General features: G+C 58.9%; 121 protein-coding genes, 1 tRNA gene and 1 other RNA gene (2 of these 123 only partly in view). 63 read left to right on the top strand and 60 right to left on the bottom strand.

What is annotated here, in order from left to right:
* A protein-coding gene (locus QQG91_RS12960; protein WP_285770644.1) for an electron transfer flavoprotein-ubiquinone oxidoreductase crosses the window boundary here: on the bottom strand, positions 1 to 901 show its 5' portion. It extends 746 nt beyond the left edge of the window; the window shows 901 of its 1647 coding nt (coding positions 1-901); its start codon is at positions 899 to 901; the stop codon falls past the left edge of the window.
* Between the two features lie 255 nt (positions 902 to 1156).
* On the opposite strand from QQG91_RS12960, the gene greA reads away from it, so the two are divergent.
* Together greA and QQG91_RS12950 are read left to right on the top strand one after the other, a co-directional pair.
* Positions 1157 to 1627 carry a transcription elongation factor GreA gene (greA, locus tag QQG91_RS12955; protein ID WP_285770643.1) on the top strand — a complete coding sequence of 157 codons (471 nt, stop codon included), beginning with the start codon at positions 1157 to 1159 and terminating at the stop codon, positions 1625 to 1627.
* An 87-nt stretch (positions 1628 to 1714) separates the two neighbouring features.
* A complete protein-coding gene (locus QQG91_RS12950) occupies positions 1715 to 2638 on the top strand; it encodes a hypothetical protein (RefSeq protein WP_285772356.1) in 924 nt (307 codons plus the stop codon).
* On the opposite strand, the gene QQG91_RS12945 is transcribed toward QQG91_RS12950, so the two are convergent.
* A complete protein-coding gene (locus tag QQG91_RS12945) occupies positions 2635 to 3207 on the bottom strand; it encodes a GNAT family N-acetyltransferase (RefSeq protein ID WP_285770642.1) in 573 nt (190 codons plus the stop codon). The genes QQG91_RS12950 and QQG91_RS12945 overlap by 4 nt on opposite strands.
* A 101-nt stretch (positions 3208 to 3308) precedes the next feature.
* Here QQG91_RS12945 and QQG91_RS12940 point away from each other — a divergent pair, with 101 nt between their 5' ends.
* Positions 3309 to 4013: an AzlC family ABC transporter permease gene (locus tag QQG91_RS12940; protein WP_352232104.1), complete on the top strand. Its 705-nt coding sequence runs from the start codon at positions 3309 to 3311 to the stop codon at positions 4011 to 4013.
* Positions 4010 to 4345 (top strand): AzlD domain-containing protein, encoded by a 336-nt coding sequence (locus QQG91_RS12935; protein ID WP_285770640.1) that lies wholly within the window; start codon positions 4010 to 4012, stop codon positions 4343 to 4345. The genes QQG91_RS12940 and QQG91_RS12935 overlap by 4 nt, the downstream gene beginning before the upstream one ends.
* On the opposite strand, the gene QQG91_RS12930 is transcribed toward QQG91_RS12935, so the two are convergent.
* The 5 genes from QQG91_RS12930 to QQG91_RS12910 form a co-directional block, all read right to left on the bottom strand.
* Positions 4329 to 4952 (bottom strand): hypothetical protein, encoded by a 624-nt coding sequence (locus tag QQG91_RS12930; RefSeq protein ID WP_285770639.1) that lies wholly within the window; start codon positions 4950 to 4952, stop codon positions 4329 to 4331. The genes QQG91_RS12935 and QQG91_RS12930 overlap by 17 nt on opposite strands.
* 27 nt (positions 4953 to 4979) lie before the next feature.
* Positions 4980 to 5114, bottom strand: a complete 135-nt coding sequence (locus QQG91_RS12925) for an aa3-type cytochrome c oxidase subunit IV (protein ID WP_285770638.1) — start codon at positions 5112 to 5114, stop codon at positions 4980 to 4982.
* A 78-nt stretch (positions 5115 to 5192) separates the two neighbouring features.
* On the bottom strand, positions 5193 to 5678 hold the full coding sequence (locus tag QQG91_RS12920; protein WP_285770637.1) for a DUF6173 family protein: 486 nt from the start codon (positions 5676 to 5678) through the stop codon (positions 5193 to 5195).
* Positions 5679 to 5731: 53 nt separating this feature from the next.
* Entirely contained in the window at positions 5732 to 6757 is a 1026-nt protein-coding gene (locus QQG91_RS12915; protein WP_285770636.1) for an MBL fold metallo-hydrolase, read from the bottom strand.
* The gene (locus tag QQG91_RS12910; protein ID WP_285770635.1) at positions 6754 to 8457 is read right to left on the bottom strand and encodes an acyl-CoA dehydrogenase; all 1704 of its coding nucleotides are present in this window, start codon (positions 8455 to 8457) and stop codon (positions 6754 to 6756) included. Before QQG91_RS12910 ends, QQG91_RS12915 begins: the two co-directional genes overlap by 4 nt.
* A 111-nt stretch (positions 8458 to 8568) precedes the next feature.
* On the opposite strand from QQG91_RS12910, the gene QQG91_RS12905 reads away from it, so the two are divergent.
* Complete coding sequence (locus QQG91_RS12905) at positions 8569 to 9525, top strand: L-threonylcarbamoyladenylate synthase (protein WP_285770634.1); 957 nt, start codon at positions 8569 to 8571, stop codon at positions 9523 to 9525.
* Here QQG91_RS12905 and QQG91_RS12900 read toward each other — a convergent pair.
* The 3 genes from QQG91_RS12900 to ubiA are packed head-to-tail and all read right to left on the bottom strand — an operon-like array spanning position 9522 to position 12859.
* A complete protein-coding gene (locus QQG91_RS12900) occupies positions 9522 to 9845 on the bottom strand; it encodes a hypothetical protein (protein ID WP_285770633.1) in 324 nt (107 codons plus the stop codon). The two genes, QQG91_RS12905 and QQG91_RS12900, sit on opposite strands and share 4 nt — an antisense overlap.
* 14 nt (positions 9846 to 9859) lie before the next feature.
* The gene (locus QQG91_RS12895) at positions 9860 to 11833 is read right to left on the bottom strand and encodes an OmpA family protein (protein WP_285770632.1); all 1974 of its coding nucleotides are present in this window, start codon (positions 11831 to 11833) and stop codon (positions 9860 to 9862) included.
* 60 nt (positions 11834 to 11893) lie between these two features.
* On the bottom strand, positions 11894 to 12859 hold the full coding sequence (ubiA, locus tag QQG91_RS12890; RefSeq protein WP_285770631.1) for a 4-hydroxybenzoate octaprenyltransferase: 966 nt from the start codon (positions 12857 to 12859) through the stop codon (positions 11894 to 11896).
* Positions 12860 to 12870: 11 nt separating this feature from the next.
* Between ubiA and QQG91_RS12885 the strand changes: the two genes are divergently transcribed.
* The 3 genes from QQG91_RS12885 (at position 12871) to QQG91_RS12875 (ending at position 15546) form a co-directional block, all read left to right on the top strand.
* Positions 12871 to 13593, top strand: a complete 723-nt coding sequence (locus tag QQG91_RS12885; protein ID WP_285770630.1) for a 16S rRNA (uracil(1498)-N(3))-methyltransferase — start codon at positions 12871 to 12873, stop codon at positions 13591 to 13593.
* Positions 13593 to 14114, top strand: a complete 522-nt coding sequence (locus tag QQG91_RS12880) for a hypothetical protein (protein WP_285770629.1) — start codon at positions 13593 to 13595, stop codon at positions 14112 to 14114. The genes QQG91_RS12885 and QQG91_RS12880 overlap by 1 nt, the downstream gene beginning before the upstream one ends.
* A 61-nt stretch (positions 14115 to 14175) precedes the next feature.
* Positions 14176 to 15546 (top strand): glutamate--cysteine ligase, encoded by a 1371-nt coding sequence (locus QQG91_RS12875; protein ID WP_285770628.1) that lies wholly within the window; start codon positions 14176 to 14178, stop codon positions 15544 to 15546.
* Positions 15547 to 15585: 39 nt separating this feature from the next.
* Here QQG91_RS12875 and plsY read toward each other — a convergent pair whose 3' ends face one another.
* From plsY to QQG91_RS12860, 3 genes are read right to left on the bottom strand one after another with little or no spacing between them, the layout of a single operon-like run.
* Positions 15586 to 16194 (bottom strand): glycerol-3-phosphate 1-O-acyltransferase PlsY, encoded by a 609-nt coding sequence (plsY, locus tag QQG91_RS12870; protein ID WP_502881577.1) that lies wholly within the window; start codon positions 16192 to 16194, stop codon positions 15586 to 15588.
* Positions 16194 to 17489, bottom strand: a complete 1296-nt coding sequence (pyrC, locus tag QQG91_RS12865) for a dihydroorotase (protein WP_285770627.1) — start codon at positions 17487 to 17489, stop codon at positions 16194 to 16196. Before pyrC ends, plsY begins: the two co-directional genes overlap by 1 nt.
* Positions 17490 to 17503: 14 nt before the next feature.
* Complete coding sequence (locus QQG91_RS12860) at positions 17504 to 18472, bottom strand: aspartate carbamoyltransferase catalytic subunit (protein ID WP_285770626.1); 969 nt, start codon at positions 18470 to 18472, stop codon at positions 17504 to 17506.
* A 119-nt stretch (positions 18473 to 18591) separates the two neighbouring features.
* On the opposite strand from QQG91_RS12860, the gene QQG91_RS12855 reads away from it, so the two are divergent.
* From QQG91_RS12855 to QQG91_RS12840, 4 genes are all read left to right on the top strand, one after another.
* Entirely contained in the window at positions 18592 to 19377 is a 786-nt protein-coding gene (locus tag QQG91_RS12855) for a uracil-DNA glycosylase (RefSeq protein WP_285770625.1), read from the top strand.
* Positions 19378 to 19400: 23 nt separating this feature from the next.
* The gene (moaB, locus tag QQG91_RS12850) at positions 19401 to 19943 is read left to right on the top strand and encodes a molybdenum cofactor biosynthesis protein B (RefSeq protein WP_285770624.1); all 543 of its coding nucleotides are present in this window, start codon (positions 19401 to 19403) and stop codon (positions 19941 to 19943) included.
* An 81-nt stretch (positions 19944 to 20024) separates the two neighbouring features.
* Positions 20025 to 21503 carry an efflux RND transporter periplasmic adaptor subunit gene (locus tag QQG91_RS12845; protein WP_285770623.1) on the top strand — a complete coding sequence of 493 codons (1479 nt, stop codon included), beginning with the start codon at positions 20025 to 20027 and terminating at the stop codon, positions 21501 to 21503.
* 3 nt (positions 21504 to 21506) lie between these two features.
* Positions 21507 to 24881 carry an efflux RND transporter permease subunit gene (locus tag QQG91_RS12840; protein WP_285770622.1) on the top strand — a complete coding sequence of 1125 codons (3375 nt, stop codon included), beginning with the start codon at positions 21507 to 21509 and terminating at the stop codon, positions 24879 to 24881.
* Here QQG91_RS12840 and QQG91_RS12835 read toward each other — a convergent pair.
* Complete coding sequence (locus tag QQG91_RS12835; protein ID WP_285770621.1) at positions 24869 to 25663, bottom strand: protein-disulfide reductase DsbD domain-containing protein; 795 nt, start codon at positions 25661 to 25663, stop codon at positions 24869 to 24871. The two genes, QQG91_RS12840 and QQG91_RS12835, sit on opposite strands and share 13 nt — an antisense overlap.
* A 105-nt stretch (positions 25664 to 25768) precedes the next feature.
* Between QQG91_RS12835 and QQG91_RS12830 the strand changes: the two genes are divergently transcribed.
* Positions 25769 to 26338 carry a YqgE/AlgH family protein gene (locus tag QQG91_RS12830; RefSeq protein WP_285770620.1) on the top strand — a complete coding sequence of 190 codons (570 nt, stop codon included), beginning with the start codon at positions 25769 to 25771 and terminating at the stop codon, positions 26336 to 26338.
* Here QQG91_RS12830 and QQG91_RS12825 read toward each other — a convergent pair.
* On the bottom strand, positions 26335 to 26904 hold the full coding sequence (locus tag QQG91_RS12825; RefSeq protein ID WP_285770619.1) for a TlpA family protein disulfide reductase: 570 nt from the start codon (positions 26902 to 26904) through the stop codon (positions 26335 to 26337). The two genes, QQG91_RS12830 and QQG91_RS12825, sit on opposite strands and share 4 nt — an antisense overlap.
* 13 nt (positions 26905 to 26917) lie before the next feature.
* Here QQG91_RS12825 and argH point away from each other — a divergent pair, with 13 nt between their 5' ends.
* The 4 genes from argH (at position 26918) to QQG91_RS12805 (ending at position 32561) form a co-directional block, all read left to right on the top strand.
* Positions 26918 to 28306, top strand: a complete 1389-nt coding sequence (gene argH / locus QQG91_RS12820; RefSeq protein WP_285770618.1) for an argininosuccinate lyase — start codon at positions 26918 to 26920, stop codon at positions 28304 to 28306.
* Positions 28307 to 28412: 106 nt separating this feature from the next.
* Complete coding sequence (locus QQG91_RS12815) at positions 28413 to 28730, top strand: DUF2834 domain-containing protein (RefSeq protein WP_285770617.1); 318 nt, start codon at positions 28413 to 28415, stop codon at positions 28728 to 28730.
* A 65-nt stretch (positions 28731 to 28795) separates the two neighbouring features.
* Positions 28796 to 30061, top strand: coding sequence for a diaminopimelate decarboxylase (lysA, locus tag QQG91_RS12810; protein ID WP_285770616.1), 1266 nt, complete (start codon positions 28796 to 28798; stop codon positions 30059 to 30061).
* On the top strand, positions 30039 to 32561 hold the full coding sequence (locus QQG91_RS12805) for a DUF4175 domain-containing protein (RefSeq protein WP_352232130.1): 2523 nt from the start codon (positions 30039 to 30041) through the stop codon (positions 32559 to 32561). The genes lysA and QQG91_RS12805 overlap by 23 nt, the downstream gene beginning before the upstream one ends.
* Here the strand turns inward: QQG91_RS12805 and QQG91_RS12800 are convergent.
* On the bottom strand, positions 32558 to 33382 hold the full coding sequence (locus tag QQG91_RS12800) for a zinc-ribbon domain-containing protein (RefSeq protein ID WP_285770614.1): 825 nt from the start codon (positions 33380 to 33382) through the stop codon (positions 32558 to 32560). The two genes, QQG91_RS12805 and QQG91_RS12800, sit on opposite strands and share 4 nt — an antisense overlap.
* 173 nt (positions 33383 to 33555) lie before the next feature.
* Here QQG91_RS12800 and QQG91_RS12795 point away from each other — a divergent pair, with 173 nt between their 5' ends.
* Genes QQG91_RS12795 through QQG91_RS12785 form a run of 3 tightly spaced genes read left to right on the top strand, consistent with a single transcriptional unit; the run spans position 33556 to position 35857 of the window.
* Positions 33556 to 34230, top strand: coding sequence for a cell division ATP-binding protein FtsE (locus QQG91_RS12795; protein ID WP_285770613.1), 675 nt, complete (start codon positions 33556 to 33558; stop codon positions 34228 to 34230).
* Positions 34227 to 35132: a cell division protein FtsX gene (locus QQG91_RS12790; RefSeq protein WP_285770612.1), complete on the top strand. Its 906-nt coding sequence runs from the start codon at positions 34227 to 34229 to the stop codon at positions 35130 to 35132. Before QQG91_RS12795 ends, QQG91_RS12790 begins: the two co-directional genes overlap by 4 nt.
* On the top strand, positions 35129 to 35857 hold the full coding sequence (locus QQG91_RS12785; RefSeq protein ID WP_285770611.1) for a lysophospholipid acyltransferase family protein: 729 nt from the start codon (positions 35129 to 35131) through the stop codon (positions 35855 to 35857). Before QQG91_RS12790 ends, QQG91_RS12785 begins: the two co-directional genes overlap by 4 nt.
* A 30-nt stretch (positions 35858 to 35887) precedes the next feature.
* Here the strand turns inward: QQG91_RS12785 and QQG91_RS12780 are convergent, their stop codons facing one another.
* Together QQG91_RS12780 and QQG91_RS12775 are read right to left on the bottom strand one after the other, a co-directional pair.
* Entirely contained in the window at positions 35888 to 36850 is a 963-nt protein-coding gene (locus QQG91_RS12780) for an acetyl-CoA carboxylase carboxyltransferase subunit alpha (protein ID WP_285770610.1), read from the bottom strand.
* A 122-nt stretch (positions 36851 to 36972) separates the two neighbouring features.
* Positions 36973 to 37932: an L-malyl-CoA/beta-methylmalyl-CoA lyase gene (locus tag QQG91_RS12775; protein WP_285770609.1), complete on the bottom strand. Its 960-nt coding sequence runs from the start codon at positions 37930 to 37932 to the stop codon at positions 36973 to 36975.
* Positions 37933 to 38096: 164 nt separating this feature from the next.
* Between QQG91_RS12775 and dgcA the strand changes: the two genes are divergently transcribed.
* From dgcA to QQG91_RS12755, 4 genes are all read left to right on the top strand, one after another.
* Positions 38097 to 39059 carry an N-acetyl-D-Glu racemase DgcA gene (gene dgcA / locus QQG91_RS12770; RefSeq protein WP_285770608.1) on the top strand — a complete coding sequence of 321 codons (963 nt, stop codon included), beginning with the start codon at positions 38097 to 38099 and terminating at the stop codon, positions 39057 to 39059.
* Positions 39060 to 39266: 207 nt separating this feature from the next.
* A complete protein-coding gene (locus QQG91_RS12765) occupies positions 39267 to 39752 on the top strand; it encodes a hypothetical protein (RefSeq protein WP_285770607.1) in 486 nt (161 codons plus the stop codon).
* A gap of 6 nt (positions 39753 to 39758) precedes the next feature.
* Positions 39759 to 40286, top strand: a complete 528-nt coding sequence (locus QQG91_RS12760) for a hypothetical protein (RefSeq protein ID WP_285770606.1) — start codon at positions 39759 to 39761, stop codon at positions 40284 to 40286.
* 81 nt (positions 40287 to 40367) lie between these two features.
* Positions 40368 to 41231 carry a D-amino-acid transaminase gene (locus QQG91_RS12755; RefSeq protein WP_285770605.1) on the top strand — a complete coding sequence of 288 codons (864 nt, stop codon included), beginning with the start codon at positions 40368 to 40370 and terminating at the stop codon, positions 41229 to 41231.
* A gap of 56 nt (positions 41232 to 41287) precedes the next feature.
* On the opposite strand, the gene QQG91_RS12750 is transcribed toward QQG91_RS12755, so the two are convergent.
* Complete coding sequence (locus QQG91_RS12750; protein WP_285770604.1) at positions 41288 to 41602, bottom strand: DUF1244 domain-containing protein; 315 nt, start codon at positions 41600 to 41602, stop codon at positions 41288 to 41290.
* Between the two features lie 274 nt (positions 41603 to 41876).
* Here QQG91_RS12750 and pyk point away from each other — a divergent pair, with 274 nt between their 5' ends.
* The 6 genes from pyk (at position 41877) to pheT (ending at position 47950) form a co-directional block, all read left to right on the top strand.
* Complete coding sequence (gene pyk, locus QQG91_RS12745; RefSeq protein ID WP_285770603.1) at positions 41877 to 43322, top strand: pyruvate kinase; 1446 nt, start codon at positions 41877 to 41879, stop codon at positions 43320 to 43322.
* 33 nt (positions 43323 to 43355) lie between these two features.
* Complete coding sequence (locus QQG91_RS12740; protein ID WP_285770602.1) at positions 43356 to 43574, top strand: hypothetical protein; 219 nt, start codon at positions 43356 to 43358, stop codon at positions 43572 to 43574.
* A 108-nt stretch (positions 43575 to 43682) separates the two neighbouring features.
* The gene (gene rpmI / locus QQG91_RS12735; protein WP_285770601.1) at positions 43683 to 43883 is read left to right on the top strand and encodes a 50S ribosomal protein L35; all 201 of its coding nucleotides are present in this window, start codon (positions 43683 to 43685) and stop codon (positions 43881 to 43883) included.
* A gap of 13 nt (positions 43884 to 43896) precedes the next feature.
* Positions 43897 to 44262, top strand: coding sequence for a 50S ribosomal protein L20 (gene rplT / locus QQG91_RS12730; protein ID WP_285770600.1), 366 nt, complete (start codon positions 43897 to 43899; stop codon positions 44260 to 44262).
* Between the two features lie 154 nt (positions 44263 to 44416).
* Positions 44417 to 45487, top strand: coding sequence for a phenylalanine--tRNA ligase subunit alpha (gene pheS / locus QQG91_RS12725; RefSeq protein ID WP_285770599.1), 1071 nt, complete (start codon positions 44417 to 44419; stop codon positions 45485 to 45487).
* 66 nt (positions 45488 to 45553) lie between these two features.
* Complete coding sequence (pheT, locus tag QQG91_RS12720; RefSeq protein WP_285770598.1) at positions 45554 to 47950, top strand: phenylalanine--tRNA ligase subunit beta; 2397 nt, start codon at positions 45554 to 45556, stop codon at positions 47948 to 47950.
* A 35-nt stretch (positions 47951 to 47985) separates the two neighbouring features.
* On the opposite strand, the gene QQG91_RS12715 is transcribed toward pheT, so the two are convergent.
* Positions 47986 to 48678 (bottom strand): glutathione S-transferase family protein, encoded by a 693-nt coding sequence (locus QQG91_RS12715; RefSeq protein ID WP_285770597.1) that lies wholly within the window; start codon positions 48676 to 48678, stop codon positions 47986 to 47988.
* Between the two features lie 133 nt (positions 48679 to 48811).
* On the opposite strand from QQG91_RS12715, the gene mscL reads away from it, so the two are divergent.
* On the top strand, positions 48812 to 49240 hold the full coding sequence (gene mscL, locus QQG91_RS12710) for a large conductance mechanosensitive channel protein MscL (RefSeq protein ID WP_285770596.1): 429 nt from the start codon (positions 48812 to 48814) through the stop codon (positions 49238 to 49240).
* A gap of 51 nt (positions 49241 to 49291) precedes the next feature.
* Here the strand turns inward: mscL and ald are convergent, their stop codons facing one another.
* Complete coding sequence (ald, locus tag QQG91_RS12705) at positions 49292 to 50404, bottom strand: alanine dehydrogenase (RefSeq protein ID WP_285770595.1); 1113 nt, start codon at positions 50402 to 50404, stop codon at positions 49292 to 49294.
* Between the two features lie 138 nt (positions 50405 to 50542).
* Here ald and QQG91_RS12700 point away from each other — a divergent pair, with 138 nt between their 5' ends.
* Entirely contained in the window at positions 50543 to 51004 is a 462-nt protein-coding gene (locus QQG91_RS12700) for an Lrp/AsnC family transcriptional regulator (RefSeq protein ID WP_285770594.1), read from the top strand.
* Positions 51005 to 51072: 68 nt separating this feature from the next.
* Here QQG91_RS12700 and rpsU read toward each other — a convergent pair whose 3' ends face one another.
* The gene (rpsU, locus tag QQG91_RS12695; RefSeq protein WP_285770593.1) at positions 51073 to 51279 is read right to left on the bottom strand and encodes a 30S ribosomal protein S21; all 207 of its coding nucleotides are present in this window, start codon (positions 51277 to 51279) and stop codon (positions 51073 to 51075) included.
* Between the two features lie 110 nt (positions 51280 to 51389).
* Between rpsU and QQG91_RS12690 the strand changes: the two genes are divergently transcribed.
* Together QQG91_RS12690 and QQG91_RS12685 are read left to right on the top strand one after the other, a co-directional pair.
* On the top strand, positions 51390 to 52076 hold the full coding sequence (locus QQG91_RS12690) for a COQ9 family protein (protein WP_285770592.1): 687 nt from the start codon (positions 51390 to 51392) through the stop codon (positions 52074 to 52076).
* A gap of 9 nt (positions 52077 to 52085) precedes the next feature.
* The gene (locus QQG91_RS12685) at positions 52086 to 53072 is read left to right on the top strand and encodes an NAD(P)H-quinone oxidoreductase (RefSeq protein ID WP_285770591.1); all 987 of its coding nucleotides are present in this window, start codon (positions 52086 to 52088) and stop codon (positions 53070 to 53072) included.
* Here QQG91_RS12685 and QQG91_RS12680 read toward each other — a convergent pair.
* Positions 53062 to 53703 carry a ribonuclease T2 family protein gene (locus tag QQG91_RS12680; RefSeq protein ID WP_502881576.1) on the bottom strand — a complete coding sequence of 214 codons (642 nt, stop codon included), beginning with the start codon at positions 53701 to 53703 and terminating at the stop codon, positions 53062 to 53064. The two genes, QQG91_RS12685 and QQG91_RS12680, sit on opposite strands and share 11 nt — an antisense overlap.
* A gap of 121 nt (positions 53704 to 53824) precedes the next feature.
* Here QQG91_RS12680 and QQG91_RS12675 point away from each other — a divergent pair, with 121 nt between their 5' ends.
* Positions 53825 to 54583, top strand: coding sequence for a DUF1013 domain-containing protein (locus QQG91_RS12675; protein ID WP_285770589.1), 759 nt, complete (start codon positions 53825 to 53827; stop codon positions 54581 to 54583).
* Between the two features lie 58 nt (positions 54584 to 54641).
* On the opposite strand, the gene recR is transcribed toward QQG91_RS12675, so the two are convergent.
* From recR to ffs, 4 genes are all read right to left on the bottom strand, one after another.
* On the bottom strand, positions 54642 to 55232 hold the full coding sequence (gene recR / locus QQG91_RS12670; protein ID WP_285770588.1) for a recombination mediator RecR: 591 nt from the start codon (positions 55230 to 55232) through the stop codon (positions 54642 to 54644).
* 21 nt (positions 55233 to 55253) lie between these two features.
* A complete protein-coding gene (locus tag QQG91_RS12665) occupies positions 55254 to 55598 on the bottom strand; it encodes a YbaB/EbfC family nucleoid-associated protein (RefSeq protein WP_285770587.1) in 345 nt (114 codons plus the stop codon).
* Between the two features lie 22 nt (positions 55599 to 55620).
* Positions 55621 to 57378: a DNA polymerase III subunit gamma/tau gene (locus QQG91_RS12660; protein ID WP_502881575.1), complete on the bottom strand. Its 1758-nt coding sequence runs from the start codon at positions 57376 to 57378 to the stop codon at positions 55621 to 55623.
* A gap of 84 nt (positions 57379 to 57462) precedes the next feature.
* Positions 57463 to 57561: signal recognition particle sRNA small type (ffs, locus tag QQG91_RS12655), an RNA gene on the bottom strand.
* A 121-nt stretch (positions 57562 to 57682) separates the two neighbouring features.
* Between ffs and nudC the strand changes: the two genes are divergently transcribed.
* On the top strand, positions 57683 to 58633 hold the full coding sequence (nudC, locus tag QQG91_RS12650) for an NAD(+) diphosphatase (protein ID WP_285770585.1): 951 nt from the start codon (positions 57683 to 57685) through the stop codon (positions 58631 to 58633).
* Positions 58634 to 58684: 51 nt separating this feature from the next.
* Positions 58685 to 59152 (top strand): SRPBCC family protein, encoded by a 468-nt coding sequence (locus QQG91_RS12645; protein WP_285770584.1) that lies wholly within the window; start codon positions 58685 to 58687, stop codon positions 59150 to 59152.
* Positions 59153 to 59166: 14 nt separating this feature from the next.
* Here QQG91_RS12645 and QQG91_RS12640 read toward each other — a convergent pair whose 3' ends face one another.
* Positions 59167 to 60006 carry a prephenate dehydratase gene (locus tag QQG91_RS12640; protein ID WP_285770583.1) on the bottom strand — a complete coding sequence of 280 codons (840 nt, stop codon included), beginning with the start codon at positions 60004 to 60006 and terminating at the stop codon, positions 59167 to 59169.
* A gap of 106 nt (positions 60007 to 60112) precedes the next feature.
* Here QQG91_RS12640 and QQG91_RS12635 point away from each other — a divergent pair, with 106 nt between their 5' ends.
* The 5 genes from QQG91_RS12635 to QQG91_RS12615 all read left to right on the top strand — a co-directional run bounded on the left by QQG91_RS12635 (position 60113) and on the right by QQG91_RS12615 (position 66568).
* On the top strand, positions 60113 to 60646 hold the full coding sequence (locus QQG91_RS12635) for a c-type cytochrome (RefSeq protein ID WP_285770582.1): 534 nt from the start codon (positions 60113 to 60115) through the stop codon (positions 60644 to 60646).
* A gap of 136 nt (positions 60647 to 60782) precedes the next feature.
* On the top strand, positions 60783 to 62693 hold the full coding sequence (locus QQG91_RS12630; protein WP_285770581.1) for an extracellular solute-binding protein: 1911 nt from the start codon (positions 60783 to 60785) through the stop codon (positions 62691 to 62693).
* 18 nt (positions 62694 to 62711) lie between these two features.
* Entirely contained in the window at positions 62712 to 63860 is a 1149-nt protein-coding gene (locus QQG91_RS12625) for a microcin C ABC transporter permease YejB (RefSeq protein WP_285770580.1), read from the top strand.
* Positions 63861 to 63863: 3 nt separating this feature from the next.
* Positions 63864 to 64973, top strand: a complete 1110-nt coding sequence (locus QQG91_RS12620) for an ABC transporter permease (RefSeq protein WP_285770579.1) — start codon at positions 63864 to 63866, stop codon at positions 64971 to 64973.
* The gene (locus tag QQG91_RS12615; RefSeq protein WP_285770578.1) at positions 64970 to 66568 is read left to right on the top strand and encodes an ABC transporter ATP-binding protein; all 1599 of its coding nucleotides are present in this window, start codon (positions 64970 to 64972) and stop codon (positions 66566 to 66568) included. The genes QQG91_RS12620 and QQG91_RS12615 overlap by 4 nt, the downstream gene beginning before the upstream one ends.
* On the opposite strand, the gene QQG91_RS12610 is transcribed toward QQG91_RS12615, so the two are convergent.
* The gene (locus tag QQG91_RS12610) at positions 66565 to 68085 is read right to left on the bottom strand and encodes a D-alanyl-D-alanine carboxypeptidase family protein (RefSeq protein ID WP_502881574.1); all 1521 of its coding nucleotides are present in this window, start codon (positions 68083 to 68085) and stop codon (positions 66565 to 66567) included. The genes QQG91_RS12615 and QQG91_RS12610 overlap by 4 nt on opposite strands.
* A 206-nt stretch (positions 68086 to 68291) precedes the next feature.
* Positions 68292 to 68984: an HAD family hydrolase gene (locus QQG91_RS12605; protein WP_285770577.1), complete on the bottom strand. Its 693-nt coding sequence runs from the start codon at positions 68982 to 68984 to the stop codon at positions 68292 to 68294.
* Between the two features lie 114 nt (positions 68985 to 69098).
* Between QQG91_RS12605 and clpS the strand changes: the two genes are divergently transcribed.
* The 3 genes from clpS to QQG91_RS12590 are packed head-to-tail and all read left to right on the top strand — an operon-like array spanning position 69099 to position 71245.
* On the top strand, positions 69099 to 69419 hold the full coding sequence (clpS, locus tag QQG91_RS12600) for an ATP-dependent Clp protease adapter ClpS (protein ID WP_285770576.1): 321 nt from the start codon (positions 69099 to 69101) through the stop codon (positions 69417 to 69419).
* Positions 69420 to 69455: 36 nt separating this feature from the next.
* A complete protein-coding gene (locus tag QQG91_RS12595) occupies positions 69456 to 70409 on the top strand; it encodes a class I SAM-dependent methyltransferase (RefSeq protein WP_352232103.1) in 954 nt (317 codons plus the stop codon).
* A 29-nt stretch (positions 70410 to 70438) separates the two neighbouring features.
* Positions 70439 to 71245, top strand: a complete 807-nt coding sequence (locus QQG91_RS12590) for an SDR family NAD(P)-dependent oxidoreductase (protein ID WP_285770574.1) — start codon at positions 70439 to 70441, stop codon at positions 71243 to 71245.
* Positions 71246 to 71248: 3 nt separating this feature from the next.
* Here the strand turns inward: QQG91_RS12590 and QQG91_RS12585 are convergent, their stop codons facing one another.
* The gene (locus QQG91_RS12585; protein WP_285770573.1) at positions 71249 to 71632 is read right to left on the bottom strand and encodes a hypothetical protein; all 384 of its coding nucleotides are present in this window, start codon (positions 71630 to 71632) and stop codon (positions 71249 to 71251) included.
* A 97-nt stretch (positions 71633 to 71729) separates the two neighbouring features.
* Between QQG91_RS12585 and hemF the strand changes: the two genes are divergently transcribed.
* On the top strand, positions 71730 to 72620 hold the full coding sequence (gene hemF / locus QQG91_RS12580; RefSeq protein ID WP_285770572.1) for an oxygen-dependent coproporphyrinogen oxidase: 891 nt from the start codon (positions 71730 to 71732) through the stop codon (positions 72618 to 72620).
* A 162-nt stretch (positions 72621 to 72782) separates the two neighbouring features.
* On the opposite strand, the gene hemE is transcribed toward hemF, so the two are convergent.
* Entirely contained in the window at positions 72783 to 73820 is a 1038-nt protein-coding gene (gene hemE, locus QQG91_RS12575) for a uroporphyrinogen decarboxylase (protein WP_285770571.1), read from the bottom strand.
* 153 nt (positions 73821 to 73973) lie between these two features.
* On the opposite strand from hemE, the gene hemC reads away from it, so the two are divergent.
* Together hemC and QQG91_RS12565 are read left to right on the top strand one after the other, a co-directional pair.
* Positions 73974 to 74909, top strand: a complete 936-nt coding sequence (hemC, locus tag QQG91_RS12570) for a hydroxymethylbilane synthase (RefSeq protein WP_285770570.1) — start codon at positions 73974 to 73976, stop codon at positions 74907 to 74909.
* 89 nt (positions 74910 to 74998) lie between these two features.
* Positions 74999 to 75075, top strand: a tRNA-Met gene (locus QQG91_RS12565).
* Between the two features lie 33 nt (positions 75076 to 75108).
* Here QQG91_RS12565 and QQG91_RS12560 read toward each other — a convergent pair.
* Positions 75109 to 76347, bottom strand: coding sequence for a urate hydroxylase PuuD (locus QQG91_RS12560; protein WP_285770569.1), 1239 nt, complete (start codon positions 76345 to 76347; stop codon positions 75109 to 75111).
* A gap of 95 nt (positions 76348 to 76442) precedes the next feature.
* Between QQG91_RS12560 and QQG91_RS12555 the strand changes: the two genes are divergently transcribed.
* Positions 76443 to 77375, top strand: coding sequence for a LysR family transcriptional regulator (locus tag QQG91_RS12555; RefSeq protein WP_285770568.1), 933 nt, complete (start codon positions 76443 to 76445; stop codon positions 77373 to 77375).
* On the opposite strand, the gene uraH is transcribed toward QQG91_RS12555, so the two are convergent.
* Positions 77360 to 77713 carry a hydroxyisourate hydrolase gene (gene uraH / locus QQG91_RS12550; protein ID WP_285770567.1) on the bottom strand — a complete coding sequence of 118 codons (354 nt, stop codon included), beginning with the start codon at positions 77711 to 77713 and terminating at the stop codon, positions 77360 to 77362. The two genes, QQG91_RS12555 and uraH, sit on opposite strands and share 16 nt — an antisense overlap.
* Before the next feature lie 142 nt (positions 77714 to 77855).
* Between uraH and puuE the strand changes: the two genes are divergently transcribed.
* Together puuE and QQG91_RS12540 are read left to right on the top strand one after the other, a co-directional pair.
* On the top strand, positions 77856 to 79265 hold the full coding sequence (gene puuE, locus QQG91_RS12545) for an allantoinase PuuE (RefSeq protein ID WP_285770566.1): 1410 nt from the start codon (positions 77856 to 77858) through the stop codon (positions 79263 to 79265).
* Complete coding sequence (locus tag QQG91_RS12540; RefSeq protein ID WP_285770565.1) at positions 79262 to 79747, top strand: ureidoglycolate lyase; 486 nt, start codon at positions 79262 to 79264, stop codon at positions 79745 to 79747. The genes puuE and QQG91_RS12540 overlap by 4 nt, the downstream gene beginning before the upstream one ends.
* On the opposite strand, the gene QQG91_RS12535 is transcribed toward QQG91_RS12540, so the two are convergent.
* The 5 genes from QQG91_RS12535 to QQG91_RS12515 form a co-directional block, all read right to left on the bottom strand.
* The gene (locus tag QQG91_RS12535) at positions 79737 to 80561 is read right to left on the bottom strand and encodes a bifunctional allantoicase/(S)-ureidoglycine aminohydrolase (protein WP_285770564.1); all 825 of its coding nucleotides are present in this window, start codon (positions 80559 to 80561) and stop codon (positions 79737 to 79739) included. The two genes, QQG91_RS12540 and QQG91_RS12535, sit on opposite strands and share 11 nt — an antisense overlap.
* Positions 80562 to 80660: 99 nt before the next feature.
* Positions 80661 to 82268, bottom strand: a complete 1608-nt coding sequence (locus tag QQG91_RS12530; protein WP_285770563.1) for an ArnT family glycosyltransferase — start codon at positions 82266 to 82268, stop codon at positions 80661 to 80663.
* Positions 82265 to 82573, bottom strand: coding sequence for a lipid-A-disaccharide synthase N-terminal domain-containing protein (locus tag QQG91_RS12525; RefSeq protein WP_285770562.1), 309 nt, complete (start codon positions 82571 to 82573; stop codon positions 82265 to 82267). The genes QQG91_RS12530 and QQG91_RS12525 overlap by 4 nt, the downstream gene beginning before the upstream one ends.
* Position 82574: 1 nt before the next feature.
* Positions 82575 to 83309, bottom strand: coding sequence for a glycosyltransferase family 2 protein (locus QQG91_RS12520; protein ID WP_285770561.1), 735 nt, complete (start codon positions 83307 to 83309; stop codon positions 82575 to 82577).
* A gap of 125 nt (positions 83310 to 83434) precedes the next feature.
* Entirely contained in the window at positions 83435 to 84244 is an 810-nt protein-coding gene (locus tag QQG91_RS12515; RefSeq protein WP_285770560.1) for a division plane positioning ATPase MipZ, read from the bottom strand.
* A gap of 346 nt (positions 84245 to 84590) precedes the next feature.
* Here QQG91_RS12515 and QQG91_RS12510 point away from each other — a divergent pair, with 346 nt between their 5' ends.
* Complete coding sequence (locus QQG91_RS12510) at positions 84591 to 85895, top strand: DEAD/DEAH box helicase (protein ID WP_285770559.1); 1305 nt, start codon at positions 84591 to 84593, stop codon at positions 85893 to 85895.
* 104 nt (positions 85896 to 85999) lie between these two features.
* Here the strand turns inward: QQG91_RS12510 and rpmE are convergent, their stop codons facing one another.
* Positions 86000 to 86221, bottom strand: coding sequence for a 50S ribosomal protein L31 (rpmE, locus tag QQG91_RS12505; protein ID WP_285770558.1), 222 nt, complete (start codon positions 86219 to 86221; stop codon positions 86000 to 86002).
* A 12-nt stretch (positions 86222 to 86233) separates the two neighbouring features.
* Positions 86234 to 86608, bottom strand: coding sequence for a 50S ribosomal protein L19 (rplS, locus tag QQG91_RS12500; protein ID WP_285770557.1), 375 nt, complete (start codon positions 86606 to 86608; stop codon positions 86234 to 86236).
* Between the two features lie 351 nt (positions 86609 to 86959).
* Between rplS and QQG91_RS12495 the strand changes: the two genes are divergently transcribed.
* Entirely contained in the window at positions 86960 to 87508 is a 549-nt protein-coding gene (locus QQG91_RS12495) for a thermonuclease family protein (RefSeq protein WP_285770556.1), read from the top strand.
* Here QQG91_RS12495 and trmD read toward each other — a convergent pair.
* The 9 genes from trmD to ffh form a co-directional block, all read right to left on the bottom strand.
* Positions 87505 to 88302 (bottom strand): tRNA (guanosine(37)-N1)-methyltransferase TrmD, encoded by a 798-nt coding sequence (trmD, locus tag QQG91_RS12490; RefSeq protein ID WP_285770555.1) that lies wholly within the window; start codon positions 88300 to 88302, stop codon positions 87505 to 87507. The genes QQG91_RS12495 and trmD overlap by 4 nt on opposite strands.
* 35 nt (positions 88303 to 88337) lie before the next feature.
* Positions 88338 to 89090, bottom strand: coding sequence for a hypothetical protein (locus QQG91_RS12485; RefSeq protein ID WP_285770554.1), 753 nt, complete (start codon positions 89088 to 89090; stop codon positions 88338 to 88340).
* Positions 89083 to 89610: a ribosome maturation factor RimM gene (gene rimM / locus QQG91_RS12480; RefSeq protein ID WP_285770553.1), complete on the bottom strand. Its 528-nt coding sequence runs from the start codon at positions 89608 to 89610 to the stop codon at positions 89083 to 89085. Before rimM ends, QQG91_RS12485 begins: the two co-directional genes overlap by 8 nt.
* Positions 89607 to 89750, bottom strand: coding sequence for a hypothetical protein (locus tag QQG91_RS12475; protein ID WP_285770552.1), 144 nt, complete (start codon positions 89748 to 89750; stop codon positions 89607 to 89609). The genes rimM and QQG91_RS12475 overlap by 4 nt, the downstream gene beginning before the upstream one ends.
* 61 nt (positions 89751 to 89811) lie before the next feature.
* Positions 89812 to 90162, bottom strand: a complete 351-nt coding sequence (rpsP, locus tag QQG91_RS12470; protein ID WP_285770551.1) for a 30S ribosomal protein S16 — start codon at positions 90160 to 90162, stop codon at positions 89812 to 89814.
* Between the two features lie 48 nt (positions 90163 to 90210).
* The gene (locus tag QQG91_RS12465; RefSeq protein ID WP_285770550.1) at positions 90211 to 90507 is read right to left on the bottom strand and encodes a chorismate mutase; all 297 of its coding nucleotides are present in this window, start codon (positions 90505 to 90507) and stop codon (positions 90211 to 90213) included.
* Between the two features lie 9 nt (positions 90508 to 90516).
* Positions 90517 to 91086 (bottom strand): GNAT family N-acetyltransferase, encoded by a 570-nt coding sequence (locus QQG91_RS12460; protein WP_285770549.1) that lies wholly within the window; start codon positions 91084 to 91086, stop codon positions 90517 to 90519.
* The gene (locus QQG91_RS12455; RefSeq protein WP_285770548.1) at positions 91083 to 91598 is read right to left on the bottom strand and encodes a GNAT family N-acetyltransferase; all 516 of its coding nucleotides are present in this window, start codon (positions 91596 to 91598) and stop codon (positions 91083 to 91085) included. Before QQG91_RS12455 ends, QQG91_RS12460 begins: the two co-directional genes overlap by 4 nt.
* Before the next feature lie 3 nt (positions 91599 to 91601).
* On the bottom strand, positions 91602 to 93113 hold the full coding sequence (ffh, locus tag QQG91_RS12450; protein WP_285770547.1) for a signal recognition particle protein: 1512 nt from the start codon (positions 93111 to 93113) through the stop codon (positions 91602 to 91604).
* Positions 93114 to 93381: 268 nt separating this feature from the next.
* Here ffh and QQG91_RS12445 point away from each other — a divergent pair, with 268 nt between their 5' ends.
* Entirely contained in the window at positions 93382 to 94257 is an 876-nt protein-coding gene (locus tag QQG91_RS12445; protein ID WP_285770546.1) for a LysR family transcriptional regulator, read from the top strand.
* Here QQG91_RS12445 and QQG91_RS12440 read toward each other — a convergent pair.
* On the bottom strand, positions 94254 to 94586 hold the full coding sequence (locus QQG91_RS12440) for an ArsR/SmtB family transcription factor (protein WP_285770545.1): 333 nt from the start codon (positions 94584 to 94586) through the stop codon (positions 94254 to 94256). The genes QQG91_RS12445 and QQG91_RS12440 overlap by 4 nt on opposite strands.
* A 231-nt stretch (positions 94587 to 94817) precedes the next feature.
* Between QQG91_RS12440 and QQG91_RS12435 the strand changes: the two genes are divergently transcribed.
* The 5 genes from QQG91_RS12435 (at position 94818) to QQG91_RS12415 (ending at position 97397) form a co-directional block, all read left to right on the top strand.
* The gene (locus QQG91_RS12435) at positions 94818 to 95156 is read left to right on the top strand and encodes an AtpZ/AtpI family protein (protein WP_285770544.1); all 339 of its coding nucleotides are present in this window, start codon (positions 94818 to 94820) and stop codon (positions 95154 to 95156) included.
* A complete protein-coding gene (locus tag QQG91_RS12430) occupies positions 95143 to 95913 on the top strand; it encodes a F0F1 ATP synthase subunit A (protein ID WP_285770543.1) in 771 nt (256 codons plus the stop codon). Before QQG91_RS12435 ends, QQG91_RS12430 begins: the two co-directional genes overlap by 14 nt.
* 45 nt (positions 95914 to 95958) lie before the next feature.
* Positions 95959 to 96195, top strand: a complete 237-nt coding sequence (locus QQG91_RS12425) for a F0F1 ATP synthase subunit C (protein WP_285770542.1) — start codon at positions 95959 to 95961, stop codon at positions 96193 to 96195.
* 82 nt (positions 96196 to 96277) lie between these two features.
* Positions 96278 to 96835: a F0F1 ATP synthase subunit B' gene (locus QQG91_RS12420; protein WP_285770541.1), complete on the top strand. Its 558-nt coding sequence runs from the start codon at positions 96278 to 96280 to the stop codon at positions 96833 to 96835.
* Positions 96836 to 96839: 4 nt separating this feature from the next.
* Positions 96840 to 97397 (top strand): F0F1 ATP synthase subunit B, encoded by a 558-nt coding sequence (locus QQG91_RS12415; protein ID WP_285770540.1) that lies wholly within the window; start codon positions 96840 to 96842, stop codon positions 97395 to 97397.
* 49 nt (positions 97398 to 97446) lie between these two features.
* Here the strand turns inward: QQG91_RS12415 and QQG91_RS12410 are convergent, their stop codons facing one another.
* The 3 genes from QQG91_RS12410 to QQG91_RS12400 form a co-directional block, all read right to left on the bottom strand.
* Complete coding sequence (locus QQG91_RS12410; protein ID WP_285770539.1) at positions 97447 to 98214, bottom strand: FadR/GntR family transcriptional regulator; 768 nt, start codon at positions 98212 to 98214, stop codon at positions 97447 to 97449.
* A 95-nt stretch (positions 98215 to 98309) separates the two neighbouring features.
* Complete coding sequence (locus QQG91_RS12405) at positions 98310 to 98972, bottom strand: YiaD family glycine zipper/OmpA-like lipoprotein (protein ID WP_285770538.1); 663 nt, start codon at positions 98970 to 98972, stop codon at positions 98310 to 98312.
* Between the two features lie 113 nt (positions 98973 to 99085).
* Positions 99086 to 99922 (bottom strand): methylated-DNA--[protein]-cysteine S-methyltransferase, encoded by an 837-nt coding sequence (locus QQG91_RS12400; RefSeq protein ID WP_285770537.1) that lies wholly within the window; start codon positions 99920 to 99922, stop codon positions 99086 to 99088.
* A 93-nt stretch (positions 99923 to 100015) separates the two neighbouring features.
* Between QQG91_RS12400 and nth the strand changes: the two genes are divergently transcribed.
* Together nth and QQG91_RS12390 are read left to right on the top strand one after the other, a co-directional pair.
* Positions 100016 to 100660 carry an endonuclease III gene (gene nth / locus QQG91_RS12395; protein WP_285770536.1) on the top strand — a complete coding sequence of 215 codons (645 nt, stop codon included), beginning with the start codon at positions 100016 to 100018 and terminating at the stop codon, positions 100658 to 100660.
* The gene (locus tag QQG91_RS12390; RefSeq protein WP_285770535.1) at positions 100657 to 101646 is read left to right on the top strand and encodes an adenosine kinase; all 990 of its coding nucleotides are present in this window, start codon (positions 100657 to 100659) and stop codon (positions 101644 to 101646) included. Before nth ends, QQG91_RS12390 begins: the two co-directional genes overlap by 4 nt.
* A 30-nt stretch (positions 101647 to 101676) precedes the next feature.
* On the opposite strand, the gene QQG91_RS12385 is transcribed toward QQG91_RS12390, so the two are convergent.
* Complete coding sequence (locus QQG91_RS12385; protein WP_285770534.1) at positions 101677 to 102495, bottom strand: sulfotransferase family protein; 819 nt, start codon at positions 102493 to 102495, stop codon at positions 101677 to 101679.
* 152 nt (positions 102496 to 102647) lie between these two features.
* Here QQG91_RS12385 and QQG91_RS12380 point away from each other — a divergent pair, with 152 nt between their 5' ends.
* Together QQG91_RS12380 and QQG91_RS12375 are read left to right on the top strand one after the other, a co-directional pair.
* Positions 102648 to 104225 carry a DUF5928 domain-containing protein gene (locus QQG91_RS12380; RefSeq protein ID WP_285770533.1) on the top strand — a complete coding sequence of 526 codons (1578 nt, stop codon included), beginning with the start codon at positions 102648 to 102650 and terminating at the stop codon, positions 104223 to 104225.
* Positions 104226 to 104233: 8 nt separating this feature from the next.
* Positions 104234 to 104596 (top strand): HIT domain-containing protein, encoded by a 363-nt coding sequence (locus QQG91_RS12375; protein WP_285770532.1) that lies wholly within the window; start codon positions 104234 to 104236, stop codon positions 104594 to 104596.
* A gap of 3 nt (positions 104597 to 104599) precedes the next feature.
* Here the strand turns inward: QQG91_RS12375 and QQG91_RS12370 are convergent, their stop codons facing one another.
* The 5 genes from QQG91_RS12370 to yidC all read right to left on the bottom strand — a co-directional run.
* The gene (locus QQG91_RS12370; protein WP_285770531.1) at positions 104600 to 105088 is read right to left on the bottom strand and encodes a SixA phosphatase family protein; all 489 of its coding nucleotides are present in this window, start codon (positions 105086 to 105088) and stop codon (positions 104600 to 104602) included.
* On the bottom strand, positions 105085 to 105723 hold the full coding sequence (locus QQG91_RS12365) for a ferredoxin (protein ID WP_285770530.1): 639 nt from the start codon (positions 105721 to 105723) through the stop codon (positions 105085 to 105087). Before QQG91_RS12365 ends, QQG91_RS12370 begins: the two co-directional genes overlap by 4 nt.
* Before the next feature lie 2 nt (positions 105724 to 105725).
* Positions 105726 to 106604 (bottom strand): acetylglutamate kinase, encoded by an 879-nt coding sequence (gene argB, locus QQG91_RS12360; RefSeq protein WP_285770529.1) that lies wholly within the window; start codon positions 106602 to 106604, stop codon positions 105726 to 105728.
* A 38-nt stretch (positions 106605 to 106642) separates the two neighbouring features.
* Complete coding sequence (gene yihA / locus QQG91_RS12355) at positions 106643 to 107293, bottom strand: ribosome biogenesis GTP-binding protein YihA/YsxC (protein WP_285770528.1); 651 nt, start codon at positions 107291 to 107293, stop codon at positions 106643 to 106645.
* 73 nt (positions 107294 to 107366) lie between these two features.
* Positions 107367 to 107712, bottom strand: partial view of a membrane protein insertase YidC gene (yidC, locus tag QQG91_RS12350; protein ID WP_285772353.1) — the 3' end only. 1454 nt of this gene lie beyond the right edge of the window; 346 of the gene's 1800 nt are visible here — the last part of the coding sequence; its start codon lies beyond the right edge, outside the window; the stop codon is at positions 107367 to 107369.

Here is a 107712-nt window from a genome sequence, read left to right as displayed (position 1 = left end):
GGGCACCATAAGCCACGCGCTTGCCACCCTTGAGCAGCTCGGCGACCATCGGATGATGCTTGAACCGCTGGAATTCCATATAGGGATAGAGATGTGGGTTCTTGTAGTTGAGGTGAACGACGAAACCGACATAAACCTGATTGTTCTCGAGGTGATAGATGAACGATCCGCCGCCCGCGTTCGAACCGAGCGGCCAGCCCATCGTGTGGGTGACGGTGCCCTCTTTGTGCTTGGCGGGATCGATCTCCCAGATTTCCTTCATGCCGATGCCGAACTTCTGGCTGCAATGGCCTTTGACAAGGTCGTATTTCGCCAAGACTTCTTTGGAGAGCGAGCCGCGCACGCCTTCGGACAGGAACACGTATTTACCGTGAAGCTCCATGCCCGGTTCGTATCCGTCACCTGCGGTGCCGTCCGCGTTCTTGCCGAATTCACCGGCGACCACGCCTTTGACTTCGCCGTTTTCACCATAGACCAACTCGGAGCAGGACATGCCTGGGAAAATCTCGACTCCGAGAGCTTCGGCTTGTTCCGCCATCCAGCGACACACATTGCCCATCGAAACAATGTAATTGCCGTGGTTGTTCATTAGCGGTGGCATGGCGAAATTCGGAATGCGGATGCCGCCTGCTTCTCCGAGGAAGTAGAAGTTGTCTTCGTTGACTTCGGTTTTGATCGGGGCGCCTTTTGCTTTCCAATCGGGCATGAGGCGGGAGAGGCCCGATGTGTCCAGAACGGCACCCGAAAGGATGTGCGCCCCGACTTCCGAACCCTTTTCAAGAACAACGACATTGAGATCGGCATCAAGTTGCTTGAGGCGAATAGCGGCAGATAGCCCCGCAGGGCCCGCACCGACGATGACTACGTCATATTCCATTGCTTCGCGTTCGATAGCAGTCATGGCGTATTCCTTATGCTTCGCCTCGGGGGCGTCTTGAGTAACAATATTTCGTCATGGATTACCCCATGCAAAAGAGAGGGGCAATCAGGACACGACGTAAATTTAACATCTGGCGACGATAGGCAAAACTTTATAGCGGAATTTGCAGGTTTCTGGCTGCGGCATCGCGTCCACTGGGTTCAGAGACTTGACTTTCCTCCTCAGCGATACGTTATGGACTGACGATAACACGAAGAAGGTCCACGGAGCCGCACTATGGAAAAGATCCCGCTGACACGCGCCGGTTTTGAAAAGCTTGAAGCAGAACTCAAGCATCTCAAAACTGTTGAGCGCCCCGCAATCATCAGCGCGATTTCCGAAGCCCGCGAGCATGGCGATCTCTCCGAGAACGCCGAATACCATTCGGCCAAGGAAAAGCAGTCCTTTATCGAGGGCCGTATCAAGGAACTCGAAGGCGTCATTTCGCTGGCCGAGGTCATCGATCCGAGCAAGCTCGGCGGCACGATCAAATTCGGCGCGACTGTTGAACTTGTCGATGAAGACACCGACGAGGAAAAGACCTATCAGATCGTCGGCGAATACGAAGCCGACATCGAAAACGGCAAGCTGAACATCAAATCGCCCCTTGCCCGTGCCCTGATCGGCAAGGACGTCGGCGACAGCGTCGAAGTGCGCACTCCGGGTGGTGATCGCGCCTATGAGATCCTGAAAATTTCGTTCCTCTGAAACCGGCCTCGCGCCGCAGTCTAGCCAACGGGTTGTTCGTTGAACGCGTCCAAGAAATCCGGCCCCACGCCGCAAGAGCCCCAATCCATGTCCGCCGCCGAGATCGTCGCCGGGGGGCTTGGTGTGCTTTGGCTCTTGGGCTCTGCGGTTTATTTCCTCTTCGGGACGGACGAAAGCGCGGGCTTTGCCACGACGCTTTTCGTGATCTTCCTGCCCGTTGCTCTCTTTTGGGTCGCGGCCTTTGCCGCGCGGTCTTCCCGCATCATGCGAGAAGAGGCGCAGCGGCTTCACGTTGCAATCGATGCTTTGCGTCAAACCTATGTGAATGATCGTCAGTCGCGTCAGACCGAAAACCTCCAGCCCACCGTCGAGAAAAAACTCGACGAAATCGCGCGCGCAGCCCGCAAGACCGAGACCGCGCTTGCGACCTTTACGACATCGCGTAATACGCCTCGCGCACCGCTCGTTGCGCAACCTCCTGCCCAAAGTGATGATCAGCCCTCGCTCGCGCTGGGCACCAATGTCGAGGATACGCTCCCACCGCTCAGCCGTGCCGATCTGATCCGCGCGCTGAACTTCCCCGACACCGAACAGGACGAGGTGGGTTTTTCCGCATTGCGCAAGGCGCTTCGTGACCGCAATGCCCGACAGCTTGTTCAGGCAAGTCAGGACGTTCTGACGCTCCTGAGTCAGGATGGAATCTATATGGACGACATGCGTCCCGATCTCGCGCGTCCCGAGGTTTGGCGGCGGTTTGCCAATGGCGAACGCGGCCGTTCGGTTGCGGCGCTGGGCGGCATTCGGGATCGCTCTTCGCTTGCTTTGACAGCAGGCCGGATGCGCGAAGATACGATCTTTCGCGATGCCGCGCACCATTTCCTTCGCCGCTTCGACAAGACGCTCGTCGCGCTCGAAGCCGAAGCCACCGACGAAGACCTCATGGCTCTTGCCGAGACCCGCACAGCCCGCGCCTTTATGCTTCTGGGGCGCGTGACGGGCGCCTTCGACTAAGTCAGATATCGCACCATAAGCGTCGAGCGCTCGAGATCGGGAAAGAGCGACGATCTGTGCGGCGTCCAAGCAACGAACCCGCGGTTTTCATAGAGCCTGATCGCGGCTACATTCGTTTTCAGAACCTTGAGGCTCAATGCAGGGCAGCCCTGCGCCCTTGCTTCTTGGGCCAGTGCCTCGATGATCCACGAACCGATCCCGCGGTTGCGGAGGGCCTTGTCGACGCAAATGCCTTCGATCGCAAAATTGGTGGGATGGGCTTTGTGATCCATCCACGCCAGTCGGACCATGCGAAGCGCCCCGCCAAAGAGGCCGAACTCGGTCATCAAAGAACGATAGTCAAACGCCAAAAGGGCACCCGACGGGCTGTGATATCCTGCCACGCCGACGATGGTCCCGTTTTCGTCGCGGACACAAATCGCAAAATCGGTCCTCAGGGATCGGGCGATAAAGGCAAGGGCGCGCGGTCGAGGCCCGAATATCCCGCCAAGCTGTTGGTCGAAGCCATCGAGAAAAAGCTCGGCAACCCGTTCTCTTTCGTGCTCGTAGATGCCGCGCTTGATATTCATTCAGCCCCCGTTCGGGGTCATTGATGCGGCTTGCATGTGACGCGGTCCAGTGAAAAAAGCACAGACGAGCAAAACTTTGCCAGAGGCTCTATATGTCGGATATGACACCTAAATCTGCGGCCATTATGGGGGCCAAGAACGGGTCACCTTTCATTCTGGTGCTGCTGCCCTTTGCCGTTCTGTTCGGCGTGCTCGCCAATCAAGCTGGCCTTTCGATCGAAGCCGCTTTGGGCTTTTCTTTTCTTGTCATCGCTGGCTCGGCCCAGTTTGCAGCGCTCCAGCTTTTGACCGAAGACGCGGCGATCCCGTTGATCCTTTTGGCTTCGCTCTCGGTGAACCTGCGTATGGCGATGTATAGCGCTTCGCTTGTGCCGTATTTGGGCAAGGCCCCGATCTGGCAAAGGGCCTTGGTCGCCTATCTGAATTTCGATCAGGCCTTTGCCGTATCGAGTGCAAAGTACCAGGACGAGCCCGATTGGAGCATTTCCGCCAAAGTCGCCTATTTTCTGGGGGTCGCGGCGCCTCTGGCAACGGTCTGGTACATCATGACGCTTGTCGGCGTTCTTGTCGGGACCTCGATCCCGCAGGAATGGGGGCTCGATTTTATTCTTCCGATCACCTTTATCGGTCTCTTTGCCCCGATGCTCCGCACCTTGGCGCATCTCGCAGCCGCGGTGACATCGGTCGTGGTCGCGCTCTTTTTTGCCGATTTACCCTCGGGAATGGGCGTTCTGATCGGTGCGTTCTGCGCCATGATCGTCGGCGTTCTGGTTGAAACATGGATGGAAAAGCGAGAGGCGCGATGATCGCAGAAGAAAAGGTCTGGACGGTTATCGTCCTCTTGGCCATCGGCACGTTTTTGATCCGCTTTTCATTCCTCGGGCTTGTGGGCGACAAAGAACTCCCGCCGATCGTGCTCAAGGCGCTTCGCTATACGCCAGTCGCAGTTCTGCCGGGGATGGTTGCGCCTTTGGTGCTTTGGCCCGCCGCAACCCAAGGCATGATTGATCCGCTGAGGCTTTTTGCCGCCTGTGTGACGCTTGGCGTCGGGATGTGGCGCAAGTCATTCATGCCCGCCGCGATCAGCGGAGCAGTAGCGTTTTATGGCGGTCTATGGGTGCTTAGTTTGGCGTCGTAAGAGTTTTGGCGATTTCGATCATCGCTTTGCTCTTGTCGTCGCTATCCGTTTCATAGTGCGTGCGGCTTCTCACACCCGGAATTTGCCCGAACTGGTCGGAAAGCTTGTCTGGAAAGAACGACACCTTGATCTGTTCGAACCCAGGAAGCTCGCGAAGCACGGTCGACGTGGCACGTGTGCAATTCGCCTTGGGCACCGCACCGTAATTCAGGACGCGGACATAGGCTTGTTCCGCGACCTCTGCAGGCACGTCGATCTCTTGGATCAGCGTGTAATAGGTCTCGCGGGAGTGGTAGCTGATATAGGCATCGAGGATTTGCGGGCTCATGCCGAAGATCACGTCGTTGCGCTCGGGGATCGAAGGATGCTTGAACGATCCTGCAGGATCGAAAAGCACGCGTTCACGCGCATTGATCAAAAGACCGGTATGCGCCCCGTTCCGGCTCCCGACGTTCATCATCGTCAAAAGCATGAGTTGCGGCGGACCCGGGTGTCGATAGCGCATCTTTTCGACAAGCGCATCGGGTGCCCAGACGGGCTCTGCCCCGCCGCAACCGCTAAGAGATAGGGCCGCAATGCCCCCGGTGATCATAAAACGCCGGTTCATTATAGGCCCCGCAAAACGTCTGTTGGCTTATGCGCCGACCAGAGCAAGAAAGACGAGGAACACGAGGATCGCGATCACTGCGCGGGTCGTGAACGTGATGAAACCGTCATAGGTTTTCTGTTGTGCGGTGGTGTCCATTTCGCCGTGCTTGTGTTCAGCCATTTTTTGTCCCCTTAGGAAAATCGTTGTTGCGGGGTGAATAGATGATTCAGACCGCGCTGTCACGCCTTTGAAAGGCGGTCAGCTTGTCGCGGGTTCTTCGATGCCGATGTCGCGCGCGAGTTTGAAGCCGATCCTGTTCGGTTCGATCACTTCAGTCTGGGTCGGCATCGCACGCAGCATCACATTAAGCTGACTGACATGCTGGACCAGTTGGGTTTTTGCGCCATCTTCGGTCGATCCGTAGAAGGTGAGAATATCGGGGTCGAAATAGCCCAGCCCCTCGATGCGGATCACGCCTGCATTGCTTCCGGTAAAGCCCATCGCAACCTCTTGATCCGAATTGAGCTGTTTTTCAAAATTCTGGATATAGAGGATCATTCTCTCATAGGCCCATCGCGCAGGACTTTTGTGCGACGAGGGTTCCATAAGAGCAGGGGGAAGCTTTGCCTCGGACGCTGCAGCGGTCGAGGGGTCCGCGTGCACCTCGTGGATCATGGGGATCGCGGCGGCTTCCGCATATTCCGCCGATGTTTCGATCTGGTCGTGCTGGTCTCGAATGGTCATCATCTACCCCTTGGTTGCGCCAAAGCTTAGCTTTTTCATCAGGGGTGGCAACCTTAGTTTGTCTGCCAGCGATAGGACCCGTCATCCTCAAGCCAACGCCTCGCGCGGCCTGCTTGATGCAGATAGTTCAGGTGCGCGATGGTCTCGACAATGGCCAGCCCATAGATCCCCGAAGTGATCTCGCGTTTGAACAGCGGGGGAAAGCATTCCCCTCCTTTGCGCGGCGTTTCGAGAAAAGCCTCAAGTCGATCGAGAGCGCCGTGATGGTTCTCGATCATCTGTTTGAGACGCAGGGGCAGCCCGAAGAACGGCAATTTGTGTCCGCCCAATACGAAATGCCGATCCTCGGCGAGCGGCACGAATTTTTCGCAAGAGGCCAGCCACTCGGCCAGAGGGTTTGCCTCCGGCTCTGTCGGGTGCACTCCGATATTCGGGCTGATGCTCGGCAAAAGTTGGTCGCCCCCGATGACAAGATCATCGTCAAGGCTCCAGAAGGTGGCGTGTTCGGGCGCGTGACCGTCGCCTGTGCGGACCATCCAGCGGCGCCCCCCGAAGACAATCGTTTCCCCGTCCTGAATGCGCGTATAGCCAAGGTCCAATTGGCCGACGCAGTCGGCGAAATTGAACGGCCGCTCCGTTTCACGCGCCTTGAGTATATCCTCGGCCATACCCCAGCGTTTGTAGAGATCAAGCGATTTGCGGGGATAGTTCGGCTGTTCGTCGGCCGTTAGCATCCGCGTCAAAAGATAGGCCGTGCGGGTCGTGACAAGCTCTGCGCCCCGCTCGGTCAGAAAGCTCGCCATTCCCACATGATCGGGGTGGTGGTGGGTCAGGATGACTCGGCCAACGGGTTTACCTCCCAAAGGACCGGCAAGAACGTCTTGCCAGAGCCTGATAGAGGTTTTGGACCGAAACCCCGTATCGATCACGGTCCAGCTGTCTCCATCGTCAAGCGCATAGACATTCACATGATCGAGCGCCATCGGCAGCGGCAGACGCAGCCAAAGCACCCCTTCGGCGATTTCAATCGCATTTTCATGCGTTGGAGGCTCTTCAAAGGGGTATCTTATCTTGCTCACGCCACAAGGTCGTCCGGTGTTAGGTCTGCAAGATCGCCATTCCCGACCCGCACCTGCGCCAAGAGACTTTTGTGCTCGGGCAAAAGACGGTTGATATAGAACCTTGCGATTTTCTGGCGGCTTGTCCCACCTTTTTGGGCAGCCATCAAGTGATAGTAACCGCCGAGAACGCGGGCAAAGGCCTTGAGATAGGGCACCGCACCTGCGAAGCGATCGTTCATATCGTCTTGCGCGACAAGCCATTCTGTCGTTTCGCGCAGGTTTTCGGAGGCCTGCCAGACGGCTTCGGCCAAAGCGCCCTGCGTGCTGCGGGCCGACTCTGCAAAGGCTTCGATTTCATCGATCATGGCAAAGGCCGCATCGCCCCCGTCCATCATCTTGCGTGCAACAAGGTCCATGGCCTGAATGCCGTTTGTGCCCTCATAGATAGAGGTCACGCGCACATCGCGCGAGAACTGGGCCGCGCCTGTGTCCTCGATAAAGCCCATGCCGCCGTGGACCTGAACACCAAGCTCTGCAATGGCCAGACCTGCATCGGTGCCGAAAGCCTTGGCAATCGGGGTGAGAAGCGCGGCGCGCGCCTTGTGCGCGGCGTCACCCGTTGCATTCCCGAGGTCGATGGCAACCGCGCAGGCAAAAGCGATCGAACGCGCGACAAAGGTGTCGGCCTTCATTGTAGCGAGCATGCGCTTGACGTCGGCGTGCTCGACGATCGATCCGGTTCCGCCGACACGTCCCTGCTTGCGGTCCAAGGCATAGGCCAGAGCTTTTTGATAGGCGGCTTCGGCAATCCCGATCCCTTGGGTGCCGACCCCGAGACGTGCATTGTTCATCATGGTGAACATCGCAGCCATCCCGCCATGGGGTGCGCCGACGAGCCAGCCCTTGGCGCCCGCGTATTCCATCACAGCGGTGGGCGAGCCATGCAGACCGAGCTTGTGCTCGAGACTTACCACTTTGAGAGAATTGTGCTCCCCAAGGCTTCCGTCCGCATTGGGGATCAGTTTCGGCACGATAAAGAGCGAAATGCCCTTGGTGCCGGGAACCCCGTCAGGGAGCCGCGCAAGAACGAGGTGACAGACGTTTTCACTAAAGTCGTTGTCCGCCCAAGTGATATAGATCTTCTGGCCCGTGATCGCATAAGTGCCGTCGCCGTTCGGCTCGGCCTTGGTCCGAAGCGCCCCGACATCCGATCCCGCTTGCGGTTCGGTGAGGTTCATTGTTCCGCACCACTCGCCTGAAATCAGCTTGGGGAGATAGAGAGCTTTGAGTTCGTCGCTCGCATGGTGTTCAAAGGCTTCGATCTGGCCTTGGGTCATCAGCGGATTAAGCTGGAGCGAAAGGCATGCGCCCGCCATCATATCATTGACCGCAGTCGTTACCGAAAGAGGCAGACCCATCCCCCCGAATTCGGGATCCGCCGCCATACCGATCCAACCGCCCTCGGCGATTGCGGCATAGCCTTCGCCGAAACCTTTGGATGTGCGCACGACACCGTTTTCAAGTCGAGCGGGGTCAAGGTCGCCGTTGCGGTTGAGCGGAGCAAGAACGTCTGTGCAAAGTTTGCCCGCTTCGTTCAGGATCGCCTCGATCACATCGGGCGTGGCCTCTTCGAAGCGTTCGGTCTTTGTGACCTCTTCAATGCCGACGATGTTGTTGAGAATGAACTGGCATTCTTCGACAGGTGCTTGATACGACAACTTTACCCCTCCACTTTTCGCGGGTTGGAATCCTCCCCCGCCGCGCATATCTCTTGCTGATCACGAACACCGTAACCAAGCCCCTTTGTCCTTCAACCGGAACGCCACGTCATGAAAACGGGTCAAACAGTCACACTCAAACCTGACGCGGACGGTCTTCGTCTTGCAGCCAAAGTGCTGTCTGGCGGTGGACTTGTCGCCTTCCCCACGGAAACGGTCTACGGGCTTGGGGCAGATGCCCGCAACGATACCGCTGTCGCCGATATTTTCGACGCCAAGGGCAGGCCCTCGTTCAATCCGTTGATCGTGCATGTCAAAGATCTTGAAGCCGCCCAAAAATACTGTGTCTTCGATCAGGAAGCGCTCAAACTGGCCAAGGCGTTCTGGCCGGGTGCCTTGACCCTTGTTCTGCCTTTGCGAGCCGATTCAGGCATTTCCAAACTCGTAACAGCCGGTCTTGAAACCTTGGGCGTTCGGGTGCCCGCAGGTCAGGCGGTTCAGGGTCTTCTGGCCGAATTCGACGGGCCGCTGGCGGGGCCTTCGGCCAATCCTTCGGGCAAGATCAGCCCGACCACCGCAGAGCACGTTCTTGGCGGACTTTTCGGCAAGATCGATGCTGTGATCGACGCGGGTCATACGTCGGTGGGGGTCGAGTCGACGATCATCGGCTGTTTGGGGCGTGCAACAGCACTTCGTGCAGGCGGGGTCCCCTTCGAAGAGATCGAGCGCGTGCTCGGCTATCACCTTGGAGCAGAAGTCATCGGCAAGGCTCCGATCGCTCCCGGACAGCTTGAAAGCCATTATGCCCCCAAAGGCCATGTGCGGCTCAATGTGACCCAGCCATCCCCTGATGAGGAACTCTTAGGGTTCGGGGATGTCGAAGGCGCAGTCTTCAATCTCTCGCCCACGGGGGATTTGCGTGAAGCTGCGGCAAATCTCTTTGATTGCCTCCATCGCTTCGATGATCGCGGCACCCGCAAAATCGCCGTCTCCCCCATCCCGAACGAGGGGTTGGGCCGCGCCATCAACGACAGGCTTCGGCGTGCGGCTGCCCCTCGGGGGAATTAGAGGTTCTTGCGCTCGATATAGCTGCGCAGCTCTTCGGCTTCGTGGCGGGCGTCACGCAATCCATCCATCGCCGCCCGAAGCTCGGCCTCGGTCTGCGCAAGCTGGTTGGTGATCTCGGCTTCACGCTGCTGAAGATACGTAATAGCCTGATCGCGGGTTTCTTCCGCCTCGTGGAGCGCTTGGGCCATGCGGTCCAGCTCTCCGATCTCGGCTTTGGTGACGCGCGTAAAACGGTTGACCAGCCAACTTGCAAACCAGCCAAGCGAAAACGCCACAAAGAGGATGATCGCGGTTGCGATGATGAATTCGGTTCTGTTCACGTCAAATCCCTGCGTTATTCACTTTTTTCCGGGCGCGTTTTCGGCGCTTTGCCCGAGAGTGGGTGGTTTTCATCCCCGATCACAACGTCGGGGTTGGATGTGTCTTGGCCGGCTGTTTCCGTCGCCGCTTGCGTGTCTTCTTCAGTGGCTTCGACGGGCGCGGCGTCTTCTTGTGCGGTCTCGTCTTTGATCAGGCGGAACTCGATGCGGCGATTGGCTTCACGGCCTTCTTCGGTCTCGTTGCTCGCAATGGGGTCGGCCTCGCCATACCCGACGGCCGTGAAAGCACTGGTCGGAATGCGGCGCTGACGCAGGGCGCTCAGAACGGATTCTGCGCGCTGTTGACTGAGGTTGAGGTTCATTTCCTCGCGGCCTTGGCTATCGGTATAGCCCGCGATTTCAAGCTCGAGATCAAGACAAAGCCTGAGAATATCGGCAATGTCGTCAACAAGCTGGAGCGAGTCCGCGCTGATCGTCGCCTTGCCCGGATCAAAGGTGATCTTGCGACCGACGCTCAGAACCTTGATCTGTTCGACGCATTCTTCGGGGGTCGGAAGACCCGCGAGCGGATCGAGCTTTTCCACATAGGTCACGTCGATGTCGAAACGCTGTGCCTGACCGAGCTTGTCCACAAGAACACTCGCGATTTCGGAACTTGCGCTGCTGTTTCCCGTCTCGCCGCGCACGATGACCGTCTCGGGTTCGACGATGACAGTGCCGGAGGATAGGAAGGACAGAACTTCGATCCCCGTAAGAGCGCGCACGGACCACCCCGAAGGCAGCCCTTCGACGATCTGGGTCGTCAGCGTGACGTTATCGGCCCCGAAGCGGGCTTTGGCATAATTTTCCGCAGTGACCAATGACATGTCATCCGCGAGCGGGCCGCTCACGCTCACCATACCCTCTTCGCTCAGCGAGAGCGATATTTCGGGGGCGGCTTCGTCCGTGTCGGCCTTGGGTTTGGTCAATGTCGCCTCAAGCGCGAAGAGGTCGGGCAGCTTTCCGCGAAGCTCTGTGACCACGGCATCGAATTGTTCTTGCGACACAGTTTCATCGGCTGTCAGGGTCACGTCCGCATCCGAAAGCGTGACCGTAGCAGAGCCGAGCCCCTTGACCGCTTTGATCGACTCGACCACGGCGGTGCCCCAAGTTTTGGACGGAACACCAAGAGCGAGAACGCAATTGGGCGCAGTCGCAAGGCCCGCTTCCTTTGCGGCCTCGTTAATCCTGTTGACCGTTGCCTGGGTGTCCGCCGTGCAGACATCAAGATGCGCGCCTTTGGAGTCGATCGTAAAACGGGTGATATAGGGCGACACAACGGGGCGCGGCGCAGTGATGTTCAAAGCAACATCGATGAGATCGGGCACCTGCTGCGCAAGCAAGGTTTCAAGTCGCGCCTTTTGCTCGGGACTATCCGAACTTGCCGTGATCGCCACACGGCCGGGGGCAACCGAAATCTTGCTTCTGGGGAGCATTTCGAGCGCACGCAGGCCATAGTTCACCGCAGGACGCCAGTCATCGGGCGCCGTATAATCCGCCGTCTCCAAAAGGTCGGAGACCACACCATCGGCGGCCAGAGTCGCGATCCGCTTGCCCAAGGCTTCGCGGTCCATGCTTGCAGGAACAAGCCCGATAAGCGAAACCCCGCTGTCATTGCGCAAAATCTCGATGGCGAAATCGGGCGCGATCATACCTGCGGACGCGACCACGGACATATTGTCGATCACACGGCTCGCATCGACAACGCGGCCCGACAGTGAAATTGCGCGAAAACGTTCGGCTTCGCTCGGGGCCTGACCCTCGAGAATGACCTGAAGGCCGTCCCCGATCACCGTGACCCAATCATGCCCGTAATCCAATAGCTCTTCTTGCACACCGATCACCGAACGGGACTCGATCGTTGCGACCGCGACCCGCGCGGCAACACCTGAGAGCACGGCAGCGGCTGCGAATGCACTGACACGGGTAAAGACTGAAGAAAGGCGCATCGTCTTCCAGTTCTGTTTCTGGTTGTCCCCTTCTGTAAGGCGACAAGTCCAAGTTCGCAATCAAACCAAAATAGCACCGGCAAAAAACAGCACAGGGATCAAACCTGCGTCTCGGTTCGACCGAAACAGCATCAAAAGCGTTGTATTGTTGTCCGGATCGAACTTGACCAGCTGCCACATGAGATGCCAACCCATTGCCCAGACCCCGCAGAGCGCAATCACAAGCTCGAGAACGGAAAGCCCGATCGTCGCCAAAAGCGTCGCCGCCCCCAAAAAGAGAATCGTCAGAATCAGAAATCGGCGCAGCCACGCAGGGGTTTGCTCTCCGAACAGACGGGCGGTGGATTTGACGCCGATCAGCGCATCGTCCTCGCGGTCCTGATGGGCATAGATCGTGTCATAGAACAGGGTCCAGAAAATACCTGCGATATACATCAGGATCGCTTCGATCCCGATGCTCCCCTCGACTGCGGCCCAGGCAAGCAAGGCGCCCCAGTTGAATGCGATTCCCAAAAAGACCTGCGGCCACCACGTAAAGCGCTTGGCAAAGGGATAAATCGCAACGGGCAGGAGCGACAGAAAACCCAGCGCGATGGCTGAGCGATTGAACGTGAGCAGAATTCCCAGCGAAACAAGGCACTGCAGGATCATCCAGACAGCGGCTTGCTTCGTGCTGACCTGACCCGAGGGGATGGGGCGCGACCGCGTGCGCTCGACCTTGCCGTCGATATTGCGGTCGGTGATGTCGTTCCACGTGCAGCCCGCACCGCGCATCACTGTCGCGCCAATCGCGCAGCCGATCCCGATCCACAGCTCATAAAGTCCGAATTGTCCCGACTTGAGCGCGGCAAGCGCAATAGCCCACCAGCACGGCAGCAAAAGAAGCCAAGTCCCGATCGGGCGATCCAGTCGCGACAGGCGGAAATAGGGGCGCAGTCGCACCGGTGCCCAATGATCCACCCAGTTTCCTTTTACCGCGTCGGAAACTTGGCCTGTCGGCTCTGGCGCTTGGCCTTGCTCGGTCATATTGTTGTCTCATGGCATCCAAAGTTCGGCTCTATGTAAATCAACCCTTGGCCCAAGGGCAAACCGTCTCTCTCACCAAAGAGCAGGCGCATTATCTTTTTGGTGTGATGCGGCTGGAAATCGGCGGAGTTCTTTCGCTCTTCAACGGCCAAGACGGCGAATGGGACGCAACAATCGTTCAGGCCAGCAAGAAGAACGGCGTTCTGGAATGCACCGCCCTGACCCGTCCGCTTCAGCTTCCTCCCGATCTTTGGCTGGTCTTTGCTCCGATCAAGAAAGAGCGCACCGATTTTATCGTCGAAAAAGCCACCGAAATGGGGGCTGCGCGGATCATTCCCGTCCAGACCGAATTCACCAACTCGGGCCGTATCAATCAGGAACGGTTGCAGGCCCATGCCGTCGAGGCGGCCGAGCAATGCGGCGGCACCTTTGTTCCACAGGTGGACGACATCCAAAGGCTCGGCAAACTGCTCGATCACTGGCCCCAAGACCGCCAGCTGATGTTCTGCGACGAAGCCTTGGTCGGTGCTGCCCAAGCGCTGACCAAGCTCGACAAGGCGCCATGGGCGATTCTCATCGGTCCCGAGGGCGGCTTTTCCGAAACCGAGAGAACAAGGCTCCGCGCTCTCCCCTTTGCGCATCCCGTCAGTCTCGGCCCCCGAATCCTTCGGGCGGATACTGCTGCCGTTGCGGCGATGACCGTCTGGCAGCAGGTCCTGGGGGATTGGTCCTGATGATCCGTCCCGAAGCCAAAGCATTCTTGGCGCGCTATGCCCAAGCGATCATCGGCGGCTGTCTGGCGGTCCTGATGCTCTATTGGACGCTCTCGATTCCCGGTGTTTTGCGCTATCTCACGGGGGTGCTTGCCCTCTTTGGTGCCGCTCTCGCCATCGACGGTTTTCGACGTGGCAGGCTCCGGCGCGGCAGCGCCGAGGCCGAAGGCGTGGTCGAGATCGACGAAAGACGGATCACCTTTCTCACCGCGAACTGGGGTGGCTCCCTCTCGATCAATGATCTTTCGAAAATCGAGGTGGGCCAGCGGTCAGAAGCGCTTTTCTGGCGTATCCGCGATATTTTCGGAAGCGTGCTTCTTATCCCCTATACCGCGCGTGGGGCAGAGGGGCTTGTCGATGCCTTCGGGGCGCTGGATGGTTTCGATCTTGGAAATGTCGGGGGCGCGATCGAGAAGAGCGGGGATCATATGACAACCGTTTGGACAAGATCGAATTCTGTTCCCGTCGATCCCTTGACTTGACCCTCAGAACGCTCCACCTCTAACCAACCAAATACAACGGCACTTCAGTATCGAGGCCCCAATGTCCATTCCACAGTCAGGCGGCGGCCCGATCGAGCGTCACGAACAACTCGCCGAATACCTCGCCAATGGGTGCAAGCCCAAAGAAGATTGGCGTATCGGCACCGAGCATGAAAAGTTCGGCTACTGCAAAGACACCCTCAGACCGCTTCCCTATGACGGCCCCCGCTCGATCAAAGCGATGCTCGAAGGGTTGCAGCACCGCTTCGGTTGGGCGCCCGTTCTCGAAGGCGACAACATCATCGGCCTCAAAAAGGACGGTGCCAACGTCAGCCTCGAACCCGGTGGTCAGCTCGAGCTGTCCGGTGCGCCTCTCGAAACGATCCACCAGACATGCGACGAGGTGAACTCTCACCTGCGCGAGGTCAAAGAGATCGCCGATGAAATCGGTGTCGGCTTTATCGGTCTCGGCGCGGCTCCGATCTGGTCGCACGAAGAAATGCCCGTGATGCCCAAGGGCCGCTATGCCCTCATGACCGATTACATGGATCGTGTCGGCACCCACGGCAAACAGATGATGTATCGCACCTGCACGGTTCAGGTGAACCTCGACTTCTCGTCCGAAGCGGACATGGTCCAGAAACTGCGTGTCGCTCTGGCGCTTCAGCCTGTTGCGACCGCGCTCTTTGCCAATTCGCCCTTCTTCGACGGCAAGCCGAACGGCCACAAGTCGTGGCGTTCGCGCATCTGGCGCGACCTTGATGCCTCGCGCACGGGGATGCTGCCTTGGGTGTTTGAAGACGGCATGGGCTTCGAGCGCTGGGTCGAATGGGTGCTCGATGTGCCGATGTATTTCGTCTATCGCGACGGCAAATACATCAATGCTCTGGGCCAGTCGTTCCGCGATTTCCTCAAGGGCCAGCTTCCCGCGCTCCCCGGTGAAACGCCGACGCTCTCGGATTGGGCCGACCATCTCACGACCGTATTCCCCGAAGCCCGCATCAAGCAGTTCATCGAAATGCGCGGTGCAGACGGTGGCCCGTGGCGACGTCTTTGTGCGCTGCCCGCGTTCTGGGTCGGCCTGACCTATGACCAGTCAGCACTCGATGCGGCCTGGGATCTCGTCAAAGGCTGGGATGCGGAAACCCGCGAAGCGCTGCGCGTTGCCGCCTCCGAACAAGGTCTCCATGCCAACGTCAACGGCATCAAGATGCTTGATCTCGCTCGCGAGGTTGTCGCGATTTCCGAAAGCGGTCTCAAGGCGCGCGCCAAACCCGGTGCCGGTGGTCTTGTTCCCGACGAAACGCATTTCCTCTCTGCGCTCAAGGATAGCCTCGACAGTGGCAAGACGCCTGCGGACGAGCTGTTGGAGCATTACCACGGGGATTGGGGCGGAGATCTGACCAAGATCTACAAACCCTACAGCTACTAAAGCGAAAGGCCGGCGGTTTCGCCGGCCTTTTTCGTTGGATCAGCCCTTTTTGCCGATCTTGCTTTCCTGCCCCGCAAGGAGCCGCGAAATATTCTGGGCGTGCCTGACATAGATGAGCACCGCAAGCGCGATGAACAGCACCGTCATTTCCGCATATCCCGTGACATAGGCAAAAACGGGCGAAAGCGCCGCCGCGGTCAAAGCCGAGAGCGAGGAATAGCGAAGGGTAAAGGCCACGACGAGCCATGTGGCGCAGACGAGAAGCCCGACAGGCCAAGCCGCAGCAAGCGACAGGCCGATAAAGGTCGCAACGCCCTTGCCGCCCTTGAACCCGAGCCAAACGGGGAAACAGTGGCCGAGGAACGAGGCAAACCCCGCAAGCATAACGGCATCTTCAAGTGCAAAGGCCCGCGCGATCAAAACCGCGACTGCCCCTTTGCCGCCATCGAGCACCAGCGTCAGAAACGCAGCCAGCTTATTCCCCGTGCGCAAGACATTGGTCGCGCCGATGTTGCCCGACCCGATCTTGCGAAGGTCCCCAAGGTTCATCGTCTTGGCGATGAGAACACCAAAGGGCACCGACCCCAAAAGATAGCCGAGGGCGGCCCAGACCGCGAGCGCGAGGGGGGAGCTAAGGATTTCGGGCATTATGCGCCTCCAAAAATGCGGGTTCCTGCGACCCACGTCCCATGCACTTTGCCCTCAAGTCGCGCGCCGTCAAAGGGGGTATTTTTGGATTTCGACTGGAGCTTGAAGCGGTCCATGATGAAAGGCGCATCAGGATCAAAGAGAATAAGGTCCGCAGGCGCACCGTCCAAGAGCCGTCCCGTCGCAAGCCCGAGCCTGCGCGACGGGTTAAGTGACATTGCGCGGAACAATTCAGGCAGCGTTAGCATTCCCGAATGGTAAAGGCGCAGCGCCGCAGGAAGAAGTGTTTCGAGCCCGACAGCTCCGCTTGCCGCTTCTTCAAAGGGCAAGCGCTTGCTCTCTTCGTCCTGCGGGGTGTGCATCGAACAGATGATATCGATCAGCCCCGATTTGACCGCTTCGATCACCGCGATACGGTCGTCTTCACTGCGAAGCGGGGGCTTGAGCTTGAAGAAGGTGCGATAGTCCGCAACGTCGAATTCATTGAGCGTCAGGTGGTGGATGCCGACGCCTGCCGTAATATCCAGCCCGTTGCGCTTTGCCCGTTCCAGAGCGGGAAGCGCGCGCGCGGTGGTGATCTGGTCCGCGTGGTATTTCGCGCCGGTCATCTCAAGAAGGGAAATATCGCGATCTAGCCCCATGCGCTCTGCCATCGCACTCACGCCGGGCAACCCGCGCAGCGAGGCGAATTTGCCCGAGGTGACGGACGCGCCCTTGGAAAGGATCGGCTCCTGCACGTGACCGATGACCAGAGCACCGAGCGAGCGTGCATAGGTCAGCGCACGGGAATAGACCTTGGTGTCGGCAACAACATGGTCGCAATCGGTAAAGGCAACCGCGCCCGCGTCCATCAGGAACCCGATTTCGGTCATCTCGCGGCCTTCGCGCCCCTTGGTAAGGGCGGCCATCGGCAAAACACGAACGGCAGTATCGGTTGCCGCACGGCGGGCCACGAATTCGAGCGTTTCGGGCGTATCGATCGAGGGGAGCGTATCGGGACGCGTGATGATCGTGGTCACACCGCCCGCCGCCGCAGCGCGGCCTGCTGAGCGGAAGCTTTCCTTGTGCCGCTCACCCGGTTCGGACACTTTGACGCCGATATCGACGATCCCAGGTGCAAGACACATACCGCCGCAATCGATAACGTCGCGCGCGGGATAGTTCGCCGCGACCGTATCAAGGGCTTCGGTCACAGTGGCAACGATCACCCCGTCTTTGACGACCAAAGCGCCTTTGACATCCTGAAGTGTCACTGGATCAATGAGACGGGCGTTGGTGAAAAGAATATCGTTCATTGGTCTTTTCCCCTTCAAACCATTTTGCCTTGGGTCGCGCGCGCTTCGGCCCGCCGTGCCCGAAGGTTTCGCGCCAAAAGGTCCATTGCGGCCATCCGCACGGCAACGCCCATTTCCACCTGCGTCTGGATCACCGAGCGGTTGATGTCGTCGGCGATTGTGCCGTCGATCTCGACCCCGCGGTTCATCGGGCCGGGATGCATGACGATCGCGTCTTCTTTCGCAAGAGCAAGCTTGGCGGCATCAAGCCCGTAGCGGTGGAAGTATTCCCGTTCCGAGGGGATGAAACCGCCGTCCATCCGTTCCTTCTGGAGGCGGAGCATCATGACCACATCCACATCCTTGAGCCCCTCGGCCATATTGTCAAAGACTTCGACGCCGAACTCCGACACGCCCGACGGCATCAGGGTCGGCGGCGCGATAAGCCGTACGCGGTTCTCCATCTTGCCCAGCAAAAGGATGTTTGAGCGGGCCACGCGGCTATGCGCGATGTCGCCGCAAATCGCGATGGACAGACGGTGAAGGCGACCCTTGGCGCGGCGGATGGTCAGCGCATCAAGAAGCGCCTGCGTCGGGTGTTCATGTCGGCCGTCACCTGCGTTGAGAACCGCGCAGTTCACCTTTTGCGAAAGAAGGTCCACAGCCCCCGACGAGCCATGGCGCACGACCAAAAGATCGGGATGCATGGCATTCAGCGTCAAGGCGGTGTCGATCAGGGTTTCGCCCTTTTTCACGCTCGATTGTGCCATCGCCATGCTCATCACATCGGCACCAAGACGTTTTCCGGCAAGCTCGAAACTCGCCTGTGTGCGGGTCGAGTTCTCAAAGAACATGTTGATCTGGGTCAGCCCCGCCAGCACGTCTTTGTGCTGGACGCCGTTCCTGTTGTCGTCGGCGTAACGGTCGGCGAGATCGAGAACCGTCGTAATCTCGTCTTGTCGGAGGTGTTCGATCCCAAGCAGGTGGTTTGCGCGAAAAGTCATAGCGTCCTCCGGTCCGATTTTTCTGGCTTATAAGAAGGCGTGCCGACTGCGGCAAGGGCGCAGACGGAGATGTGACAAGGGCACTGCACATTTGTGAAAATACCGCCTAAGGTGCGCCTATGGAATCTCAGGTCGATTATTGGACAGCCAAGGCTCTGCTCGAATGGCAGATCGAAATGGGTGCGGACGAGGCAATCCTCGATGCGCCGCTGGATCGCTATGCGCTGGCCGAGATGAAAAAGGCCGAAGCCCCCGTAACGCCCAAGAAATCCGGCCCGCCACCGATCCCCGTGCAGGTCGAGATCGACACTGCTGCCGAAGCCCGCGCCGCCGCAATGTCGGTCGGCTCGCTCGAGGATCTGTCCGAAGCGCTGGCAGGTTTCGAGCATTTCGAGATCAAACGCGGTACGCGCAGCTATCTTTTTGCCGAAGGTCGTCCCGAAGCCCGCGTCATGGTGATCGGCGATCCGCCGCGCCGCGATGATGATCGCGAAGGACGGTATCTGTCGGGTGGGATGGGCGGCTTTGTCGACCGCATGTTCGGGGCTATCGGGCTGTCCCGCACGACGCCCGATATGATGAACGCGCTCTATCTTGTGCCGATCCTGCCTTGGTGCACGCCCATGGATCGCGCGCCCAATGCCGCCGAGAGCGCGATGGCCCTTCCGTTTCTCGAAGCGCATATCGCACTGGCCAAGCCCGAAGTCGTCGTGGTGATGGGAAGCTCCGCCTCGTCGATCCTTCTGGGTCAGACCGCCGTTGCGCGCATTCGCGGTCAATGGGCCGAAGTTGCGGGCGTCCCCGCGATGCCGATGTATTCCCCCGAGAGGATCATGTCCGACGCGATGTTCAAACGCGAGGCTTGGGCGGATCTTCTTGCCATCAAGGCGCGCCTCGACCGCTGACCGACCGTGAAAGAGACACGAACATGAGCAGAATCGACGAAACCAAAGAATTCATTCCCGTGCGCATCGCCATCCTCACCGTGAGCGACACGCGGTCTCTGGCCGAGGACAAATCGGGCGACACGCTCGTTCAGCGCCTGACCGATGCAGGACATAAGCTGGCAGCGCGCGAGATCGTCAAAGACGAGCGCGACGTCATCGCCGCCAAACTGCGCGAGTGGGTCGCCGATCCCGCGATTGATGTCGTCATTTCCACAGGGGGCACGGGGCTCACGGGCCGCGATGTGACCGTCGAAGCGCACCGCGATGTCTATGAAAAGGAAATCGACGCCTTCGGCACCGTCTTTACGATTGTTTCGATGCAGAAAATCGGCACCAGCGCCGTCCAGAGCCGTGCGACGGGCGGGGTCGCGGGCGGCACCTATCTCTTTGCACTTCCGGGAAGTTCGGGTGCCTGCAAGGACGCATGGGACGAAATTCTGGCCTATCAGCTCGACTATCGGCACCGTCCTTGTAACTTTGTCGAGATTTTCCCCCGTCTCGAAGAACATAAGCGACGGAAATAGGGCGGGACCGCGTATCACTCTTGGTATGGACTGCGCGCCAAAGAGGTTTAACTCTTTGCGCAGGTATTGGGAGTTGTACGCATGCGTTTTCTACGTCGAAGCCTCACGGGTATCTTTCTTCTGGCAATGACGCTGGTGCTCTTGGCGGTTGCTGGCAATACCGTGCGGCTCGCTGTTCAGGAGCGCATGAATCAGGAACCGAGAAGCTTCCCCCAACGCGAGCGCGTCTCGACCGTGAATGTGGTCGAGATCACGCCCGCCACCATCGAACCCGTTCTGACTGTCTTCGGTGAAGTGAAGTCGCGCCGCACGCTTGCGATCCGCGCGGCCATCGGCGGCACGGTCCTTGAAACCTCCGATGACTTTATCGACGGCGGCACCGTCACCGCAGGGCAGCAGCTGTTGCGCATTGATCCCGTGGACGCCGAATTCGCCCTCACACGGGCCAAGGCAGATCTTCAGGATGCCGAGGCCGAGCTTCGCGATGCGGAACGGGCCCTTGTCCTTGCGAACGACAGCCTCAGCGCGGCGCAGGAGCAATTCGATCTGCGCGAAACCGCTTTGGCCCGTGCCCGTGATCTTTTGGCGCGCGGGGCGGGCACTGCTGCTGCCGTCGAAGCCGCAGAGCTGTCTTCCTCCGCCGCCCAAGCCTCACTCCTCAATTCGCGCCAATCCGCAGCCCAGGCCGAAGCCCGCGTCGATCAGGCCCGCACCAACCTTGCCCGCGCAAAGCTCAATCTCGACGAAGCCGAGCGCACGCTGGCCGACACCACCGTCACCGCGCTCTTTGATGGCACATTGGCCGAGGTCGGAACATTGCGCGGGGGCCGCGTGACCGCCAATGAACAACTCGCCCAACTGATCGACCCCAAAGCGCTCGAGGTCGAATTCCGTGTCTCGACGGCGCAATACCTCCGCCTCATCGACGAGAACGGCGATCTGATCAAAGGCGACGTCAAGGTTACGATCGATGTGGCGGATGTCTCTCTGGTCGCGGCGGGCAAAATCACCCGCGAAAGCGCCTCTGTCGGAGACGGTCAGACGGGCCGAGTGCTCTTTGCCGCTTTGGAGGAAGCCCCCGGTTTCCGCGTCGGTGATTTTGTCACGGTCGAGATCATCGAACCCGCGCTTGAGAACGTGGCCAGCATTCCCGCCTCTGCTCTTGGCGCGGATGGCACGGTCCTTGTGATCGGCGAAGACAGCCGCCTTTCCCTCGCCTCCGTCACCCTGCGCCGCCGCCAAGGCGAGAGCGTGATCATCGACGCGGGGGATGTAGTCGGTGCGAAAATCGTTGCCGAACGCTCGCCCCTCCTCGGAGCAGGTCTCAAGGTTCAGGCCGCAGGCGAAGCCGCGCCCGCACCTGCGCGACCCGCTGCCGCCCCCGAAACCGCATCCGGCGACACGATCAAACTCGACGCCGAGCGCAAGGCCAAGCTCGTTGAATTCGTCAAGCAAAGCCGCATGCCCGACGAGGCCAAGACCCGCATTCTCACCCAGCTCGAGGCCGAAGACGTCCCTGTCGAGACCGTCAACCGACTTGAACAGCGGATGGGAGGCTAAGCCATGGCCACGGGATCAGAGCTTCTCAATCGCGGCTTCGGCGGTATTCTCTCCTATTTCACCCGACACCGCACGGCCGCCAACCTTTTGCTCGTGCTCATGGTGGCCGCGGGGCTCTATGCCTATCCCAAAATGCGGGCCCAATTCTTTCCCGATGTCATTGTGGATCGCATCAGTGTCTCGGTCGCTTGGGACGGAGCAGGGGCCGAAGATGTGGACACCGCAATCGTTCAGGTTCTCGATCCGATCCTTCTCGGTGTCGAAGGTGTGACAAGCACCTCTGCCCGTTCCTCCGAAGGCCGCGCCTCGATCACGCTCGAATTCGAGACAGGCTACGACATGGAGACCGCTGCCAAGGACGTCCAAGACGCCTTGGACGGGGCGAACACCCTTCCAGAAGGGTCTGACGATCCCGTGATCCGCCGAAGCGGCTGGTCGGACGGTGTCACCGATGTCGTCATCACAGGCCCCGTCGGCGTGGACCAACTCAGCCGCTTTGCCGACGAGATGGTCGCGCGCCTCTTCGCCAAAGGCGTGACGCGCACCACCATCCTCGGCGTCGCGGCCCCCGAGACCGTGGTCGAGGTGACGTCGCTTTCGCTGCGCCAATATGATGTGACCATGGCCCAGATTGCCGCTGCGATTGCTGCCGAAGTGGACACCAATCCGGTCGGCGATGTCGCTGGGTCCTCGCGTGTGCGGGCGGGCAGCGAAAAGCGCAGCGCGGACGAAATCAACGCCATTGTCCTGCGCACCAACGCGGATGGGTCCAAGCTGACGATCGGGGATGTTGCTTCGATCACCGTCGAAGGTCCCGACCGCGACCGCGCCTTCTTTGTCGGTGAGAATGCCGCGATCCAGATCAGTGTTGTGCGCGGTGCCCAAGGCGATGCCATCGGTCTGCAAGAGGCGGTGCAGGATGTCGCAACCGAATATCAGGCGACCCTTCCATCGGGGGTCAGCGTCGATCTGATCAACACCCGCGCCGAACAGATCACGGGGCGGCTCGAGATTCTGCTTGAAAACGGGCTTCAGGGCCTCGCCCTCGTGCTCTTGCTGCTGTTCCTGTTCCTGAATGCGCGGACGGCGTTCTGGGTGGCTGCGGGCATCCCCGTGTCCATGCTTGCGGCTGTGGCGCTCATGTATTGGGCGGGCTTGACGATCAACATGATCTCACTCTTTGCGCTGATCATCACGCTCGGGATCGTGGTTGATGACGCCATAGTCGTCGGTGAACACGCCGACTTTCGGAGCCGCACCTTGGGCGAGAGCGGTGCAACGGCCTCGGAGAATGCCGCGCGCCGCATGTTCGGCCCTGTGTTTTCGGCAACCATCACGACCAATATCGCCTTCTACGGTCTTGCCATCGTCGGCGGGCGCTTCGGCGATCTGATCGAAGATATTCCCTTTACGGTCATCACTGTTCTGACCGCAAGTTTGATCGAGTGTTTCCTGATCCTTCCGAACCACCTGTCGCATTCGGTCAGAACCACGCGCAACGACCATTGGTATGACGTGCCGTCCCGCCTTGTGAACACAGGTTTTCTCTGGGTGCGAACCACGCTTTTCCGCCCCTTCATCGCGCTGGTGTTACAGCTCCGCTATCCCGTCTTGGCCGCATCGGTTCTCCTGCTTACGACTCAGCTTTCGCTATTCATCAAGGGCGACGTGCAGTGGCGTTTCTTCTCCTCGCCCGAACAGGGCCAGATCAGCGGCAATTTTGCGATGCTCCCCGCCGCCACGCGCGAAGACTCGATGGCGATGATGGCCGAATTGCAGCGCGCTGCCAAAGATCTCGGTGCGAAATACGAGGCCGAGCATGGCCTCAACCCCATCGAGTATGTCGTCACCCAGATCGGCGGCACCTCGGGGCGGGGCCTGAGCGGGACCGACAGCAAAGAAAGCTATCAAATCGGCTCGATTTCCATCGAACTGATCGAGCCCGACCTACGCCCCTATACGTCGAACGAATTCGTCTCCGAGCTTCAGCAATCGGTGCGTAACCATCCCATGGCCGAAACGGTGAGCTTTCGCAGCTGGGGTGCAGGACCTGGGGGCAACTCGCTCCAGATCGATCTCTCGGGTGCCGATGCCGATACCCTCAAAGCCGCAGCCGAAGCTCTGAAAACCGCGCTCGTGCAATTCCCCGAAATCTCGGGGCTGGAAGATTCGCTGTCGTATGACAAAGAGGAATTGATCCTGAACCTCACCCCGCAGGGCGAGGCGCTCGGGTTTGCCATCGACGATCTGGGTTCCGAACTGCGCCGCCGTCTCGCGGGTATCGAAGCGGCAAGCTATCCCGAAGGCACGCGCTCTGCGTCGATCCGTGTGCAGCTTCCCGATGATGAACTTAGCGCCGATTTCCTCGAACGGATGGAATTGCGTTCGCCCAGCGGTCTCTATGTCCCTCTCGCCGACATCGTCTCGGTCGAGCGCCGCACGGGCTTTTCGTCGGTCATCCGCGAAAACGGGATCATGCAAATCTCGGTCTCGGGCGATCTGGACGATGAAAACGCCGACCGCGCCAACGAGATCAAAGACCTTATTTCGGCTGAAATCCTCCCCGATATCGAAAGCCGCTTCGGGATCGGCACCGCCTACGGCGGGCTACGCCAGCAAGAGGCCGATTTCCTTAATGATGCCAAACTGGGGCTGACCTTTATCCTCGTGGGGATCTACCTCACGCTCGCGTGGATTTTCGCAAGCTGGACGCGCCCGCTTGTCGTGATGTCCATTATTCCCTTCTCGCTCGTGGGGACGATCTGGGGCCATAACGCATGGGGCATTCCGATGAGCATGTTCACCGTTGTCGGACTTCTCGGGATGGTCGGGATCGTGATCAACGACTCTATCGTGCTCGTGACGACGATTGACGAATACGGCAAAGAACGGGGTCTTCGCCCCGCCATCATCGACGGGGTGAGCGATCGCCTTCGCGCCGTCTTGCTGACCACTGCGACCACGGTGCTCGGCCTTGCGCCCTTACTTTACGAAGGCTCGAGCCAAGCGGAATTCCTCAAGCCCACCGTCGTAACGCTTGTTTATGGTCTCAGCTTCGGGATGGTGATGGTTCTCGTGGTGGTTCCGTCCCTGATCGCCGTGCAGGACGACATTCGCCGCCATATTCTCTCGGCAAAGCGTGCGCTGCGCACCCGTGAAAAGCGTCTCTTTGTGCCTTCGGCCATCGCTGCGGTTATGGGCGTTGCTCTCTTTGCGCTTCTGGTGGTTCCGGTCTTGGCAGGTGTGCCCCTTGTTCCGGCTTTGCCGACCAATCTCGCGGTTTCGGTCGCGCTTTTTGCTGCGGTCTTTGCGGGGCTTCTGGTGGGGATCTATCTGGTTGCGGCCTATCTGACCCGATCCAAGGATCAATCCGCCTGACAGCCTTTGATCTCGACGGCGTGACCGCTTGCCAGCACGGTAATGGTCGCGCCCGATCTGTCGAAGCTGAGCGGGGATTGCCCCATAGGGAGGATCTCGGCAAGACTGACGAGTGTATTGCCCGAACGGGTGGTCACGGCCTCGGTGACCCAATCGTCGGGGGCATGGGTCTCGATCACCACGGTTTCATCGGGGCCGAGCGCCTTCATTTCGATTATGGTCTCGACGGCAAGTCCATCCTCGGTCGGACGCACTCTGCACACAACGCGCCCCACGTTCGCTTCCTCGGCCGAAAGCGGACGATCCACCATGGCGGAAACGATTGCAGGCACACGCTCGCCCTTGGACGGAAGCAGCGTATCCACGCCAAAGCTGATCGGCATGCAAATATCCTTGCACACGCCAAGCTCGATGTTCCCCGCGATGCGCGCCTCTTTGGACGGATCGTTCAGAGTGACCATAAGCGGAAGGACAAGCCCGTCCTTATACCCGATGGTCTGCATCCCGTTGAGTTCGAAAACCTCGGGGGTCGGCCAGACGGGGGTGATGCTTGCGATGTTTTCGGAACCGCTCCAGTCGAAGTGCGGCGGAACCCCCGCTTCGCCCGGGGCGCGCCAATAGGTCTTCCATTCGGGCGCAAGATCGATCCGAAGCGCGGCGATATGGGTGCCGTTCGCACCGCGCCACCCCGCAAGGAGTTCGGGCCGCGCAATATCTCCTTCCGCCAAAGCAGGGAGTCCCAAGGTGATCAAAACGGAGGCGAATAAAGCGAGTCTCTTCATGACCGCCAATTTACCCTTACGGCGGGCATTGGAAAGTCACGTTCAGGCGACCTCTTTGAAAGGTTGCCCTTGAACCGCACCTGATTGAAGCACATCATCTAGACTATGAAACCATTTTCTTCGAACCTCGCGGGCAAGCTTCTGATCGCCATGCCGGGAATGGGGGACCCCCGTTTTTCGCAGGCCGTGATCTATGTTTGTGCCCATTCGGACGAAGGCGCTATGGGGCTGATCGTCAATAAGCCCGCGCCCGAACTCCGTTTTTCCGATCTGCTGGAACAGCTCGAAATCCCGCTGGGCGAAAGCTATCGCGACATCCGCGTGCATTTCGGTGGACCGGTCGAGACGGGGCGCGGCTTTGTCCTGCATTCCTCGGAATACCAGTCCGAGGCGGGAACGCTCGAAGTCGACGCTGGCACCTCTATGACCGCGACCACGGATGTTCTTGCGGATATGGCTGCGGGGCAGGGACCCGCGCAGTCGTTTATGGCGCTTGGCTATTCGGGCTGGGGGCCTGGTCAGCTCGAGAGTGAAATTCTCGACAACGGCTGGCTCACGAGCGAGGCACGCGAAGACATTATCTTCGGCCGCGCCAACGAACATAAATGGACCGCCGCGCTCAAACTTCTCGGCGTCGATCCATTGACCCTGTCGTCAACTGCGGGTCACGCTTAACCCGCGATCAGCGCCTTCATGATGGCCTTGGCGCTGTCGCTGTTCCAGTCGGCATCGCCCTGAAGGCGGGCGATCTCGTTGCCTTCTCGATCAAGGATCACCGTAATCGGAAGCCCGAGCACCCCCATCGCCCGCGAAAGCTGCTGCTTGCGGTCGGTGTGTTTGGGAAGGTTCGCAGCCCCGATCTCTTCAAGGAATCGCTCGATTGCGGCGGGTGCATTGCGCCCCGTGGCAATGGTCACAACTTCAAAGTCCTCGCCGCCGAGCTCGCTTTGAAGTGCGGAAAGCGACGGCATCTCTTCACGGCATGGCGCGCACCATGTCGCCCAGAAATTCACCAGCGTGATTTTCCCCTCGAATGCGGCAAGCGTAATCTCTTTGCCGTCGAAAGTCTCGAAGGCCACATCGGATGCCGCCATCGGTTCGGCATGCACCGCAAGCTTGGCCATATCGCCCGAGCGCAAAGCCGCAATATCGGGTGTTTCGGCCTGTGCAGTGTTTGCAAGAACCGCGAGGGCCGTATAAAGCAACGCAGACCTAATTTTACGCCCGTTCAAATCCAGCATGGGACCTCCGACTATGACCAAGACCTCGAACGAAATGTGGGGAGGGCGCTTTGCCGCCGGACCGGACGCAATCATGGAAGCCATCAATGCGTCGATCGGCTATGACAAACGCCTCGCTCCTCAGGACATTGCCGGATCGAGGGCCCATGCCGCGATGCTCGCTGCGACAGGCATCATTACGGATAAAGATGCCGAAGCCATTCGGGAAGGCCTCCTCACCATATTGTCAGAGATTGAAGCAGGGAATTTCGAATTCTCCACCGCTCTCGAAGACATCCATATGAACGTCGAGGCCCGACTCAAGACGCTCATCGGGGAACCTGCGGGCCGTTTGCACACCGCGCGAAGCCGTAACGATCAGGTCGCGGTCGATTTTCGCCTTTGGGTGCGCGAACAATGCGACGTGGTCGATGCCGCACTCCAAGGGTTGATGAAAGCGCTGCTGGTTCAGGCCGAAGCAGGCGCCGATTGGGTCATGCCGGGCTTTACGCACCTGCAGGTCGCCCAGCCCGTCACTTGGGGCCACCACATGCTCGCCTATGTCGAAATGCTGAGCCGTGACCGCTCGCGCTTTGCCGATGCCCGCCGCCGGATGAACGAATCGCCGCTGGGTGCTGCCGCTCTTGCGGGCACGGGCTTCCCGATCGACCGTCACATGACCGCCGAGGCTCTGGGTTTCGACCGCCCGACAGCGAACTCGCTCGATTCGACCTCGGATCGTGACTTTGCGCTCGAATTCCTTGCTGCTTCGACCATCTGCGCCATGCACCTGAGCCGCTTTGCCGAAGAGCTGGTGATCTGGTCCTCGGCCCAGTTCCGCTTTGTCGCCATGTCGGACCAATGGTCGACGGGCTCGTCGATCATGCCGCAGAAAAAGAACCCCGATGCCGCCGAACTGATCCGCGCCAAAATCGGCCGTATCCTCGGGGCGAATGTCGCGCTTCTCACCGTGATGAAGGGTCTTCCGCTCACCTATTCCAAGGACATGCAGGAAGACAAAGAACAGGTGTTCGACGCTGCCGATAACCTTCTTCTCTCGCTCGCCGCAATGACGGGCATGGTCGAGACGATGACGCCCCAGCGCGACAACCTGCGCAAGGCTGCTGCCTCTGGCTTCTCGACCGCGACCGATCTTGCAGATTGGCTGGTGCGCGAGCTTGGGCTTCCCTTCCGCGATGCGCACCACGTCACGGGCGCGCTTGTTGCCAAGGCCGAAGCCAAAGGCTGTGATCTCCCCGATCTGACGCTCGAAGAGATGCAGTCCGTGCACGCCGACATCAAAGCCGAAGTCTTCGACGTGCTCGGCGTCGAGAATTCTGTTGCCTCGCGCATGTCTTATGGTGGAACCTCGCCCCAGCGCGTGCGTGAACAGATCGCACGCTGGAAAGAGGCGCTGGCTTGAAACTCGCTCTGATCGTTCTGACGCTTTCTCTTGCGGGCTGCGGCGTGGCTGGGCCGCCCGTGTCCCCGAATGAAAACGTCTGTGCGGTTTGGGACGCGTCCTGCTGATGTCGAAACTTCGGATGGCATATCTCGCGCTTGCGCTCTGGGGTGCCATCCACCCGACGTATTACTTTGTCTCCTATATGCAGGAGACGGGCACGGGCCTCGGCGGGCTTATCGATGCTTGGTATGTGAACGCCTCGACCACGGGTCTCACTTGGGATCTCACGATTGCGGCCATCGCCCTGACGCTCTGGATTCTGGCCGAGATTTACGTGCGTCGGAACTATGTCGCCCTGATCGCCATTCCCGCTACGTTCTGCATCGGCGTAAGCTGCGGCCTGCCGCTCTATCTCTTTCTGCGCACCCGCCCCATCGAATAGCAACTTGGGGCTTGGGGTTTTCGTCTGATTTGCTATGACGCGTTAACTTTGCGCGGAGTAGCCAGATGGACCATTTTATCTACAAGAACGGCGAGCTTTATGCCGAGGACGTGCGGATCGCCGAGATCGCCGAAAAAGTCGGCACGCCGTTCTATGTCTACTCGACCGCAACTCTCGAACGTCACTTTCAGGTCTTTGACGAGGCGCTGGACGGGATGGAGCACCTTGTCTGCTTCGCGATGAAGTCGCTCTCGAATGTGGCCGTGCTCAAACTCCTCGGCAATCGCGGCGCAGGCATCGACGTTGTGTCCATCGGCGAATACCTCCGCGCCAAAGCCGCGGGCGTTCCGGGCAATCGCATCGTCTTTTCGGGCGTCGGCAAAACCCGCGAGGAAATGCGCATCGCTCTCGAAGGCGATATCCGCCAGTTCAACGTCGAGAGCGAACCCGAGATGGAGGCGCTCTCCGAGGTCGCGCTTTCGCTCGGCAAGATTGCCCCGATTGCGATCCGCGTGAACCCCGATGTGGACGCCAAGACCCATGCCAAGATCGCAACAGGCAAAAAAGAGAACAAGTTCGGCATCCCGATTTCCCGCGCCAAAGAGGTTTACGCCCACGCCGCAACGCTCAAGGGGCTCGATGTGGTCGGTATCGACGTGCACATCGGAAGCCAGCTGACCGATCTCGAACCCTTCCGTCTTGCCTATCGCAAGGTGGCCGAGCTGTGCGAAACGCTCCGCGCCGAGGGTCACAACATTCGCCGTCTCGATCTTGGCGGCGGCTTGGGCATCCCCTACACCCGTTCGAACGAAGTTCCCCCGCTCCCGAGCGATCTCGGTCAGGTGATCCGCGAGGAAGTCGGCCATCTCGGTTGCGAGGTTGAAATCGAACCGGGTCGTCTGATCGCGGGTAACGCTGGCCTCATGGTGACCGAAGTCATCTATGTGAAATCGGGCGAAGACCGCGATTTCATGATAGTTGATGCCGCGATGAATGACCTTGTGCGTCCGTCCATGTATGACGCGCACCACGATATCGAACTGGTCAAAGAACCGCAGGCAGGCGCCGAGAAACAGCCCTATGACATCGTCGGTCCGATTTGCGAGACTGGCGATACCTTTGCCAAAGCGCGCGAGATGAACAAAGTCGCCGCTGGCGATCTCGTCGCCTTCCGCTCGGCAGGGGCCTATGGTGCTGTTATGGCAAGCGAATATAACTCGCGCCCGCTGATCCCCGAGGTTCTCGTCAACGGCGATCAATTTGCAGTTATTCGCAAACGGCCTACCTATGAAGAAATGATCGCGAGGGATATCATTCCCGAGTGGCTCTGATCCGAAAGGTTCAGGGCAAACCAAAGAGGACAGCCCACTGACCGATTGGAAGCCCCAGCTCGGACACCTTCGCTATACTGTTCTGGCCACACGCGTCGGAATGGTGGCGGAACGCGTTGTCCGCGCGTTCTGGCCGGTCTGGACCATCCTGTTTCTTGCGCTTGCGCCGATCATGCTCGGCTGGCTCGATCCGCTCCCCGTCGAGGCGGTTTGGGCCTTTGCCGTGTTCTGCGTCCTTGCGCTTGCGATTGCGCTCTATATCGGCCTTCGGCGGTTCGATTGGCCAAGCGACATCGAGGCGCTGGCCCGTGTCGATGCCCGCCTCAAGGGGCGCCCCATCGCTACTTTGCTCGATGAACAGGCCATCGGGGCCGCCGATCCCGCCTCTGCCGCACTTTGGGCCGCCCATCTCGAACGGATGCGCGCCAGGACCCACGAGGCGCGGCGCGTCGATCCCGATCTGCGCATATCAAATCTTGACCCCTTCGGGCTTCGCTATACGGCGCTTTTGTTTTTTGTGGTTGCCCTTCTCTTCGGGTCGGTCTGGCGGATCGGCGACGTGGCTCAGGGTCGGATCACACAAACGGGCACGGCGGCGGCTCCCGCATGGGAAGCCTGGGTTGCGCCCCCCTCTTATACGGGCGTTCCGTCGATATATCTTGCCGATATCAAAACGCCCGTTCTGTCGGTGCCCCAAGGCTCCAAAGTCACCATTCGGCTCTATGGCGATGTCGGCGATCTCACCGTTCTTGAAACCGTTTCGGCCCGCACGAGCGGCATCGGTGCCGCCTCCGATCTGGAGCAGAGTTTCGACATCTCCCAGTCGGGCACGATCGAAATCCAAGGGCAGGGTGGGCGTGTCTGGCGCATCGAGGCCAAGCCCGACCAAGAGCCCTATGTCGAGCTCACCGCGCCTGTCTCCTCGGATGCCAAGGGCGAAATGTCCCAAGCTTTCCGTGCGCTCGACGATTACGGCGTGGTGCGTGGCAGCGCCGAGATCACGCTTGATCTGTCGCGCGTCGACCGCCGCTATGGGCTGGCTGCCGAACCCGACGAGATTGCACCGATCAAAGTCGACCTGCCCATGCCCTTTACCGGCGGTCGCGACGAGTTCGATCAAATCCTCACAGGCGATTTCAGCACCAGCGTTCTGGCCAATCTCCCCGTGACGATCACCCTCTCGGTCGAGGATGCCAGCGGCCAGATCGGTTCGGGTGATCCCGAAGAAATCATCCTTCCGGGCAAGCGGTTCTTTCAGCCGCTCGCCAAAGCGATCGCCGAGCAGCGCCGCGATATTCTCTGGTCGGCATCCAATGCCAGACAGAGCGCCCAGCTCTTGCGCGCCGTTTCTTACAAACCCGAAGGTTTCATCACCGACAATGCCAAATTCCTCCGCCTGCGCTTCATCGTTCGCCGTATGGAAGGGATGATCGAAGACGGCGTGCTCGATGACGCCGAGCGTCTGGACATCACCGAAGCCCTTTGGGATCTCGCCATCCAGTTCGAAGAAGGCTCGCTTCAGGATGCCCGTGAACGGCTTGAACGCGCTCAGGAACGCTTGGCCGAAGCCATGCGCAACGGTGCCTCGCCCGAGGAAATCCAAGAGCTGATGGACGAGCTGCGCGATGCGACGAACGATTATATGGATTTGCTCGCCGAGCAGAACCAAGGCCAAAGCGGAACCGATCAGCCCGACCAGGGACAGGAAACGACCGAGATCACCCAAGACGAACTCGATGCCCTCATGGACCGCATTCAGGAGTTGATGGAAGAAGGCCGCATGGCCGAAGCCCAAGCGCTCATGGAGCAGCTGAACCAGATGCTCGAGAATATGCAGGTCGCCCAAGGTGAGGGCGGCGGTCAAAGCGGTCAGACCCGCAGGGCCATGCGCGATTTGGGGCAAACACTCCAAGACCAGCAACAATTGTCCGACGAGTCCTTCGGCGAGCTTCAGGACCAGTTCAACGGCAATCCCAACCAAGGCGAGCAAAGCCAGAGCCTTGCCGACCGTCAACAGGCGCTGCGTGATCAATTGGGCAGCCAACGCCAAGCGGTTCCCGGTCTCGACGGCGAAGCGGGCGAGCGGGCCGAGCGGAACCTCGAACAGGCAGAGCGTTCGATGGAAGAGGCCGAGCAGGCGCTGCGCGACGGTAACCTGCCCGGAGCGATCGACCGCCAAGCCGAGGCGATGGATCGTCTGCGCGAGGGGCTGCGCGATATGGGCCAAGCCCTTGCCGAGGCCGAGCAAACAGACACCGAGCAGGCGCAGGGTCAGCAAGCGGGAGAGCAGCAAGGCCAGGTCGAACAGCCCGGACGCCGTGATCCCTTGGGGCGTCAGAGCGGTGGTCAGGGTGGCCTAACGGGTGAGGGCGACGAGCTTGGCATGAACGTCGAGCGCCGCGCCCAAGAGCTTCTCGAGGAGTTGCGCAAACGCTCGTCCGACCAAGAGCGCCCGCGTGTCGAGCTGGATTACCTCAAGCGGCTTCTCGACAGGTTCTAGCTCTGGCTCAGAAGCGCTCGCGCTTTTTCGTCCAAGAGGATGCGCAGACCGTCCACCCAATCCACAAAAGCGGACACCGTTCCTGTTAATGCGGGCACTGCATTCGTGACGGCTTCGGCAAAGACATAAACGCCAAGCCCCAAGAGGGCGACCAAAACCACAAGCCCGAACCCGAGTCCGAATCCGCCCGACTTTGCCACGGGCGGTTCGTCGTCATAGACTGGCCGTGTGGCGCTGCGCTCGGCCGTCGAGCGGAGGGTCGAGTTGATCTCTTCGATGTCGGGCAGGAGTTCACTGCGGTGGGCATGCGGCGCGCTCGGGGGCGGCACGGCTTCGCCGCGCAAACGGGCCATGCGGCGACGCGCTTCTTCGCTGCGCTGCTCTTCGGGCGTGACGGGCGGCGGTGGAGGCGCCATCTCCAGTCCAAGATCGGGCTGGCTTTCGATCGGAGCGCTTTCGGCACGCCGTTGCGCCGCTTCCCGTTCTGCCTCTTCGCGAAGAATTTCGGCAATCGAGGGGTCTAAAGTGCGTCTTTGGGGCTGGGGTGGGGCCTCTCCAAAGCCGCTTTCCTTTTCGTCGGCATAATCCGGCTCATCTTGGGTTTCGGGATTTTGCGCAGGCTCGGGCGCAAAATCATAGGGCTCGTCGGACGAAACCTCATGCGTGATCTCGTCGCCCTCTTCCTCGCGTGCCAAAGACGCGCCGGGGGTCTCGAACCATGTATGACTACAGTTAGAGCACTGAACATCCCGACCATTTTCGGGAATGACATCATCAGGTACTTCGTATTGGGCCCCGCAATTCGGGCAAATAAGCCTCATGTCGTGTCCCCCGTTCCGACCGGTTTTGACCGGCTCCATCTGCTCTTTGTTATCTTCTTCTAGCAATTTAGCAGTCAATCGCAATCCATTTGCAAGCATTCCATCCAAAGGCGGTAATTGAAATCCGCGGGTGTTTTCGGCAGAACACAGCAACACTTGAAAAGAGGTGAGCAGTGATTGAACTTGAAAACGTGGCCTACTCCTATGGTGGAGGCGAGTTATTCTCGAATGTCTCGCTCCGATTGGCACCCGGTTCGTTCCATTTCCTGACCGGACCTTCGGGCGCGGGCAAGACCACATTGCTCAAGCTTTGCTATGGCGAATTGACCGCAACGGCGGGTCATGTGCGGCTGTTCGGTATCAATCGCCGCACCATCGACCGCGACCAGATTTCGGACGTGCGCCGCCGCGTGGGTGTCGTGCATCAGGATTGCCAGTTTCTCGACCATCTTTCGGTCGCCGAGAACGTCGCGCTGCCTTTGACGGTTGCAGGACGCGCCGACGAGGCGGGCGATTACCTCGAGGACCTTCTGGCTTGGGTCGGTCTTACCCAACAGGCGGGCCAGCTTCCGCCCGAACTTTCGGGTGGTGAGCGCCAGCGCGCCGCTCTTGCGCGTGCGGTGATCATGTCGCCTGAAATGGTGATCGCGGACGAGCCGACGGGGAACGTCGATTGGGAAATGTCCCAGCGTCTTATCAAGCTGTTGGTCGAACTGAACCGCATGGGCAAATCCGTGTTGGTCGCAACCCACGACATGAACCTCATCCGCGCGACCAAAGCGCAGGTTCAGGCCCGCGTTCTGCGTCTCAAGGGCGGCCGTCTCCAGATGGCGGGGAGCGACCTATGAAGATCAACATCGGCCGCATGCTTTCATTGCTCGCGGGGGACCCGCAAGCCGATCGCGCCGTTCCTCCAACAGGGTTCACAGCGCGTCTTACGGTCTTTACCTCGGGCGCAATGGCGTTTCTGGCGGTCTTTGCCTTGGCGCTGTCATTGGCCACGGGGCGGCTTGCCGAGCGGTGGGCGTCCGAGCTTGCCCAGACTTCGACCCTTCGCATTTCCGCGCCCGAAGACCAGCTCGATGCCCAGACCAAAGCCGCGCTGCGTGTTCTTGAACAAACGCCGGGCGTAGCCGAGGCGCGCGAGCTTTCGGACGATGAACAGCGCGCATTGCTCGAGCCATGGTTCGGCCCCGATATTCCTGTCGAGAGCCTGCCGATCCCGCGACTGATCGAGATCGTCGAAACCTCGGACGGAATGGATGCAACGGGCCTGCGCGCGCGGCTTCAGGCCGAAGTGCCGGGGGCGATCCTTGACGATCACACCCGCTGGCGGGAACCTTTGGTCGCAGCCGCCAGCCGTCTGCGGCTCCTCGGGATGGTTGCGATCCTTCTCATCCTTGCGGCGATGGGGGCGATGATCACCCTTGCGGCTCAGGCGGCACTTTCTGCAAATGCCCAAGTCGTGCGCGTGATGCGTCTTGTCGGTGCGCGGGACGCCTATATCGCTGGGGCCTTTGTCCGCCGCTTCACGCTCCGTGCGCTCTCGGGTGCGACGGGCGGAACGCTCCTTGGGGTGCTGGCCGTAACGCTCCTTCCGTCCTCTGATGTCGCCGCAGGGTTCCTCACAGGTCTTGGATTTCAGGGCACAGGTTGGCTTTGGCCCTTGGTCATTCCGCCTTTGGCTGCCATCATCGCATTCGGCGCCACGCGGAACGCAGCCCTGAGGAACTTGAGGAACCAGTCATGACGCATGCAGTCCAGTGGATCAGATCGCTGATCTTTTTGGTGACGATCTATCTCGGGATGGCGGTTGTCGCGATTGCCTTCCTGCCTTGGGCCATCGTGAGCAGCAAAGGCGCTGTGGCCGCAGCCCATGCCTATTGCCGCATGGTGCTCTGGCTTGCCCGTCCCATGGTCGGGATCAAAACCGAGGTGCGCGGCACCCCGCCCACCGACGAAGTGGTGATCGCGGCCAAGCACCAGTCGTTCCTTGATATCCTGATGATCTATTCCTCTGTGCCGCACGGCAAATTCATCATGAAGCGAGAGCTTCTCTGGACGCCGTTCGTCGGGATCTACGGGCTTCGGATCGGCTGTGTTCCCGTCAATCGCGGCAAACGCGGCGCGGCGATCAAAAAGATGGTCGCCGATGTGGCGGCAGGCAAACAAAAGGGCGGTCAGCTGATCATCTATCCCCAAGGCACCCGCGTGCCGCCCGGTGTGGTCAAACCCTACAAGGTAGGCTCGGCGGTGCTTTATAAAGAACTGGGTCAGGATTGCGTGCCTGTTGCCTGTAACGTCGGGGTCGTCTGGCCCAAAACGGGGATCATGTATCATCCCGGCACCGCAGTGGTAGAGTTCCTGCCCCGTATTCCCGCAGGTTTGCAGCCCGAAGAGATGATGAAGCAGCTGGAAGGGGTGGTTGAAACCCGCTCCAACGAGCTGATGCGCGAAGCGGGCTTCCAGATATAAAAAGGGCGGGGAGTTCCCCGCCTTTTTCTTTTACGCTGCGAGACCCTTGGTCCCCATCCCGAGGAACTTGGTCCGGCGGGATTTCTTGAGCTCTTCACCAGACTTGCCCTCAAGCTCGCCCAGCATTTCGCTGATCGCGATACCCACGGATTTGATGACGTCTTTTTTGCCTCGATGCGCCCCGCCAAGCGGTTCCTTGATCACGCGGTCACAGATGGCGAGCTCCCGCAGGTCCTTGGCAGTCAGGCGAAGCGCTTCGGCGGCTTCGCGCATCTTGCCTGCGTCCTTCCAAAGGATTGAGGCACAGCCCTCGGGGGTGATCACCGAATAGATCGAGTGTTCGAGCATCGCGACGCGGTTGGCGGTCGCAAAGGCCACAGCCCCGCCCGAGCCGCCCTCACCGATGATGACCGAGATCAGCGGAACCTTGATCGCAAGGCACTTTTCGGTCGAACGCGCGATGGCTTCGGACTGGCCGCGCTCTTCTGCGCCCTTGCCTGGATAGGCACCGGGGGTGTCCACAAGCGTGATCACGGGGATGCCGAAACGGTCGGCAAGATCCATAAGGCGGATCGCCTTGCGATAGCCTTCGGGGCGGGCCATGCCGAAGTTGTGTTCGATGCGGCTCTTGGTGTCCGAGCCTTTTTCCTGACCGATCACCATGACGGGACGGCCGTTGAAACGGGCAAGACCCCCCATAACGGCGTGGTCGTCTGCAAAGCCGCGGTCGCCTGCAAGCGGGGTGAACTCGGTAAAGAGCGCGTCGATATAGTCTTTGCAATGCGGGCGGTCGGGGTGACGCGCCACCTGGCATTTGCGCCAGGGTGTCAGCGAGCCGTAAAGCGTCTTGAGCATTTCCTCGGCTTTTTTGTCGAGAGCTTGAGCTTCTTTCTCGACGTCGGCCTCGGGATTTTCGCGGGCCATCGCGCGAAGCTCTTCGGCTTTGCCTTCGATTTCAGCCAGCGGTTTTTCAAACTCGAGATAATTGGTCATAGGTCGCCTCACGCAAGATTACCCCGATATAAGTCGGCAAGAGGGGTCTTTGCAACTCGGCTTTCGGTCAACAAAAAAGGCGGACCGCTTTGGCCCGCCTTTCTATAGGGTGTGATCGGGTCTTATGCGCCCGCGATCATCTCGGCCTGACGGACGATAACCTCGGCCTGTTTGATCGATGCGATATCGACGAGACGGCCCTTATAGACGGTTGCGCCTTCGCCGCGCGCCTTGGCCTCTTCCATGGCGGCAAGGATTTCGCGGGCCTCAGAGACCTTGGCTTCGGACGGTGTAAAGACCTCGTTGGCAAGGGCGATCTGCTTGGGGTGGATGGCCCATTTGCCGACCATGCCAAGCGTCGCGGAGCGTTTGGCCTGAGCGATGTAGCCTTCGTCATCCGAGAAGTCGCCGAACGGACCGTCCACGGGCAAGAGGCCGTGGGTGCGGCAGGCGGCGACGATGGCGGTCTGCGCCCAGTGCCACGGATCGGACCAATACTTCGCGCCCTCTCGTAGCATGTAGTAATCTTCCTGCGTTCCGCCGATGCCTGTGGTCTGCATGCCCATAGAGGCGGCAAAGTCCGCAGCGCCAAGGCTAATCGCCTGCATACGCGGAGAGGAGGCAGCGATGGCTTCTACGTGAGCAATGCCTGCGGCGGATTCGATGATAACCTCGAAGGAAATCGGCTTGGTGCGGCCCTTGGCGCGCTCGATGGCTGTAACCAGCGCATCCACGGCATAGACGTCTTCGGCGCAGCCCACTTTCGGGATCATGATCTGGTCGAGACGGTCGCCCGCCAGTTCCAAAAGGTCCACCACATCGCGATACCAATAGGGCGTGTCGAGCGAGTTGATGCGCACCGAAAGCGTCTTGTTGCCCCAATCGACGGTATTGATCGCTTCGATTGCGTTGGCGCGAGCCATGTCCTTGTCCGAAGGGGCAACAGAGTCCTCGAGGTCGATATTGATCACGTCAGCGGCAGAGGCCGCCATCTTGGCAAAGAGCTTGGTATTCGAGGCAGGGCCAAAGAGCTGACAGCGGTTCGGACGCGCGGGAGCGGGGGGCTGAAGTCTGAAGGACATGGTTCGCCTTGTAATCTTGTTTCAATCGAATGGTTAATTTTTGTTATTATGTTGCTTTTGCAATCGCAACAATTTTCTCGCACATGCAGCAATTGGTCGTAGGCGGGGCATTGTGGGGGCGTCGGCGCTTGGCTAGGGTTCGCGCGAGGACGAGGAGAGATGTGATGCAGGTTCAGGCGGTTATCGAGCGGTTTCCTTTGGCGCGGGTTTTTACGATCTCGCGCGGGAGCAAGACCCATGCAGAGGTCATAACCGTGACGATCACTGATGGCGACTTTGTCGGGCGGGGGGAATGTGTGCCCTATGCCCGCTATGGCGAAACGCTTGAGAGCGTCTTGGCCCAGATCGAGGGGGCGCGGTTTGCGGATCGGGCTTCGTTGCAGCATGCCTTGCCGCATGGCGCGGCGCGCAATGCTCTGGACTGTGCGCTCTGGGATCTTGAGGCGAAGCGGGCGGGACGGCGGATCTGGGAGCTTGTCGGCGAGCCAGCGCCCGAGGGGATCGTCACGGCCTTTACCCTTTCGCTGGGCAGCCCTGAGGCGATGGAGCGGCAGGCGGCGGAGAATGCCACGCGGCCTGTGCTCAAGATCAAGCTCGGCACGCCTGACGATCTCCCTCGTTTGGAGGCGGTGCGGCGCGGCGCGCCCGACGCTGCGTTAATCATTGACGCGAACGAAGGCTGGTCGGAGCAAGATTATTTGACGCTCCTTCCGCATCTTGAACGGCTTGGCGTTGTGCTGGTCGAGCAACCATTCCCCGCGGGGAAGGATTCAGCGCTCGAAACCCTCCCGAGGCCCGTTCCGATCTGTGCGGACGAGAGTTGTCACGTGGAATCGGACCTTTTTGCCCTTAGAAACCGTTACGATTTCGTCAACATCAAGCTCGATAAGGCAGGAGGTCTTAGCGAAAGCTTGCGCCTGCGTGACGCAGCCGTTGCGGCGGGTTTCGGGGTTATGGTCGGCTGTATGGTCGGCTCTTCGCTTGCCATGGCCCCCGCGATGGTTCTTGCGCATGGGGCGGGGTTCGTCGATCTGGATGGGCCGCTTCTGTTGGCGCGGGATCGGGAGAACGCCATTCCGTTTCAAGGCTCGGAGCTCGGGCGATATTCATCTGCTTTGTGGGGTTAGTATCATCGGTTGAATCGCGCAACCTGAGGGTGCTAGCCTGTCTCATTCGCGCTCTTTCGGATCGGTTTTTCGATACGAAAGAGAGAGATGTGCCTACGATGTCTTATTGGAATCCGTTCCTTAAATCTATACCTACCCCCCGCTGTCGCTGGTTAATTCGAGGGCCGAGTAAATATTGTGGGCACAACATTAAAGAAACTTCTGCGTGTGGGGTCTGGGCAAGCTGTTTTGGCAGGCCTCGATCTAGAGGGCAGTGCCTCTTTTGACTGGATCGCAGAACTCGCTGCGCTTTCGACCGATTATGATGCGGCTTTTGTTGCCCTGCTTGACCAAGACAATGTGACAGTGATCGGCTCTTATGGGGTCGCGCTTGATGCGTTCAAAAAGACGATGGCCAGTCGTCAGTTGAATCAACCGATTGTTTGGAGTCCAGACGTCGATGCCGCCTTTCCCGCTTCCCCGCTCGTAAACGGCACTTATGCGAGCGCCAAGACTTGGCTCAGCGCGGGCATTTACCTCTATGGCGAGTTTGTCGGATTTATCGGTGTGTTTACCGAGCGTCGGCTTAAAGCCGTATCGCAAGAGCAAGAACGAACAATGGTCGATCTTGCCGAAATTGCGGGCGAGATGATCCGCACGAAAGCTTCGCTCAAGTTGATACTGGGTGATGTGTTCAGTCTGGTGAATAGGTGAGCGATGGTGCGGGATAGCTTTCATCAGGTCCTTGGCCAGTTGGAAGACGAAGCGGATCTTGCGAACCTCGCGATGTCGCCCAGTCCGATTTTCGACAAGTTGGCCAAACTGGCGTGCCATTTGGCGTCGCGCAGTGATGCGCGCGTGTTCTTGAATTTGCGCGATAAGCAGGTTGCCATCGGCTCTCATGGTGATCCTGACTGGATTGCACGAAACGCCCCAATTGCCCAAGACGGGCGCCAGTATCCTGCTTTTGTGGATATTCCCGATGGGGAGAACTATTTCGGGTCGCAGGTCGAACCGGTCGTCGTGGACGGTGAGGTCTTTGCGCCGAGTTGTCTTTGTCTCGTCGGGCTTGGAGCCGAAGGCGCACGCTATGGATCGATCGTGGTGTTCGACTTTGAAAAGAAAGGCGCGATACCGTACGAGGTTCAGCAAGAGCTTTTGCTTTTGGGGCGGCTCGTATCCCATCTCATCGAAGTGAGCTCTTCTCTCAACATTCTCAAAATGGATTTGGACCGGCTTTTGCATTAAAGCGGTGGCGGGTCGCCTTGAGGCTTGACGCAAGGCAGCAGTTGACCCATGACGCATGCGTCATTTTAAGAGGAAACTGCTATGACTCGCATTGTCTATGTAAACGGCGAATATCTCCCCGAAACCGAAGCCAAGGTTTCGATCTTTGATCGCGGTTTCCTTATGGCGGACGGCGTTTACGAAGTGACCAGCGTGCTTGACGGCAAGCTGGTGGATTTCGAAGGCCATGCCGTGCGCCTTGAACGGTCGCTGAGCGAGCTCGACATGGCGTCGCCCGTGACCAAGGACGAGCTTTTGGCGATCCACCGCGAATTGGTCGCCAAGAACGGGATCGAAGAGGGGATGGTTTACCTCCAGATCACCCGCGGCGCACCCGGCGATCGTGATTTCGTGTTCCCTGATCCCGCAGTGACGCCGTCGACCATCGTTCTCTTTACCCAGAACAAGCCCGGTCTGGCCGATAGCCCCGCCGCGAAAACGGGGATGAAGGTGATTTCGGTCGACGACATCCGTTGGGGCCGCCGCGATATCAAGACGGTCCAGCTTCTCTATCCGTCGATGGGTAAGATGATGGCCAAGAAGGCGGGCTGCGATGACGCTTGGATGGTCGAAGATGGTTTCGTGACCGAAGGCACCTCGAACAACGCCTATATCGTCAAGGGCAACACGATCATCACGCGCCAGCTTAGCAACGATATTCTCCACGGGATCACCCGCGCTGCGGTTTTGCGGTTCGCCAAAGAAGCGCAGATGCAGGTGGAAGAGCGGCTCTTTACGATCGACGAGGCGAAAGAGGCGGACGAGGCATTCGTCACCTCTGCGACGACGTTCGTGATGCCTGTGGTCGAGATCGACGGTGCGGCCATCGGCACGGGTAAACCGGGGTCCGTTGCGGCGCGTCTGCGCGAGATCTATCTCGAAGAGAGCCGCAAGGCTGCGATCTGATCTTTGGCGAGTGCCAAGAAAAAAGGCCTCCGGTTTTCGGGGGCCTTTTTGTTTGGTTACTTGGTGTCGCCGACGTTCTCGGCAAAGGCCTTTTTAAAGGCTTCCTGCTTGCCTGTATCGGCCTCGGTCTGGAATTTGTCGCGCCAGGCGTCATAGGGCATGCCGTAATAAATCTCGCGGGCTTCGTCCTTGGTCATGTCGATGCCGCGTGCGTTTGCGGCTTCTTGATACCAGCGGCTAAGGCAGTTGCGGCAGAACCCTGCAAGGTTCATCAGATCGATGTTCTGAACGTCGGTGCGTTTCTCCATCAGGTGTTCGCGTAGGGCGCGGAAGGCGGCTGCTTCGAGTTCGATGCGGGTCTGATCGTCCATGGGTTTCCCTCTTGAGTCGGTCTCTTGCGGGGCAAGGTGCCTGTAAAATACGCGAAAGTCTTGGGCCAAGGTGTCGCTTTGGTGTTACTTGGGGCGCATATTCGGAGTAGGAAAGCCCCAGATCGGGCTTTTTCGCCCAGAACCCCAAATTTTTTGCGTTCCAAGTGCTCCTTAAGTCTTATGCAGTTGAGACCCGAGACGTTTTGCGCAATAAGGGGCCAAATCGGTCGTTACCGCTAACGGCCACGTCGAGACGACAGACTAGGAACGCCGTATGCATCGCCACCGTAACGTAAAGATTGTTGCCACCCTCGGGCCCGCTTCTTCGAGCTATGAGATGATCCGTGCTTTGCACGAAGCCGGTGCGGATGTGTTCCGCCTCAATATGAGCCACGGCATCCACCACGAAATCAAAGAGCGCTATGACATCATCCGTCAGGTCGAGAAGGATTGCGGTACGCCGATCGGCATTCTTGCCGACCTTCAGGGGCCCAAGCTCCGCGTCGGCACTTTTGCGAACGGCGAAGAGGAATTGGTCGTCGGTCAGGACTTCCGTCTCGATCTCGATGAAGCCGAAGGCGATGCGACCCGCGTGCGTCTTCCGCACAAGGAAATCTTTGACGCGCTGGAACCCGGTGCCTCGCTTCTCGTCAATGACGGCAAGATCCGTCTCAAGGTCAAAGACTGCGGTCGCGACTTTGCGAACTGTGAAGTGATCGTGGGCGGCACCATTTCCAACCGCAAGGGCGTGAACGTTCCCGACGTTGTGCTGCCGCTGGCCGCTCTGTCGGAAAAGGACCGCAAGGACCTCGAGTTCGTGTGCGAGCTGGGTGTCGACTGGCTTGCGCTTTCGTTTGTCCAGCGTCCCGCCGACGTCGAAGAGGCCCGTGTTCTGGCCAAGGGTCGCGCTGCGATCCTCTCCAAGATCGAAAAGCCTGCCGCTGTGAAGGCCTTTGATGAAATCCTTGCGGTTTCGGACGGTATCATGGTGGCGCGCGGCGATCTGGGTGTGGAACTTCCCGTTTCGAACGTTCCGCCGATCCAGAAGCGTCTTATCCGCAAAAGCCGCGCGGCCGGTAAGCCCGTCATCGTTGCAACCCAGATGCTCGAGTCGATGATCGAAAGCCCGATGCCCACCCGCGCCGAAGTGTCGGACGTTGCGACCGCGATTTACGAAGGTGCGGATGCGATCATGCTTTCGGCGGAATCGGCCGCTGGTCAGTTCCCCGTCGAAGCCGTCACCACCATGAGCAGCGTTGCCGCTCAGGTCGAATCCGATCCGACCTATGTCGAGATCATCGAAAGCTCGCGCCGTATCGAGCACGCCACCGTTGCCGACGGTATCGTTGCTGCGGCCCGCGAGATCGCGGAAAAGACCAACGTCAAAGCCATCTGCTGCTATTCGCAGTCGGGCAAGACCGCGCTTCTTGTTGCGCGCGAGCGTCCGCGTGTGCCGATCATCGCTCTGACCACTCTGGATCGCACCGCGCGTCGTCTTGCTCTGTCATGGGGTGTGAACACCGTGCTGACGGGCGAGGTCGACCGCTTCAAGACGGCAGTGATCGCGGCTGTGCGTGCGACCAAGTCCGAACTTGGCGCGACCGAGGACGATATGATCGTCGTGACCGCAGGCGTTCCGTTCAACACGCCGGGGTCGACGAACATTCTTCGCGTGGCACCTTGTGCAGAACGTTTGATTCTCAGCTCGGAAGCAGAGTAAGGTCGTCCCCGAGTTCAACCTTTGGGGGAAATGATGGACGCTGATCTTTATCTTGTCATCGGGATCATTCTTGGTGCCCTGTCGCTTCCGTCTATCGTCGGTGCCATTTCGGAAGGCCGCGCTCCCCGCGCGGCCTCTATCGTTATCATGGTCGCGGGCTTCATGGTCGTTTATGCGCTCCAGCACCGCACCTATACGATCAACGATATTCCGAACGCCTTTGTTCGGGTGATCGGGCGCTATATCAATTAGCGCTTGCCAATAGAGCGAAGCTGTCCTACACGGCCGCTTCAACCCGTGCGTCCGGCTTGTGGCATGCCGAGTCGCGCGTAATTCACCAACTCGTAAGAGGAGATGAAAATGCCCAAGATGAAGACCAAATCGAGCGCCAAAAAGCGCTTCAAAGTGACCGCCTCCGGTCTGGTAAAAGCAGGTCAGGCCGGCAAACGCCACGGCATGATCAAGCGCACTACCAAGTTCATTCGTGACGCACGTGGGACCACGACACTCTCCGCGCCCGACGCGAAGATCGTCAAATCCTACATGCCCTACGACCGCTAAGGAGGCCTGAACAATGTCGCGCACTAAAGGTGGTACCGTTACCCATCGTCGTCACAAGAAAGTCCTTGACGCTGCAAAAGGTTATTATGACCGCCGCGGCCGGACCTTCAAAGTTGCCCGTCAGGCCGTAGACAAGGCCAACCAGTACGCAACTCGTGACCGCAAGAACCGCAAGCGCAACTTCCGCGCTCTGTGGATCCAGCGTATCAACGCAGCTGTCCGTGCATTTGACGAATCGCTGACCTATTCGAAGTTCATCAACGGTCTGGCCAAAGCCGGTATCGAAGTTGACCGTAAGGTTCTTGCCGATCTCGCCGTTCACGAGCCCGAAGCGTTTAACGCGATTGCCGAAAAAGCAAAGGCTGCTCTGGCTGCCTAATCGCCCCGCTGACCGATTTGAAGGCCGTCCCATGGGGCGGCCTTTTTCGTTTGGGCCACAGGTGCCCTCAAATACCGGCCAAATGGGTCGCAGTCCTTGTGCGATACGGGCCGGCGCGGTAATTGCCGTGCAAGAAAAGATCGAAGGGCACGATATGGAAGACCTTAAATCGAAATACCTCGGCCTGATTGCCGCCGCTTCGGACGAAGCCGCGATCGAGGACGTGCGTCTGGCCGCTTTGGGCAAGAAGGGCGAGATCAGCCTTCAGATGCGCGAGCTGGGCAAGATGTCCCCCGAAGAGCGCATGGTCGCAGGCCCCGCGCTCAACGCGCTCAAGGACGAGATCAACAGCGCGCTCGCCGCGAAAAAGACCGCGCTGGCTGATGCCGCGCTCGACGAGCGTCTGCGTTCGGAATGGCTTGATGTGACGCTGCCCACCCGTCCGCGCCGTGTGGGGTCGATCCACCCGATCAGCCAAGTGACCGAGGAAGTGACCGCGATTTTCGCGGATATGGGCTTTGCCGTGTCCGAGGGTCCGCAGATCGAAAGCGATTGGTATAACTTCGACGCGCTCAACATTCCGGGTCACCACCCTGCGCGCGCGGAAATGGACACTTTCTATACCCACCGTGCCGAGGGGGATGACCGTCCGCCGCACGTGCTGCGCACCCATACTTCACCCGTGCAGATCCGCGCGATGGAGGCCCAAGGCGCTCCGATCCGCACCATTTCGCCCGGCCGAGTGTATCGCGCCGACTATGACCAGACCCATACGCCGATGTTCAATCAGGTCGAAGGGCTTGCCATCGACACCGATATTTCCATGGCGAACCTCAAATGGGTTCTGGAGGAATTCCTTTCGGCGTTCTTCGGCACCAAGGTCAAGACCCGCTTCCGCGCCTCGCACTTCCCCTTTACCGAACCGTCGGCCGAAGTGGACATCCAGTGCCAGTGGAACAACGGTTCTGTCACTGTGGGCGAGGGCAACGACTGGCTCGAAGTCCTTGGATCGGGCATGGTGCACCCAAAGGTGCTTGCTGCCGCCAAGATCGATCCGAGCATTTATCAGGGCTTTGCCTTCGGGATCGGCATCGACCGTATCGCCATGCTGAAATACGGCATCCCCGATCTGCGGGCCTTCTTTGACAGCGACCTTCGCTGGCTCCGTCATTACGGGTTCTCGGCACTTGACGTGCCGACCCTCCATGGTGGGCTGAGCCGCTAAGTGGCGCCGAGCGCTTGAACGAAATGTGCGGGACCGAAAGCCCGCAGGCCGAATTGGACAAGAGATATGAAATTCACCCTTTCCTGGCTGAAGAAACACCTCGATACGACCGCCTCTGTTGACGAGATCGCAGAAGCGCTGACCGACCTCGGGCTTGAGGTGGAGGGGATCGAGAACCCCGCCGCCAAGCTGGCCGATTTCCAGATCGCCAAGATCGTGCACGCCGAGCAGCACCCCGATGCGGACAAGCTTCGGGTCTGCAAGGTCATGACCGCCGATGGCGAAACCCAGATCGTCTGCGGCGCGCCCAACGCCCGCGAAGGCATCACCGTGGTTCTGGCCAAGCCCGGCACCTATATTCCCGGTCTCGATATCACCATTTCCGTCGGAAAAATCCGCGGGGTCGAGAGCTTTGGCATGATGGCCTCGGAGCGCGAGCTTGAGCTGTCGGACGAGCATAACGGGATTATCGAGCTTCCTTCGGGCGAAGTGGGCGAGAGCTTTGCCGACTGGCTGTCGGCCAATGATCCGTCCAAGGTCGAACCTGTGATCGAGATCGCGATTACGCCGAACCGTGGCGATGCTCTGGGCGTGCGCGGTATTGCGCGTGACCTTGCTGCGCGGGGATTGGGCAAGCTCAAGCCTTGCACAGTCGAAGCTGTGCCTGCGAGCTTTGAAAGCGATATCAAGGTGACGATCGACGAGGATACGCTTGACGGCTGTCCGCTGTTCACGGGTCGCCTCATCAAGGGTGTCAAGAACGGGCCTTCGCCCGAATGGCTCCAGCAGGCGCTCAAGGCGATCGGTTTGCGCCCGATTTCGTTCCTTGTGGATGTGACCAACTATTTCACCTTTGACCAGAACCGTCCGCTGCACGTCTTTGACGCGGATAAGGTCAAGGGCAACCTTCGGGTGCACCGCGCCAAGGGCGGAGAAGAGATCCTTGCGCTCGACGAGAAGACCTATGTTCTTCCTGCGGGCGCGATGGCGATTTCCGACGACAACGGCGTCGAGAGCATTGCGGGCATCATGGGCGGCGAGCACTCGGGCGTGACCGAAGAGACGGTCAACGTCTTTGTCGAGAGCGCGTGGTGGGACCCTGTCCAGATCGCATTGACGGGCCGTGCGCTCAAGATCAACTCGGACGCACGCTACCGTTTCGAGCGCGGTGTCGATCCCGAGTTCACGCCAATGGGGCTTGAGCACGCGGTGCGTATGATCGTGGATCATGCGGGCGGCGAGGCCTCGGAGATGGTGGTCGCGGGCGGTGTTCCGAACTTTGCCCGTGCCTACAAGCTTGATGCCAAGCGGGTTCAGAGCCTTGTCGGGATGGATATTCCCGAAAGCGAGCAGCGCCAGACGCTGACCGCGCTCGGGTTCCGTATGGAAGGCGATATGGCCCATGTGCCGAGCTGGCGTTCGGATGTTCAGGGCGAGGCTGACCTCGTCGAGGAAGTGGCGCGTATCGCCTCTCTGACCAAGCTTGAAGGCAAGCCGCTGCGCCGTGCTTCGGCTGGCGTGCCCAAGCCGATCCTGACCCCGCTTCAGGTGCGCACCTCGGTTGCGCGCCGTATGGCGGCGTCACTCGGCTATAATGAATGCGTGACCTATTCGTTCATCGACCAGAAGGCGGCGACGCTTTTCGGCGGTGGCACCGATGCGACCCGTCTCGAGAACCCGATTTCCAGCGATATGAGCCATATGCGGCCTGACCTGCTTCCGGGTCTCTTGCGTGCGGCGGCGCGCAATCAGGCACGCGGGTTTGCAGATCTGGCGCTGTTCGAGGTCGGGACCGCGTTCCACGGCGGCGAACCGGGTGAACAGCATGTTGCGCTTTCAGGGGTTCTGATCGGTCGTAACGGGCCCAAGGATGTGCATGGCGCAAGCCGCGCTGTCGATGTGTTCGACGCCAAGGCGGACATTGAAGCGATCTTGGCTTCGGTCGGTGCGCCTGCGCGGGTCCAGATCATGCGCAACGGGGCCGAATGGTGGCACCCCGGACGTCATGGCCAGATTTGCCTTGGACCGAAAAAGGTTCTCGGTATTTTCGGTGAACTGCATCCCAAGATCCTGCGCGAGATGGACATCAAGGGCGCGGCTGTCGCCTTTACCATCTATCTCGAGGAAATCCCGCTGCCCAAGAACACCTCGGCTTCGCGCCCTGCTCTCGAGGCTTCGGAGCTTCAGGCGGTCGAGCGTGACTTTGCATTTGTTGTGAATGCGGATGTCGAGGCTCTGACCCTCGTGAATGCGGCCTTGGGGTCCGATAAGGCTTTGATCGAAGACGTGCGGGTGTTCGACGAGTTCATCGGCGGCAGCCTTGGCGAGGGCAAGAAATCGCTCGCCATCACAGTGCGGCTTCAGCCCAAAGAGGCGACGCTGACCGAAAAGGACCTTGAGGCTGTTTCGGCCAAGATCGTCGAGAAGGTCACAAAGGCGACGGGCGGCACGCTCCGCGGATAAAAGAAAGGGCGGTCCAACGGGCCGCCCTTTTTCGTTCAGCTCGGGACCTTGCTTCCCTTTTGGACCGCAGGGCGGGCCAAGAAACGGTCCACATAGGCAGGCACATTCGTTAGGTCGTCATAGCCCGTGACGGCGGTGGCCCCATAGAATTCCAGCCCCTTGAGCCAAGGCGCAAGCGCGATGTCGGCAATCGAGAAATCGCCTGCGATCCATTCTTTGCCGTCCAGCTCTTTTTCAAGGACGTTCAACAGGCGCTTGGCTTCGTTGATGTAGCGGTCGCGCGCGGTGGGGTCTTCCATCTTGGCGCCCGCGAATTTGTAGAAAAAGCCAAGCTGGCCGAACATCGGGCCGACGCCGCCCATCTGGAACATGAGCCACTGGATGACCTTGTAACGTTCGGTCGCGGTTTTGCCGATCAGCTTGCCCGTTTTGTCGGCAAGATAAATCAGGATCGCGCCGCTTTCGAAAAGACCGATGGGTGCACCATCGGGACCGTCGGGGTCGATGATCGCAGGGATCTTGTTGTTGGGGTTGAGCGAGAGAAACTCGGGGCTTTTGACGTCGGCATCGGCAAGCGTGACGAGATGCGGTTCGTAGGGAAGGCCGAGCTCTTCAAGCGCGATTGATGCTTTGACGCCGTTTGCAGTGGGGGATGCGTAAAGCTGGATCACGTCAGGATTTTTAGCGGGCCAGCGTTTGGTGATCGGGAAATTGGAAAGGTCTGCCATGTGTTGCTCCTTGGTATTTCTGCAACTTAATCATTTCGCGTTAGAATTTAACCCGTTCGACTGTGCGTTTTTTGCGCTATGGTTGTGTTGGCGCGAACAAAAAACAGGCGCTTTAACGGAATGGGGAAATAACATGTTGAAAGAATTCCAGTCTTTTATCGCCAAAGGCAATGTGATGGACATGGCTGTTGGTATCATCGTCGGTGCTGCGTTTACCGCGATTGTCAGCTCGCTTGTGGCTGATCTTTTGAACCCGATCATCGGGCTCTTTACGGGCGGCGTCGATTTCACGAACAACTACTTCGTGCTCAGCGGCGAAGTGCCTGCGGGCGCTAGCCTTGAAGCCGCACGTGAAGCGGGGGCGTCGATCTTTGCCTATGGGTCGTTCCTGATGGCTGTGATCAACTTCCTGATCATCGCGTTCGTAGTGTTCCTGCTGGTGCGTCAGGTGAACAAGATCAAGGATGCCATGACCGCCAAGGAAGAGGCTGCACCCGCTGCGCCGGCTGGTCCGAGCGAGATCGACGTGCTTCTCGAGATCCGCGACGCTTTGAAGAAGTAAGCGGACCGGAGTTAAGAAAGGCGGCTCCTCTCGGGGCCGCCTTTTGTGTTTTTAGATCAGTGTCTTGGGGTCGACGGTCGCGATCCCGAGAGCCTCGCCGACTGCGGCATAGGTGAGCTGACCTGCGTGGACGTTGAGGCCGTTGAGAAGGTGGCGATCCTCGGCGCAGGCCTTTTTCCAGCCCTTGTCGGCCAAGGCGAGCATGAAGGGCATCGTGGCGTTGCCAAGCGCAATGGTCGAGGTCCGCGCGACGGCGCCGGGCATATTGGCCACGCAGTAGTGCATGATCCCGTCCACCTCGTAGATCGGGTTTTCGTGGGTCGTGGCCTTGGAGGTCTCGAAACAGCCGCCCTGGTCGATGGCGACGTCCACAAGGGCCGCGCCGGGCTTGAGTTCCTTGAGTTGGTCACGCTTGATGAGCTTGGGGGCCGCAGCACCGGGCACAAGAACAGCCCCGATGATCAGGTCGGCTTCGCGGGCAAGCTCGATGGTGTTGCCCGCAGAGGCATAGCCGTTCTTGAAGGTTCCGCCGAAGACATCGTCGAGATAGCGCAGACGCGGGAGCGAGCGGTCAAGCACGGTCACATCCGCGCCCATGCCCGCCGCGATACGCGCTGCGTGGGTGCCGACGACGCCGCCACCGATGACGAGCACTTTGCCCGGACCGACACCGGGAACCCCACCAAGGAGCACCCCGCGCCCGCCGTTGGCCTTTTGCAACGTCCATGCGCCGACCTGTGGCGCAAGTCGGCCAGCGACTTCGGACATCGGGGCAAGGAGGGGAAGCCCGCCACGGTCGTCGGTCACTGTTTCATAGGCGATGCAGGTGGCACCAGACGCTAGGAGGTCATGCGTCTGGTCCGGATCGGGCGCGAGATGGAGATAGGTAAAGAGAAGCTGACCTTCACGCAGCATTTTGCGCTCGACGGCTTGGGGCTCTTTGACTTTGACGATCATATCGGCAGCGGCAAAGACATCGGCGGCGGTTGCCGCGATCTTGGCTCCTGCGGCGATGTAGTCGGCATCGGTAAAGCCCGCTCCGATCCCCGCAGCGGTTTCGACCGTCACGGTGTGACCATGCGCAACGGCTTCGGCCACGGCGTTGGGCGTCATGCCGACGCGGAATTCCTGGGGTTTGATCTCTTTCGGGCAACCGATGTGCATGGTGCAGCTCCTTGGGTGTTCGTTGCGTCAAAGGTGCACGAGATTGCGAACAATTGTTTTGCAAAGATCGGTGAGGATTGGCACAATGTTCGAAGAAAATTCTGTATAGTGATACAAAATTAGAAGGAATTTGCGTCAATGCAGCTCGATGAGACGGATATCCGAATCCTGCGCGCCCTTCAGAAAGAGGGGCGCATTTCGAATGCCGAGCTGTCCGAGCGGGTGAATCTTTCGCAATCGGCCTGTCATCGGCGCATCCAGCGGCTTGAAGAGGACGGCTATATCTCGGGGTATGTTGCTCTTCTCAGTCCCGAGAAAATCGGGCGCAAGACGGTTGTCTATGTGGAAATCACGCTCAGCGGCCAAAAGGACGAGATCCTCAGCGCTTTCGAAGAGGCGGTGGCAAGGGTGCCCGATGTGATGGAGTGTCATCTGATGGCGGGGGCGGCGGACTATCTGCTCAAGGTGGTCGCCAAGGATGCCGAGGATTTCGCGCGCATCCATCGCCGCTATCTGGCATCGCTCCCTGGCGTGCAGGGGATGCAGTCGTCGTTTTCTCTTAAATCCGTGCTCCAGACGACGGCTTTGCCGCTGGAATGACCCCTAGAAATGACAAACCCCCGAAGCAGAGGCTCGGGGGTCGTCATTTAGCGTGCTATCAGGCTCAATTAGATGAGTCCCTCGCGCTGCAGCTTTTTGCGCGCCAGCTTGCGCTGACGGCGAATCGCTTCAGCCTGTTCGCGAGCTTTGCGGATGGAGGGTTTCTCGAAATGTTGCTTGAGCTTCATTTCGCGGAAAACGCCTTCACGCTGCAGCTTTTTCTTCAGAACACGAAGGGCCTGATCGACGTTGTTGTCACGTACGCTTACCTGCATGTGGTTTTCACCACCTTTCTAAGTTGGATTTGCAAGAATTTGCAGGAATGGGCCGTATAGCAACCACTGCCATAATTGTCTAGTCTGGGGGCCAACTAAGGAGAATGGCGATGACCCAAGCCGAGTTTGACCCTGTTTTGAGGACCCTTCTCAATGCGATCGAGCCGCATGTCGTTTTTGACGGCTGGAGCCAGGTTGCCTTTGACGCGGCGGTTGCCGACGCGGGACTGACCGCCGAGGCGGCACGTGCTGTCTGTCCGCGCGGGGCGATTGATCTGGCGGTGGCCTATCACCGTGCAGGGGACGCGCGGATGGTGGAGAGGATGGCGGCGGCCGATCTTTCCCAAATGCGGTATTCGGAAAAGGTGGCGCATGCGATCTGGCTTCGGCTTGAGGATGCGGACCGCGAGATCGTGCGGCGCGGGACAACTCTTTTTGCCCTGCCCCATCATGCGGCAGAAGGATCGGGACTCATCTGGGGCACGGCGGACGCGATCTGGAATGCACTCGGGGATACGTCGGATGATGTGAACTGGTACTCCAAGCGCGTCACGCTTTCGGCGGTTTACGGCTCTGTCGTGCTCTATTGGCTCGGGGACGAGACCTATGGCGAGGCCACGAAGGAGTTCATCGACCGCCGCATTGCCGATGTAATGCGGTTCGAAAAGGTCAAAGCCTCGGTCCGCAAGAACCCCGCTTTCCGTCCTTTGGTCGCAGGGCTTGATCGGCTCTTGGGTGGTATCAAGGCACCCAAAGCGGCGGTTCGGGATGATCTTCCCGGGCGCTGGGTGGAATAGGGGGCCAATATGACCGAGATGATGAAAGCCGTTGAAATCACCAAGGCGGGTGGTCCCGAAGTTCTTCAACTGACCGATAGGCCGCGACCCGTGGCAGAGCATGACCGCGTGATCCTCAAGGTGGCTTATGCGGGTGTGAACCGCCCTGACGCGCTCCAGCGTGCGGGGGCCTATGATCCGCCCAAGGGCGCAAGTGATTTGCCCGGTCTTGAGTGTTCGGGCGAGGTCGTCGAAATTGGCGCCGGTGTCTCGAACCTCAAGGTCGGCGACAAGGTCTGCGCGCTGCTTCCCGGTGGTGGATATGCGGAATATGTCTCGACCCCTGCGGCGCATTGTTTGCCTGTTCCTTCGGGGCTGAGCATGAAGGAAGCGGCTTGTTTGCCCGAGACGTTCTTTACCGTTTATTCCAACGTGTTCATGCGCGGCGGTCTCAAGGCGGGCGAGCGGTTTCTCGTTCACGGCGGGTCTTCGGGGATCGGCACAACGGCGATCCAGCTTGCGCGCGCGTTCGGTGCGCGGGTTTTCGTGACCGCAGGTTCGGACGAGAAATGTGCCGCTTGTGTGGAGCTTGGGGCCGAGCGCGGGATCAACTATCGCACCGAAGCGTTCGAGGATGTGATGCGTGCCGAGGGCGGTGCCGATGTGATCCTCGACATGGTGGGTGGACCGTATATCCAGCGCAATCTCAAGGCCTTGGCCGATGATGGGCGTTTGGTCCAGATCGCGTTTCTGGGTGGTCCCAAGGCCGAGGTGAACTTTGCACAGCTGATGACGCGGCGGTTGACATTCACGGGTTCCACCCTTCGACCGCAGAGCGATCAGGCGAAAGCGCGGATTGCCGAGGCGCTTCTTGCCAAGGTCTGGCCCTTGATCGAAGCGGGCAAGGTTGCGCCCGTGATGGATCAGGAATTCGACTTTGCCGATGCGGCCTCTGCCCATGCGCGGATGGAGAGCAGCGCCCACATCGGCAAGATCGTTCTCAAGGTCAGCGGATAGGTTCCAAAAGGGCGTCATCAAGGGTGCAATCCCTGATGACATCCGTGCCGCAACGACGGAATTCGAGATCCCGCGTCAAGCAGATGCGGACCTCTTGGATATAGCCGCTCTTGCAGGTCACGGTCACTTCGTTGGGGTCAAGGCCTTGGTTGTCCTTGATAAAGGCCTGTTCCACGACAGAGGCGGGAAGCTGGACCGCCTTGCCCAGCTTGCGGAACACTTCGGGGCGGGTCACGCGGTCATAGGCCTCGCGGGCGAGGGCGTAGTATTGCGTCGAATTCAGGCCCGAACAGGTGCCGTGCTTGTTCCATTGATACCACGCAAGCCCCGAGGTGCCCATGATGTCGGCCATCGCATTCGTCTGGGTGCGCGTCGGCTCGGCGTGCGATGTGCGGCAGTAATCGGGCCAACCGCGTTCATACTGGGGCCAAAGCCCGTGCAGCACCCAACCGAAGTCTTCGGAGGGGTCACATTGCGGTGAGTTGCGGGCATCCCCTTCGAGGCTGCACCACGAGGGCGACCACGAGAGCGAGAGCACATAATAGTCGAATTCGCCGGCTGTGCCGTCTGCTTTGGCGAAGGTCGGGGCGAGAGCGGTAATTGCCGCAAAAATCAGTCTCAACATTTTCATCTTTTCTAATTTGCTTTCCCGCACTATATACCCCCCAAGTTCCCCGACAATGTGAACTGGGCCAAAAATGGCTCGCCCTCTTTCAGGGCACGGGGAAGGTTTGTTTATTAGGAGAGTCACGATGGCTGATAAACCGATTATGGCAAAGGCCACCGCCGTATGGCTGGTGGACAACACGACGATCACCTTCAAGCAGATCGGTGACTTTGTGGGCATGCACGAGCTCGAGATTCAGGGCATCGCGGATGGTGACGTGGCCGTCGGCGTCAAGGGCTTTGACCCTGTCGCCAACAACCAGCTCACGCAGGAAGAGATCGACAAGGCAGAGGCGAACCCGCTGCACAAGCTCAAGCTCAAGTTCAACCCTGCTGCTGTCGGTGAAGAAAAGCGCCGTGGCCCGCGCTATACCCCGCTCTCCAAGCGTCAGGACCGTCCTGCGTCGATCTATTGGCTGGTCAAGTTCCACCCCGAGCTTTCGGACGGTCAGGTTGCCAAGCTTGTCGGCACCACCAAGCCGACCATTCAGGCGATCCGCGAGCGCACCCACTGGAACATCCAGAACATCACCCCGATCGACCCCGTCGCTTTGGGTCTTTGCAAGCAGTCCGAGCTTGATGCCGCCGTGCAGAAGGCCAACGCCAAGCGCGCCAAGGAAGGCACCGCGATGACCGACGACGAGCGTCGCAAGCTGGTGAGCACCGAGCAGTCGCTCGGCATGGCACCCGAGCCCAAGATGCCTTCGGCGATTGCAGGTCTCGAAGCCTTCACGCTCTCGGGGAACAATGACGACGAGGAAGACGAGCGCGACGATTCGGCGTTCAAGGATGCGGATAGCTTCTTCAACCTTCCCGACAACGACGATGACGGCGACGAGGATTGATCCTCTCGCCCATCGGGCAGATTTGCGAAACCCCGGCCATTCGGTCGGGGTTTTTCGTTCAGAATGATTTACGGGCGCGCAGGGCGGCGGTGATCGTTCCGTCGTCGAGATAGTCCAGCTCGCCGCCGACAGGGACGCCTTGGGCCAATGAGGTGACTTTGACGTGGGGAAGCTGGTCGGCGATGTAATGCGCCGTCGTTTGCCCGTCGATGGTGGCCGAAAGGGCAAGGATCACCTCGGTCACGTTTTCACCGACGATGCGGTCGACCAGCTTGGGGATACGAAGCTCTTCGGGGCCGACGGCGTCGAGAGCGGAGAGCGTGCCGCCAAGAACGTGATAACGGCCCTTGAACACGCCCGAGCGCTCCATCGCCCAGAGATCTGCTACATCTTCAACAACGCAGATTTCACCGTTCGCACGCTTTTCGCTCTCGCAGATGTCGCAGAGGTCAGAGGTGCCGATGTTCCCGCAATTGAGGCATTCACGGGCGGTGGAGCCGACGCGATGCAGGGCATCTGCCAGCGGAATGAGGTGCAGCGAGCGCTTTTTGATCAGGTGCAGGACTGCGCGACGCGCAGACCGAGGGCCAAGCCCCGGGAGCTTGGCCAGGAGGTCGATCAGGTTCTCGATGTCTTTGTTCTGGCTCATCGTGGAACCTGTCACCCGTGATCAGAAAGGAAGTTTGAAATCGGCGGGAAGGCCGAGACCTTCTGTCAGCTTGGCCATTTCGGACTGGGCCCTTTGCTGTGCTTTGCCTTGGGCATCCTTGACGGCGGCAAGGATCAGGTCCTCGACCATTTCCTTTTCGCTGGCGACAAAGATCGACGGGTCTATGTCGAGACCCGTCAGATCGCCTTTGGCAGTTGCGGTGGCTTTGACAAGGCCTGCCCCGCTCTCACCGATCACGGTGATATGTTCGAGATCGTCCTGAAGCTTGGCCATTTTGGCCTGCATTTCCTGTGCGGATTTCATCATCTTGGCCATATCGCCAAGGCCGCCGAGTCCTTTGAACATCTGTCTTTTCCTGATTGAGGGGTTAGTCCGCTTCGAACGGGTCCCATTCTTCGTCTACTTCGCGGAGTGCCTCGACCTCGGCCTCGAGCGCGATATCCGCTTGGGTGCGGATCGTGCTGATACGGGCTTTGGGAAAGGACTTGAGGACAGCCTGCACCAGCGGGTGCTTGGTCGCCTCGGATTTGAGAGCGTTGTCTTCGGCGTCGCGCACTTCGGTGATCGTCGGGGCGCCGCCTTCGTTCACAAGCGTGATGGCCCAACGGTTGCCCGTCCACGCCTGAAGCCGCGACCCAAGGCGCTGGGCGAGGTCCTGGGGGGCGTTCGGAGCAAGCTGGAACTCGATCCGTCCGGGGCGATAGTTGGCGAGCCGCACGCCGCTTTCCACCTCGACGAGGAGTTTGACGTCGCGGTGGGCGCGGATCAGCTCGACCACGTCCTCGAAGCGGGCATAGCGTGCGAGCGAGTCGGCACTCAGTGCGGTGGCGGGTTGGGCACCGCCGCGTGCCACTGGACCCGAGCCCGAGGTCGGGGCATAGCTCGTGCTCATCGCATTCACCGTGCCGCCCGTCGGCGCAGGACGCCCGCCGCCGCCCGAGGGGCCACCCGAAGGCGGAAGCGTCTCGGAGAGTTTCTTGAGAAGATCCGCAGGCGCGGGGAGATCGGCCACATGGGTCAAACGGATGATCGCCATTTCCGCGGCCATCATCGCGTTGGGGGCGATCGCGACCTCTTCCAACGCCTTGAGCAGCATTTGCCACAGGCGGGTCAGAACGCGAATCGGAATAGCCCCCGCCATTGCCTGACCGCGCGAGCGTTCGTCAGGGGAAACAGTCGGATCGTCGGCTGCGTCGGGCGTGATCTGGATGATGGAAATCCAATGGGCAATCTCAGCCAGATCGCGCAGGATCGCCATCGGGTCGGCACCGTCGGCATATTGTGCCGAAAGCTCGGTCAGAGCCGCCGCCGCTTCGCCGCGTAGGATCATGTCGAAGAGATCAAGGACGCGCCCACGGTCGGCGAGGCCCAGCATGGCGCGGACCTGATCGGCTGTGGTTTCGCCCGCGCCATGGCTGATCGCCTGATCGAGAAGCGAGGTTGCATCACGGGCAGAGCCTTCTGCGGCGCGGGTGATGAGGGCGAGGGCGTCGTCACTGATCTCGGCGCCTTCGGCAGAGGCGATCTTGCGCAGGAGCGCGATCATCACTTCGGGTTCGATGCGGCGCAGATCGAAACGCTGGCAGCGCGACAAAACCGTGACGGGCACTTTGCGGATTTCGGTTGTCGCAAAGATGAACTTCACATGCGCGGGCGGCTCTTCGAGCGTCTTGAGAAGCGCGTTGAAAGCGCTTGTCGAGAGCATGTGAACTTCGTCGATGATATAGATTTTATAGCGGGCCGAGGCTGCGCGGTAATGAACGCTGTCGATGATCTCGCGGATGTCGTTCACGCCTGTGCGCGATGCGGCGTCCATCTCCATGACATCGACGTGGCGGCCTTCCATGATCGAGGTGCAGTGCTCGCACACGCCGCAAGGATCGGTGGTGGGTTTGCCGTTTCCGTCGGGGCCGATGCAGTTCATCCCCTTGGCGATGATCCGTGCGGTCGTGGTTTTGCCCGTTCCGCGGATGCCCGTCATGATGAAAGCTTGGGCGATACGGTCCGCGGCAAAAGCATTGCGAAGCGTGCGCACCATGGCGTCTTGTCCGACGAGATCGGCAAAGGTCTCGGGGCGGTATTTCCGCGCAAGGACCTGATAGGGGCGTGCTGCTGTGTCGGACATGGGGGCCTTGATCATCTTGTTCGAGGGACAAGGTAAGCAACCCGCGCCGCGAGGTCCACATCTGTCGGTCAAATCTATGCGGAAAGGTGAGAGACTGGACAGCGACCCAAGCGGAAATCGTTACGGCTGCTTCCTTCCGGACCTGACCGGGTTGGCGAAGCGCTCGCCCGCGCCAGCCTCTCGAGGGGTGAGTTAGGGGGTTTGGGGTGTCTTTGCAAGGGGTGAGGCCCTTTGATCCCGCAACAAGGCTGGAAACCTTCCATCGGTTTGGTCATAGGTTATGCGTCTTGAAGGAGAGAGTTCGATGCGGATTGCGGAAGAGGTGACTTTCGGGGGAAGCGGCTATGACCGCGCGGCACAGCTTCGGCCCGAGGCCGAATCGCTTTGGCAGCGACCCGATGCGCGCGCGATGATCCTTTGGCGGGGCAAACCGCTTGTGACGGATGCCGAAGTGCGTGCGCTCTTCTTTGTCGAGGTCGGTCACCCCGTAATGGATCTTGCGGGCGAGCCGATTTTCCTCGGGCTTCCTGATGGCGTGCCGACTTTTGCCGTCGATCTGAGCGGCTGGAACCCTTCGGAGATCGAGCTTCATTCGGGGTTTCTCGATCCAACAGAGCAGAGCCACCCGCTTATTGGGGAGGGAGCGGTATTTGCCGAGCTGCGTGCCGTCATGACCCATCTTTCGCCGCAGGATGCGGAATTGGCCAGCACAGCGCGTGCCGTTCTTGGGTGGCATGACAGCCACAAGTTCTGTTCGAAATGCGGTCACGAAAGCAAAATGGCCGTGGGCGGTTGGCAGCGCAATTGCCCATCCTGCGGTGCGCCGCATTTCCCGCGCACCGATCCCGTTGCGATCATGCTGGTAACGCATGGGAACTCGGTTCTTCTCGGGCGCTCTCCTGCTTGGCCCGAGCGGATGTATTCCTGTCTTGCCGGCTTTGTCGAACCCGGCGAGACGATCGAGGCGGCCGTGCGCCGCGAGGTTTTCGAGGAGGCGGGGATCAGATGCGCCCGCGTCACCTATCTTGCCAGCCAGCCTTGGGCCTTTCCGATGAACCTCATGTTCGGGTGCCATGCAGAGGCCAGTTCGACCGAAATCACGGTTGATCCTGCCGAGTTGGAAGATGCGCGCTGGGTCACGAAAGAAGAGCTTGCTCTGGCCTTTGCGGGCGAGCATCCCGACATCTCGCCCGCGCGAAAAGGGTCGATTGCGCATTTCATGCTCTTCAATTGGCTTGCGGACAGACTAGATTGAGGTGATCTTGATCAAAAATGACCGTAGGGTCAGCCAAAGACGGACGGACGTATGAAATTCAGCACCAAAGAGGACATCGAAGCGAGCATGGAGTTCGTTTTCGATCGTTGTTCGGACTATAAAGCTTTCGAGCGGGCCGCCATGCGGCGTGGCGTTGATGTGGTGCGCACATCCGGCGAGGGACCGATTGCCAAAGGGTCGATCTGGGAGGTCGAGTTCGAATTCCGCGGGAAATCTCGCAAGGCCGCAATTCAGATCACCCACGCTGATAACCCCAATTCAATCAACGTTTATTTCGAATCCGGCGGGATCGAAGGAGACTGCGAGATCGAGCTAGTTGCTTTGTCCCCCAATCGCACGCGGATGGGGGTCGAGTTCGAGCTCAAGCCGCGCACACTTGCTGCGCGATTGATGCTCCAGTCGATGAAACTTGCACGTCAGAACCTCATCAAGCGGTTCAAGACGCGGGTTGCCGACTTTGCCGAGGATATCGAAGAAAAGGCGATGGGCCGCGCATAGGCGGCCCCCCAAACCTAGCGTTCGTGGCGGCGCGGGGCCGATGGGAAGACGCCCATAAGCTTTACTTCGCTGGTGAAGTAATCAAGCTCTTCGAGCGCCAGAGCGACATTGCGGTCGTCTGGATGGCCTTCGATCTCGGCATAGAATTGGGTCGCGTTGAAGTCGCCGTCGACCATATAGCTTTCGAGCTTGGTCATGTTGACGCCGTTCGTCGCGAAACCGCCCATCGCTTTGTAGAGCGCGGCGGGAATGTTGCGCACGCGGAAGATAAAGCTCGTCATCATGCCGAATTTGCCGCGACGTTTCAGGTCGAGATCGCGCGACATGATCAGAAAGCGCGTGGTGTTGCGGTCGTGGTCCTCGATATGGCGGGCCAGAACCTTGAGACCGTAAATCTCGGCGGCTAGCTCGCTGGCGAGCGCGGCATGCGACGGATCATTGCGCTCGGCCACTTCGCGGGCGGCGCGGGCGTTGTCGCTGCTGACGACGCCGCGGATGCTGTGTTCGCGCAAAAAGCCCGCGCATTGCGGGAGAATCACCGGATGGCCATGGGCCGTAGTGACATCTTCGACACGGGCGTCTTTGGTGCCCAAGAGATTGACGTGAACACGCACAAAAGCCTCGTCCACGATATGCAGGCCGCTCTTGGGAAGAAGCGAATGCACGTCCGCCACACGTCCATAGGTCGAGTTTTCGACTGCCACCATGCCAAGCTCGGCGTCGCCACGACGCACCGCATCCATGGTCTCTTCAAAGGTATCGCAGGGCAGGGGCTCGTGCTTGGGACGGGTCTCTACACATGCCTGATGGCCATAGGCGCCAAGCTCTCCTTGGAATGCGATACGAGCAGTCATTTCGTTTTTCCTGTTCATAAACTTGTAAAATGGGCAATAAGTCGCGGTAAGACTGCTTGCAAGACCTAGCAGTAAGCGGATACATAGCCGCAAAATTGCGAACGGAATGGAACGCGACATGTTCGACACTATGACGATGACCAAAATTCTCGGCGGCTTTTGTGGCGCTCTGCTGGTCTTTCTTCTTGGCGGCTGGGCTGCCGAATCCATTTATTTCGGCGGCGGTGCCCACGGTGAAGACCACGCCCAAGGCTATGCCATCGAAGTTGAGGGCGGTTCCGGTGGCGATGCTGCCGCAGAAGCAGGCCCCTCGTTTGAAGAAGTTTTCGCTTCGGCCGATGCTGCCGAAGGTGAAAAGGTGTTCAGAAAGTGTGCTTCGTGCCACTCGCTCGAAAACGGCGACAACCGCACTGGTCCGCACCTGTTTGGTGTTGTGAACCGCGCTGTCGATTCGGTTGACGGTTACGCCTATTCCGGCGCTCTCGAAGCTGTGGCCCAGGTTTGGGACCCCGAGCACCTCAACGGTTTCCTCGAAGCCCCCAAGAAATACGCTCCCGGCACCGCCATGGGCTTCTCGGGTCTTCCCAAGGTTGAAGATCGCGCGAACCTGATTGCCTATCTTGCGACCATCGGCGGCTAAGCCGACACCCTAATTCCAACAAAGGCCGTCCTTCGGGGCGGCCTTTTGTTTTGGGCGATCACGCAAACTCAACTTGCAAGTCCTTTGGGGCAGCCTAAGCTATACCCAAAGCAATTTGTTTGCATGGAGGAAGCACATGATCCCGAAAACGCATTCAACCCCGCGTCACGCCGCCAAAGCCGCAGTGATGCCGAATTGGGCGCTCATGGGGGGTGTGATCTTTCTGGGGGCTGTGGCCTTTGCGGGACAGGTTTTGGCGGAAAGCCATGAAGAGGTCATCGTCGCGCACGGCATTTCGACCTATGGCAGCCTCAAGTATCCCGCCGATTTCAAGCACCTCGACTATGTGAACCCCGATGCCCCCAAGGGCGGCGAGATGTCGATCTGGATGATGGGCACCTTTGACACGATGAACCCCTATGCGACCCAAGAGGGAACGCCGGGCGCTCTGGCGAGTATCGCTGTCGAGCGGTTGTTCGCGGGAACCGCAGATGAAGTGGGGTCGTCCTATTGCTATTTGTGCACCACCATCGAGTATCCCGAAAGCAAGGATTGGGTGATCTTCAATCTGCGGGACGATGTGACCTTTTCCGACGGCGTTCCGATGACGGCCGAGGACATCGTCTTTAGCCATAACCTCTTGATCGAACAGGGCACGCGTTCTTTTGCAACGGCGGTGGCGCAGTTGATCGTAAACGTCGAAGCTCTCGACGAGTATCGCGTGAAATTCACCTTTGCCGATGACATTCCACGTTCGGGGTTGATCGAGCAGGCGGGGGCAACCCCTGCTTTCCCCAAGCATTGGTATGAGGAAACTGGCGCCCGTCTGGACGAGGCGCGTTTCGAAGTCGCTCCGGGCACGGGGCCCTATATGCTCGACGCTTACAAGATCAACGAAGAGATTACCTATAAGCGCAATCCGAACTTCTGGGGTGCGGATCATCCGATCAACGTGGGTCAGAACAACTTCGACAGCTTCCGCGTCGAGTATTTCGCCGACACCACTGCCGCCTTCGAAGGGTTCAAGGCGGGGGCCTTTGCATTCCGTCAGGAAAATTCGTCGCTGAACTGGGCGACGGCTTATGATTTCCCCGCGCTCGAAAAAGGCTGGGTCAAGAAAGAAACCATTGCGAACGGTAATTTGCCCGGCGCTTACGGGTTCCTCTTCAATCTTCAAAACCCCAAGTTCGAGGATATCCGCGTCCGTCAGGCGATCGGCCTGATGTATAATTTCACTTGGACGAACGATAACCTCCAGTATGGGCTTTTCGATCAGCGTGAAAGTTTCTGGCAGAACTCGGATATGCAGGCCAAGGGCAAGCCCGAGGGCCTCGAGCTCGAGTATCTCGAGCGTGTGAAGGACCTGATTGATCCTGCGATCCTCACCGAAGAGGTGACGATGCCACATACATCGGGCGAGCGTCAGCTCGACCGTGGCAACCTGCGCAAGGCTCTTGCCTTGATGGAAGAGGCGGGCTGGACGGCAGGGGCCGACGGGATGCTGGTCAACGACAAGGGCGAGACGTTCAAGCTCGAATTCCTTGGCTACTCGCCGACCTTTGACCGGATCATGCTGCCCTATATCGAGAACCTCAAAGCCCTCGGGATCGATGCGGTCTGGAACCGTATCGACACTGCGCAATATACCGAACGCACCAACAACGGTGATTTCGATATGATCTATGACGGTTACCGCAACGGGCTTGAAGAGGGCGAGGGGCTTGGCCAGCGCTATGGCACCTCGGGCGTGGGCGATGTGTTCAACCCTGCGCGTTATTCATCGCCTGCGGCGGATGCTCTTATCGAGATCGTGAAAGAGGCGACCACGCGCGAGGAAATGGCTGCAGGCGTACGGGCGCTTGACCGCGTGATGCGCAAAGAGCTCTTCGTCGTTCCGGCTTGGTATCTCGCCAATTACTGGGTCGCTTATTACGATATGTACGAGCACCCCGAAGAACTTCCGCCTTATGATATGGGCTATATGTCGTTCTGGTGGTATAACGCCGAAAAAGGCGAGGCTCTGCGACAAGCAGGCGCCTTCCAATAAGGCAGCAGCAGGCGGCTCATGGGCGCATATATTTTCCGAAGACTTCTTCTCGTGATCCCGACTTTGTTCGGGATCATGGTTATCAACTTTGCCCTGACCCAGTTCATGCCAGGCGGCCCGATCGAACAGATCATCGCCGAAATGGAAGGCAACGGGGACGTGTTCCAGTCCATTTCGGGCGGGCACGCGGATGTCGATATCCAATCAACCGAGATCGAGCTTCAGGGCACCTATCGAGGCGCAACGGGGCTCGACCCCGCCTTTATAGCCGAATTGGAAAAGAAGTTCGGGTTCGACAAGCCGCCGCTCGAGCGTTTCGTCGATATGATGTGGAATTACATCCAGTTCGATTTCGGCGAGAGCTGGTTCCGCAAAATCACCGTTGTCGATCTTGTTCTGGAAAAGATGCCTGTGTCGATCACGCTGGGTCTTTGGTCGACGCTGATCGCCTATATCGTTTCGATCCCTCTGGGCATCCGCAAGGCCGTCACGGACGGGTCGTCCTTCGACACTTGGACCAGTGGCGTCATCATCGTCGCCTATGCGATCCCGGGGTTCCTTTTTGCAATCCTGCTTATCGTGCTTTTTGCTTCGAACAACTGTTTCGAGTTGCCGTTCCTCAAGGATTGGTTTCCAGGCTTGCGCGAGTATAACCCGACCTGTCACAAGCTTTTCCCGCTGCGCGGTCTGACGAGCGATAATTGGGATCAGCTTTCGCTTTTCGGTAAGATCAAAGACTATCTGTGGCACATCACCTTGCCGGTCGTGGCCTCGACCATTTCCGCCTTTGCCACTTTGACGATGCTGACCAAGAACAGCTTTCTGGACGAGATCAAGAAGCAGTATGTCATGACTGCCCGCGCCAAGGGCCTCTCCGAACGCAAGGTGCTTTACGGTCACGTGTTCCGCAATGCGATGCTGATTGTGATTTCGGGCTTTCCTGCGCTGTTCATCTCGGTGTTCTTCGGCGGCTCGCTCATTATCGAAACGCTCTTCAGCCTCGATGGACTTGGGCGGCTGGGGTATGAGGCGACGCTCCAGCGCGATTATCCTGTGGTCTTCGGCACGCTTTTCGCCTTTTCGCTGATGGGGCTTGTCGTCGGGATCATCACCGACATCACATATATCTTTATCGATCCGCGGATCGACTTTGAAAGCAGGGGGTAAGCAATGCGTTTGTCCCCACTCAACCAGCGCCGCTTGCGGAATTTCCGCAACAACCGCCGTGCCTATTGGTCGCTGATCATCATGGCGGTGCTTTTCGGGCTCAGCCTCTTTGCCGAGTTCATTGCGAACGACAAGCCGATCCTTGTGAAGTATCGCGACGAATACCGCATGCCTGTTTTCAGCTTCTATTCCGAGCGGGACTATAACGGCGATTTCCCGACCGAGGCGATCTATAGCTCGCCCGAGGTGAAGTGCCTTATCGTGACGGGCGGGATCGAGCGCTGTTTCGATGAACCCGAGGAATTGATCGAAGCGGTCGCGAACGGCGAGACGCTGGACGATGATGGGTTTCAGGCAGGATGGATGATCTGGCCTGTGATCCCCTACTCCTATGACACCATCGTTGATGTCAAAGGCGTGGCCCCCGCACCGCCGAGCGCCACCAATTGGCTTGGCACGGATGACACCAAGCGGGACGTTGTGGCACGGGTGATCTATGGCTTCCGTCTGTCGATCTTTTTTGCGCTGATCGTGGTGTCGATCTCGTCGGTGATCGGGATCGTTGCAGGGGCGGTCCAAGGATATTTCGGCGGTCTGGTCGATCTCTTGTTCCAGCGGGCCATCGAGATTTTTTCGCGCACGCCGTCGCTCTATATCATGATCATTCTGACCGCGATCTTGGGGAAAAGCTTCTGGCTCTTGGTGTTCCTCACGGTGCTCTTCGGCTGGCCTGCGCTTGTCGATGTGGTGCGGGCGGAATTCCTCAGGGCGCGCAACTTCGAATATGTCCGCGCGGCGCGTGCATTGGGGGTGAGTGACCGCGTGATCATGTTCCGCCATGTGCTTCCCAATGCGACGGTGGCGACGGTGACAATGCTTCCCTTCCTTGTGACGGGTGCGATTGCGACGCTCGCCAGTCTCGATTTCCTTGGTTTCGGTTTGCCGTCCTCGGCGCCCTCGCTCGGGGATCTGACGCTTCAGGCCAAGAGAAACCTTCAGGCGCCGTGGCTCGGGATCACCGCCTTTATGACCTTTGCGACGATGCTGTCGCTGCTCGTGTTCATCTTTGAAGGTGTGCGCGATGCCTTTGATCCACGAAAGACCTTCTCATGAGCAGACTGCTGGATGTCCGAGACCTATCGGTGGCGTTCCGTCAGGATGGCCGAGACATAAACGCCGTCAAAGGCGTAAGCTTTCACGTGGACAAGGGCGAGACGGTGGCTTTGGTCGGGGAAAGCGGCTCGGGCAAGTCGGTAACGGCTCTTTCTACCGTGTCTCTTCTTGGGGATAACGCCACTGTGCGCGGCTCGATCACCTATAACGGGGCGGAAATGGTGGGCGCGTCGCCCAAGGAACTTCGCCGCGTGCGGGGCAATGATATCAGCTTTATCTTCCAAGAGCCGATGACCTCGCTCAATCCGCTCCATACGATCGAAAAGCAGCTTCGCGAGTCGCTCGAGCTTCATCAGGGTCTGACGGGAGCAGAGGCGCGGGCGAAGATCATCTCGCTGCTTGATCGTGTCGGTATCCGCGATGCGGAAGGGCGGCTCGGGGCGTTTCCGCACCAGCTTTCGGGCGGTCAGCGCCAGCGCGTGATGATTGCCATGGCGCTTGCCAACGGGCCTGATCTTCTGGTGGCGGACGAACCGACGACCGCTCTTGATGTCACGATCCAAGCACAGATTCTGGATCTTTTGGAGGATCTTAAGCGGGATGAAGGTATGGCGATGCTCTTCATCACCCATGATCTTACCATCGTGCGCAAGATTGCGGATCGGGTCTGTGTGATGAAAGACGGCGAGATCGTGGAGCAGGGTCCGACCGCCGAGATTTTTGCAAACCCGCAGCACCCCTATACCAAGATGCTGCTTGCGGCCGAGGCGGGGGGCGCGCCTGCACCTGCTCGGGCGGATGCGGCACCTGTGCTCAGCACCGATAAACTCCGGATCTGGTTTCCGATCCAGCGCGGGCTTCTGAAACGGACCGTCGGCCATATCCAGGCGGTGAACGAAGCGACCCTGACCGTCAACGCGGGCGAAACCCTCGGGATCGTCGGGGAGAGCGGCTCGGGTAAGACGACACTTGCGATGGCGATTGCGCGGCTCATTCGGTCGGAGGGCGGGATCGAATTCCTCGGCACACCGATCGACAAGCTGTCCCAGCGCGAGATGCGCCCGCTTCGAAGTGATATGCAGATCGTTTTCCAAGACCCCTATGGCTCGCTTTCGCCGCGTATGCCTGTCGTCGATATCATCGCCGAAGGATTGGGGGTGCATGGCGTCGAACAGGGGCGGGATACACGCGAGATGGTTGCCGATATCATGCGCGAAGTCGGACTTAACCCCGAGATGATGGATCGCTATCCACACGAGTTTTCGGGCGGTCAGCGTCAGCGGATCGCCATCGCTCGGGCGATGATCCTACGGCCCAAGCTCTTGATCCTCGACGAGCCGACGTCGGCTCTGGATATGACCGTGCAGGTCCAGATCGTGGATCTTTTGCGCGATCTTCAGTCGAAATACGGGTTGGCCTATCTCTTTATCTCGCATGACCTCAAGGTCGTGCGTGCCCTGTCCCACAAGGTCATGGTGATGCAAGCAGGTGATGTGGTCGAGGCAGGTGACGCCAAAGCAATCTTTGACGCCCCGCAGACCGATTATACGCGCGCGTTGATGGCGGCAGCCTTTGAGGGACGTTCGGTCGCTTAGCCGTCCTGACCGATCATAAAGCAGCTTGATCCGCGGGCCTGGATTCGGCGGCACGCGAGATCAGCGGTTTCCCGCGTCAGACCCATGAAGTTGGCGTCATATCCGCGGGGGCTTTGCACCACGCGGCGGAGTGAGCCGTCAAGTGTCGACATTTCGTTGAGAGCAACCTTGAGAAGAACGCGCTCTGCCTCGTAGCGAGAGGCAAAACGACCGACGTTGATCCCCCAATTGTGCCCGCCGCTTGTCGAAACGCGGGTAACAACGAGAGGCTCGGTCGGGGTCTCCGCGAGTGCGAGGGTCTCTTCTGTTTCGGTCGGGGTTTCCGCTTCGGTGGTCGCCATAGCGAGAACGATCTCTTCGGGGCGCGCTTTGGGCGTTGCGCTCGGGGCTACGGGCACGGGCTCTTCGGCGGCCTCGGCGCTTGCGATCACGTCGATCAGGGCTTCTTCGACCGACGGAGCCGATGCGGCGACAATCGCGGCGGCCACTGCGCCTGCGATGGCATCGGTCTCTGCGATAGCAAGAGCAGGGGCTTCGTTTGTCGGACGGGTGTTGGGGCGAAGGCTGGTTTGGACAAGCCCGCTCACACGGATGGTTTTGCCTGCACCCTGAGGCGCGCCGCCTTCGGTGGAACCGACCACGACCGCTTGGCCGACTTGGGGCTCTACGGGGGCGGGTTTGCGCACGGGCGCGTTGGATGTGGCTTGGGCAAAGCCCATGTTGAGCAACTCGGCCATTTTGGCATTGCGGTTTGCAGTGGACGTGCCGCCGAAGACCGTGCCGATGATGCGGACGTTGCCGCGTTGGGCCGAAGCGACGAGGTTGTATCCCGCCGCATTGGTAAAGCCTGTTTTGATACCGTCCGCGCCTTCGTAGGCGTCAAGGAAACGACGGTTGGTGTTATAGACGACCCGCATGCCCGCATCGGCTTCGCGACGCGAGAAAAGGTTATAATACTGCGGGAAATCATAGATCAGGTGGCGGCCCAGAACGGTCATATCCCGCGCGGTCGACAGGTGGCCGTTGGCGGTCAGCCCGTTTGCGTTGCGAAAACTCGTGCTGCGCATCCCCATCGCCGCGGCGGTCCGGTTCATTCTGTCTGCAAAGGCCGCTTCGGAGCCCGAAATGCCGATCCCGATGGCGGTTGCTGCGTCATTCGCGGATTTGATGGCGGCTGCGCGGATCAGATAGCGGAGCTTCATCTTTTGACCCGTCCGCAGGCCGAGTTTGGACGGAGGCTCGCTTGCGGCATCGCTGGTGATCGTGAATTCGGTGTCGAGGCTGACTTCACCGCGTTCAATCGCCTGAAAAGCGATGTAGAGCGTCATCATCTTGGTGAGTGAGGCGGGGTGCAGCGGCGTATCCGCGTTCTGGGCGTGGATCACCTCGCCGGTGCGGGCGTCCATGACCATGGCCGCGAAAGGCGCTGCAAAGACGCTGCTTGTGGTAAGCAGGGTCACACATAACCATACAAATACGAATACCCCTGAACGGGCACCCTGTTCAATACGACCCATCGTGTCGTTACCTTTGCTCTGCCTCGTGCGCCCGATTCAAGTCTGGCGCGAATTGTTAGGAAGCAAGGTAGCATGAAGGGCGCATTGCGAAAACACCTGAAATCAAACGATTTTTACATCTGTTGCGCGAGTGACGCGGCAACATCTTGGTGTTTTGTCCCAAGCGGCCCCTAGATCAAGCAATGTGTCAACAATGTGGCGGAGAATTACGATAGGCGCTCTATCAATTCGGGTAGCTCGCCCATGCTAACGAGTCGGTGAAACCGGTGGTGGTTCTCGGGTTCGGCGGCCTGTTCGAGTGCCCAAGTGAGATCATGGGGGATGTATGTCGCCCAAACACCTGCTTCCAAAGCGGGGAGAATGTCGGATTTGAGCGAATTGCCGATCATCATCGCGCGGGCGGTATCATGCTTTGCAAAGATCCGCTGATACACCTCTGCGGTTTTCTCGCTGACGATCTGGATATCGTCGAAATAGTCGCCCAGACCGCTTTGGGCGACTTTGCGCTCCTGATCCATCAGATCGCCTTTGGTGATGATGATAAGATCAGCTTGTCCGTGAAACTGTTTGATGACCTCCTCGACGCCGGGGAGGAGATCAATCGGATGAACGAGCATGTCCTTGCCCATCGTCAGCAATTCATGGATGACATCCGCGCTCACCCGCTGTTCCGAAACTTCGACGGCGGTTTCGATCATCGAGAGCACGAAGCCTTTGATGCCATAACCATAGCGCGCCACATTGCGGCGCTCGGCGGCGATGAGACGCTGTTCGAGATGCTCAGGCGCGCAAAAGGGGGCCATCAGGGTTTCGAAATGGGCTTGGGTGCCGCGGAAAAACGTCTCGTTCTGCCACAGTGTGTCGTCGGCATCGAAGGCCAAAGTCCAACGTTTTGTCATATACGAAGCCTCAATAAATCTGTGGTCTTTTCTTGTGGGTACTCTGCGATATATATAACCGCTCAGAGAGTGTAACCAAAGACACCGCAAGGACCTATGGCGAACTGGTATAATATGGCTGATCAAGAAGGCGGCGACGATAATGAAATCGGCGTTAAACTTGCTGTGCGCCCAAAGACCAAGCGCCCGCCGCTGTATAAAGTGCTTATTCTCAATGACGACTATACCCCGATGGAGTTCGTCGTTCAGGTGCTTGAGCGGTTCTTCCAGATGAACCATGCGCAGGCGTTCGAACTCATGCTGACCGTCCACAAAAAGGGCGTCGCCGTCGTCGGTGTCTTTACCTACGAGATTGCCGAGACCAAAGTCGCGATGGTCATGGATTTTGCCCAGCGTCACCAGCATCCCCTTCAATGCACGATGGAGAAAGAGTGACCCTCTGAGGTTGCCGAATTCATGTCTAAATCAAGATTGAGCACCGCCCTCGACCAAGGGCTATTGGCGTTTCCCGAAACATCGGTTCGGGTTATGCGACCCGAGCCCGACTATGACCTGTCTTCGGTTCAAAAAGATCGTGTTACGATCTCGCATAGCTTCGAACCCGACTTGACCCAATGGGCTGCGGCGGGCTTCACGCTCTCCGACACGCCCTGCGACGTGACGATCGTCGTTCTGCCCAAGTCCAAGGCGCTGGGCCGCGCGATGATCGCCGAGGCGACGGCGACCTCCGGTCTTGTGGTCGTGGACGGTAATAAATCCGAAGGTGTCGATTCCTATTTCAAGGACGTGCGGGCCAAACTTGGCGACCTTCCGAATGTTGCCAAGGCGCATGGTCGCTTGTTCTGGTTCGACGGGAAATCCGATGTCTTTGCAGACTGGGCCGTCGGTGCGCCGACCAAGGGGGCGCATGGATATTACACGACAGCGGGCGTGTTCTCTGATGGCGAGATCGACAAAGGGTCGCTTTGCCTTGTCGAGGCGCTCCCCGAAAAGCTTTCGGGACGTGTTGCGGATTTCGGCGCGGGCTGGGGCTATCTGTCGGCCAAGGTGCTCGAACGCGAGGGTGTAAAGGCCCTCGACCTGATCGAAGCAGAGAAACTTTCGCTTGACTGTGCGCGATTGAATATCACGGATGAACGGGCGTCCTTCCACTGGGACGATGCCACAACCTTCAAAGCCAAAGACCCTTATCAGGTCATTGTGATGAACCCGCCGTTCCACAAAGGTCGCGCTGCCGAGCCTGCGCTTGGACAACAGTTTATCGCCTCTGCCGCGCGCAACCTGTCGACCTCGGGGCATTTGTGGATGGTGGCAAACCGTCATCTTCCCTATGAGGCGGCTCTAAGAGAGAGTTTCAAGAACGTTGAGGAAGTGCGCGGCACATCCGCGTTTAAGGTCTTTCACGCTTCCCGTCCGAAGCAGTAAGCTTCTGCTCACCAATAACGGAGACAGCCATGTCTTTTTCCATTGCAGGCAAAACAGCAATCGTCACCGGCGCCGCCAACGGCGTAGGCTTGGCCATCGGACGCCAATTTGTCGAAGCGGGCGCGAATGTGATGTTCGCGGATATGGACGAAGCCGCGCTCGAGCGCGAGGTCGGCCCCGAGGCCAAAGAAGAGAATGCGCCGATCCGTATTTTTTCTGGGGACCTTCGAAAGAAGCTCAACGTCGCGAACCTTATCTCTGCCACAGTGGACGCATTCGAACGGATCGACATTCTGGTGAACGCAACCCGTCAAGTGGCGCTTACCGATCCTCTTGATGCCGACGACAATACGGTCATGGACCTTCTGGAGCAGAATATGCTCACCTCGCTGCGACTGTCCCAAGCCATTGCGCGGCGCATGATCAAGCAGGGCGAAGGTCAGGACGAGGGAAGTCTCGGGACGATCATCAACCTGTCCTCCATCGCAGCGCGCCGCACGCACCCCGAACTTTTGGCCTATTCCGTTTCGGCTGCGGCGCTCGACCAGATGACGCGTTCGCTTGCGGTTGCCCTCGCGCCCAAGCGCATTCGGGTGAACGGCGTTGCCTTCGGCAGTGTGATGAGCGCTTCACTCAAGGCCAAACTCAAGGACAACGACGAATTCCGCAAGGATATCATCGCGCATACGCCGCTTCAGCGGATTGCGAACGCCAACGAGGTTTGCGACGCGGTCCAGTATCTAGCGTCCGATGCCGCCAGTTTCGTGACGGGCCAGATCATGACGGTGGACGGCGGGCGCACTCTGCTCGATCCCGTCGGGTGCGCCGCGCACTAAGCTTTATTCGGGGTAGACGGCGACGCACTGCTGGATCGCGGCGTTCACCTGACTTTCGAGACCCTTTTGGCGCTGGATCATCGAGTTCAGCTTGGACTGTTCGGCATTGAGATCGATGGCGACAGGTTCGCGGCGTTCGATCGTTTCGACGTCGTCACAGGGATAGGTGGACACGGTCCCGTCCTGATTTTTCAGCTCGCAAAAGGCCTTGGTCGTGATCACTTCCTGCTTGGTTTCATATTTGAAGCCCCGCGCGATGTTGCCTTGGGTTTCGGCAATGAGGGCGTTGAGCGTACGAAGGTCCGCACTTGCTTGCGAGATGCAGGCCTCGCGCGGGGTCGCACAGGCTGCGGCAAGGAGAGGCAGGACAAATAGGATGCGGCGCATTATGGTCTCCTGAAATGGCTTTTGGCCCGCCGTGGCGGTTGACTTCAATCAATGCTAGGAGCGGGTGTTATTCAATATCAAAGATCTGGAAGTGACCATGACAGAGGCAATGATCGACGAAAAGAACCGCGCATCGGCATGGTTCCGTGAGCTCAGGGATCAAATCGTAGCCGCGTTCGAGGGGTTGGAGGATTCGCTCGAGGATGGGCCGACCGCCCAGATGCCGGCGGGACGGTTCGAAGTGACCGAGACCAAACGCGCCTCCGAGGATGGAACCGATGCGGGCGGCGGTCTGATGTCCGTGATGCGTGGCGGCCGTGTGTTCGAGAAGGTCGGGGTCAACGTCTCGACCGTCTATGGCACGCTCGGCCCCGCGGCACAAAAAGCGATGGCGGCGCGCGGTGTGCCGGGGATCGAGAAAGACCCGCGGTTCTGGGCTTCGGGGATCAGTCTTGTTGCCCATATGCAGAATCCGCACTGTCCTGCGGTCCATATGAACACCCGCATGTTCTGGACCCCGAATGCCTGGTGGTTCGGGGGTGGTTCCGATCTTAATCCTTGCATCGAATATGACGAGGATACCGCGCATTTCCATCAGGTGCAGAAAAACCACCTCGACCCGCATGGCGCGGATTTCTATCCGCGTCTCAAGGAATGGGCGGACGAGTATTTCTATGTGCCTCATCGCGGCCGCGCGCGCGGCGTGGGAGGTGTCTTTATGGACGATCACAATTCGGGCGATTGGGAAAAGGATTTCACACTGACCCAGGATATCGGCCGCGCGTTTCTTCCTGCCTATGTGCCGCTCGTCGAGAAGCGCCGCAAACAGGCGTGGTCGGATGCAGACAAAGACACTCAACTGATCCATCGCGGGCTCTATGCCGAATATAACCTCGTGTATGACCGTGGCACCAAATTCGGTCTGGCCACCGGACATGATGCGAATGCGGTTCTGATGAGCCTTCCGCCTCTGGCGAAATGGGTCTGAGCGATCCCTGAAAAGCGAAAAGCGCGTCCTTTCGGGCGCGCTTTTCTTTTGGGACCTTCAAGACGTCTCGTCAGATCATTGAGGAGGAAGGCGGAACATAACCAGCAGATAAGACGCATTCCCAATAAAGGGACAACGCAGCTGGGCGGGTTTGGTTCCGACTTATTTTCCGTTTCTGATCGTATCGATCATGAGCTGCACGTTTTCGGGGTTGGCATCGGGGGTGATCCCGTGACCGAGGTTGAAAATATGCGGACCCTTTGAGAAGGCATCGACGACACGGCGGGTTTCCTGAACCAGCGTTTCGCCGCCTGTGACCATGTGGCTGCTGGCGAGGTTGCCCTGAACGCAGCCACCCGTTTGAACATGGGCGGCGGCCCACTCGGGCGTGACGCCATCATCGAGCGCGATACAGTCCGCACCGATTGCAGCGTGGAGGCCCGCATAACGCTCGCCTGCGCCGCGCGGGAATGCGATCACGGGAACATCGGGGTGAATGTCCTTGAGCGCTTTGGTGATGCGGGCGGCGGGTTTAACGGCAAAGTCGATAAAGTCCTGACCTTCAAGGCTTCCTGCCCAGCTGTCGAAGATTTTGACGACTTCGGCGCCGGCTTTGATCTGCTCCGAAAGGTAGAGGATCGTGCTTTCGGTCAGAAGGTCGATGATCCCTTGGAACGTTGCACGGTCGGCGGCTTTGAGCGCGTGCGCAGGGCCTTGGTCGGGGGTGCCTTGGCCTGCGATCATATAGGTCGCAACCGTCCAAGGCGCACCGGCAAAGCCGATCAGCGTCGTTTCGGAAGGCAGTTCGCGCGAGAGGATGCGCACGGTTTCATAGACAGGCGCAAGGTGCTCGTGGATCGCATCCGCCGGCTTGAGCGCTCTGAGACCCTCGGGCGTGGTTGTGGTCGAAAGACGCGGGCCTTCGCCTGTCACGAACCACAGGTCAGCGCCGAGTGCCTGCGGGAGAAGAAGGATGTCCGCAAAGAGGATTGCCGCATCAAAGCCATATCGGCGGATCGGTTGGAGCGTGACCTCTGCGGCAAGATCCGAGTTATAGCACAGCGAAAGGAAGTCGCCCGCCTCGGCGCGGGTGGCGCGGTATTCGGGAAGATAGCGTCCAGCCTGACGCATCATCCAGATCGGAGGGGTCGGAAGGGTTTCACCGGCAAGCGCGCGGAGGATGGTTTTCGTCTGGGCCATGATTGCTCCTTGTTCTGGAGAGGGTCGTCCCAAGTGCAGCGCCGCTTGTCAAGCATTCCTCAACGAGCCGAGGGCGCGGCGAATATTCGCGGGGGTCTTGCTGGTTGATGAAAACCCTTTCCTTTGGCTGAATTTGCGCACTAGAAAGCGCTCATGACACTCATTCTGCCCACTCCCGCCGAACCGCTGAAAATCGGAACCCGTGGCTCGCCACTTGCGCTTGCGCAGGCGAATGAAACGCGTGACCGCTTGGCTGCTGCTTTTGACCTGCCGCATGAGGCCTTTACGATTGTGGTGATCAAGACCACGGGCGACCGCGTTCTGGATCGTCCGCTCAAGGAAATCGGCGGCAAGGGGCTTTTCACGCGCGAGATCGAAGAAGCGATGCTTTGCGGTGATATCGATATTGCGGTGCATTCCATGAAGGACATGCCCGTGCTTCAGCCCGAGGGGCTTTTGCTCGACACCTATCTTCCGCGCGAAGATGTGCGCGATGCCTTTGTGGCGCTCGACGGGTCCAAACTTGCCGATTTGCGCGAGGGCGCGACGGTCGGCACCTCGAGCCTACGCCGCAAAGCACAGCTTTTGAATCGTCGTCCCGACCTTCAGATTGTCGAGTTCCGTGGCAACGTTCAAACGCGTCTGAAAAAGCTGAACGACGGTGTGGCCGAAGCGACCTTCCTTGCCATGGCGGGTCTCAACCGTTTGGGCATGTCGGATGTGCCGCGCACGGCGATCGAAGTGGACGAGATGCTTCCTGCGGTCGCTCAAGGTGCCATCGGGATCGAGCGGCGCGCCGATGATAGCCGCTGTGCCGAGATGCTCGCGGCAATCCATCACCACGAGACGGGCCTTCGTCTTGCGGCAGAACGGGCGTTCCTTGCTGCACTCGACGGGTCGTGCGAGACGCCGATTGGCGGCTTGGCCGAGCTGGATGGTGGGACGATTCGTCTGCGCGGCGAGATTTTGCGAACCGATGGCTCCGAGTCCGTGGCCGACGATGCAACCGCCGCCATCGAGGACGGTGCAGCGCTGGGCCGCGAGATGGCCGCCAAGCTTCTGGAGCTGTCGGGACCCAACTTTTTCTAAGGGATTGAAGGGGCCGAAAAACATTTGCCGTGGAATGTGTTTTTTGCCCTTGACGCCGTCCGCGTGGCTTCGTATTTCGCCCGCACTTCGGCGGTGTAGCTCAGTTGGTTAGAGCAGAGGAATCATAATCCTTGTGTCCGGGGTTCGAGTCCCTGCACCGCCACCATCACTCCTCGTAGTGTTGCGCAAAGCCCTCTCTTCAGAGGGCTTTTTGCGTTGCGGCGCGATACCAGCGAATGAGGGCCGCGCGGTGCTCGGCTTCTACCATCGTGATATTTGCGGGCGGCATGGCGTGGGTGATCCCCGCCTGCACATAGATCGCTTGGGCGTTGCGCGCGATGTCGGAGGGCGTCTCGAGCAGGACACCCTTGGGGGCGCGGTGGATTCCGTCCCAGACAGGTTCGCGCGCGTGGCACATGGAGCAGCGGCCCAGCACGATGTCTTGGGCATCCTCGAAGCCCTCGGCGCTTGCGAAAAGCTGTTCATAGGCGGTGAGGGGGCGCTCCATCGCGGTGTCGTAGCCCTCGAACGCAGGGCGGGTCGAAAGCCACGCGATGATCACAAAGATCACGGCCGTGATAAGCCACGTCCACGTCGGGTTTCCTTTGCCTGCGTGACGGGTGTTGAAGTAGTGGCGGATGGTCACGCCCATCAGGAATACGAGCGAGGCGATGATCCAGCTGTATTCGGTCGCAAAAGCGAGAGGATAGTGGTTCGAGAGCATCAGGAAGACGACAGGCAGCGTGAGATAGTTGTTGTGGGTCGAACGCAGCTTGGCGATCTTGCCGTATTTCGCATCGGGAACACGTCCCGCCTTGAGGTCGCCGACCACGATCCTCTGGTTCGGCATGATGATGAAGAACACGTTTGCCGTCATGATCGTTGCGGTAAAGGCACCGAGATGCAGAAGCGCCGCACGACCCGTGAAAATCTGGTTGTAGCCATAGGACATGGCCACGAGCATTCCGAAGAGCAGCACCATCAGGAGTGTGGGGCGCTCCCCGAGCGGTGATTTGCAGAGCGCGTCATAGACCAGCCAGCCGATGGTCAGTGATCCCGCCGAGATCGCGATCCCTTGCCAGACGGCAAGATCGGCCTTGGTCGCGTCGATGAGATAAAGCTCGGCCCCTGCCCAATAGACCACCATGAGGAGTGCGGCACCGCTCAGCCAAGTGGTGTAGCTTTCCCATTTGAACCATGTGAGGTGCTCGGGCATGCGCTCGGGCGCCACGAGGAATTTGCGGATGTGATAGAAGCCGCCGCCGTGGACCTGCCATTCTTCGCCATGCGCGCCAGGGGGGAGGTCCGGCGCTTTGCGAAGCCCGAGATCAAGCGCGATAAAGTAAAACGAAGAGCCGATCCAAGCCATTGCCGTGATGACATGAAGCCACCGCACCGCAAAGCCGATCCATTCCCAAAGGATTATTGCGTCTGTCATTTTTGTCTCCCGCGTTAGTCCTGCCCAGACTATTCAGATCGGTATTTATTCGGTATTCCTTGAAATTACCAAACTGTATCAAAAAATGCCGAACGATGTCTTATCTTGAGAATATCCGAACTTTTGTCCGCGTCTACGAACTCGGGAGCATGTCTGCCGCAGGGCGCGATCTTCGGATTTCGCCTGCAGTCACGTCTTCGCGGATTTCGCAGCTTGAAAGTCATCTGGGGGTGCGACTGTTTCAGCGCACGACGCGGAACCTTACCCCGACCGAGCAGGGGCGTGCGTTTTACCGTGGGGCGAAGTCGGTTCTCGAGGCGGTTGAAGACGCCGAGGCCGAAGTCGTCGAGATGACCGATAACCTTAGGGGCACGCTCTATGTGGCGGCCCCGCTTGGCGTGGGGCGACGGCTTCTTGCGCCCTATGTTGCTGAATTCATAGAATCCTACCCAGAGGTATGTATAAGGCTCCGTCTTTCGGATCGGCGCGTGGATCTCACGACCGAGGGGCTTGATCTCGCGTTTTTCCTTGGTCAGCCCGAGGACAGCAATCTGCGCATCCGCAATATTTCCGATTGCCGGCGGGTTCTATGTGCCGCGCCCTCGTATATCGAAAGACGCGGGATGCCAGAGGACGGAACCGCTCTTGTCGAGGAAAGACACGAGTGTCTGAACCTCCGGTTTCCCGGTGCGCCAGAGTTCCAGTGGAAACTCGAGACGCCAGAGGGACCGCAGAGGTTCCGCGTCTCGGGTCGATTAGAGAGTGACGACGGCGATGTGCTGACAGATTGGGCCCTCGCGGGGCGGGGCATCGTGCTCAAGCCTGTTTTCGAAGTGGCGCAGCATCTTGTTTCGGGGGCGCTTGTTCCCGTTGCGACCAAGACGCCTCCTGTCCCGATCCAGATGGCCTGTCTTTTTACCCATCGACGGTTTCAGGACCCCAAGACGCGATTGTTCCTCGAGTTCATGGCGGTCAAGATTGCCGAACAGGTGCGCTCGGCCGAAAAACAGGCTCAGCTGCCGCGATAGGTCGAGTAGCCAAAGGGCGAAAGGAGGAGCGGAACGTGGTAATGCGCCGCTTCGGACATTCCGAAACGGATCGGCACGATATCGAGGAAGCGCGGGCTTTCGGGTGGCGTGCCCGAAGCGTCGAGATAGGCGCCAGCATGAAAAACAAGCTCGTATTCCCCGATTTCGAACTCTGACGCGGGAAGGATTTGTTCGTCCGTGCGTCCATCGTCATTGGTGACGAGCGTTTTGAGCAGATGGCGCCCGTTTCCAGACAGCCTAAAAAGTTCGATTTTCAGCCCCTTTGCAGGGCAACCGCGCGCCGTATCGAGAACGTGGGTAGTCAGAAAGCCGCTCATATTGGTCACTCCGCTTTTTCTCAATCAATGTCGTAACATATAGTGCCCCGTAAAGAGGAACTGCTTTGACACAGTTGTCTGGATTTTTTGAAAAACATCGGAATTGATCTGGAATATCATCGGATCAACAGGAGATACACAATTGCAGCGCTATCTACGTGACCTTCGGGGCTATGGCCCCACTCCCCCCGATGCGAAATGGCCGAATGGAGCGAAAATCGCGCTCCAGATCGTGCTGAACTATGAAGAAGGCGGCGAAAACTGCATTCTTCATGGTGATGCGGCGTCCGAGGCGTTTCTTTCGGAAATCGTCGGCGCGGCCCAATGGCCGAACCAGCGACATTGGAACATGGAGTCGATCTATGAATACGGTGCGCGTTCCGGCTTTTGGCGTCTTTATCGGTTGCTCAAAGATCTTCCCATTACGGTCTATGGTGTTGCCACCGCTCTTGCCCGCTCTCCCGAGCAGGTTGCGGCGATGAAAGAGGCGGGCTGGGAGATCGCCAGCCATGGTCTCAAATGGGTCGAGCACAAGGATATGCCCGAAGAGGTCGAGCGCGCGGCCATTGCAGAGGCCGTGCGGCTCCACACCGAAGTCGTCGGCGAGCGTCCCAAGGGATGGTATACGGGCCGCTGTTCGGACAACACGGTAAGGCTCGTCGCGGAAGAGGGTGGTTTTGCCTATGTCTCCGATACCTATGCCGACGATCTTCCCTATTACATGACGTTCGACGGGCGTGATCAGTTGATCCTTCCCTATACGCTCGACACGAACGACATGCGCTTTGCCACGCCGCAGGGGTTCAATTCGGGCGACCAGTTCTTCTCTTATCTTTGCGACGCGTTCGACGAGCTCTACGAAGAAGGCGTGGAAGGCTCCCCCAAGATGCTCAACATCGGGCTTCATTGCCGGCTTGTCGGGCGTCCGGGGCGGGTGGCCGCGCTTCGCCGGTTTATCGACTATGCCAAGACTAAGGAGGGTGTCTGGTTCGCGACCCGCGAGCAGATCGCCGAGCATTGGGTTCGCACCCATCCGCCCGTGCCGCAACTTCGTCCTTCGCAGATGGACCGCGACACCTTTGTTAAAACCTTTGGCGCGATATTCGAGCATTCCGCATGGATTGCAGAGCGGGCTTTCGACCTCGAGCTTGGCCCTGCGCATGACTGCGTCGAAGGCATCCATAATGCTCTTGCCCGTATGTTCAGGAGTGCTTCTGCAACGGAACGGCTCGGCGTGTTGACGGCGCACCCCGATTTGGCAGGCAAGCTGGCACAGGCCAAGCGCCTTACGCCTGAATCCACCTCTGAACAGGCGTCGGCGGGGCTCGATATGCTTACCGATGAGGAGCGTGAGGCCTTTACGTCGATGAATGCGGCCTATGTCGAGAAATTCGGCTTCCCGTTTATTATCGCGGTACGTGACAACACCAAGGCCAGCATCCGCACGGCCTTCGAGAACCGCTTGAACAACACGCGTGACGAGGAATTCGTCGAAGCCTGCCGTCAGGTCGAGCGCATCGCCTATCATCGTCTCAAGGATCTCTTCAAATGAGCAGCACGATCAAGGCCGTTCCCTTGACCGCAGACGCGTTTGCGCCCTTCGGTGACGTGCTCGAGGTGACGGGCGCGCCGACCAAGATCATCAATCAGGGGCTATGCGGCCGCTATCACGATCTGGCCAAACTCGATTTTTCGGATGGACGCGCGGGGATCAGTCTCTTTGATGCCGAGCCGCGCGATATCCCGCTTGCGCTTGATATGATGGAGCGGCACCCCGAGGGCAGTCAGGCATTTTTGCCGATGACCGAGCATCCCTTTCTGGTGATCGTTGCGGAGGACGCAGGCGGAAGACCCGCCGAGCCCAAGGCGTTTCTTGCTTTGTCGGGGCAGGGTGTAAACTATCACCGCAATACATGGCACGGGGTTCTGACGCCGCTGCATGCTCCGGGTCGGTTTGCGGTCGTGGACCGGATCGGCGAGGGTGCGAACCTTGAGGAGTTTTGGTTCGACACCCCCTATTCGATCACAGTTTAAGCGGCATGTGCCGATTGACGTCCTTGTAAAGAAGGTAGCGGAAGCGGCCCGGTCCACCTGCATAACAGGCTTGGGGGCAGAAGGCGCGCAGCCACATGTAATCGCCTGCCTCAACCTCGACCCAATCCTGGTTGAGCCGATAAACCGCTTTGCCTTCGAGCACGTAGAGCCCGTGCTCCATCACATGGGTTTCGGCAAAGGGGATCACGGCACCCGGTTCAAAGGTGACGATGTTGACGTGCATATCGTGGCGCAGGTCATCGGGTGAGGCAAAGCGCTGTGTCGCCCATTTCCCGTCTGTTCCCGGCATCGTGCTGAGCGGAACATCGTCTTCGTGGGTCACAAAGGCATTCGGGTGGTCGATCCCTTCGACCGCGACATAGGCCTTGCGGACCCAATGGAATTTGGCGTTTGCGCCGCTGGTGTTGGACACAGCCCAATCAGACCCCATCGGGATATAAGCATAGCTGCCTTCGCGCATGGGGTGCTTTTTGCCGTTCAGCGTCAGATCAAAGGCGCCTTCGACCACAAAGAGCACAGCTTGGGCTGTCGGGTCGGTCTCGGGGCGTGTGCTCCCTCCACCATCGGCGACTTCCATGATGTAGTGGGAAAACGTCTCGGCAAAGCCGCTGAGCGGGCGTGCGATCACCCAAAGGCGCGTCTTGTCCCAAAAAGGCAAAAAGCTCGTGACGATGTCGCGCATCGTGTCTTTGGGGATAACGGCATAGGCTTCGGTAAAGACCGCCCGACCTGTGAGAAGCTCGGTCTGAGGGGGGTGCCCACCGCTTGGGGCATAGTAACGCTTGTTGTTCATTGCGAACCTCGAAGTCTCGGTATCGTTTGAATATCGTGCTGTTTTCACTCCACCCCAAGCGCATTCAGGCGAAAGGTTCTTATGGAGAATTTTGATAATCTATTGCGATTGCTCGACTGCAACGAGATAAACGCCGCCACCGCCGTCAATCTCGCCTTGGTGCAGGATTTCGAAGCCCGCAAGATCGAGTGTCTCCCAGTCGGCCAGTCGTGTTGCGACGACGATCCGGTTTGCCGCGTCTAGAGCACTGAACGTCTCTTCATCCTCGACCTGTTCGACGTCGAGACCTGCGTAGTAGGAGAAAATCCCCGGATATGTCTTGTAGGCAATCGGGACGAAACCCTGAGCGGCATAGTCGGCGAGGACCGCTGCATAGGGTTGGGGCGAGAGCCGCTCGTTGAGTTGGGGCAGCAAAAAAGCACCTGCAAAGGCGCTCCAAACCGTCATGCCAAGCGCAATGAGGGTTGTTGTATGTTCGCCGCTTTCGTCGCGGTCGTGCCAGACGAGACCCGCGAGCAACGCAAGCAGAAGCGCGGCAATCGGGGCCATCAGCCACAGCAGCGGGCCTGCCGATTGAAAGGCAAGAGTGCCGACGCCCAAGGCGAGGACTGCAAGGCAAAGGCTCACGCCGATAAATCCGCGTGAGCTCGATCGTTTTTCGATGGAGTGTGCCAGCACAAGGGCAAGGAGCGCCAATACGGGAAGGATATAAACCCCGACCTTTCCATCAAGCGAGGACAGGATTGCAAAGATGATCAAAGCGACGAGCGCCGCCTCGATTTTTGGGGAGCCGTTCGAACGGGCCTCTGCAATCCTCTGCGGAACCGCTGCAAACGTTTCGCGGTTCATCGCTGCCAAATAACCGAGCCACGGGAGCAAAGCGATGGGCAGGATTTTGAAGTAATAACTGACCGGTTCCTTGTGGTGGAACGTATCGGTGGCCCGCGCAACGACCTGTTTGCCGATGATGTCATTCATCAAGAAGTCGACACCCTCTTTGCCGATAATCCCGACCAGCCAAAGCGCGACAACGCCAAGCGCAACAGCGAACCCTTTGAGCGTGGTGGTGCTGACAAGTGCTCGGGCTTTACCACGCAGAATGGCGAGCACGACGATGGCGGCCAGCGGGAAGATCACACCGAGCGGACCTTTGGTCAGCACCGCAAGTCCAGCCAAGCCAAAACCGAGATAGGCAAGGCGAGGGGATTTGTCCGAGAGATAATGCGAATACAGTGCAGCAAGGGACCAAAGCGTCAGTGCGATGAACAAAAGATCCATGCGCACATAATGGAGCAGCATCGCAAAGCTGAAGAGCGAGAGCATCACCAGCACGGCAAGCGCGCGGGCTTTCTCGCTGAACCCCATTGCGCGGCCGAGGCTGCGCAGGCCCGCAAGCAAGAGCCAACCCGACACAGCAGAGCCGAGAAGCATCACTTCGGGGAGATCAACACCCGGGATCAGGTCCAAAGCGGCGAGGAGCAGGAAATAGAGCGGGGGCTTGTCGGGATAGGCGACACCGTTCAGGCGTAGAACGATCCAGTGCCCATCTTGCGCAAGGTTCGAATAGGCCTCTGCATAACGCACCTCGTCCGAGAACCAGAAAAAGCGGTTGTCCAAAGCAAAGATGCATTGGATCGCGATCAACAGGGCTGCGAAAGCGAGCGGGTAGCGGAGCGCAAAGCCCCAGATGAGGCCGAGGGCTTTCATGCGTTCGTGGCTTTTTCTTTGCGGATCAGCCAGAGGTTACGCAGATAGATGAATAGCCCCATCGATTGCCCGAGGATGAAAACAGGGTCGGCGCGATAGATGGCATAGGACAGCAAAATCAGACCGCCCCCGATCGAGAAATACCAGAACGCGGTCGGCACGGTCGAGCGGCCCGCCCGTTCCGAGGCGATCCACTGCACGATGAAGCGCGCCGAAAAGGACAATTGGCCCAAGAGGCCGACGATGACCCAAGTGAACTCTGCCCAACTGTCGACGTTGAGAAATGCGAAAAGTGCGTGATCCATGTCAGTCCCGGCAAAGTAGGTCAGCGGGGCGGTTCACGGTCTTGCGACGACGGATCATCCAGGACACACCGATGAGGTCGTAAATGCCGACCAAACCGCGCTGAAGGTTGTTGTATTTCGATGTCCCCGAGCCCCGCTCGCGGTGCGAGACATTTACGTGCCCGACCTCCCATCCGTCCTTGGTGAAAAGGGCGGGAAGATACCGGTGCATGTGGTTGAAGAACGGCAGCATGAGAAAAGCGTCGCGCCGAAAGGCCTTGAGCCCGCATCCCGTGTCGCGGGTGCCGTCCCTGAGAACGCGGGAACGGATACCGTTTGCGAATTTCGAAGCGAGGCGTTTCGACAGGGTGTCTTGTCGCTTGACGCGCTGTCCTGCCATAAGCCCGAGGCGACCAGTTTGTGCGCCAAGAAGCGGGGCGACAAGCTTGGGGAGTTCGCTTGGCGGGTTCTGTCCGTCACCATCCAGCGTCGCGCAAATTTCGCCCGTGGCAACAAGAACCCCCGAGTGGACCGCAGCGCTTTGACCGCCGCTTCGGGTATGGGTCACAAGCTTGATACGGGGATCGGTTGCAGTGCGTTCCGAAACAATCCTTGCGGTGTCATCCGTCGAGCCGTCGTTGACCACGATGATTTCGCAGAGCGGAAAATGCTCCGCAGCGGCGAGGATCTCGTCGATCAGGGGGCTGATGTTGCCAGCTTCGTTTTTGACGGGGATGATCACGGAAACGGATTTCATCGGGCCGAGCCTCTGTCGCGCGGGGACGGTTTTGTCCTGAGCGCTAGCTAGTCGGCGCGGCCCGTGATGTCAACGAAAGCAGGGAGGCGCGGCGCGTTTCCCTCGCGTGCAGTGCGGAAACCTGCTCAGAAGTCGGGAGTGACCCCGGGCAGGTTCAGCGCCTTGATCAGGTCACGCAGCTCTTGTCGTGCAGCAACATTCGAAATGTTGAGCTGCGAGATACCGATATCCTTGAGATCAAGAAGGGTGAGGCCGCGGGGGAAAAGCTCGCGGAAGATGACGCGCTCGTTAAAGCCGGGTGCCGTACGGAAGCCGATCCGCTTGGACAGCTTTTCGAGAGCACTTTCCATCTTTTGCTTGTTCACCATGTTCTGGGCGCCAAGACGGTTGCGCACGACGATCCAGTCGATCGGAGCAAGTCCGGCTTGAGCGCGCAGCTGACGCGCGTTCCAGACCATCTCGGCGTAGACGCTCGGTTTGGTGATGGTTTCGCCTTGGGTATCGGTATGTGCCAGAAGATCAAAGTCGACAAAGCTGTCGTTCAGGGGCGTGATGAGCGTATCGGCCAGCGAGTGGGCAACCTGGCTGAGGCGGGTGTGCGAACCGGGGCAATCGATCAGGATAAAGTCGCAGTCGGGTTCGAGCATCGCAACGGCCGCAGAGAGGCGGTGATCGAGAATGTTCTCGCCCTCGCTAAGCGTCGCAGGATCGACCTCGGGGAGTTCGTGATACGTCGGGGTCGGAAGGTCGAGCCCTTCTTGCTGCATATAGGTTTGGCGGTTCAGAACATACCGCCCCATCGTCTTTTGACGAAGGTCGAGATCCAGACAGCCGATCTTGTGCCCCATGCGGGCCAGCGCTGTTGCGACATGCATGGATACGGTGGATTTACCCGCCCCGCCTTTTTCGTTCCCGACGACAATAATATGCGCCACGTGCATCCCCATTTTAGTTTGTTGGGCGCACTATAGGGCGAGTGTCGACCCGATGGAAGAAGTGCCGCGCTGCAGCAATCATTTTCATGAAACACTTGACTCGTGAACGCTTTGCCTTCATGTGCACGCTCGACCGTTGTCTCCTGCCGCGTGAGCAGAGCGCGACCCAAAGAAGGTCAGGCGCAAGACAGGTCGAACAGGTTCCCACTTTCACGCAAGGGGCCGCGTCTGACCGGCAAGAGGGCAATACGGCTCTTTGCGAGTTTCAGTCGCAACCTTTGCAGCGCTCCGCATGATGCGGGGCCTACATGCGTTTGCCCTTTGGCATGCGCGGAACAGGATTATTATGGACTTCGACATGCTGGGCCTTGCGCCCCGCCTTATCAATAAACTTGCCGATCTCGGCATTACCGAACCCACTCCGATCCAATCGCAGGCGATCCCGCACGCGATGAACGGCCGCGACGTTATGGGTCTTGCCCAAACGGGCACAGGTAAAACCGCGGCATTCGGTCTTCCGATGCTCGACGCGCTGATGAAAGTCAGCGAAAAATCGATCCCCAAGAGCGCCCGCGCCCTGATCCTCGCGCCGACCCGCGAGCTGGCCAAGCAGATCTCGGAGAGCCTTTATGCGTTCTCCGAAGGCACCCACATCAAGACCGTTCTGGTCGTCGGTGGTGCAGGCATCGTCGGTCAGGCCAAAAAGCTCGAGCGCGGCACCAGCATTCTGGTTGCAACGCCCGGCCGTCTTCTCGATCTCATCGATCGTCGTGCTGTGACCCTTGCGCATACGCAGTTCCTCGTGCTCGACGAAGCCGACCAGATGCTTGATCTCGGCTTTATCCATGCACTGCGCCGCATCGCCGAAATGCTCCCCAAAGAGCGCCAGACGATGCTGTTCTCGGCGACGATGCCCAAGCAGATGGCGGAAATTGCGGCAAGCTATCTCAACAACCCCGTGCGCGTTCAGGTGAACCCTCCGGGCCAGACCGCAGACAAGATCGAGCAATCGATCCACTATGTCTCCAAGGCCGCCAAGACCGACCTCCTTGTCGATTTGCTCGATACGCACCGTGACGAGCTTGCGCTTGTCTTCGGTCGGACCAAGCACGGGATGGAGAAGCTCTCGCGCCAGCTCGAGCAAAAGGGCTTTGCCGTCGCTTCGATCCACGGCAACAAGAGCCAGGGTCAGCGCGACCGCGCGATCAAGGATTTCAAAGCGGGCACAGTGCGCGTGCTTGTGGCCACCGACGTTGCTGCGCGTGGTCTCGATATCCCCGACGTGCGTTATGTCTATAACTACGAGCTGCCGAACGTGCCCGATCAATATGTCCACCGCATCGGTCGCACCGCGCGTGCGGGCAAAGACGGCCAGGCGATCGCACTTTGCGCGCCCGATGAGATGGGCGAACTCATCGATATCGAAAAGACCATCCGTCAGGAGATCCCGGTGGCCTCTGGCCGTCGTTGGGAAAGCTCCGAGGTGCCCGCGAAAAAGCCTTCGGGCGGTCGCGGCGGTCCGCGTCGTTTCGGGGGCAACAAGCCCAAGAGCGGCGGCGGCAATTCGAACCAGAATGCCCGTCCGAGCGGGAACAACACCGGACAACGCCGCCGCAAGCCGCAAGGCCAAGGCAAGCGCAGCGCCGCATAATCCAAAGGGCCGCCCCATCGGGCGGCCCTTTTCATATCTTGAATGCGCAAAGAAAAACGCCGCCCCGAAAGGAGCGGCGTTTCTCGTATACATTCGGGCGGGGCTTAGAAGCCGAGACCTGCGTATTTGTTCTTGAACTTCGACACGCGGCCACCGGTGTCGAGAAGACGCGACGAACCGCCGGTCCATGCAGGGTGCACGGAGGGGTCGATGTCGAGCGACATCTGGTCGCCTTCTTTGCCCCAGGTGGACTTCATCTTGACGACGGTGCCATCGACCATCTTGACGTCGATGAAGTGATAGTCGGGGTGGATGTCTTTTCTCATCTAACCGGCTCCTTACGCTTCGAGCGATTTGTAGTTGCTCTGCTCGGCAATACGTGCCGACTTACCGCGACGTGCGCGCAGGTAGTAGAGCTTGGAACGACGGACGCGGCCGCGACGGACAACTTCGATCGAGTCGATGTTGGTCGAGTAGAGCGGGAATACGCGCTCAACGCCTTCGCCAAAGGAAATCTTGCGAACAGTGAACGAACCGGCAATGCCCTTGCCGTTCTTGCGGCTGATGCAAACGCCTTCGTACATCTGTACGCGCGAGCGGGTGCCTTCGGTCACTTTGTAGCCAACGCGGATGGTGTCGCCGGCCTTGAAATCGGGAATGGTCTTCCCGAGCGAGGCGATTTGTTCTGCCTCGAGCTGTGCGATCAGGTTCATCTGATCATCTCCTATCTTGCTTGCGGTGGTCCCGCAAAGTTTGACGCCATCCCAGAGCTCTTGGTCTTCTTCCGAGGTTCGCACGCTTTGCAGCGCAGCGCCCGCCAGAGATCGGATCGGCTTTGCTTTGAAACCCCCAGCCCGCCCAAGCGCCCCCGAAGAAAGAAGCACGCAGCCCATAGCCAAAGGGTCTAGTGGAATCAAAGATCCCCTAGACGGGCCGCGTATAGGGGATTGGGGGGCGGGGGGCAAGGGCATTTGAATAAGCGCGACCAAGCCAGAAAGCAACTTTTGATTGTGTTTTGAACGGCTGTTAGTTTATTGATTGAGGCTTATTCACCGGGAAACAGCATGATTATCCGCTTTTTGAAGAAGTTATTTTTTAGATCAGTTGAGGCAACCGAATCCCCTGAAGAGATGCCCCTTATCGAGAAAGTGGCGATCAGAACAAACGTAGTCACAGTTCAAGCCGGCTCTACGAGGATAGAAGCCACCGTCTTGGACGTTGAGGAGTCTTTTTCGGTTCTTGAAGGCAATTGTTACGTTGTTGACGGCGATACCATCCGTATTGGAATACAACCCATTCGATTGTTCGGAATTGATGCTCCCGAATTGGAGCATCCTTACGGCAAACTAGCAAAAAGTAAGCTGCTGCAGCTTTGCAAGGGCCAGAAAATCAAGGCAGTGCTTACCGAAGATCGAACATACGAACGAATTGTTGCCAAGTGCTACCTTCCTGATGGAAGAGATCTTTCAGAGGAGATGGTCAAGTTGGGCTTGGCGCTCGATTGGCCGAAGTTTTCTGGAGGCATCTATCGCAAATTTGAGCCCGCGGATGTTCGCAAGAAGCTATGGCGCTGCGAAGCGCGGCAGCGTGGAAAGTTGCGGATGGATTCTTAAATCCCCCAATACCTCTCCCACATATCAGGCCGTCGCTCCTTCGTGATCGCCTCTGCCTGCTCCTTGCGCCATTTCTCGATGTTGGCGTGGTGGCCCGACATGAGGACCTCGGGGATGGGAAGGCCGCGCCAGTCTGCGGGGCGGGTGTATTGGGGGTGTTCGAGAAGTCCGCTTGAATGGCTCTCTTCCTCGATGCTCTCGGCGTTGCCCAAGACACCCGGAAGAAGACGGACGGTCGCGTCGAGCATGGCCATGGCCGCGATCTCGCCGCCTGTCATCACGAAATCCCCGAGCGAGACCTCTTCGATGCGATAGGCGTCGAGCACCCGCTGATCCACGCCTTCGAAACGGCCACATAGGAGCGTGACGCCGTTATAGCCCGCCCATTCGCGCGCCATGGCTTGGTCGAACCTTTTGCCGCGCGGGCTGAGGTAGATGAGGGGCATGTTCCCGCGGGCCGTCCGCCCCGCTTCCTGAATCGCGCTGTCGAGCACGTCGGGCCGCAGCACCATCCCCGCGCCGCCGCCTGCGGGCGTGTCGTCCACGTTCTTGTGCTTGCCGACGCCATGGGTCCGAAGGTCGATGGTCTTGAGTTGCCACACCCCGTCACGAAGCGCCTTGCCCGTGAGGCTTTCGCCCAGAATGCCGGGAAAGGCTTGGGGGACGAGCGTGATGATCTGGGCCGTCCAAGCGCGGGCAAGGAGCGGGTCTTCGGTCATCAATTCGCGCGGCTTGAGCGAGACGCTCATCGCCTTGCGGCCATAGGATTTGGGTGTGTTCTCGGTATCGGTCATGAGAGCCTCTTAGGGCATACGAGCGGGCAGGGGAACTAGGCTTTGACGAGCGCCTCTTTGGCGCTGCGCACCTCGGGATTGGAGAGCGTGCTTCGGTTGAGACGGAGGCATTCGTGCCAGACCATTGCGGGCGGCTCTTCTTGGGGCACCGGCGCGCAGCCGTCCACGTCGAAGCCAAGCGCTTCGAGCAGGCCACCGCCAATCCCGAGGGGGTGATCGTTCAGCGTGTCGAACTCGATTCGTGCGAACGGCACAGGATGGATGAGATCGGCCAGAACGCCCGTAATCTCGGCGTGTTGGCTTGCGTCGAAATGGGCGGCTTGGAACTCGGCAAAGGTCAGGCGGATCCGATATTGGACAAGCAGGCTGCGATAGACCGCAAAGAGCCAGTCCTCGGCTTGGCGCTCGGTCATCAGAACGCGCAGATGGGCGCTTGGGTAAAGCTCGGTCAACAGCTCGATATAGGTCGGCAGAAGAGACAGCAGCGCGGCGTAGTCCCGCACCTGAGGCGTTCCCGGAACCGCGCCCGAAAGGTCCTCGGCGCTGAGGATAAAGCTCCCGTCATTGGGTAGGGCGGCTTGCAGCGTCTCGATCAAATCCCCGAGCGCGATGGGGTTGCGGGTCTTGGCATAGTCGCGCGCGAAACGCGGCACATCTCCGAGCGCATCGGCAAAGAGGAACCGCGATTGCGGGAATTTATCCGCGTTCTTGTAAACAAAACGTTGAACGGCGCTGTGCCCGGTTTCATGAAAACCGATATGGAGAACGATCTCCGCGCGATCAGGCATCAGGGAAAAGACCCTCGGGCGGATCTGCGATGATGCGGCCCGCCGTCAGGTCCACGGTCGGCACGATCTGCAGGGTAAAGGGCAAGAGCACAGTGGATTTATACCCCGCCTTGTAAATCTCGAGCAGGTCTGTTGCGCCGTGGTTCTGCACGGCTTTGACGGTGCCGAGAAGAGCCCCGCCCGCGTCAAAGACCTCAAGGCCGATCAGGTCGGCATGATAGAACTCGTCATCAGGCAGCGACGGAAGGCGGTCACGGTCGGCAAAGAGGTTTTGCCCCTTGAGCGCATCGGCGTCTTCTTTTGTGACGACACCATGCACGCGTGCGACAAGAGCATTGCCCGTCTGACCCGTAAGAACGATCGTTGGAAAGCTGCGGCCATCTTCGGTGTAAAGCGGGGCATAGTCCGCGATCGCCAGAGGATCGGCACAGAATGATTTGAGACGGGTTTCGCCATGAACGCCGAACGCGCCGCCAAACGCGCCTACGACAACGCGATCCGTGGGGGAGTTTGCGGTCATGGTCTTGCTCCTTGGCAAACGCCTGCGGACCAGATGCCTTGGGCGTCAAGGCAGGCCTGTGTGGCCAGTCCGTGTTGATACCACATTCCGCATCCGAATGCGGCAATGGGAATGAGGAGTTTGCGAAACAGCCAGATCATGTGAAAGCCTCGCTTGGGGGTGGTTGTCCGGATGGTAATCATCCGGACAACCGGCGCAATATTATTCAGCGCTTTCAGCAGCTTTTGCAGCCTTGGCAGCGGCGCGATCCTGAGCGGCTTTGCCCGGAACGGCTTTGTTGGGGTTGTTGCGGGTGGTTTTTGCAACAAGACCAGCAGCTTCGAGGAAGCGTGCAACGCGGTCGGTCGGCTGAGCGCCTTTGCCGAGCCAGAACTGAACGCGCTCTGCGTCGAACTTTACGCGGTCTTCGCTGTCTTTTGCGATGAGCGGGTTGTAGGTGCCGAGCTTCTCGATGAAGCGACCATCGCGCGGCATGCGCGAGTCAGCAGCAACGATCGAGTAGAAGGGGCGCTTTTTGGAGCCGCCACGGGCGAGACGGATTTTCATAGCCATTTGAGTTTCTCCTTTGGATGGCAGGGTGCGGACGGGCTGGGCCTGTCCTTACGATTGGTGTTGTTCGTGGTGTTTGATGACTTCCTGAATGATGAAATTCAGGAATTTCTTAGCAAACTCAGGGTCGAGGTCGGCCTGGGTTGCAAGATCGGTGAGCCGTGCGATCTGGGCTTCTTCGCGGATCGGATCGGACGGCGGCAATTCGTGTTCGGCCTTGAGACGGCCGACGGCTTGGGTGTGCTTGAAACGCTCGGCCAGAGTGAACACCAAAATGGCGTCCAGTCGGTCGATGCTCTCGCGGTGGCCTTTGAGCAATTGTGCGGCGCGGGTAACGGCGTCAGTCATCATGTCCTCTCAGGCGTTGGGGAGTTCGCGCGGGTAGCGATAGGCCAGACAGCCATCGTGACCAGCAGTTTCGTCAAGCACGGCACCAAGCTTTTCAGCTAGACGGATCGCGCGGGTGTTCTCGGGGTGGATATAGCTAACCAGAGTGGGCCAGCTCAGGGCATTGAAGGCGTTGTTGCGGGCCGAACGTGTGGCCTCGAACGCATAGCCCTGACCTTCGAACTCTTCGAGAAAGAGAAAGCCGACCTCGGGTTCGGGATCGCCGAATTCATGGTCCAACATCACGAAGCCGAGCGTTTCGAGGTCTTCGTTACGCTCCACGGTCCAAAGACCTGCGCCGCGAAGGACCCAGCCCGCAATAAGCTGGTTGAAGTCGAGCCACGCTTGGTCGCGGCTCATCGGGCCATCGACGTATTTACCGCGCTCGGTGCAGACGATCTTGGCATAGTCCTCGAAATCCGTGATGCGCGGGGCACGAAGCGTCACGCGCTCCAGAACGATCCGCGGGAGCGAGCCACGGATACGGTCGGTCGCCACGGCGGCTTGACCTTCGGGTGCGGATTCCCAAGCTCGGCTCATTTCAGATACTCCGGTTTCGGATGGCGATAGACCCAAACGTCTTTGCCTTCGGGTTGCTTTGCGTCTTTGTCCAGAACCGCGCCGAGTTTTTCGGCAAGGCGGGCCGAACGGGTGTTGCCGACGCCGACATAGGAAACGGCGGTGTCCCAGCCCAGACGGGAGAAGGCATCGTCGATGGCGGCGCGTGCGGCTTCGGTGGCAATGCCCGTGCCTTCAACGCTAGGGTCCCAGACCATCCAGCCGATCTCGGTCTCGGGCCAATCGTTCGGGAACCACGGTCCGATCATCGCGAGGGCGGTGTCGTCGCCTTTGCGGGTGACGGTCCACATGCCATAGCCGCGCATGTCCCAGTGTCCGATCTCTCCTGCGAGCGCACGCCACGCCTGACCCTTGGTCAGGGGGCCACCCACACCAGCGGCACGTTCGGACGTAAAGAATGCCACGGCGGCATCAACGTCCGAAACGTTCGGCTTGCGCAGGATGAGGCGCTCGGTTTCGAGAGAGGTGAGCATCGGTTACTTTTTCTTTCCCATCAGACCCGAAAGACCACCAGGCAAACCACCGAGACCGCCAAGGCCGGGGAGCTTGCCGCCGGGGAATTGGCCGCCGAGCGCTTTGGCGGCGGCTTCCATGGCTTTGGGATCGCTCATGTCGGGCATCCCCTCGGGCATGCCGCCTTTGCCGAACATCTGTTTCACGGCTTGTTTGAGCGCGCCGCCTTTGCCCATTTTACCCATCTTCTTCATGACGTCGGCCATCTGCTTTTGCTGCTTGAGCAGCTTGTTCAGTTCCGACACTTCAAGGCCTGCGCCTTTGGCAACACGCTTCTTGCGGCTGGCCTGCATCAGGTCGGGGTTGGCGCGCTCGATCTTGGTCATCGAATTGATAAGGGCGATCTGGCGGCGAAGCATCTGGTCGTTGAAGCCTGCGTCCTGCACTTGCTTGGACATTTTCGCCATGCCGGGCATCATGCCCATGAGGCTCTCCATGCCGCCCATCTTGAGCATCTGCTCGAGCTGCATCTTGAGATCGTTCATGTTGAAGCGGCCCTTCTGGAACCGCTTGATCATGCGCTCGGCCTGTTCGGCCTCGATGGTGGCTTGGGCCTTTTCGACCAGAGCGACGATGTCGCCCATGCCGAGAATGCGGCTTGCGATGCGCTCGGGCTCGAAGGTCTCGATCGCGTCCATCTTTTCGCCCAGACCGACGAAACGGATGGGTTTGCCCGTGATCGCCCGCATCGAAAGGGCAGCACCGCCACGCCCGTCACCGTCCATACGGGTAAGGACAACGCCCGAAACGCCGATCTTGGCGTCGAATTCGGTTGCCACGTTCACCGCGTCCTGACCCGTCAGACCGTCAACGACAAGGAGCGTTTCGCGCGGGTTGACAACGTCGCGGACGTCGGCCGCCTGTTTGATCAACTCTTCGTCGATGTGAAGGCGACCCGCAGTGTCGAGCATGTAAACGTCATAGCCGCCAAGGCTTGCTTGGGTCTTGGCGCGCTTTGCGATGGCGACGGGGTCTTCGCCTTTTACGATGGGGAGCGTGTCGACACCGATCTGGGCGCCGAGGATCTGGAGCTGTTCCATAGCGGCAGGACGGTTGACGTCGAGCGAAGCCATGAGAACGCGCTTGCCTTCGCGCTCTTTCAGACGCTTGGCGAGCTTGGCGGTCGTGGTGGTTTTACCCGAACCCTGAAGACCGACCATGAGAATCGGAGCAGGCGGGTTGTCGATCTTCAACGCACCCGGATCTTCGGCACCTGTCAGAACCGCAACAAGCTCGTCATGCACGATCTTGACGACTTGCTGGCCGGGCGTGATCGACTTGGTGACGGCTTGGCCTGTGGACTTTTCCTGAACCGCTTTGACGAAATCGCGTGCGACGGGGAGCGAGACATCGGCCTCGAGCAGCGCGACACGCACTTCACGAAGGGCGGTCTTGACGTCGTCTTCGCTCAGCGCACCTTGCTTGGTGAGCTTGTCGAATACACCAGAAAGGCGTTCGGATAGATTTTCAAACATGCCTTCGGCCCTCCTTGACCAACACCTATAGCCGATACCTAGGAACCGACCGCTCAAAACACAATCGCGCCCACGGGCGTAACACGCTGGTGGACGGCGATCCCCGCATATAGGCGAGGACCGGAAGATCAATGCTTCCGGATATCGTGCGCGAATTAAGTGGGTCGGGGGCAAGAGTCAACCCCTTGTGCATCTCGGGGGTCCTTGCTCTCTTCTTCGAAAAAAGGGAGTTTGGTGCCACATTTGATCCAACACGCTGGGACACGCAATGGAGAATTGGGACGAAGTTCGCACGGCCTATCAAGTTGCCCGTTTGGGCACGGTGAGCGGGGCCGCCGAAATCCTCGGGGTGCACCATGCGACTGTGATCCGCCATATCGACGCGCTCGAAGCGCGGCTCGGGGTCAAATTGTTCCAGCGCCATGCGCGGGGGTATAACCCGACAGAGGCAGGTCAGGACCTTCTCAAGATCGCTCAGGCGACCGAAGACCAGTTCAATCAATTGGTGGGCCGTATCAAAGGACGCGGCGACAGTGTCACGGGAGAGCTTGTCGTTACATCGCTTTCCGCGCTCTCGCCGCTCATCACACCTGTGCTGAGCGCTTTTCAGCGGGCCAATCCCAATGTGACGATCCGGTTCTTGACGGGCGAGCGGCTCTTCCGGCTTGAATACGGCGAGGCACATGTCGCGATCCGGGCGGGCACCGCGCCCGATCAGCCCGACAACGTCGTGCAACCGTTCATGATCCTTCCCATGAGCATGGTGGCCAGCAAAGACTATGTCGAGCAAAACGGTATCCCCGAGACCGAAAGTGATCTGCAGGCGCATTCTTTCGTCTTTCGGGACAGCCTTGAAACGCGCGCGCCCTTTGCGCGGTGGTTGTCCGAGCGTGTCACGCCCGATCGTTTCACCTTCAGAACCGCCGAAGAAGCGACGATGCTCGATGCCGTGCGCGCGGGCGCAGGGATCGGTTTCTGCCCATCCTGCGAAGTCGCGCGTCTGCCCGAACTCGTCGAGATTATGGGGCCAAGACCCGAATGGCACAGCGAGCTTTGGCTCGTTACGCATGTCGATCTTCATCGCACCCCGAAGGTTCAGGCGCTTTTGAAGTTTCTCAAGGAGAGTGCCAAGGACTGGGCCTAGTCTTCTTCGACCGAAAGCTCGGCGTCCAGAAACCGCTCGAAGGCATCAAGGTCCAGCCCTTCCATCATCCCGAAACCCTGCATCCATACGGATGCTTCCTTGAGAGCGTTGGGCTCCAGTTTGCACCACTTAACCCGACCGCGTTTTTCTTGCGTGATCAGGCCTGCGCTGGTGAGGACCCCAAGGTGCTTGGAGATTGCCGCAAGCGACATCTCGAACGGTTCCGCCACATCGGTGACGGCCATATCATCCTCCAGAAGCATCGTGAGGATGCTTCTTCGGGTCGGATCGGCAAGGGCGGCAAAGACCGTATCGAGTTTCGAGGACATGTTCCGATTAAGCCTTCCTTTTCGGAAACGTCAACCAATCGGTTGAATAAGAGAATAGGACCCTGTCGAACCCCGAAAGGCTGTTTTGCCGCAGATCGGTTGAATCGCAGTTTCCACTAAATGCGTTTTATTTCATAGTATTAGGTCCGAAAATCAGGAGAGAAACAGCTGCTTGACTCATGGCCCTTCGGATCGTAGCTAATCCCCAACCTTCATGGAGGGAAAGCGGCAGTGTCCGACCCTGAAAAACTCAGCGAAACGGAACGCATGAAAGCGTTCGAAGAGCGTCTCGCAAGAGCTAAACAGGCGGCCCCGACCGAAAACCACATGAAGAAAGACTACTCCCAAGCGCAGCACGCGTGGCGGATGGTTACAGAGTTGGTAGCCGGTCTTTTGATCGGTTTCGTCATTGGATACGGTTTGGACTACGCATTTGGGACCATGCCGATATTTCTGGTGATATTCATTTTCTTGGGCTTTGCCGCAGGTGTCAGAACCGTGATCGGCTCGGCTCAGGAGCTACAGAAGAAACTGCTGGCAAATGACGCCGGTAAACATGGGGACGACTGACGTGGCAACCGAAGCACATGGCGAAGGCACCGGCCTGGTATTCCACCCACTTGACCAATTCATCGTAAAGCCGCTTTTCGGTGAAGGTCCGGTGCACTGGTACACCATTACCAACGCGACCCTTTGGCTCGCGCTTGCAGCTCTTTCGATTGTTCTTTTGTTCGTCGTCGGTTCGCGTGGCCGTGCCATCGTCCCGAGCCGTTCGCAGTCTGTGGGCGAGCTGTTCTATGGTTTCATCTACAAGATGGTCGAAGACGTAACCGGTCATGACGGGGTCAAGTATTTCCCTTACATCATGACGATCTTCCTCTTCATCTTCTTCTCGAACTTCCTCGGCCTGTTGCCGATGTCGTTCTCGCCGACCTCGCACATCGCGACCACCGCCGTTCTCGGCTTTGGTGTGTTCATCGTCGTGACCCTGATCGGCTTTGTGAAGAACGGTATCGGTTTCCTCGGTATGTTCTGGCTGAGCGACGCTCCGCTTGCGCTTCGCCCGATCATCGCGATCATCGAAGTCATCTCGTATTTCGTCCGTCCCGTCAGCCACTCCATCCGTCTTGCAGGTAACATCACCGCAGGTCACGCGATGATCAAAGTGTTTGCCGGCTTTGCTGCTATTGCCGCTGTGTCGCCCATCTCGGTGCTGGCTATCTCGGCAGTCTACGGGCTCGAAGTTCTCGTGGCCGCTATCCAGGCTTACGTTTTCACCATTCTGACCTGCATCTATCTGAAAGATGCTCTGCACCCTGCACACTAAGGTCTGAATACTTTTTCACCGCAATTCCATCGTAAGGAGAAAATCATGGAAGGCGATATCGCACAACTCGGTCAATTCATCGGTGCTGGCCTCGGCGCAATCGGTTCGGGCCTCGCAGCTATCGGTGTAGGTAACGTTGCTGCCAACTACCTCGCAGGCGCTCTGCGTAACCCGTCGGCTGCTGCTTCTCAGACCGCAACTCTCTTCATCGGCCTCGCTTTTGCTGAAGCTCTCGGGATCTTCTCGTTCCTCGTAGCGCTTCTGCTGATGTTCGCAGTCTAATCACTGACGCATCCTTACGGTCGGGGCGCGCGGAATAATCCGCGCCCCCGATGACTACCCAAGGGTCCGACGGAGAGACGAGATGGCGAACGAAACCACAGTGGTCGAACACGGCGCGGATGCCGTTGCACACGGGGCAGAAGCCTCGGGCGCAGCAATGCCGCAACTTGATCCATCGACCTTTTCCAACCAGATTTTCTGGCTCGTAGTCACGCTCGTCGTGATCTACTTCGTCCTGTCGCGCATCGCCCTGCCGCGTATCGGCTCGGTGCTTGCAGAACGTGCAGGGACGATCACTAATGATATCGCTGCTGCCGAAGAGCTGAAGCAAAAGGCCCACGAGGCCGAAGCTGCCTATGAAAAGGCACTTGCAGACGCACGCGCAGAAGCCAGCCGGATCGTTGACGCCGCCAAGGCCGAGATCCAGTCCGAGCTCGACGCCGAGCTTGCCAAGGCTGACGAGAAAATCGCTGCCAAGCTCGCCGAGAGCACCGCTGCGATCAACGAAATCCGCGAAGGTGCGATCAAGAGCGTTACCGAAGTTGCCAAAGACACCACGAAAGAGATCGTGGCTGCATTTGGCGGCAAGGCCGATGCCAAGACCGTCACCGCCGCTGTCACCGCGCGTATGAAGGGGTAACGACATGAAAAAGCTCATGACCGCTGCTCTCGCACTGGCTGCGTCGCCTGCTTTCGCGGCGTCCGGTCCGTTCTTCTCGCTCGGTAACACCAACTTCATCGTGACGCTTGCGTTCATCGTATTTGTCGGTGTGCTCATTTACCTCAAGGTTCCGGGCACCGTTGCAAAGATGCTCGACAAGCGCGCTGAAGGCATCAAGCAAGAGCTCAGCGACGCCAAAGCGCTTCGTGAAGAAGCTCAGAGCCTCCTTGCATCTTACGAGCGCAAGCAAAAGGAAGTTCAGGAGCAGGCTGCTCGTATCGTTGCCAGCGCCAAAGAGGAAGCGAACGCTGCCGCCGAAAAGGCCAAGCAGGACATCGCAACTTCGGTTGCCCGTCGTCTCGCTTCTGCTGAAGAGCAGATTGTCAGTGCCCAAAACGCTGCAATCAAAGAAGTGCGCGATCGTGCAATCACTGTCGCAGTTGCTGCCGCTCAGGACATCATTGCAGAGCAAATGACTGCAACTGATGCCAACAAGCTCATTGACGATGCTATCGGCACCATCGAGGCAAAGCTTCACTAAGCCTAGCGTCGAAAGTCAGGAATTCGGCCCGCTCATCGAGCGGGCCTTTTCATTTGCGCTGCTCGTGATCAAAGCGCTTTTGAGCGATTGCTTCGTTCCGTTCCGCCTTACGGGCATCCTCGAGCGCCTTTTGCACATAATCCAGATGATTGGACACAGCCTCGCGCGCGGCGATCGGGTCGCGGGCCTGAAGCGCGTCGTTGATTGCCTTGTGTTGATCGAGAAGTTCGCTGCGCGTCGTGCGCTGTTTGAACATGACTTGGCGGTTATAAAACACGCCCTCGCGCAGCAGTTGATACATTGAACGCATCATGTGGAGCATGATGACGTTGTGACTGGCTTCGATAATAGCAAGGTGGAAATCCGCGTCGAGGCGGGCTTCGTCGGTTGCGTTCCGCTTGGGATGTGCGTCAACCATCTTGTGGAAAATGGTGTCGATCACCTTGAGGTCTGTATCCGTGCCGATCTTTGCGGCGCGTTCGGCCGCGAGTCCCTCCATATCGCGGCGGAACGAGATGTAATCGAACACCGCCTCGTCATGCTGGGAAAAGAGGGTGATGAGAGCCTCGGAAAAAGCGGAACCCAGAACATCGGCAACGAAGACTCCGGCGCCCACTTTGCTGATCAGCAAGCCACGTTCCTGAAGATCGGCAAGAGCCTCGCGCAGAGAGGGGCGGGACACGCCCAGCCGTTCGCTCAGCTCGCGTTCCGCAGGGAGCCGCTCTCCCGGTCTGAGAATGCCGCGAAGGATCAGGCTTTCGATTTGCCTGACGACTTCCTGAGAAAGCTTCTTTTGATTGATCTTTTCAAACGGCATGACAGGCTCCTTCAATTGGTCAAAATGTATGACCAGAGCCGCAAAAAGAAAAGGGCCGCCCGAAGGCGACCCCTGATCGGTTGATGCGTGTCGACTTACTGCGTCGGCGTGATGACGATTTCGACGCGGCGGTTCTTGGCGCGTCCTGCGTCTGTCAGGTTGTCCGCGATCGGTGCATCCTCGCCGCGTCCGACCGAGGTGATACGCGCGGGCGATACGCCAGCGTTGATCAGGACCGAGGTCACAGCTTGCGCACGGCGCTGCGAGAGCTGCTGGTTATAAGCCGCGCTGCCGGTGTTGTCGGTGTGACCGATGACCGAAACGCGGGTGTTGGGATAGCTGTTCAAGCTGCTGGCGAGCGTGAAGAGATCGGCCTGAAGACCGCCCGTGAGGGTCGCACTGTCGGTCGCAAAGAGGATATCTTGCGGCATCGACACGATAAGCTGGTTGCCGGTGTTGACGATACCGACGTTCGAGCCGAGGCTCTGGCGAAGCTCGGCTTCCTGCTTGTCGAGGATCGAGCCATAGATTGCGCCGCTCGTGCCGCCGACAATCGCCCCGATCAGAGCGCCGTCGCGGCGAGAGTTTGCGTCGTCACCGATGGCCAAGCCCGCCAAAGCGCCGAGACCTGCGCCTACAATCGCGCTTTGCTGTGCGTTACGGTTCGGATTGCTCGGATCTTGCAGGCTGCTGGTGCAGGCGGTGGTGAAAGCCAGCGCAGCGACTGCGCCGAGAAGCGTTGTTTTGGTCAATGTCATTGGTCATTCCAATCTGGGTTTTGAGCGCACTATGCGCGATTTGCTCTTCGGTTAAAGCGCAATTTGCTTTGCTATCCAATAACAGCCCAAGAGCGGCAGAGTTCCGCCGTTCGTTAGAAATCCGTTTGAGCCGCTTCATAGGCGAGAAGCGCGCGCTTCACCCCCAAGCCCCAGTGATACCCCCCAAGCTCGCCCGATTTGCGTAACGCACGATGGCAGGGAATCAGCCAGCTGATCGGATTGCGCCCGATTGCGGTGCCGACAGCTCTTACGGCGTTCGGGCTTCCGATGGCGGTGGCGACATCGGAATAGGTCGTCACATGGCCCGACGGGATATTGAGAAGCGCTTCCCAGACTTTGATCTGGAAGGGAGCGCCGACAAGGACGAGCGGCGTTTTGACAGTGGTGAGGGACCCACCGAAAGCCTGCGTCACCCAGGCTGCAAGAGCGTCAGGGCGTTCCGAAAAGGTGGCTTTGGGCCAGCGGCGGGTGAGATCCTGCATCGCGCCCTCGGGGCCCATTTCCGCCGAGAATGCCATTCCGCAAATGCCCTTGTCGGTCCCCATGACAAGCGCAGGTCCAAAGGGGCTTGGAAACCAACCGTAATGGATCACAAGTCCTGCTCCCTCTTGGGCAAAGGTCCCGGGGCTCATCGCTTCCCATCTCAGGAACAGATCGTGCAGCCTGCCTTGGCTCGTCAGGCCCGCCTCGTCCGTGGTTCTGAGGGTGGAATACCTTTGGCGGAGCAGGGCCTTTGCGTGATCGATTGCAAGGTATTCTTGGTATTTCTTGGGCGACACCCCGACCCATTTCGAAAAGACCCGCTGAAAATGCGAGGGGCTCATTCCGAGCCGCGCAGAGAGCTCTTCGAGTGAGAGGCGCGGGGCCTGATCGATGATCTCGATCGCCCGTTGAATCACTCCGAAATGATATGCTTGTTCCTGTTCCATGTGCGCAACGCTATGCCTTTACCCGAAGCGATGCGACCCGCTTCTTGCGCATTCGCACTTGTTCCATGCCAAGCGCTTGGGCATACCCGTGCCATGGCAAAGCAACTCGATTATCACACCATCCGCGAGATATTCACGCGTTTTCGCGCGGCCGAGGCCGAACCCAAGGGCGAGCTTGATCATGTCAATGCCTATACGCTTGTCGTGGCGGTTGCGCTGTCGGCGCAGGCGACCGATGCAGGGGTGAACAAAGCCACCAAAGAGCTCTTCAAGATCGCAGATACGCCCGAGAAGATGCTCGCACTTGGCGAAGAGGGGCTGACCGAACATATCAAGACGATCGGTCTTTTTCGGCAAAAGGCCAAGAACGTCATCAAGATGAGCCAGATCCTCGTCGATCAATACGGCGGCGAAGTGCCCTGTTCGCGCGCCGCGCTCCAATCTCTTCCCGGTGTGGGGCGCAAGACTGCGAATGTGGTCCTGAACATGTGGTGGAAACAGCCGGCGCAGGCGGTGGATACCCATATCTTCCGCGTCGGTAACCGCACGGGCATTGCCCCCGGCAAAGATGTGGATGCCGTCGAACGCGCAATCGAAGACCACATCCCCGCCGATTTTCAACTTCACGCACACCACTGGCTAATCCTTCATGGTCGCTATACATGCGTGGCCCGTAAACCCAAATGCGCGGCTTGTTTGATCCGCGACCTTTGCGACTTCGAGGATAAGAACCTATGAAAAACTTTCAGGTTGTCGGGATCGGCAATGCCATCGTGGACGTGCTGACCAAGGCCGATGACAGCTTTCTCGAGCTGATGGGCATCGAGAAAGGCATCATGCAGCTTGTCGAGCGGGACCGTGCCGAGATCCTCTATGGCGCAATGGAGGGCCGCACACAGGCTGCGGGCGGATCGGTTGCGAATACGCTTGCGGGGATCGGTAAACTGGGGCTGCGCACGGGGTTTGTCGGCCGCGTGCACGATGACGCCTTGGGCCGTTTTTACGCCGAAGCGATGGAGCAAGACGGCACACGCTTTGTCAATCCGCCCGTTGCAGGGGGTGAGCTTCCGACCTCGCGGTCAATGATTTTCGTCTCTCCCGATGGCGAGCGTTCGATGAACACCTATCTGGGCATTTCCGCAGAGCTGGGCCCCGACGACGTTGATCTCGACGTTGCACGCGAGGCGGAGATCGTGTTCCTCGAAGGGTATCTTTTTGACAAAGACAAGGGCAAAGAGGCGTTCATTTCGATGGCGCGGGCCTGCCGTGATGCGGGCGGCAAAGCGGGGATCGCGATTTCCGATCCCTTCTGCGTGGAACGCCATCGCGCCGACTTTTTGCGTCTCATCGAGAACGAGCTTGACTACGTGATCGGCAACGAAGACGAGATCAAGTCGCTTTGGGAAACCGATGATCTTGAGGCTGCACTGGCCAAGACCGCTGCGATCTGTCCGCTCGTCGCCTGCACCCGCTCGGGCGACGGGGTGACGATTATCGCCGGCACCGAGCGCGCCGATGTGCCCGTGGAAAAGATCGTCCCCGTGGATGCGACAGGCGCGGGAGACGGCTTTGCGGCGGGTTTCCTCTATGGACTGGCGCTTGGCCGTGATCTGGAGACCTGTGGCCGCATCGGGTGCACTGTGGCGGGCGAAGTGATCCGCCATATGGGACCGCGCGCCCAGAGCGATCTCAAAGCGCTCCTCGCCGACCAGAACCTTGTATAAAGAAAAGCCGGCATCTCGCCGGCTTTTTCATTAGTTCCCGAGTTTGGCGTGCACTTCGGCGAGGTCGATCTCGCCGATCGGCATTTTGTTTGCCGGATTCTCGAAGTCGTATTTGAACAGCAAGAAATCCTTTTTGTAGATTTCATAGACCAGATGCATCGAGAGATCGTCGAAGTAGTCTTCGACAGGGTGGAGCCGTTTCGGGCCGTGGCCTTCGCTCTCGTTGAAGCGCGGGATTTGCTTGAGGTCCACGAACTTCGGTGTGTCGATATTATCGAGCACTGATTGCATGCCTTCGTTGAATTTCTCTGTCCAGAAAATGTTGTCGTATCTCCCGCCGTTACAGATGAACGTCGAGATGTGCCCGCTCATCGCAGACCAATGGATATCAGGGTCCATGGGGCGGCGGTATTTGATGGTGTCACGCGCAAAGAGCAAAAACCGGCGGAAGGATTTGATCTGGTCGAACTCGAACCCGTTTTTCGGATCTCCGACTTCGATGCCGTATTTCTGGATCAGCAAAGGAACGAGGTTGCCGCGATAGCGTTTGCCGTTGCGTTGAATGCCGCAAATCTTGTCAAAGAAGGAAGACAGGATTCGGGTATAGGGATTGCGCACGCAGGTAAAGGCATAGGAGGTGTGCTTTTGCACATTCTCGGTGATCTTGGGCTGGCTCGCTTCGATCGACCATTTATGCATGCCGCCTTGGGCGTCGTGGATATCCCCGTCGAAAAATTTGCCGTGATCTGAATAAAACATGATCTGACCGATCGTCGAGCACGCACATTTCGGCACGACGCGGTAGACCACGCTCTCGCTTTCCGTCATCCAAGTACCGGGAAAACCCATTAAACCGCCTCCAACTTTGCAATGGTCAGGTTGAATCCTGCACTCTGCGATTGATATTTTCGTATAAAAACCAAACTTTGCCTGTTTATTCAACGGCTGTTCAGGGTATCAAGCATAAACTAAGAGCCTGAAAACCCCTTATTGTTTCTATTATGGCAAAAATCGCATTCATTCTTCTCTGTCACAAGGATCCTGATGCGATCATTTTTCAGGCGCAGCAGCTTACGGCTGTGGGTGACTTTATCTCTATCCACTTCGACGCACGAGCGCCCAGAGCCCATTTCGACAAGATAAAATCGGCTTTGGCCGACAATCCGAACGTCGCCTTTGCCAAAAAGCGAATCAAATGTGGATGGGGGGCGTGGAGCCTTGTGCAGGCGACGCTCTATGCGGTCGAAGCCGCGGTCGAGGCTTTCCCACGAGCGACCCATTTCTACATGGTGTCGGGCGACTGCATGGCAATCAAATCGGCCAAATACGCCAAACGCTTTCTCGATACCCACGATGTCGACTACATCGAGAGCTTCGATTTCTTCGAAAGCGACTGGATCAAAACGGGGATCAAAGAGGAACGCCTGATCTATCGGCATTTCTTCAACGAACGCACCCAAAAGCGCCGTTTCTATTGGTCGCTTGCCGCGCAGCAAAAGCTTGGCCTCTCGCGCAGCATTCCCACCGACATTCAGGTCCAGATCGGGAGCCAGTGGTGGTGTCTTCGTCGCCGTACCATCGAATGGATTCTCGATTTCACCCGCAAGCGCAAAGACGTCATGCGCTTCTTTGCAACCAGTTGGATTCCGGACGAAACGTTCTTTCAGACACTCGTTCGCCATCTCGTCCCCGACAAAGAGATCGAGACGCGCACACTTACGTTCCTGATGTTTACCGATTACGGCATGCCTGTGACGTTCTATAACGATCACTATGACTTGCTCTTGTCGCAGGACTGTCTCTTTGCCCGCAAAATCAGCCCTGAAGCAAAAGAGCTCAAACGGCGTCTTGGTCGCCTTTATGCATCGGGTCGTGAGGATTTCAAAATCTCGAACGAGGGGCGGAGCCTCTTCAAATTCCTGACGGGGCGTGGACGGGTCGGACGTCGCTTCACACCGCGCTTCTGGGAGGTGGAGACGTCATTGGGCCGCGAAAGAGAGCTTTTGATCGTTGCCTGTAAAAAATGGCATGTCGCAAAGCGTCTTATCGGTTCGATCAAGCATTTCACTGATATTCCCGCGCTCGATTTCCTCTTCAACGAAGAGAGCACGCCGCTCCCCGATCTTGGCGGCATCGAAAAGACGCTGGAAAAGCGGCATCGTCACCGCCGAGCGTTGATGCGTATGCTGTTCGACTACCACGAGACGGATCGCCTGATCATCTGTCTCGATACGGCAAGCCTCGATCTGATGCAGGACTTTTTCTCGGATCGGTCCAAGACCCAGCTCTTGGAGATCGATTGCGAGTTCAGCAACGAATATCTGGAAGGGCATGCCAAACGTGTCGGACTTGCGGGGGAACAGACCTCGGCAGAGGCGATGGCGCTTTTGTTGCCGACCGTTCTCAATGACGTCCTATTCGAAAGCGACCGCATCAGAGACGCGAATTTCCCCGATCACCTCAAACTTCGTGAACGGGCAACGGTCGAGGAAAATGCAGAAGTGCTTGAAGAGTTCCTGGACATCAGCAAAGACTTGGCGCGACAAATCGCTGAAACCCCTTATCTTTTTTATGACTGAGGCCTCTTATGTCTTTTGCTTACGACGATCAGAACGTTTTCGCGAAAATCCTGCGCGGTGAAATCCCGAACAAGACCGTTTACGAGAACGAGCACGCTCTTGCTTTCGAAGACATTGCGCCCCAAGCGCCGATCCATGTTCTTGTGATCCCCAAGGGCCCGTATATGAGCCTTGACCACTTCGCGATGGAGGCAAGTGCCGATGAGCAGGTCGGCTTTATGAAAGCCATTGCCGAAGTCTGCAAGATCGTCGGGGTAGAGGACGGTTTCCGCGCCATCGCAAACACGCGCGATCATGGGCATCAGGAAGTGCCGCATTTGCACGTTCACATCTGTGCAGGCAAACCGCTTGGACCGATGCTGGTCCGTTAAGGGTCACAAATCGCGGGGCACTCTGAAATCCACAAGGGTGCCCGCTTTAATTCCGCTCCAGTCGGCTTGGTCGAAGTCGATGATCGCAGTGGCGCCCGTCGGATAACGGTAAAAGTCGGGGTGATCCGGTTCATCCTCCAAAAGCGCATTCGCCAAGACCCCGATTCCGGGGTTATGGGCGATCACCTGCACGGTTGCCGATTGGACGGTGCCGAGAAGGGCGAGGATGTCCTCTGGTTCGGCAAGATAAAGCGCGTCGAGAACCTTGATTGCGGGCGCGTGATCATAGCCCAATCCACGAAGTGTTTCTTGCGTTCGGGTGGCCGACGAACAGAGCACCTCTTGCGGCTCGTATCCCATCGACTTGATCCATGCGCCGATCTTGGGTGCATCGGCCTTGCCCCGCCCGTTCAGGCTTCGGTCTTTGTCGTCAAGCGCGGGGTTGCCCCAGTCGGACTTTGCGTGACGCGTCAGGATCAGGCGGAGTGTCATCTGTGAAAATAACTCATGTGATGCGCGGATTGTTCGGAGAGTCGGTTTGTTCCGGCGGGGCACGCACGGCGCGCACGGCAGCCGTTGGAGAGACAGTCCCGACCTTCGGAACTGTCAAGGAAGGCGTGGCATTTAGGCACGTCATAACCGTTCGGCCCCATTGCTCCCACGGGACAGGACGTAGTGCAGGGCTGCGCACAGCCCGCGCAGGGCGAGGGGACATATTCGGAGGCGATCCGCTCCGAAAGCGCGATTGCGCCCCGAAATGAAGTGAAAAGTCCTGCGCGTTGCGATGTCAAAAGCGCAACGGGTGACACATGAACCTCGCCGCCGTCGATCGCCCATGTGTAAAACGGGTGATAGGGCGGGCCGCCAAACGGAAAGAAGGGCTCTCCATCCAGCCGTAGCGCCATTTCGGATATGACCCGTAACGACCACCGGTCGAGCGGATCGGGTGTGCCGTCACGTGCCTCGGCCGATTTTTGAACATGTGCCCAAAACAAAGGTTCCAGAGGCGACAGGAGAATCAAAGAAGCCGCCCCGTTCGGGAGCGGCTTTTCAACGGTTGCTTGGACAACGCCCGAAATCGTCAAACCTTCTGCATTTGCAAGGGCTTCGATTTCGGCGCGCTGCATTGTCATCCCCGACGCGGCTTTACACGGCTCTCGGTCGAGCGAATGATCGACCCTGCGCCATGCTCGGTGAAGAGTTCGAGAAGGCTTGCATTCGGAAGGCGTCCATCAAGGATCACAACCGCCCGAACGCCTTCTTCGATTGCCGCAAGCGCGGTTTCTGTTTTGGGGATCATACCGCCGGCGATGACGCCGCGTTCGATCATATCGCGGACCTGATCGGGCGAAAGCTGGGTCACGACTTCTCCGGTTTCGTCTTTGACGCCCGGAACATCGGTCAAAAGAAGCAGACGGTCGGCCTTGAGCGCGCCGGCAATGGCGCCTGCGGCCGTGTCGCCGTTGACGTTGAAGGTCTCGTTCGGCTGCATCCCCGTTGCAACGGGCGCGATGACCGGAATGATGCCTGCATTAAAGAGATCGTGCAAAACCTGAACATTCATCTCGACAGGTTTACCGACAAAGCCCAGTTCGGGATCATCCGCCTCACAGACCATCAGGTCGTCATCCTTGCCCGAAAGACCGACCGCACGGCCGCCTTCGTCCATAATCGCCTGAACGATGCGTTTGTTGACGAGACCCGTCAGCACCATTTCGACGACTTCGACGGTGGCCTTATCGGTCACGCGCTTGCCGCGCACGAACTCGGACTTGATGCCCAGACGACCGAGAAGGTCGTTGATCATAGGGCCGCCGCCGTGAACGACCACGGGGTTAAGACCGACCTGACGCATCAGAACGACGTCGCGGGCAAAGTCGGCCATGGCCTCGTCGTCACCCATCGCGTTGCCGCCGAACTTGATCACCACGATCGCGCCGGAATAGCGCTGGAGATAGGGAAGAGCCTCCGACAATGTGCGGGCGGTGGCGATCCAGTCACGGTTCATATTCTGCTTCCTCACGGTCCTGCCTTTCCAAATAGGCTTTAGTCGATGTTTGCGATGATGGCCCGAAGCGTCGAGACGCCATCCCCCTTTTCGGAAGAGGTGATGATGATTTCGGGGAATGCAGCGGGGTGCCGACGAAGGGCCTCGCGCGTGCGCGCAAGCGATTCTTCGCGCTCCGAGGCTTTGACCTTGTCCATCTTGGTCATGACCACCTGAAAGGTCACAGCCGATTTGTCGAGCAGCGTCATGATTTCTTCGTCCACGGCTTTGGCTCCGTGGCGCGAGTCGATGAGAACGAAAACACGCCGAAGGGTCGGGCGCCCCGAAAGATATTGTTTCAAAAGGCGTTGCCATTTTTCCACCACTGCGACAGGCGCGTTGGCAAAGCCGTATCCCGGAAGGTCGACGAGATAGTGCTCATCCCCCACGGTGAAAAAGTTGATCTCTTGCGTGCGTCCCGGCGTGTTGGACGCACGGGCGAGATTCTTGCGGCCCGTCAGCGCATTGATCAGGCTTGATTTGCCCACGTTCGAGCGCCCCGCAAAGCAAACTTCGATCCGGTCCGCGGGGGGCATGCCGTTCATGGCGACCACACCCTTGAGGAACTCTACGGGACCCGCAAAGAGAAGCCGCCCCGTTTCAAGGCTTGCATCATCGGGAGTTTCGACTTCTGGAAAATGTAACTGCATGTGACCTGTATATCAGATGCGCAAAGCGCTCGCCCATAGGAAAACCGCCCCGAAATCGGGGCGGTGATCTGTTTTACTTTTTCGCTTCGGCCGGTTTGCGCCGGAAGGTCGCGAGGATGTTTCCGAAGACATCCGGCTTGTGGCCGTGGCTGCGCATGATCGTATACTGCTGCAGGAAGGTGATCGTGTTGTTGGTGATCCAGTAGAGCACAAGACCACTGGCAAACGATCCGAGCATGAACATGAAGACCCAAGGCATCCACGCAAAGATCATCTTTTGAGCAGGATCGGTGGGCGCGGGATTCAGCTTTTGCTGGAGCCACATCGAAATGCCGAGGAGGATCGGGAGAATGCCGAGCGAGAAGATAAAGAAGATGCTTCCCGGTTCGGGGGTCGCCCAGTTGAACAGCCCGAAGAGG

This window comes from Marivivens sp. LCG002 (assembly GCF_030264275.1).
Taxonomy (GTDB): Bacteria; Pseudomonadota; Alphaproteobacteria; order Rhodobacterales; family Rhodobacteraceae; genus Marivivens.
The sequence above is the reverse complement of the archived record's forward strand: the minus strand, read 5'-3'. Positions and strand labels throughout refer to the sequence as shown.

Bases quoted from the DNA above. Each gene is read 5' to 3' on its own strand.
- QQG91_RS12700 (WP_285770594.1), top strand. From the start codon at position 50,543: ATGCAGCTCGATGAGACGGATATCCGAATCCTGCGCGCCCTTCAGAAA.
- argH (WP_285770618.1), top strand. From the start codon at position 26,918: ATGACCAAGACCTCGAACGAAATGTGGGGAGGGCGCTTTGCCGCCGGA.
- uraH (WP_285770567.1), bottom strand. From the start codon at position 77,713: ATGAGCGGCTTTCTGACTACCCACGTTCTCGATACGGCGCGCGGTTGC.
- QQG91_RS12935 (WP_285770640.1), top strand. From the start codon at position 4,010: ATGATCGCAGAAGAAAAGGTCTGGACGGTTATCGTCCTCTTGGCCATC.
- trmD (WP_285770555.1), bottom strand. From the start codon at position 88,302: ATGACCGATACCGAGAACACACCCAAATCCTATGGCCGCAAGGCGATG.
- moaB (WP_285770624.1), top strand. From the start codon at position 19,401: ATGAGCAGAATCGACGAAACCAAAGAATTCATTCCCGTGCGCATCGCC.
- QQG91_RS12675 (WP_285770589.1), top strand. From the start codon at position 53,825: ATGGCTGATAAACCGATTATGGCAAAGGCCACCGCCGTATGGCTGGTG.
- QQG91_RS12420 (WP_285770541.1), top strand. From the start codon at position 96,278: ATGGCGAACGAAACCACAGTGGTCGAACACGGCGCGGATGCCGTTGCA.
- QQG91_RS12405 (WP_285770538.1), bottom strand. From the start codon at position 98,972: ATGACATTGACCAAAACAACGCTTCTCGGCGCAGTCGCTGCGCTGGCT.
- QQG91_RS12880 (WP_285770629.1), top strand. From the start codon at position 13,593: ATGATCCGTCCCGAAGCCAAAGCATTCTTGGCGCGCTATGCCCAAGCG.
- QQG91_RS12925 (WP_285770638.1), bottom strand. From the start codon at position 5,114: ATGGCTGAACACAAGCACGGCGAAATGGACACCACCGCACAACAGAAA.
- QQG91_RS12690 (WP_285770592.1), top strand. From the start codon at position 51,390: ATGACCCAAGCCGAGTTTGACCCTGTTTTGAGGACCCTTCTCAATGCG.
- QQG91_RS12485 (WP_285770554.1), bottom strand. From the start codon at position 89,090: ATGCCTGATCGCGCGGAGATCGTTCTCCATATCGGTTTTCATGAAACC.
- QQG91_RS12365 (WP_285770530.1), bottom strand. From the start codon at position 105,723: ATGCAGCGCGCCGAAATCGAAGCCCTTGCAAATGCAGAAGGTTTGACG.
- pheT (WP_285770598.1), top strand. From the start codon at position 45,554: ATGAAATTCACCCTTTCCTGGCTGAAGAAACACCTCGATACGACCGCC.
- QQG91_RS12665 (WP_285770587.1), bottom strand. From the start codon at position 55,598: ATGTTCAAAGGACTCGGCGGCCTTGGCGATATGGCCAAGATGATGAAA.
- QQG91_RS12520 (WP_285770561.1), bottom strand. From the start codon at position 83,309: ATGAAATCCGTTTCCGTGATCATCCCCGTCAAAAACGAAGCTGGCAAC.
- QQG91_RS12875 (WP_285770628.1), top strand. From the start codon at position 14,176: ATGTCCATTCCACAGTCAGGCGGCGGCCCGATCGAGCGTCACGAACAA.
- ald (WP_285770595.1), bottom strand. From the start codon at position 50,404: ATGCACATCGGTTGCCCGAAAGAGATCAAACCCCAGGAATTCCGCGTC.
- QQG91_RS12885 (WP_285770630.1), top strand. From the start codon at position 12,871: ATGGCATCCAAAGTTCGGCTCTATGTAAATCAACCCTTGGCCCAAGGG.
- QQG91_RS12620 (WP_285770579.1), top strand. From the start codon at position 63,864: ATGCGTTTGTCCCCACTCAACCAGCGCCGCTTGCGGAATTTCCGCAAC.
- QQG91_RS12790 (WP_285770612.1), top strand. From the start codon at position 34,227: ATGAAGATCAACATCGGCCGCATGCTTTCATTGCTCGCGGGGGACCCG.
- QQG91_RS12855 (WP_285770625.1), top strand. From the start codon at position 18,592: ATGGAATCTCAGGTCGATTATTGGACAGCCAAGGCTCTGCTCGAATGG.
- QQG91_RS12920 (WP_285770637.1), bottom strand. From the start codon at position 5,678: ATGACCATTCGAGACCAGCACGACCAGATCGAAACATCGGCGGAATAT.
- QQG91_RS12815 (WP_285770617.1), top strand. From the start codon at position 28,413: ATGTCGAAACTTCGGATGGCATATCTCGCGCTTGCGCTCTGGGGTGCC.
- QQG91_RS12860 (WP_285770626.1), bottom strand. From the start codon at position 18,472: ATGACTTTTCGCGCAAACCACCTGCTTGGGATCGAACACCTCCGACAA.
- QQG91_RS12510 (WP_285770559.1), top strand. From the start codon at position 84,591: ATGGACTTCGACATGCTGGGCCTTGCGCCCCGCCTTATCAATAAACTT.
- QQG91_RS12825 (WP_285770619.1), bottom strand. From the start codon at position 26,904: ATGCTGGATTTGAACGGGCGTAAAATTAGGTCTGCGTTGCTTTATACG.
- pyrC (WP_285770627.1), bottom strand. From the start codon at position 17,489: ATGAACGATATTCTTTTCACCAACGCCCGTCTCATTGATCCAGTGACA.
- QQG91_RS12785 (WP_285770611.1), top strand. From the start codon at position 35,129: ATGACGCATGCAGTCCAGTGGATCAGATCGCTGATCTTTTTGGTGACG.
- QQG91_RS12660 (WP_502881575.1), bottom strand. From the start codon at position 57,378: ATGTCCGACACAGCAGCACGCCCCTATCAGGTCCTTGCGCGGAAATAC.
- QQG91_RS12525 (WP_285770562.1), bottom strand. From the start codon at position 82,573: ATGGATCACGCACTTTTCGCATTTCTCAACGTCGACAGTTGGGCAGAG.
- QQG91_RS12605 (WP_285770577.1), bottom strand. From the start codon at position 68,984: ATGACAAAACGTTGGACTTTGGCCTTCGATGCCGACGACACACTGTGG.
- QQG91_RS12740 (WP_285770602.1), top strand. From the start codon at position 43,356: ATGGACGCTGATCTTTATCTTGTCATCGGGATCATTCTTGGTGCCCTG.
- QQG91_RS12835 (WP_285770621.1), bottom strand. From the start codon at position 25,663: ATGAAGAGACTCGCTTTATTCGCCTCCGTTTTGATCACCTTGGGACTC.
- QQG91_RS12380 (WP_285770533.1), top strand. From the start codon at position 102,648: ATGGCAAAAATCGCATTCATTCTTCTCTGTCACAAGGATCCTGATGCG.
- QQG91_RS12945 (WP_285770642.1), bottom strand. From the start codon at position 3,207: ATGAATATCAAGCGCGGCATCTACGAGCACGAAAGAGAACGGGTTGCC.
- QQG91_RS12940 (WP_352232104.1), top strand. From the start codon at position 3,309: ATGACACCTAAATCTGCGGCCATTATGGGGGCCAAGAACGGGTCACCT.
- QQG91_RS12590 (WP_285770574.1), top strand. From the start codon at position 70,439: ATGTCTTTTTCCATTGCAGGCAAAACAGCAATCGTCACCGGCGCCGCC.
- lysA (WP_285770616.1), top strand. From the start codon at position 28,796: ATGGACCATTTTATCTACAAGAACGGCGAGCTTTATGCCGAGGACGTG.
- QQG91_RS12755 (WP_285770605.1), top strand. From the start codon at position 40,368: ATGACTCGCATTGTCTATGTAAACGGCGAATATCTCCCCGAAACCGAA.
- QQG91_RS12840 (WP_285770622.1), top strand. From the start codon at position 21,507: ATGGCCACGGGATCAGAGCTTCTCAATCGCGGCTTCGGCGGTATTCTC.
- QQG91_RS12640 (WP_285770583.1), bottom strand. From the start codon at position 60,006: ATGACTGCTCGTATCGCATTCCAAGGAGAGCTTGGCGCCTATGGCCAT.
- QQG91_RS12950 (WP_285772356.1), top strand. From the start codon at position 1,715: ATGTCCGCCGCCGAGATCGTCGCCGGGGGGCTTGGTGTGCTTTGGCTC.
- QQG91_RS12475 (WP_285770552.1), bottom strand. From the start codon at position 89,750: ATGATCTGGCTGTTTCGCAAACTCCTCATTCCCATTGCCGCATTCGGA.
- rplT (WP_285770600.1), top strand. From the start codon at position 43,897: ATGTCGCGCACTAAAGGTGGTACCGTTACCCATCGTCGTCACAAGAAA.
- QQG91_RS12845 (WP_285770623.1), top strand. From the start codon at position 20,025: ATGCGTTTTCTACGTCGAAGCCTCACGGGTATCTTTCTTCTGGCAATG.
- QQG91_RS12560 (WP_285770569.1), bottom strand. From the start codon at position 76,347: ATGACAGACGCAATAATCCTTTGGGAATGGATCGGCTTTGCGGTGCGG.
- QQG91_RS12385 (WP_285770534.1), bottom strand. From the start codon at position 102,495: ATGGGTTTTCCCGGTACTTGGATGACGGAAAGCGAGAGCGTGGTCTAC.
- QQG91_RS12610 (WP_502881574.1), bottom strand. From the start codon at position 68,085: ATGGGTCGTATTGAACAGGGTGCCCGTTCAGGGGTATTCGTATTTGTA.
- QQG91_RS12425 (WP_285770542.1), top strand. From the start codon at position 95,959: ATGGAAGGCGATATCGCACAACTCGGTCAATTCATCGGTGCTGGCCTC.
- QQG91_RS12680 (WP_502881576.1), bottom strand. From the start codon at position 53,703: ATGAAAATGTTGAGACTGATTTTTGCGGCAATTACCGCTCTCGCCCCG.
- QQG91_RS12685 (WP_285770591.1), top strand. From the start codon at position 52,086: ATGACCGAGATGATGAAAGCCGTTGAAATCACCAAGGCGGGTGGTCCC.
- dgcA (WP_285770608.1), top strand. From the start codon at position 38,097: ATGCAGGTTCAGGCGGTTATCGAGCGGTTTCCTTTGGCGCGGGTTTTT.
- argB (WP_285770529.1), bottom strand. From the start codon at position 106,604: ATGAACCGTGACTGGATCGCCACCGCCCGCACATTGTCGGAGGCTCTT.
- nth (WP_285770536.1), top strand. From the start codon at position 100,016: ATGGCAAAGCAACTCGATTATCACACCATCCGCGAGATATTCACGCGT.
- hemE (WP_285770571.1), bottom strand. From the start codon at position 73,820: ATGGCCCAGACGAAAACCATCCTCCGCGCGCTTGCCGGTGAAACCCTT.
- QQG91_RS12460 (WP_285770549.1), bottom strand. From the start codon at position 91,086: ATGAGCCGAGCTTGGGAATCCGCACCCGAAGGTCAAGCCGCCGTGGCG.
- pheS (WP_285770599.1), top strand. From the start codon at position 44,417: ATGGAAGACCTTAAATCGAAATACCTCGGCCTGATTGCCGCCGCTTCG.
- QQG91_RS12905 (WP_285770634.1), top strand. From the start codon at position 8,569: ATGAAAACGGGTCAAACAGTCACACTCAAACCTGACGCGGACGGTCTT.
- QQG91_RS12645 (WP_285770584.1), top strand. From the start codon at position 58,685: ATGAAATTCAGCACCAAAGAGGACATCGAAGCGAGCATGGAGTTCGTT.
- nudC (WP_285770585.1), top strand. From the start codon at position 57,683: ATGCGGATTGCGGAAGAGGTGACTTTCGGGGGAAGCGGCTATGACCGC.
- plsY (WP_502881577.1), bottom strand. From the start codon at position 16,194: ATGCCCGAAATCCTTAGCTCCCCCCTCGCGCTCGCGGTCTGGGCCGCC.
- QQG91_RS12615 (WP_285770578.1), top strand. From the start codon at position 64,970: ATGAGCAGACTGCTGGATGTCCGAGACCTATCGGTGGCGTTCCGTCAG.
- QQG91_RS12375 (WP_285770532.1), top strand. From the start codon at position 104,234: ATGTCTTTTGCTTACGACGATCAGAACGTTTTCGCGAAAATCCTGCGC.
- QQG91_RS12370 (WP_285770531.1), bottom strand. From the start codon at position 105,088: ATGACACTCCGCCTGATCCTGACGCGTCACGCAAAGTCCGACTGGGGC.
- QQG91_RS12750 (WP_285770604.1), bottom strand. From the start codon at position 41,602: ATGGACGATCAGACCCGCATCGAACTCGAAGCAGCCGCCTTCCGCGCC.
- QQG91_RS12715 (WP_285770597.1), bottom strand. From the start codon at position 48,678: ATGGCAGACCTTTCCAATTTCCCGATCACCAAACGCTGGCCCGCTAAA.
- QQG91_RS12430 (WP_285770543.1), top strand. From the start codon at position 95,143: ATGGGGACGACTGACGTGGCAACCGAAGCACATGGCGAAGGCACCGGC.
- rplS (WP_285770557.1), bottom strand. From the start codon at position 86,608: ATGAACCTGATCGCACAGCTCGAGGCAGAACAAATCGCCTCGCTCGGG.
- QQG91_RS12930 (WP_285770639.1), bottom strand. From the start codon at position 4,952: ATGAACCGGCGTTTTATGATCACCGGGGGCATTGCGGCCCTATCTCTT.
- QQG91_RS12540 (WP_285770565.1), top strand. From the start codon at position 79,262: ATGAGCAGCACGATCAAGGCCGTTCCCTTGACCGCAGACGCGTTTGCG.
- rimM (WP_285770553.1), bottom strand. From the start codon at position 89,610: ATGACCGCAAACTCCCCCACGGATCGCGTTGTCGTAGGCGCGTTTGGC.
- QQG91_RS12780 (WP_285770610.1), bottom strand. From the start codon at position 36,850: ATGACCAATTATCTCGAGTTTGAAAAACCGCTGGCTGAAATCGAAGGC.
- QQG91_RS12535 (WP_285770564.1), bottom strand. From the start codon at position 80,561: ATGAACAACAAGCGTTACTATGCCCCAAGCGGTGGGCACCCCCCTCAG.
- QQG91_RS12625 (WP_285770580.1), top strand. From the start codon at position 62,712: ATGGGCGCATATATTTTCCGAAGACTTCTTCTCGTGATCCCGACTTTG.
- QQG91_RS12445 (WP_285770546.1), top strand. From the start codon at position 93,382: ATGGAGAATTGGGACGAAGTTCGCACGGCCTATCAAGTTGCCCGTTTG.
- rpsU (WP_285770593.1), bottom strand. From the start codon at position 51,279: ATGCAGGTAAGCGTACGTGACAACAACGTCGATCAGGCCCTTCGTGTT.
- QQG91_RS12530 (WP_285770563.1), bottom strand. From the start codon at position 82,268: ATGAAAGCCCTCGGCCTCATCTGGGGCTTTGCGCTCCGCTACCCGCTC.
- QQG91_RS12455 (WP_285770548.1), bottom strand. From the start codon at position 91,598: ATGCTCACCTCTCTCGAAACCGAGCGCCTCATCCTGCGCAAGCCGAAC.
- QQG91_RS12400 (WP_285770537.1), bottom strand. From the start codon at position 99,922: ATGGAACAGGAACAAGCATATCATTTCGGAGTGATTCAACGGGCGATC.
- QQG91_RS12775 (WP_285770609.1), bottom strand. From the start codon at position 37,932: ATGTCCTTCAGACTTCAGCCCCCCGCTCCCGCGCGTCCGAACCGCTGT.
- QQG91_RS12410 (WP_285770539.1), bottom strand. From the start codon at position 98,214: ATGCCGTTTGAAAAGATCAATCAAAAGAAGCTTTCTCAGGAAGTCGTC.
- QQG91_RS12465 (WP_285770550.1), bottom strand. From the start codon at position 90,507: ATGACTGACGCCGTTACCCGCGCCGCACAATTGCTCAAAGGCCACCGC.
- QQG91_RS12440 (WP_285770545.1), bottom strand. From the start codon at position 94,586: ATGTCCTCGAAACTCGATACGGTCTTTGCCGCCCTTGCCGATCCGACC.
- pyk (WP_285770603.1), top strand. From the start codon at position 41,877: ATGCATCGCCACCGTAACGTAAAGATTGTTGCCACCCTCGGGCCCGCT.
- QQG91_RS12630 (WP_285770581.1), top strand. From the start codon at position 60,783: ATGATCCCGAAAACGCATTCAACCCCGCGTCACGCCGCCAAAGCCGCA.
- QQG91_RS12635 (WP_285770582.1), top strand. From the start codon at position 60,113: ATGGAACGCGACATGTTCGACACTATGACGATGACCAAAATTCTCGGC.
- QQG91_RS12585 (WP_285770573.1), bottom strand. From the start codon at position 71,632: ATGCGCCGCATCCTATTTGTCCTGCCTCTCCTTGCCGCAGCCTGTGCG.
- QQG91_RS12555 (WP_285770568.1), top strand. From the start codon at position 76,443: ATGTCTTATCTTGAGAATATCCGAACTTTTGTCCGCGTCTACGAACTC.
- ubiA (WP_285770631.1), bottom strand. From the start codon at position 12,859: ATGACCGAGCAAGGCCAAGCGCCAGAGCCGACAGGCCAAGTTTCCGAC.
- greA (WP_285770643.1), top strand. From the start codon at position 1,157: ATGGAAAAGATCCCGCTGACACGCGCCGGTTTTGAAAAGCTTGAAGCA.
- rpsP (WP_285770551.1), bottom strand. From the start codon at position 90,162: ATGGCTATGAAAATCCGTCTCGCCCGTGGCGGCTCCAAAAAGCGCCCC.
- rpmI (WP_285770601.1), top strand. From the start codon at position 43,683: ATGCCCAAGATGAAGACCAAATCGAGCGCCAAAAAGCGCTTCAAAGTG.
- yihA (WP_285770528.1), bottom strand. From the start codon at position 107,293: ATGCAGTTACATTTTCCAGAAGTCGAAACTCCCGATGATGCAAGCCTT.
- hemF (WP_285770572.1), top strand. From the start codon at position 71,730: ATGACAGAGGCAATGATCGACGAAAAGAACCGCGCATCGGCATGGTTC.
- QQG91_RS12495 (WP_285770556.1), top strand. From the start codon at position 86,960: ATGATTATCCGCTTTTTGAAGAAGTTATTTTTTAGATCAGTTGAGGCA.
- QQG91_RS12830 (WP_285770620.1), top strand. From the start codon at position 25,769: ATGAAACCATTTTCTTCGAACCTCGCGGGCAAGCTTCTGATCGCCATG.
- recR (WP_285770588.1), bottom strand. From the start codon at position 55,232: ATGAGCCAGAACAAAGACATCGAGAACCTGATCGACCTCCTGGCCAAG.
- rpmE (WP_285770558.1), bottom strand. From the start codon at position 86,221: ATGAGAAAAGACATCCACCCCGACTATCACTTCATCGACGTCAAGATG.
- hemC (WP_285770570.1), top strand. From the start codon at position 73,974: ATGACACTCATTCTGCCCACTCCCGCCGAACCGCTGAAAATCGGAACC.
- QQG91_RS12800 (WP_285770614.1), bottom strand. From the start codon at position 33,382: ATGAGGCTTATTTGCCCGAATTGCGGGGCCCAATACGAAGTACCTGAT.
- clpS (WP_285770576.1), top strand. From the start codon at position 69,099: ATGGCTGATCAAGAAGGCGGCGACGATAATGAAATCGGCGTTAAACTT.
- QQG91_RS12415 (WP_285770540.1), top strand. From the start codon at position 96,840: ATGAAAAAGCTCATGACCGCTGCTCTCGCACTGGCTGCGTCGCCTGCT.
- QQG91_RS12390 (WP_285770535.1), top strand. From the start codon at position 100,657: ATGAAAAACTTTCAGGTTGTCGGGATCGGCAATGCCATCGTGGACGTG.
- mscL (WP_285770596.1), top strand. From the start codon at position 48,812: ATGTTGAAAGAATTCCAGTCTTTTATCGCCAAAGGCAATGTGATGGAC.
- ffh (WP_285770547.1), bottom strand. From the start codon at position 93,113: ATGTTTGAAAATCTATCCGAACGCCTTTCTGGTGTATTCGACAAGCTC.
- QQG91_RS12895 (WP_285770632.1), bottom strand. From the start codon at position 11,833: ATGCGCCTTTCTTCAGTCTTTACCCGTGTCAGTGCATTCGCAGCCGCT.